Origin of the sequence: Mesorhizobium sp. M0340, assembly GCF_040321535.1 — a bacterium.
GTDB lineage: Bacteria > Pseudomonadota > Alphaproteobacteria > Rhizobiales > Rhizobiaceae > Mesorhizobium.
Genome location: NZ_JAMYRR010000023.1, coordinates 1 through 91,672 on the forward strand (window position 1 = coordinate 1; position 91,672 = coordinate 91,672).

At 62.8% G+C, this 91,672-nt stretch carries 85 protein-coding genes, 2 tRNA genes and 2 pseudogenes; 41 read left to right on the forward strand and 48 right to left on the reverse strand.

Features of this window, described 5'->3' with window-relative positions; translation table 11 throughout:
- Window positions 1-168: 168 nt before the first annotated feature.
- Window positions 169-245 (reverse strand) — tRNA-Pro (locus NKI79_RS26000).
- A gap of 206 nt (window positions 246-451) precedes the next feature.
- Here NKI79_RS26000 and NKI79_RS26005 point away from each other — a divergent pair.
- The gene (locus NKI79_RS26005; protein ID WP_502894336.1) at window positions 452-1,966 is read left to right on the forward strand and encodes a phosphomannomutase/phosphoglucomutase; all 1,515 of its coding nucleotides are present in this window, start codon (window positions 452-454) and stop codon (window positions 1,964-1,966) included.
- 73 nt (window positions 1,967-2,039) lie between these two features.
- Window positions 2,040-3,328 (forward strand): annotated as a pseudogene (locus tag NKI79_RS26010) (AGE family epimerase/isomerase); the annotation flags it as partial.
- On the opposite strand, the gene betB reads toward NKI79_RS26010, so the two are convergent.
- The 5 genes from betB to betI are packed head-to-tail and all read right to left on the reverse strand — an operon-like array spanning window position 3,263 to window position 9,562.
- On the reverse strand, window positions 3,263-4,726 hold the full coding sequence (gene betB, locus NKI79_RS26015) for a betaine-aldehyde dehydrogenase (RefSeq protein ID WP_352805612.1): 1,464 nt from the start codon (window positions 4,724-4,726) through the stop codon (window positions 3,263-3,265). The pseudogene NKI79_RS26010 and the gene betB sit on opposite strands and share 66 nt — an antisense overlap.
- Before the next feature lie 59 nt (window positions 4,727-4,785).
- A complete protein-coding gene (gene betA / locus NKI79_RS26020) occupies window positions 4,786-6,438 on the reverse strand; it encodes a choline dehydrogenase (RefSeq protein WP_352805614.1) in 1,653 nt (550 codons plus the stop codon).
- A 3-nt stretch (window positions 6,439-6,441) separates the two neighbouring features.
- On the reverse strand, window positions 6,442-7,449 hold the full coding sequence (locus tag NKI79_RS26025; RefSeq protein WP_502909859.1) for a threonine/serine dehydratase family protein: 1,008 nt from the start codon (window positions 7,447-7,449) through the stop codon (window positions 6,442-6,444).
- A complete protein-coding gene (gene betC, locus NKI79_RS26030; protein WP_352805618.1) occupies window positions 7,449-8,975 on the reverse strand; it encodes a choline-sulfatase in 1,527 nt (508 codons plus the stop codon). The genes NKI79_RS26025 and betC overlap by 1 nt, the downstream gene beginning before the upstream one ends.
- Window positions 8,972-9,562, reverse strand: a complete 591-nt coding sequence (gene betI, locus NKI79_RS26035) for a transcriptional regulator BetI (RefSeq protein ID WP_352805620.1) — start codon at window positions 9,560-9,562, stop codon at window positions 8,972-8,974. The genes betC and betI overlap by 4 nt, the downstream gene beginning before the upstream one ends.
- 226 nt (window positions 9,563-9,788) lie before the next feature.
- Between betI and NKI79_RS26040 the strand changes: the two genes are divergently transcribed.
- Window positions 9,789-10,955, forward strand: coding sequence for an acetyl-CoA acetyltransferase (locus tag NKI79_RS26040; RefSeq protein ID WP_352805622.1), 1,167 nt, complete (start codon window positions 9,789-9,791; stop codon window positions 10,953-10,955).
- Between the two features lie 26 nt (window positions 10,956-10,981).
- Window positions 10,982-11,986 carry an asparaginase gene (locus NKI79_RS26045; RefSeq protein WP_352805624.1) on the forward strand — a complete coding sequence of 335 codons (1,005 nt, stop codon included), beginning with the start codon at window positions 10,982-10,984 and terminating at the stop codon, window positions 11,984-11,986.
- On the opposite strand, the gene NKI79_RS26050 is transcribed toward NKI79_RS26045, so the two are convergent.
- Window positions 11,979-13,355: a TIGR03808 family TAT-translocated repetitive protein gene (locus NKI79_RS26050; protein ID WP_352805626.1), complete on the reverse strand. Its 1,377-nt coding sequence runs from the start codon at window positions 13,353-13,355 to the stop codon at window positions 11,979-11,981. The two genes, NKI79_RS26045 and NKI79_RS26050, sit on opposite strands and share 8 nt — an antisense overlap.
- Before the next feature lie 119 nt (window positions 13,356-13,474).
- Between NKI79_RS26050 and NKI79_RS26055 the strand changes: the two genes are divergently transcribed.
- Window positions 13,475-13,948 (forward strand): GreA/GreB family elongation factor, encoded by a 474-nt coding sequence (locus NKI79_RS26055; protein ID WP_254819923.1) that lies wholly within the window; start codon window positions 13,475-13,477, stop codon window positions 13,946-13,948.
- Here the strand turns inward: NKI79_RS26055 and NKI79_RS26060 are convergent.
- The 4 genes from NKI79_RS26060 to NKI79_RS26075 form a co-directional block, all read right to left on the reverse strand.
- Window positions 13,945-14,331: a type II toxin-antitoxin system death-on-curing family toxin gene (locus tag NKI79_RS26060; protein ID WP_352805628.1), complete on the reverse strand. Its 387-nt coding sequence runs from the start codon at window positions 14,329-14,331 to the stop codon at window positions 13,945-13,947. The genes NKI79_RS26055 and NKI79_RS26060 overlap by 4 nt on opposite strands.
- A complete protein-coding gene (locus NKI79_RS26065; protein WP_352805630.1) occupies window positions 14,328-14,558 on the reverse strand; it encodes an AbrB/MazE/SpoVT family DNA-binding domain-containing protein in 231 nt (76 codons plus the stop codon). The genes NKI79_RS26060 and NKI79_RS26065 overlap by 4 nt, the downstream gene beginning before the upstream one ends.
- A 72-nt stretch (window positions 14,559-14,630) precedes the next feature.
- Window positions 14,631-16,754 carry a methylmalonyl-CoA mutase gene (gene scpA / locus NKI79_RS26070; protein ID WP_352805631.1) on the reverse strand — a complete coding sequence of 708 codons (2,124 nt, stop codon included), beginning with the start codon at window positions 16,752-16,754 and terminating at the stop codon, window positions 14,631-14,633.
- Entirely contained in the window at window positions 16,751-18,193 is a 1,443-nt protein-coding gene (locus NKI79_RS26075; RefSeq protein ID WP_352805632.1) for a methylmalonyl-CoA mutase subunit beta, read from the reverse strand. Before NKI79_RS26075 ends, scpA begins: the two co-directional genes overlap by 4 nt.
- Window positions 18,194-18,467: 274 nt before the next feature.
- Between NKI79_RS26075 and NKI79_RS26080 the strand changes: the two genes are divergently transcribed.
- Together NKI79_RS26080 and NKI79_RS26085 are read left to right on the forward strand one after the other, a co-directional pair.
- On the forward strand, window positions 18,468-20,000 hold the full coding sequence (locus NKI79_RS26080) for a helicase HerA-like C-terminal domain-containing protein (RefSeq protein ID WP_352805634.1): 1,533 nt from the start codon (window positions 18,468-18,470) through the stop codon (window positions 19,998-20,000).
- A 272-nt stretch (window positions 20,001-20,272) separates the two neighbouring features.
- Window positions 20,273-22,041 (forward strand): annotated as a pseudogene (locus tag NKI79_RS26085) (adenylate/guanylate cyclase domain-containing protein).
- Window positions 22,042-22,151: 110 nt separating this feature from the next.
- Here NKI79_RS26085 and NKI79_RS26095 read toward each other — a convergent pair.
- Together NKI79_RS26095 and NKI79_RS26100 are read right to left on the reverse strand one after the other, a co-directional pair.
- Window positions 22,152-22,976, reverse strand: coding sequence for a L,D-transpeptidase (locus NKI79_RS26095; RefSeq protein ID WP_352479511.1), 825 nt, complete (start codon window positions 22,974-22,976; stop codon window positions 22,152-22,154).
- Between the two features lie 174 nt (window positions 22,977-23,150).
- A complete protein-coding gene (locus tag NKI79_RS26100; RefSeq protein WP_352690040.1) occupies window positions 23,151-23,813 on the reverse strand; it encodes a haloacid dehalogenase type II in 663 nt (220 codons plus the stop codon).
- Between the two features lie 151 nt (window positions 23,814-23,964).
- Between NKI79_RS26100 and NKI79_RS26105 the strand changes: the two genes are divergently transcribed.
- The 4 genes from NKI79_RS26105 to NKI79_RS26120 all read left to right on the forward strand — a co-directional run bounded on the left by NKI79_RS26105 (window position 23,965) and on the right by NKI79_RS26120 (window position 27,124).
- Entirely contained in the window at window positions 23,965-24,843 is an 879-nt protein-coding gene (locus NKI79_RS26105; RefSeq protein ID WP_352479513.1) for a branched-chain amino acid aminotransferase, read from the forward strand.
- Window positions 24,844-24,950: 107 nt separating this feature from the next.
- Window positions 24,951-25,547, forward strand: a complete 597-nt coding sequence (locus NKI79_RS26110; RefSeq protein ID WP_023677850.1) for a superoxide dismutase — start codon at window positions 24,951-24,953, stop codon at window positions 25,545-25,547.
- Window positions 25,548-25,720: 173 nt separating this feature from the next.
- Window positions 25,721-26,164, forward strand: coding sequence for a c-type cytochrome (locus tag NKI79_RS26115; RefSeq protein ID WP_254819933.1), 444 nt, complete (start codon window positions 25,721-25,723; stop codon window positions 26,162-26,164).
- A gap of 9 nt (window positions 26,165-26,173) precedes the next feature.
- Window positions 26,174-27,124, forward strand: a complete 951-nt coding sequence (locus tag NKI79_RS26120) for a cytochrome c (protein WP_352479514.1) — start codon at window positions 26,174-26,176, stop codon at window positions 27,122-27,124.
- Window positions 27,125-27,135: 11 nt separating this feature from the next.
- Here NKI79_RS26120 and NKI79_RS26125 read toward each other — a convergent pair whose 3' ends face one another.
- The 3 genes from NKI79_RS26125 to NKI79_RS26135 all read right to left on the reverse strand — a co-directional run bounded on the left by NKI79_RS26125 (window position 27,136) and on the right by NKI79_RS26135 (window position 30,481).
- Window positions 27,136-27,519 carry an SET domain-containing protein gene (locus tag NKI79_RS26125; protein WP_254819935.1) on the reverse strand — a complete coding sequence of 128 codons (384 nt, stop codon included), beginning with the start codon at window positions 27,517-27,519 and terminating at the stop codon, window positions 27,136-27,138.
- A 144-nt stretch (window positions 27,520-27,663) separates the two neighbouring features.
- The gene (locus NKI79_RS26130; protein WP_352805643.1) at window positions 27,664-28,290 is read right to left on the reverse strand and encodes a LysE family translocator; all 627 of its coding nucleotides are present in this window, start codon (window positions 28,288-28,290) and stop codon (window positions 27,664-27,666) included.
- A 79-nt stretch (window positions 28,291-28,369) separates the two neighbouring features.
- Window positions 28,370-30,481 (reverse strand): S9 family peptidase, encoded by a 2,112-nt coding sequence (locus NKI79_RS26135; protein WP_352805646.1) that lies wholly within the window; start codon window positions 30,479-30,481, stop codon window positions 28,370-28,372.
- Window positions 30,482-30,596: 115 nt separating this feature from the next.
- On the opposite strand from NKI79_RS26135, the gene NKI79_RS26140 reads away from it, so the two are divergent.
- On the forward strand, window positions 30,597-30,965 hold the full coding sequence (locus tag NKI79_RS26140) for an SH3 domain-containing protein (protein ID WP_352805649.1): 369 nt from the start codon (window positions 30,597-30,599) through the stop codon (window positions 30,963-30,965).
- A 416-nt stretch (window positions 30,966-31,381) separates the two neighbouring features.
- Window positions 31,382-31,807: a Ros/MucR family transcriptional regulator gene (locus NKI79_RS26145; RefSeq protein WP_023677844.1), complete on the forward strand. Its 426-nt coding sequence runs from the start codon at window positions 31,382-31,384 to the stop codon at window positions 31,805-31,807.
- Window positions 31,808-31,911: 104 nt separating this feature from the next.
- Here the strand turns inward: NKI79_RS26145 and NKI79_RS26150 are convergent, their stop codons facing one another.
- A complete protein-coding gene (locus NKI79_RS26150) occupies window positions 31,912-32,340 on the reverse strand; it encodes a SufE family protein (RefSeq protein ID WP_352479545.1) in 429 nt (142 codons plus the stop codon).
- 113 nt (window positions 32,341-32,453) lie between these two features.
- The gene (locus NKI79_RS26155) at window positions 32,454-32,822 is read right to left on the reverse strand and encodes a DUF5330 domain-containing protein (protein WP_352802337.1); all 369 of its coding nucleotides are present in this window, start codon (window positions 32,820-32,822) and stop codon (window positions 32,454-32,456) included.
- Between the two features lie 519 nt (window positions 32,823-33,341).
- On the opposite strand from NKI79_RS26155, the gene NKI79_RS26160 reads away from it, so the two are divergent.
- Window positions 33,342-35,087, forward strand: a complete 1,746-nt coding sequence (locus NKI79_RS26160; RefSeq protein WP_352802734.1) for an ATP-binding protein — start codon at window positions 33,342-33,344, stop codon at window positions 35,085-35,087.
- On the forward strand, window positions 35,062-35,835 hold the full coding sequence (locus tag NKI79_RS26165) for a peptidoglycan-binding domain-containing protein (RefSeq protein ID WP_254819938.1): 774 nt from the start codon (window positions 35,062-35,064) through the stop codon (window positions 35,833-35,835). The genes NKI79_RS26160 and NKI79_RS26165 overlap by 26 nt, the downstream gene beginning before the upstream one ends.
- A gap of 23 nt (window positions 35,836-35,858) precedes the next feature.
- Here NKI79_RS26165 and NKI79_RS26170 read toward each other — a convergent pair whose 3' ends face one another.
- Window positions 35,859-36,149: a type II toxin-antitoxin system RelE/ParE family toxin gene (locus NKI79_RS26170; protein WP_254819939.1), complete on the reverse strand. Its 291-nt coding sequence runs from the start codon at window positions 36,147-36,149 to the stop codon at window positions 35,859-35,861.
- Window positions 36,142-36,417, reverse strand: a complete 276-nt coding sequence (locus NKI79_RS26175; protein WP_502895544.1) for a type II toxin-antitoxin system ParD family antitoxin — start codon at window positions 36,415-36,417, stop codon at window positions 36,142-36,144. The genes NKI79_RS26170 and NKI79_RS26175 overlap by 8 nt, the downstream gene beginning before the upstream one ends.
- Before the next feature lie 156 nt (window positions 36,418-36,573).
- On the opposite strand from NKI79_RS26175, the gene NKI79_RS26180 reads away from it, so the two are divergent.
- Window positions 36,574-36,921 carry a DUF1491 family protein gene (locus NKI79_RS26180; RefSeq protein ID WP_352802340.1) on the forward strand — a complete coding sequence of 116 codons (348 nt, stop codon included), beginning with the start codon at window positions 36,574-36,576 and terminating at the stop codon, window positions 36,919-36,921.
- Window positions 36,922-36,931: 10 nt separating this feature from the next.
- Here the strand turns inward: NKI79_RS26180 and NKI79_RS26185 are convergent, their stop codons facing one another.
- A complete protein-coding gene (locus tag NKI79_RS26185; protein ID WP_352802342.1) occupies window positions 36,932-37,942 on the reverse strand; it encodes a DUF2336 domain-containing protein in 1,011 nt (336 codons plus the stop codon).
- 187 nt (window positions 37,943-38,129) lie between these two features.
- Between NKI79_RS26185 and NKI79_RS26190 the strand changes: the two genes are divergently transcribed.
- A complete protein-coding gene (locus NKI79_RS26190) occupies window positions 38,130-38,315 on the forward strand; it encodes a hypothetical protein (protein ID WP_352647215.1) in 186 nt (61 codons plus the stop codon).
- Window positions 38,316-38,329: 14 nt separating this feature from the next.
- Here NKI79_RS26190 and NKI79_RS26195 read toward each other — a convergent pair whose 3' ends face one another.
- From NKI79_RS26195 to NKI79_RS26220, 6 genes are all read right to left on the reverse strand, one after another.
- On the reverse strand, window positions 38,330-38,878 hold the full coding sequence (locus NKI79_RS26195) for a DUF1254 domain-containing protein (RefSeq protein WP_254819944.1): 549 nt from the start codon (window positions 38,876-38,878) through the stop codon (window positions 38,330-38,332).
- Window positions 38,871-39,455, reverse strand: coding sequence for a DUF1214 domain-containing protein (locus NKI79_RS26200; protein WP_352802344.1), 585 nt, complete (start codon window positions 39,453-39,455; stop codon window positions 38,871-38,873). The genes NKI79_RS26195 and NKI79_RS26200 overlap by 8 nt, the downstream gene beginning before the upstream one ends.
- Before the next feature lie 97 nt (window positions 39,456-39,552).
- Window positions 39,553-41,712, reverse strand: a complete 2,160-nt coding sequence (locus tag NKI79_RS26205; RefSeq protein WP_352802346.1) for a transglycosylase domain-containing protein — start codon at window positions 41,710-41,712, stop codon at window positions 39,553-39,555.
- A gap of 153 nt (window positions 41,713-41,865) precedes the next feature.
- Window positions 41,866-42,027, reverse strand: a complete 162-nt coding sequence (locus NKI79_RS26210; protein WP_352479526.1) for a hypothetical protein — start codon at window positions 42,025-42,027, stop codon at window positions 41,866-41,868.
- An 81-nt stretch (window positions 42,028-42,108) separates the two neighbouring features.
- Window positions 42,109-43,728, reverse strand: coding sequence for a chaperonin GroEL (gene groL, locus NKI79_RS26215; RefSeq protein ID WP_352805655.1), 1,620 nt, complete (start codon window positions 43,726-43,728; stop codon window positions 42,109-42,111).
- Between the two features lie 98 nt (window positions 43,729-43,826).
- The gene (locus NKI79_RS26220) at window positions 43,827-44,165 is read right to left on the reverse strand and encodes a co-chaperone GroES (protein WP_352479528.1); all 339 of its coding nucleotides are present in this window, start codon (window positions 44,163-44,165) and stop codon (window positions 43,827-43,829) included.
- Window positions 44,166-44,407: 242 nt separating this feature from the next.
- On the opposite strand from NKI79_RS26220, the gene NKI79_RS26225 reads away from it, so the two are divergent.
- The 16 genes from NKI79_RS26225 (at window position 44,408) to NKI79_RS26300 (ending at window position 60,894) form a co-directional block, all read left to right on the forward strand.
- Window positions 44,408-44,677: a hypothetical protein gene (locus NKI79_RS26225; RefSeq protein WP_352479529.1), complete on the forward strand. Its 270-nt coding sequence runs from the start codon at window positions 44,408-44,410 to the stop codon at window positions 44,675-44,677.
- Window positions 44,674-44,940, forward strand: coding sequence for a DUF1488 family protein (locus NKI79_RS26230; RefSeq protein ID WP_254819951.1), 267 nt, complete (start codon window positions 44,674-44,676; stop codon window positions 44,938-44,940). The genes NKI79_RS26225 and NKI79_RS26230 overlap by 4 nt, the downstream gene beginning before the upstream one ends.
- A 255-nt stretch (window positions 44,941-45,195) precedes the next feature.
- Complete coding sequence (locus NKI79_RS26235; RefSeq protein ID WP_352802349.1) at window positions 45,196-45,606, forward strand: DUF3168 domain-containing protein; 411 nt, start codon at window positions 45,196-45,198, stop codon at window positions 45,604-45,606.
- A gap of 373 nt (window positions 45,607-45,979) precedes the next feature.
- Window positions 45,980-46,279, forward strand: coding sequence for a hypothetical protein (locus tag NKI79_RS26240; RefSeq protein WP_352479531.1), 300 nt, complete (start codon window positions 45,980-45,982; stop codon window positions 46,277-46,279).
- A 64-nt stretch (window positions 46,280-46,343) separates the two neighbouring features.
- Complete coding sequence (locus NKI79_RS26245; RefSeq protein ID WP_023718390.1) at window positions 46,344-47,009, forward strand: response regulator transcription factor; 666 nt, start codon at window positions 46,344-46,346, stop codon at window positions 47,007-47,009.
- 82 nt (window positions 47,010-47,091) lie between these two features.
- Window positions 47,092-48,432: an ATP-binding protein gene (locus tag NKI79_RS26250; protein ID WP_502894334.1), complete on the forward strand. Its 1,341-nt coding sequence runs from the start codon at window positions 47,092-47,094 to the stop codon at window positions 48,430-48,432.
- 109 nt (window positions 48,433-48,541) lie between these two features.
- Window positions 48,542-48,976, forward strand: coding sequence for an RT0821/Lpp0805 family surface protein (locus NKI79_RS26255; RefSeq protein ID WP_352479532.1), 435 nt, complete (start codon window positions 48,542-48,544; stop codon window positions 48,974-48,976).
- Window positions 48,977-49,097: 121 nt separating this feature from the next.
- Complete coding sequence (gene ccmI / locus NKI79_RS26260; protein ID WP_352805660.1) at window positions 49,098-50,234, forward strand: c-type cytochrome biogenesis protein CcmI; 1,137 nt, start codon at window positions 49,098-49,100, stop codon at window positions 50,232-50,234.
- Window positions 50,235-50,237: 3 nt separating this feature from the next.
- Window positions 50,238-50,681 carry a cytochrome c maturation protein CcmE gene (gene ccmE, locus NKI79_RS26265; protein WP_352805662.1) on the forward strand — a complete coding sequence of 148 codons (444 nt, stop codon included), beginning with the start codon at window positions 50,238-50,240 and terminating at the stop codon, window positions 50,679-50,681.
- Window positions 50,682-50,752: 71 nt separating this feature from the next.
- The gene (locus NKI79_RS26270) at window positions 50,753-52,741 is read left to right on the forward strand and encodes a heme lyase CcmF/NrfE family subunit (protein WP_352805665.1); all 1,989 of its coding nucleotides are present in this window, start codon (window positions 50,753-50,755) and stop codon (window positions 52,739-52,741) included.
- Window positions 52,738-53,202, forward strand: a complete 465-nt coding sequence (locus NKI79_RS26275) for a cytochrome c-type biogenesis protein (RefSeq protein WP_352805668.1) — start codon at window positions 52,738-52,740, stop codon at window positions 53,200-53,202. Before NKI79_RS26270 ends, NKI79_RS26275 begins: the two co-directional genes overlap by 4 nt.
- A 116-nt stretch (window positions 53,203-53,318) precedes the next feature.
- Window positions 53,319-54,863: a Do family serine endopeptidase gene (locus NKI79_RS26280; protein WP_352805670.1), complete on the forward strand. Its 1,545-nt coding sequence runs from the start codon at window positions 53,319-53,321 to the stop codon at window positions 54,861-54,863.
- Window positions 54,864-55,152: 289 nt separating this feature from the next.
- Entirely contained in the window at window positions 55,153-55,827 is a 675-nt protein-coding gene (locus NKI79_RS26285) for a response regulator transcription factor (protein WP_254819962.1), read from the forward strand.
- Window positions 55,828-55,833: 6 nt separating this feature from the next.
- On the forward strand, window positions 55,834-57,303 hold the full coding sequence (locus NKI79_RS26290; protein ID WP_352507493.1) for an ATP-binding protein: 1,470 nt from the start codon (window positions 55,834-55,836) through the stop codon (window positions 57,301-57,303).
- A complete protein-coding gene (locus NKI79_RS26295; protein WP_352805671.1) occupies window positions 57,303-60,269 on the forward strand; it encodes a bifunctional [glutamine synthetase] adenylyltransferase/[glutamine synthetase]-adenylyl-L-tyrosine phosphorylase in 2,967 nt (988 codons plus the stop codon). Before NKI79_RS26290 ends, NKI79_RS26295 begins: the two co-directional genes overlap by 1 nt.
- Window positions 60,270-60,414: 145 nt before the next feature.
- Complete coding sequence (locus NKI79_RS26300; protein ID WP_352805674.1) at window positions 60,415-60,894, forward strand: EF-hand domain-containing protein; 480 nt, start codon at window positions 60,415-60,417, stop codon at window positions 60,892-60,894.
- A 51-nt stretch (window positions 60,895-60,945) separates the two neighbouring features.
- Here the strand turns inward: NKI79_RS26300 and NKI79_RS26305 are convergent, their stop codons facing one another.
- Window positions 60,946-63,270: a PAS domain-containing sensor histidine kinase gene (locus NKI79_RS26305; protein ID WP_352805677.1), complete on the reverse strand. Its 2,325-nt coding sequence runs from the start codon at window positions 63,268-63,270 to the stop codon at window positions 60,946-60,948.
- 189 nt (window positions 63,271-63,459) lie between these two features.
- Window positions 63,460-66,105, reverse strand: coding sequence for an aminopeptidase N (gene pepN / locus NKI79_RS26310; RefSeq protein ID WP_352805680.1), 2,646 nt, complete (start codon window positions 66,103-66,105; stop codon window positions 63,460-63,462).
- A gap of 154 nt (window positions 66,106-66,259) precedes the next feature.
- Between pepN and NKI79_RS26315 the strand changes: the two genes are divergently transcribed.
- Together NKI79_RS26315 and NKI79_RS26320 are read left to right on the forward strand one after the other, a co-directional pair.
- Window positions 66,260-66,478 carry a hypothetical protein gene (locus NKI79_RS26315; protein ID WP_352805723.1) on the forward strand — a complete coding sequence of 73 codons (219 nt, stop codon included), beginning with the start codon at window positions 66,260-66,262 and terminating at the stop codon, window positions 66,476-66,478.
- The gene (locus tag NKI79_RS26320) at window positions 66,475-67,452 is read left to right on the forward strand and encodes a DMT family transporter (RefSeq protein WP_502895546.1); all 978 of its coding nucleotides are present in this window, start codon (window positions 66,475-66,477) and stop codon (window positions 67,450-67,452) included. Before NKI79_RS26315 ends, NKI79_RS26320 begins: the two co-directional genes overlap by 4 nt.
- Here the strand turns inward: NKI79_RS26320 and NKI79_RS26325 are convergent, their stop codons facing one another.
- From NKI79_RS26325 to NKI79_RS26335, 3 genes are all read right to left on the reverse strand, one after another.
- Window positions 67,453-68,271, reverse strand: coding sequence for a helix-turn-helix domain-containing protein (locus NKI79_RS26325; protein WP_352706080.1), 819 nt, complete (start codon window positions 68,269-68,271; stop codon window positions 67,453-67,455).
- Window positions 68,272-68,376: 105 nt separating this feature from the next.
- A complete protein-coding gene (locus NKI79_RS26330; RefSeq protein ID WP_352805683.1) occupies window positions 68,377-69,258 on the reverse strand; it encodes a uracil-DNA glycosylase in 882 nt (293 codons plus the stop codon).
- A gap of 37 nt (window positions 69,259-69,295) precedes the next feature.
- On the reverse strand, window positions 69,296-69,940 hold the full coding sequence (locus tag NKI79_RS26335) for a hypothetical protein (protein ID WP_352805686.1): 645 nt from the start codon (window positions 69,938-69,940) through the stop codon (window positions 69,296-69,298).
- Between the two features lie 239 nt (window positions 69,941-70,179).
- Between NKI79_RS26335 and NKI79_RS26340 the strand changes: the two genes are divergently transcribed.
- Both NKI79_RS26340 and NKI79_RS26345 read left to right on the forward strand, forming a co-directional pair.
- A complete protein-coding gene (locus NKI79_RS26340; protein WP_352805688.1) occupies window positions 70,180-71,859 on the forward strand; it encodes an electron transfer flavoprotein-ubiquinone oxidoreductase in 1,680 nt (559 codons plus the stop codon).
- A 111-nt stretch (window positions 71,860-71,970) separates the two neighbouring features.
- Window positions 71,971-72,567, forward strand: coding sequence for a DUF922 domain-containing protein (locus tag NKI79_RS26345; RefSeq protein WP_352480300.1), 597 nt, complete (start codon window positions 71,971-71,973; stop codon window positions 72,565-72,567).
- Between the two features lie 30 nt (window positions 72,568-72,597).
- Here the strand turns inward: NKI79_RS26345 and NKI79_RS26350 are convergent, their stop codons facing one another.
- The 5 genes from NKI79_RS26350 to NKI79_RS26370 form a co-directional block, all read right to left on the reverse strand.
- Window positions 72,598-73,620 carry an endonuclease/exonuclease/phosphatase family protein gene (locus tag NKI79_RS26350; protein ID WP_352480301.1) on the reverse strand — a complete coding sequence of 341 codons (1,023 nt, stop codon included), beginning with the start codon at window positions 73,618-73,620 and terminating at the stop codon, window positions 72,598-72,600.
- 80 nt (window positions 73,621-73,700) lie between these two features.
- The gene (locus tag NKI79_RS26355) at window positions 73,701-75,203 is read right to left on the reverse strand and encodes an AMP nucleosidase (RefSeq protein WP_352805691.1); all 1,503 of its coding nucleotides are present in this window, start codon (window positions 75,201-75,203) and stop codon (window positions 73,701-73,703) included.
- A gap of 85 nt (window positions 75,204-75,288) precedes the next feature.
- A complete protein-coding gene (locus NKI79_RS26360) occupies window positions 75,289-75,483 on the reverse strand; it encodes a hypothetical protein (RefSeq protein WP_352805694.1) in 195 nt (64 codons plus the stop codon).
- Window positions 75,484-75,525: 42 nt separating this feature from the next.
- Window positions 75,526-75,666 carry a hypothetical protein gene (locus tag NKI79_RS26365; RefSeq protein WP_352805696.1) on the reverse strand — a complete coding sequence of 47 codons (141 nt, stop codon included), beginning with the start codon at window positions 75,664-75,666 and terminating at the stop codon, window positions 75,526-75,528.
- Window positions 75,667-75,872: 206 nt separating this feature from the next.
- On the reverse strand, window positions 75,873-76,217 hold the full coding sequence (locus NKI79_RS26370; protein WP_352647268.1) for a DUF2147 domain-containing protein: 345 nt from the start codon (window positions 76,215-76,217) through the stop codon (window positions 75,873-75,875).
- 459 nt (window positions 76,218-76,676) lie between these two features.
- On the opposite strand from NKI79_RS26370, the gene NKI79_RS26375 reads away from it, so the two are divergent.
- A complete protein-coding gene (locus tag NKI79_RS26375; RefSeq protein ID WP_115145099.1) occupies window positions 76,677-76,943 on the forward strand; it encodes an SEL1-like repeat protein in 267 nt (88 codons plus the stop codon).
- A gap of 375 nt (window positions 76,944-77,318) precedes the next feature.
- Window positions 77,319-78,440 carry a branched-chain amino acid ABC transporter substrate-binding protein gene (locus NKI79_RS26380; protein WP_352805699.1) on the forward strand — a complete coding sequence of 374 codons (1,122 nt, stop codon included), beginning with the start codon at window positions 77,319-77,321 and terminating at the stop codon, window positions 78,438-78,440.
- Window positions 78,441-78,522: 82 nt separating this feature from the next.
- Here NKI79_RS26380 and NKI79_RS26385 read toward each other — a convergent pair whose 3' ends face one another.
- The 10 genes from NKI79_RS26385 to NKI79_RS26430 form a co-directional block, all read right to left on the reverse strand.
- Window positions 78,523-80,508 carry an acetyl/propionyl/methylcrotonyl-CoA carboxylase subunit alpha gene (locus tag NKI79_RS26385; RefSeq protein ID WP_352805701.1) on the reverse strand — a complete coding sequence of 662 codons (1,986 nt, stop codon included), beginning with the start codon at window positions 80,506-80,508 and terminating at the stop codon, window positions 78,523-78,525.
- Window positions 80,509-80,557: 49 nt separating this feature from the next.
- On the reverse strand, window positions 80,558-80,842 hold the full coding sequence (locus NKI79_RS26390) for a hypothetical protein (RefSeq protein WP_352507508.1): 285 nt from the start codon (window positions 80,840-80,842) through the stop codon (window positions 80,558-80,560).
- 196 nt (window positions 80,843-81,038) lie between these two features.
- Window positions 81,039-81,569, reverse strand: a complete 531-nt coding sequence (locus NKI79_RS26395) for an O-acetyl-ADP-ribose deacetylase (protein ID WP_352805705.1) — start codon at window positions 81,567-81,569, stop codon at window positions 81,039-81,041.
- A 1-nt stretch (window position 81,570) separates the two neighbouring features.
- Window positions 81,571-83,178, reverse strand: coding sequence for a carboxyl transferase domain-containing protein (locus NKI79_RS26400; RefSeq protein ID WP_352805707.1), 1,608 nt, complete (start codon window positions 83,176-83,178; stop codon window positions 81,571-81,573).
- Between the two features lie 4 nt (window positions 83,179-83,182).
- The gene (locus tag NKI79_RS26405; RefSeq protein ID WP_352480311.1) at window positions 83,183-83,566 is read right to left on the reverse strand and encodes a type II toxin-antitoxin system VapC family toxin; all 384 of its coding nucleotides are present in this window, start codon (window positions 83,564-83,566) and stop codon (window positions 83,183-83,185) included.
- Window positions 83,563-83,955, reverse strand: coding sequence for an AbrB/MazE/SpoVT family DNA-binding domain-containing protein (locus tag NKI79_RS26410; protein WP_352805710.1), 393 nt, complete (start codon window positions 83,953-83,955; stop codon window positions 83,563-83,565). Before NKI79_RS26410 ends, NKI79_RS26405 begins: the two co-directional genes overlap by 4 nt.
- 82 nt (window positions 83,956-84,037) lie before the next feature.
- Window positions 84,038-85,201, reverse strand: coding sequence for an isovaleryl-CoA dehydrogenase (locus tag NKI79_RS26415; protein WP_352480313.1), 1,164 nt, complete (start codon window positions 85,199-85,201; stop codon window positions 84,038-84,040).
- A 48-nt stretch (window positions 85,202-85,249) separates the two neighbouring features.
- Complete coding sequence (locus NKI79_RS26420) at window positions 85,250-85,912, reverse strand: TetR/AcrR family transcriptional regulator (RefSeq protein ID WP_352480314.1); 663 nt, start codon at window positions 85,910-85,912, stop codon at window positions 85,250-85,252.
- Window positions 85,913-86,042: 130 nt separating this feature from the next.
- Window positions 86,043-86,321 (reverse strand): acylphosphatase, encoded by a 279-nt coding sequence (locus NKI79_RS26425; protein WP_352647285.1) that lies wholly within the window; start codon window positions 86,319-86,321, stop codon window positions 86,043-86,045.
- Between the two features lie 90 nt (window positions 86,322-86,411).
- Window positions 86,412-87,524 (reverse strand): pyridoxal phosphate-dependent aminotransferase, encoded by a 1,113-nt coding sequence (locus NKI79_RS26430; RefSeq protein ID WP_352805715.1) that lies wholly within the window; start codon window positions 87,522-87,524, stop codon window positions 86,412-86,414.
- 120 nt (window positions 87,525-87,644) lie between these two features.
- Between NKI79_RS26430 and NKI79_RS26435 the strand changes: the two genes are divergently transcribed.
- Window positions 87,645-89,324, forward strand: a complete 1,680-nt coding sequence (locus NKI79_RS26435; RefSeq protein ID WP_352805716.1) for a tetratricopeptide repeat-containing sulfotransferase family protein — start codon at window positions 87,645-87,647, stop codon at window positions 89,322-89,324.
- Window positions 89,325-89,740: 416 nt separating this feature from the next.
- Here NKI79_RS26435 and NKI79_RS26440 read toward each other — a convergent pair whose 3' ends face one another.
- Complete coding sequence (locus NKI79_RS26440; protein ID WP_352805718.1) at window positions 89,741-90,964, reverse strand: porin; 1,224 nt, start codon at window positions 90,962-90,964, stop codon at window positions 89,741-89,743.
- Between the two features lie 449 nt (window positions 90,965-91,413).
- Between NKI79_RS26440 and NKI79_RS26445 the strand changes: the two genes are divergently transcribed.
- Window positions 91,414-91,504: transfer RNA gene (locus NKI79_RS26445), tRNA-Ser, on the forward strand.
- The last annotated feature ends 168 nt before the right edge of the window (window positions 91,505-91,672 follow it).

Below are 91,672 nucleotides of genomic sequence, written 5' to 3' on the forward strand. Positions count from 1 at the left end.
AGGTCGACGACGGCATTTGGCTCGTAAGCTTCATGCACTATGATCTGGGATATATCGACCTGGAACAGAGAACCTTGCAGACCATCGACAACCCGTTCGGCACCAGGTTGTCACCCATATCTTAGGTACATTCTGTTACCCATGTCTCCGGGTCGCACCGTGTTTTTCTGGTCGGAGTGGCAGGATTTGAACCTGCGACCCCATCGTCCCGAACGATGTGCGCTACCAGGCTGCGCTACACTCCGTGACCAGACCGCGGGCTTATAGCCGCCGCGTTTGGTTACTGCAAGCGCCAATGGAGGCGCTTCTGTAGCATTTCTTTCGCTTTCGCCGTCACGTCATACAGGTTTCAGTTTGCTGTCGCACAAACACGGCTTAAAGGCTTCTGGGTAACCGTCGCCTTGCCTCGAAGCACCTGATTCAGCTCGCCTGGAGTTTAATAGCCGTGTCGATGAAGATCATTAGCGATGTCAGACCAAACACTTTTGAGTTTGAAACCTCGGCATTGATCAAGCCGTCCGGGTTTCGCGAATATGATGCGCGCTGGTGGTTCGGCCATCCCGGCTCGAACGAAACGCCGGAACTCAATCTGATCGGCGTCCAGGCGCTCGGCATGGGGCTCGGCACGCTGATCCGTCGCCTGGGTGCCGGGCCCGACATCGCCACTGGTCACGATTTCCGCTCCTATTCGCTTGCCATCAAGCTGGCGCTGGTTTCCGGGCTGATGGCGGCCGGCGCACGGGTTAAGGATGTCGGGCTGGCCTTGTCGCCGATGGCTTATTTCGCCCAGTTCGCACTCGACACGCCGTCCGTCGCCATGGTGACTGCCTCGCACAACGAGAATGGCTGGACCGGCGTCAAGATGGGCGCTGCGCGCCCGCTGACTTTTGGTCCGGAGGAGATGAGTGCGTTGAAGGCGATCGTGCTGTCCGGCGATTTCGATCTTGTCGGTGGCGGCTCTTATGGCTTCGTTGCGGACTTCCGCAAAACCTATCTTGACGATCTGACAGCGGGAAAGCGTATCTCCAGGAAGCTCAAGGTGGTGGCCGCTTGCGGCAACGGCACCGCTGGGGCTTTCGCTCCCGAGGCACTGGAAAGGATCGGCTGCGACGTGATCCCACTCGACGTCGAGCTCGATCATACGTTTCCCAATTACAATCCCAACCCCGAAGACATGCAGATGCTGCACGCCATTCGCGACAAGGTGCTGGAAACGGGCGCCGACGTCGGGCTCGGTTTCGACGGCGACGGCGATCGCTGCGGCGTGGTCGACAATGAGGGCAACGAGATCTTCGCCGACAAGGTCGGTGTCATGCTGGCGCGCGACATTTCGCACCTCTATCCCGGTTCGACTTTCGTCGTCGACGTCAAGTCGACCGGATTGTTCATGACTGACAAGGTGTTGCGGGAAAATGGCGCAGTCACCGACTATTGGAAAACCGGTCATTCCTATATCAAACGGCGCGTCGCCGAACTCGGCGCCGCCGCCGGTTTCGAGAAATCGGGCCATTTCTTCTTCAATCCGCCGATCGGCCGCGGCTATGACGATGGCCTGGTAACGGCCATCGCCATCTGCCAGATGCTGGATCGCAGCCCGCAAAGCAGCATGGCCGATCTCTACCGCGATCTGCCGCTGACGTTCGGCACGCCGACCATGTCGCCACACTGCGCCGACGAGCTCAAATACGGCGTCGTCGAGCGCGTCGTAGGCGATTTTCGCAAGATGAAGAACGACGGCGCGGTCTTCGCCGGCCAGAAGATCGCCGAACTGATCACCGTCAACGGCGTCAGGGTCGTGGCGGAGGATGGTACCTGGGGGCTGGTGCGAGCATCATCGAACAAGCCGGAGCTTGTGGTGGTGGTGGAGAGCCCGGTATCGTCCGAGCGGCGCCGGCAGATGTTCGAAGCCGTCGATGCGGTGCTGCGCCGCAGCCCCGAAGTCGGCGCCTACAATCAGACCTTTTGAGCGGGGCTCGTTTTCATGACCGAACGGATCGTCAGTTTTGTGATGAGCGGCGGCGTCGGCTCGCGGCTGTGGGACCGCCGACGCCACTTTCGTCGCGCCGGTCAGCCACAGCCAGAATGTCAAAAAAATCGTCGAGCAGCTCGAAAAGAGCGGGCGCCTTGAGACCAGGTTCACGCCCGCCGACGATCGCGTCATAGCCATTGGCTGTTCGAGGAGACGGTGCCGTTGTGGTCGACGGTCGGCGTCGATGAGCGCCATGGCGGTCTCCACGAAGCGCTCGGCTTCGATGCCGCCCCGCTGATGAAACCCAAACGCATGCGCACGCAGGCCAGGCAGATCTACGCCTTCGCCGTCGCCAAGGCGCGCGGCTGGAACGGCCCGGCCGATCGGCTGATCAGCCACGGCCTCGAATTCATGGCCAGGCACGGACGTACCGACAATTGCAGCTGGGTACGCACCTCAACATCGACGGCACCGTCGCCGACGGCGCCGAGGATGCTTACGATCATTCCTGCGTGCTCCTGGCGCTGGCGCATGCCCATATGTGCGGCAATTCCGATGCGTTGCGGCTTGGCGAGGAGACCTTTGCGTTCATCGACGCGCATCTCGAGGACGAACGCCTGACCGGCTTCCGCGAAACCTCGATCGGCGAGGGCGAGCGCCGCTCCAACCCGCACATGCATCTGCTCGAGGCGTTCCTGAATTGGCATCAGGCGACCGGCGAGCGCGCTCATCTCCGCCGCGCCGCGCGCATCGTCGATCTGTTCTGCAGTCATTTCTTCGACCCGGAAAGCTGGACCCTTGGCGAGTATTTCGACCATGAATGGGCGGCCGGCCCCTGGCGAGAAGGGCACGTGGACCGAACCGGGCCATCATTTCGAATGGGCCTCGCTGCTGGTCGACTTCGCCGCCCGCAGCGGCCAGAGCGGCTTGACCGGCCTCGCCAGGAAGCTCTACGCGTCGGCGATCGCCAATGGCCTGAACCGCGCCACGGGCCTCGCCTACGGCGCCGTCTCGCGGCAAGGACTGCCGCTCGACCGCGTCTCGCGCAGCTGGCCACAGGCCGAAGCGATCAAGGCGGCGATCGCGCTGGACGGTTCGGGCGGTCCCGACCTGAAGCCGGAAATCGAGGCGCGTGTCGGCCGGCTGTTCCGCTGGCACATCAATCCCGCACCGCTCGGCCTGTGGATCGACCGCATCGACGAGCGCGGCCGTTCGCTGGCAAGCGAGGTGCCGGCCAGCATCTTCTATCATCTGGTCTGCGCGCTGACCCAATATCTGGACGGCACGCAAGGATCAGTACGGGCTGGCGACATCCCCGGTCTCGACATAGACCGACTTCAGTTGCGAATAGAGTGCTAGCGCCGCGAGCGAATTCTCGCGGCCGATGCCGGACTGCTTGAAGCCGCCGAAGGGGATTTCGACCGGCGTCAGATTGTAGGCGTTGATCCAGCAGGTGCCGGCCTGCAGTTCGGCGATGACACGATGGGCGCGCGCCAGGTCGCGGGTGAACACGCCAGCGGCGAGGCCGAATTCGGTGTCGTTGGCGCGCTCGATCACCTCGTCCTCGCTGTCGAATTTCAGCACACTCATCACCGGCCCGAAAATCTCCTCGCGCGCGATGCGCATCGTGTCGGTGACACCGGTGAACACCGTCGGCTCGACGAAGAAGCCATCCTGGAAACCCTGCAGCGAAGGCACGTTTCCGCCGCAGGCGAGCACCGCGCCATCCTGCTTGCCGGCCTCGATGTAAGAGACCACCTTGTCGTGCTGCGCCCTCGAGACCAGCGGCCCCATCTGCGTGTCTGGATCGAGCGGATCGCCGATGCGGATTTTCTTCGTCCGTTCGGTCAGCCTCTCGACGAAACGGTCATGGATGCCGCTCTGCACGAAGACCCGCGTGCCGTTGGAGCAGATCTGGCCGGTCGAATAGAAATTGCCGAGCATCGCGCCGCCGATGGCGTTTTCGAGGTTGGCGTCTTCGAAGATGATCAGCGGCGACTTGCCGCCGAGCTCCATGGTCGCGTGCTTCATCTTCGAGCCGGCGAGCGACAGCACCTTGCGGCCGGTCGGCACCGAGCCGGTCACCGAGACCTTGGCGACGACATCATGGCCGACAAGGCCGGCGCCGACATCGCCAAAACCCTGCACGACATTGAACAGCCCGTCCGGCAGGCCGGCCTCGGTGTAGATTTCGGCGAGCGCCAGTGCTGAGAGCGGCGTGTTCTCCGACGGTTTGAACACCATCGCATTGCCCATGGCGAGGGCCGGTGCGGATTTCCAGCCCGCGATCTGGATCGGGTAGTTCCAGGCACCGATGCCGACGCAGACGCCGAGCGCTTCGCGCCTGGTGTAGGCAAAGGGTCCGCCGAGATCGATGGCCTCGCCATTGAATGCGGCAACGGCGCCGCCGAAATATTCCAGGCAGTCGGCCGCCGACGGGGCGTCCGCAACCAGCGTCTCCTGGATAGGCTTGCCGGTATCCAGCGTCTCAATGCGCGCCAGATCGGCATTGCGCGCGCGCAGAATGTCTGCGGCACGGCGCAGGATGCGGCCGCGTTCGACCGGCTTCAGCCGCGCCCAGGCCGGTTGTGCTGCACGCGCCGCCTCGATCGCGAGCTCCAGCACGTTCGGCGTCGCCGAGCGCAGCATGGCGATGGTCTCGCCGGTTGCCGGATAGATAACCGGCAGCGCTGCGCCGCGCTCGTCCTCGATATAGCGGCCGTTGACATAATGCGATGCCGTTGGCTGGGCGCGCATGACTGTTCTCCAAATCGTCTTGTCGCGGCATGCGGAATATGCGTCCGCCGGATCATGGCCTATCTGTCCGACACCTGCCAGCGCGGATTAATCCATGGTTCCTGGTTAGAAGGTGGCAGCGGCGTGCGCCCGAGAATGTGGTCGGCGGCCTTCTCGCCGGTCATGATCGACGGCGCGTTGAGATTGCCGTTGGTGACGCGCGGGAAGATCGAGGAATCGACGACCCGCAGCCCTTCGACGCCAATGACGCGGCATTCCGGATCGACCACGCTCATCGCATCATCGGCACGGCCCATCTTGCAGGTGCCGCAAGGGTGGTAGGCGCTTTCGGCGTGGTCGCGAATGAAGGCGTCGAGCTCCTCATCGGACTGCACATGCGAACCCGGCGACAGTTCCTTGCCGCGGTACGGATCGAAGGCCGCTTGCCCGAAGATTTCGCGGGTCAGCCGGATGCAGTGGCGGAACTCCTTCCAGTCGTCCGGATGCGACATGTAGTTGAAGCGGATCATCGGCTTCGATTTGGGATCGGGCGAGCGCAGCGTGACCGAACCGCGCGACTTCGACCGCATCGGCCCGACATGCGCCTGGAAACCATGCGCCTTGGCCGCCGCCTTGCCGTCATAGCGGACCGCGGCCGGGATGAAGTGATACTGGATATCGGGATAGTCGACGCCGGCGCGCGAGCGCACGAAGGCGGCCGCCTCGAAATGATTGGTGGCGCCGAGGCCGGACTTGAAGAACAGCCATCGTGCCCCGATCAGCGCCTTCGAAAACGGATTCAGCACCGAGTTCAGCGTGATCGGCTTTGTCGATTCCTGCTGGATGTAGAGCTCCATATGATCTTGCAGATTGCGGCCGACGCCCGGCCGGTCGGCGATCACCGGAATGCCGTTCTCCCTAAGGTGCTGGGCGGGGCCGATGCCGGACAGCATCAGGATCTTGGGCGAGTTGATCGAGGAGGCGGCAACGATCACCTCGCGCCGCGCTCTGACCACCTGAATCCGTTTGCGCGCTTCGATCTCGACGCCGGTGGCGCGTTGATTCTCGATGATCACCCGCCGGGCGAAACCCTTGACCAGGATGACATTTTTCCGCCTCAGCGCCGGCCTCAGATAGGCGCTCGCCGCCGACCAGCGACGGCCGCCGCGGATGGTCTGCTCCATCGGCCCAAAGCCCTCCTGCTTCGCGCCATTATAGTCGTCGGTCAGCTCGAAGCGGGCCTGACGGCCTGCCTCGACGAAGGCGCCATAGAGTGGGTTCGTCCTCGAGCCGCGCTGCACAGTCAGCGGACCGCCATGGCCGCGCCAGCCATCCTCGCCGCCTGCGCTGTCCTCCATGCGTTTGAAATAGGGGAGCACGTCGGCAAACCCCCAGCCGGTCGCGCCCTGTTCGGCCCAGTGGTCGAAGTCGCGGGCATGGCCGCGCACATAGACCATGCCGTTGATCGACGACGAGCCGCCGATCACCTTGCCGCGCGGCGTCGCCAGCACGCGGCCACCGAGGTGCGGCTCGGGCTCGCTGGCAAAGCCCCAGTCGTAGAGGCTCATATTGAGCGGGATCGACAGCGCCGACGGCATCTGGATCAGCGGCCCGATATCGCTGCCGCCATATTCGATGACGATGACCGAATGCTTGCCGTCCTCCGACAGCCGGTAGGCCATGGCCGAGCCGGCCGAGCCGGAGCCGATAATGACGAAATCCGCTTCAAGCATGGTTCATGCGCGCCCGTGGTTCATATGCGCAATGAAATCGGCCAGCGAGACGTTGCCGCCGGTTGCCACTACGAGAACGGTCTTGCCGGTCGCGTCGACCTTGCCGCCGAGCAACGCCGCCAGCGAAGCAGCGCCGGATGGTTCGAGCACCAGCTTCAGCCGCTCGAAGGCGATGCGCATGGCGCGCCGCACCGAGGCATCGTCGACGGTGACGCCGCGAACGCCGGCTGCCTTCACCGCTGCGAACGGCGCGTCGCCCGGCCGCCGCGACATCAGCCCGTCGCAGATCGATTTCGGCCCGATCGGCATGGTTTCGATGGCGCCATGCGCCAGCGACGAGCCCATGCCGTCAAAACCTTCGGGCTCGACGCCGATGATCTCCGTGGCGGGCGACAGGTAATGGAAGGCCAGCGAAACGCCGCCGATCAGGCCGCCGCCGCCGACTGAGCAGAACAAGAGATCGGCCTCCGCTTGCCTGGCGGCGAGCTGGTCGAGTGCCTCCAGCCCGGCACTGGCCTGGCCGGCGACGATCTCCGGATCGTCGAACGGGTGCAGCAGCGCCAGGCCTTCGCCCGCAGCGATCTCGCGCGCCTTGGCGGCGGCGACTTCCTCACGAGCGCGCTCGCCATGGTCAGTCAGCACCACGCGCGCGCCGTAACCCGATGTGGCGTCGCGCTTGGCGGCCGGCGCGTCGATCGGCATGACGATGGTGACGGGAATGCCAAGCGCCTGGCCTGCCGCCGCCAGCCCCTGCGCGAAATTGCCGGAGGAATAGGCGACGACGCCCATTTTGGCTTCGTCGGACGACAGCCGCTTCAGCCGCCAATAGGCGCCGCGCACCTTGAACGATCCGGCCCATTGCAGCGACTCGGCCTTGACGAAGACGCGGGCGGCGCCGGTCTCGCGGGCGAGTGCCGCCGATTCCAGCAGCGGCGTGATCTGCGTCGCCTTGGAGGTGGCGGCATAGGCCTGCCTGAGATGGTCGAGCGAGGGGACGAGACGGTCTGCCATCATTTTCCTCGCGGAAAGCGCTTCTGCTCTTCGAGCAGGTCGAGGTTCATATGGTTGCGCATGTAGCGCTCCGATGCCTTCTGCAGCGGCTGGAATTCCCAGGGATAATGGGTGCCGTTGCGCAGCGCCGGGTAGACCACCCAGCGGCGTGCCTGGCTGGCACGCACTGCGGCATCGAACGCCGCCATGTCCCAACGCGCCCGCACCTTGTCGGTGAAAGCGGCCACCAAAGCCGCATTGGCCGGATCGGCGGCGAGGTTGGTCAATTCCCGCGGATCCGATTCAAGATCAAACAGTTGCGGCGGGTCGATCTCGCAATGGATGAATTTGTAGCGGCCCTCGCGCATCGCCACCATCGGCGCGTTGGAGCCTTCGGCGGCATATTCCATCAGCACCGGCGCGGAACGTTTCTTTCCGTTCAGCAACGGCAGCAGCGACTGGCCGTCGGTCCACGGGGCAATCGCGCTGATGTCGATGCCGGCGAGGTCGCAAAGCGTCGGCGTCACGTCGAGATTGGAAACCGGCGTCTCGATCAGCCCGGCGTGTACGCCCTTGCCGGCGATCATCAGCGGCACCCGCGCCGAACCTTCGAAAAAGCACATCTTGAACCATAGGCCGCGCTCGCCAAGCATGTCGCCATGGTCCGAGCAGAACAGGATGATCGTATCGTCGAGCATTCGCGTGCGCTCGAGTACCGACAGCAATTCGCCGAGCTTGTCGTCGAGATAGGAGATGTTGGCGAAATAGCCGCGCCGCGCGCGGCGTATCTGCTCAGTGGTGATGTCGAAGCTGTCATAGTCGCTGGCGCGGTAGAGCCGCTGCGAATGCGGGTCCTGCCTGTTGTAGGGGATGAAGCCGACCTCCGGCTCGAGCGCCGGGCAATCCTCGTAGAGATCCCAGTAGCGCCGCCGTGCGACGTAGGGATCGTGCGGATGGGTGAAGGAAACCGTCAAGCACCAGGGCCGATGTGCGGCATCGTCGGAGACGCGGGCAAAATCGTAGAGCTTCTGCACCGCATGGAAGGCGACCTCGTCGTCATATTCCAGCTGGTTGGTGATCTCGGCAGTACCGGCGCCGCTGACGGAGCCGAGATTGTGATACCACCAGTCGATGCGCTCGCCGGGTTTGCGATAGTCGGGTGTCCAGCCGAAATCGGCCGGATAGATGTCGGTGGTCAGCCGCTCCTCGAAACCGTGCAACTGGTCCGGCCCGACGAAATGCATCTTGCCGGAGAGGCAGGTGTGATAACCTGCGGCGCGCAGATGATGGGCAAAGGTCGGGATCGAAGACGCGAATTCGGCGGCGTTGTCATAGACACCGGTGCGTGACGGCAACTGGCCGCTCATGAATGCGGCGCGGCCCGGGGCGCAGAGCGGCGAGGCGGTGTAATTGTTGCAAAACCGCGCCGAACGCGCGGCGAGCGCCTTCAGATGCGGCGCGTGCAGGAAATCTGCCGGCCCATCCGGGAACAGCGTTCCGTTGAGCTGATCGACCATGACGATCAGGATGTTGGGTTTGGATGTCACTGCTTCTGCCGTCCGCTGAGCTTCGTTTCGAGATAGTCCTCGACCAGTGCAATCGCCGTCGCGGCATCGGGAACACCTTCTTTCAGCGCGCGCCTGATATAGAGCCCGTCGATCAGCGCCGCCGTCGCTTCGGCGATCCGGTCGGCCTCGCTCCTCGGCAGGATGCCGGTCAGCCCGCTGAGCAGATTGGAATGCAGCCGCCGCGCATAGACCTTGAGCAGCCGGCGAAGTGCTGACGACTTCTGCGCCTCGACATAGAAAGCGAGCCAGGCGGCGATCGTTTCGGGCTGGAACTGGATGTCGGAGAAGTTGACCGCGACCACCGCCGAGACGCGCTGGCGCGCCGTGCCGGCCGCGCGAAGTGCACGGCGCGTATCGGCGGTTAGTTCGCTGAGGATGTGGCGCATGGTCGCCAGCAGCAATTCGTCCTTGGCGCCGAAATAATGGTGGGCAAGCGCCGAAGACACGCCGGCGCGCCCGGCGATTTCCGACATCGTCACATCGAGCGAACCGCGCTCGCCGATCGCCGAGATCGTTGCGTCGATGAGCGCCCTGCGGCGCAACGGTTCCATTCCGAGTTTCGGCATTCTTGCTCCGGCCTGTTGGCACCAAGATTATTTTTTATTGACGCATCAATCAACAAAAATCCGGTCTGATTTGCTGGCAAAAGCCAGGCACTATGACCAGATGTTCAAGATCAAGCGATTGTGCGGTTCTGGCCCCTTCACGAAGCCGGCGGAACGGTTCATGCTTGAACAATGCTGAGGCGCGCCGCAAGATCGCGTAGCCCGGGTCCACAGGATGGAGATCGCCATGACAGCATGCATCGTCGGTTGGGCGCATTCGCGCTTCGGCAAGCTCGAAGGCGAGACGCTGGAGAGCCTGATCACCAAGGTGGCAGTCGAGGCGCTTGATCATGCCGGCATCGGTCCGGATGACGTCGACGAGATCGTGCTCGGCCACTTCAACGCCGGGTTTTCCGCCCAGGATTTCACCGCGAGCCTGGTACTCCAGGCCGACGACCGGCTGCGCTTCAAGCCGGCGACCCGCGTCGAGAACGCCTGCGCCACCGGCTCGGCGGCAGTCAGGCAAGGCATCCGCGCCATCGACGCCAATACTGCCCGTATCGTGCTGGTGGTCGGCGCCGAGCAGATGACGACGACATCAGGTCCTGAGATCGGCAAGAACCTGCTCAAGGCCTCGTATCTGCCGGAGGACGGTGACACACCGGCAGGCTTCGCCGGCGTCTTCGGCAAGATCGCCCAAGCCTATTTCCAGCGCTATGGCGACCAGTCGGATGCGCTGGCGATGATCGCCGCCAAGAACCACAAGAACGGCGTCGACAATCCGTATGCGCAGATGCGCAAGGATTTCGGTTACGAGTTCTGCCGGCAGGAAAGCGAAAAAAACCCCTTCGTCGCCGGTCCGCTGAAGCGCACGGACTGCTCGCTGGTCTCAGACGGCGCCGCCGCGCTTGTTCTTGCTGATACGGCCACGGCGCTGAAGATGCGCCGCGCCGTCGCCTTTCGCGCCAATGAGCATGTGCAGGATTTCCTGCCGATGTCGAAGCGCGACATTCTCGCCTTCGAGGGCTGTGAGCAGGCCTGGAATCAGGCGCTGAAGCAGGCGGGCGTGACGCTCGGCGACCTTTCCTTTGTCGAGACGCATGACTGCTTCACCATCGCCGAACTGATCGAGTATGAGGCAATGGGCCTGGCCAAGCCCGGCGAGGGCGCCAAGCTGGCCCTGGATGGCGAGACGGCGAAGAATGGAAGGTTGCCGGTCAATCCGTCGGGCGGGCTGAAGGCCAAGGGCCACCCAATCGGTGCCACCGGCGTATCCATGCATGTGCTGAGCGCCATGCAGCTTGTCGGCGAGGCGGGCGGCATCCAGGTGCCGGGAGCAAAACTCGGCGGCATCTTCAACATGGGTGGTGCCGCGGTCGCCAACTACGTTTCCATTCTCGACAGGATCAGATAAACCCGCCCGCATTTGCGGGAGGTGACATGGCAAATCCGGTTCTGGTCGAAGTCTTGCGCGGCGCAATCGTCGAGAGTGCCCATCGCGGCGCTGTTGCCGTCTTCGACGCCGATGGCAAGCCTGTCTGGGAGATCGGCGACACGGCACAGCCGGTGTTCCCGCGTTCGGCGGTCAAGGCGATCCAGGCGCTGCCGCTGGTCGAGAGCGGCGCTGCCGATGCCTACGGCTTCGGTGATCGGGAGCTAGCGCTGGCCTGCGCCTCGCATTCCGGCGAGCCGCCACATGTCGAGCTGGCGCGCGCCATGCTGGCGAAGGCCGGCCTGGACGAGACGGCACTCGAATGCGGCGCGCATTGGCCGTCGAGCCATGGAGCGACGCTGGCACTTGCCCGCGCCGGCAGCGGGCCGAACGCGCTGCACAACAATTGTTCCGGCAAGCACTCAGGCTTCCTATGCACCTGCGTTCACAGCGGCATCGCCCATCGTGGTTACGTCAAGGCTGGCCATGCCTCGCAGGAGATGGTGCGCGAAGCGATGCAGGCGGTGACCGGTGCTGCCCATGACGCCGATCACCGCGGCACCGACGGCTGCTCGATTCCGACCTATGCCGTGCCGCTGCGCAGCTTTGCCCTTGGCTTTGCCCGCATGGCGACAGGTGCCGGCTTCGAGCCGGTGCGCGCCCGGGCGGCGAAGCGGCTGCTCTCCGCCTGCATGGCCGAGCCGTTTTTCGTCGCCGGCACGGGCAGGTCCGATGTCGCGATGATGGAGGCCGCGCCCGGGCGGATTTTCGTCAAGGGAGGCGCCGAAGGTGTTTTTTGCGCCGCCCTTCCGGAGCTCGGCCTTGGCATCGCGCTGAAATGCGATGATGGCGCCGGCCGCGCCGCTGAAGCGATGGTCGCGGCCGTGCTGGCTAAGCTGCTGCACGCCGACAAGATGGTAGCGGCGAAACTGGTCGAACAGGCAAACCCGCCCATCGAAAGCCGGATCGGCGCCACGGTTGGCGCGCTCCGGCCGACGGCCGCCCTCAACTGACGTGGTTGCGCTCGACGGTCAAATGCGCGTAGCCGGCATTGCCTGATGCGGCGAGATCGCCGGTCACCGGCTCGGCCCAGCGTTGGCCGACGATCGCGCCGTTCTGGACCCCGTCGATGACGTTGTCGGAGATGATTGCCGTCCCGGCACCTTCGACCACGGTGACGACGATGCCAGTCCCCGCCTTGCGGATGACGTTTCCCGTGACGACCACATTGCGCATGAACGGTCCCCAGCCGATCTGCATGCCGTAGAGCGGCGCATTCTCGACGACATTGCCGGAAACTGTGGTGTCTGCCTCGACGCTGATGCCGACGCCGAAGCCGGGCGCGTCGGCAGGGTAGGGGCCGCTGGTCGACAGATTGCGGACGATGTTGCCGGAGCAGACGCCCATGCGGCCGCCCTCGTTGAAATTGACGATCGAAATGCCGTTCGCGGCGCCATCGACAATATTGTTGCCGATGATCGCGCCTTCGAATGAGAATTCGGAATACACGGCCGTTTCGCCCGAGCGCGAGCAGGTATTGCCGGTGATCTGCACATTGCTGGCACTGTTGGCGCGGATCGCCGAAAACGCGCAGTCCGAAACAATATTGCCGGAGATGATGACGTTGCCGGTGCGGAAGGCATTGATGCCATTGCCATTCTGGCCGGTTCCGCCGCTGCGTGCCTGGATGCGTTCGATGCGGTTGCCGCTGACGATGGTGCCGTCTTCCGCTGCCTGCCAGCGGTGCACGAGTATGCCGCCATTGGCACAGTCGGAGACGCTATTGCCTGATATTTCCAGGCCAGCGGCCTCGACCGAATAAATGCCGGCGTCGGCTGCGCCGAAAATCTCCGAGCGCTCGATGCGGCCCGAGACGTGTTCGAGCGCCAGACCGTTCTTGCCGCTGCCGGTCATCTGGCAGTTGTCGACGACCAGATGGACGATGCGGCGCAGATCGAGCAGGCCTTGCGTGTAGTCGCCCATCCAGCGCTTGCTGCCGTCGAACACGAGCCCGCTGAGTTCGATATGCTCGGCCTGTTCTGCCATGATGAGATGGCCATTGCCGCCATAGACGATCCGCGATGCGCCCGGCACCCCGGACAGGCGCACGCGGCCGGGCAGCGACAGGTTGGAAACGATATAGGTCCCCGGCGGCAGGAACACCGCCATATCGCGGTCGTGCGCGTCGCGCAGCAGCTTGGTAAAAGCCTTGCTCTGGTCGTCAAGGGCGCCGGGCCGGACGCCGAGATCGGTCGCGTTGATCGCGCCGCGCATCGCGGCTTTCTCGATGCCGGGCAGGTTCTTCGCCGCTGCCTTGCCGAGCGAAAGCCCCATGACGGCAAATCCGGCGGTCTGCGCAAGCAGCGTTCGTCTGTTCAACATCGGCACAGATTCCTTGTGTTCGACGGTCGCGCCGCAGGATTCGTGCCAGACAGGAGTTGCCCGGATAGGTTCGCCGGCTAAGGCTTGTGGAGTCGTCGCGTCAGGCATAAGTTCGTCGCATGAGCAGGGCCTTCACCCGCGAGGAAGACAGCGAAAACGCCATCGCCGGCATCGGCGAGCGGCCGATCAGCCATCACCGCAATCTGGTGACGGAACGCGGCCTGGCGCTGATCGATGCGGAGGTGGCCGCTCTGCGCGACGAGCTCGGCAGAGCCGAAAAGCGGGCCGACCGCGAGCGCATCGCGCTGGTGTCGCGTGATCTTCGCTATTGGACGGCGCGGCGCGAAAGCGCCGAACTTTCGGTGCCGGAGCCGGGCAGCGACATGGTTCGCTTCGGCATGGGTGTCACGTTGGAAAGCGACGACGGCAAGAAGGTGCACTGGAAGATCGTCGGCGAGGATGAGGCAAATCCCGCCAAGGGGACAATTTCCCATGTGTCGCCGATGGCGATGGCGCTGTTCGGCAAGAAGGTCGGCGAAGTTGCCGTGGTCAATGGCAAGGAGTGGGAGATCGTCAAGCTCTCCGACAGTTAGTCTTCGAGCTTGACGACATGATCGCGGAAGAACGCCGCGGCACCAGCCTCGTCGATTTCGCCGGCGGCGACCATCATGACCAGTTGAATAATGTCCGCCTGCTCGGCTTCGATGCTCAAGCCATTGAAATAAAGGAACAGATCGGCCGCCGCGAAGGCAGTACGCTTGTTTCCGTCGACGAATGGATGGTTTTTGGCGAAACCGAAAAGATAAGCGGACGCCAGCTCACAGAGATCGGGCTCGCCATAGATTTCCCTCTGCTGCCGCCTGTAGAGCGCCGGCTCCAGCCTTCCCTCGTCGCGGATGCCCGCTGCGCCGCCGTGGAGGCGCAGCTGCTCGGCGTGAAGTGCCTCCACGAATTCCCGCGAATGATGCTCGGTCATTTTGCGAGCGCGCGGTAGGCAACCTCATACTTCTTCATCCGCTCGCGCGCGATCTTCATCTTGCGCTCGAATTCTTCAGCAGTGTCCTCGGTGCGGCGCAGACGAAGCTCATCGCCTTCCTTAACGATGACGATGCTGTCGCCCGCCTTCAGGTTCATGCGGTCGAGAATTTCCCTCGGCAGGATCACGCCTTCGGAATTGCCGATCTTGCGAATGGTGGTGTTCATGGTGAGCATCCTGTTGCAACGCTGATTATAACTCTGCGTGTTTCTCGTTACAACAGACGTTAGAACAAGGCATCAGCCAACCTGCAGCAGGCGGTCCATCAGCCGGTCCGCCGCTTCCGGGATGACTGTGCCGGGCGGGAAAATTTCAGTGGCGCCTGCCTGCCGGATTGCATCGTAATCCTGTGGTGGAATGACGCCGCCGGCGACGATCAGCATGTCGTCGCGGCCGAGCTTCTTCAGCGCAAGTTTGAGTTCGGGAATAAGCGTCAAATGGCCCGCAGCCAGCGACGAGGCGCCGACGATGTGCACGTCATGCTCGACGGCCAGCCTGGCGATCTCTTCCGGCGTCTGGAACATCGGCCCGACGGTGACGTCGAAGCCTAGGTCGGCAAAGGCGGTGGCGATCACTTTCTGGCCGCGATCATGGCCGTCTTGGCCCATCTTGGCGACCAGAATGCGCGGCCTGCCGCCCGACTTCTCCTCGAACGCCACGATCTTGTCCTGCAGCCGATCGACCACTGGACTGTGACCAAGCGCGTTGCGATAGACGCCGGAGATCGTCTGCACCGAGGCGACATGGCGGCCGAAGACTTTTTCTAGCGCCAGCGAAATCTCGCCGACCGTGGCATTGGCGCGCGCCGCCCGGATGGCGAATTCCAGCAGGTTTCCGTTACTCCCGGCAGCACGGGTCAGCGCATTGAGCGCGCTCTCGACGGCAGGGATGTCACGCGTGCCTTTCAGCCGCTGCAGCTTCGACAATTGCCGTGCCCTGACCTCGGCATTGTCGATCCTCAGCACGTCGACATCGATGTCCGTCCCGGGCTGGTGGGCATTGACGCCGACCACGATCTGTTCGCCGGAATCAATGCGCGCCTGGGTGCGCGCGGCAGCCTCTTCGATGCGCAGCTTCGGTAGGCCCTTTTCGATCGCCGCGGCCATGCCGCCGAGGCTCTCGACCTCCTCGATATGCGCAAGCGCACGCGCCGCCAGGTCATGCGTCAACCGTTCGACATAGGCGGAGCCGCCCCACGGGTCGATAATGCGCGTCGTGCCGGACTCCTTCTGCAGGATGAGCTGTGTGTTGCGGGCGATGCGGGCCGAATGGTCGGTCGGCAGCGCCATTGCCTCATCGAACGAATTGGTGTGTAGCGACTGCGTATGCCCTTGGGTCGCGGCCATCGCCTCGATCATGGTGCGGATGATGTTGTTGTAGGGGTCCTGCGCCGTCAGCGACCAGCCCGAAGTCTGGCAATGGGTGCGCAGCGACAGCGAACGCTCGTCCTTCGGCGAAAAATTCTTCAGCATCAGGCTGGCCCACAAAAGGCGCGCTGCTCTCAGCTTCGCGACTTCCATGAAGAAATTCATGCCGATGGCCCAGAAGAAGGAAAGGCGCGGCGCGAAACAGTCGATGTCGAGGCCGGCCGCGACGCCGGCGCGGGCATATTCGATACCGTCGGCAATCGTGTAGGCGAGCTCGAGGTCCGCCGTCGCTCCCGCCTCCTGCATGTGGTAGCCGGAGATCGAGATCGAATTGAACTTCGGCATGTGCTTCGACGTGTAGGAAAAAATGTCCGACACGATCCGCATCGAAGGTTTTGGCGGATAGATGTAGGTGTTGCGCACCATGAACTCTTTCAGGATGTCGTTCTGAATGGTCCCGGCGAGGTCCTTCTGCGCAACGCCCTGTTCCTCCGCCGCGACGATATAGAGCGCCATGATTGGCAGCACGGCGCCGTTCATCGTCATCGATACCGTCATCTCGTTAAGCGGGATGCCGTCGAACAACTGGCGCATGTCGAGAATGGAATCGATGGCGACGCCGGCCATGCCGACATCGCCGGCGACGCGCGGATGGTCGCTGTCGTAGCCGCGATGCGTGGCGAGATCGAAGGCGACCGAGAGGCCTTTCTGGCCGGCGGCAAGGTTGCGCCGGTAGAAGGCGTTGGATTCCTCTGCCGTCGAGAAGCCGGCATACTGCCGGATCGTCCAGGGTTGCTGGACATACATCGTCGGATAGGGGCCGCGCACGAAGGGCGGCAGGCCCGGATAGGTATCGAGATGAGGTAAGCCCTTGAGATCGCCCTGGTTGTAGAGATGCTTGATGGCGATGCCTTCCGGCGTCATCCGCTGACCTTTGACCTCGACAGGCGCCCGCCGTGGCGGCGACCAGGCGATCTGGCTGAAATCCGGGATCATGGTACCGCTCCGATCGACTGATCGATGCGGATCGGAAACAGCGGCTCGCACACCGCAACGCTTTCGTCGAAGGCAGGCCGCCGCGCCGCCGCCAGCGTCTCGACCGGACGCTCGGTCTTCGACGGGTGCAGCGTCGTGCCGACGATCGCCCGTTCGCCCGCCTGGTAGGCTGTGTTGCGGCGGGCGGAAGCTGCCTGGACGCGCCTCTGGATGTGGCCTTGCTCAAGGCTGCTCAGCACGCCGCCTTCCGCCTCGATCTGCTGGAACTCCTGCCAGGCCGCCGCGCAGAGCTCCGCAGTCAGCGCTTCGACGGCGCCCGAACCGCAAACCGGATCGGCGACGTGGTCGATGTGGCTTTCATTGGCCATGATCAGTTGCGCGTTGCGGGCAACGCGGCGGGCAAAGCCCGCGGGTAGGCCGTGCGCGATCGTGTGCGGCAGGATGGCGATCGAATCCGCGCCGCCGGCGGCAGCAGCAAAAGCGGCGATGGTGGTGCGCAGGATGTTGCTTTCCGGGTCGGCCGCCGTCATCATCCGGAAGGAGGTTTCGGCATGGATGCTGGCGGTGGAGGGCGGTATCGAGCAGGCTTCCTGGACACGCGCCCACAGCCTGCGCAACGCCCTGACCTTCGCCGTCGATACGAACTGGTCCTGGTCGACGCTCAGCGCAAAACCGATATGCGGCGCCGCGTAGACGAGCGGCTGGCGCGCCTTCTCGAACAGCCTCAGATAGGAGACGGCCGAGGCGAGCATGGTGCCAAGCTCCTGCGCCTCGGTGGCGCCGGCATTGTGGAATACCCGCCCGTCGGCCTCCAGCAGCACGCCGGGCACACCCATCGAAAAGAAATGCGCCAGCGATTGCGGCATCGAAGCCTGTAAAGCGTCGATCGACATGCGCAGCCTGCCGGTCCCGGCAAAAATCGCCGCCGGATCGATGCCGAAGGAGAGGTTGAGCTTTGCCGGGTCGGAGCGGCGCTTGGTCAAAAACGCCACCAGCCAGTCGGCCACGGCGCGGCTCCAGGGATGGGCGTCGATGCGGATCTGGATGCGGTTGAGCGGCACGCCGTCGAGCACGCCCTCCAGCGCCTCCGCCGTCCTCGGCAAGCCATAGCCGAAGGCGTTCGGCGCACCCTCGAAGACAAGCGACAGTCCGGTGGCACCCTGCGCGACGTCTTCCAGCGCCTGCGCACTGGCGCGGCCTATGTCCGGATCGTCGATACGCTGGCTGACGATCCACGGTGATCCCGGGTTGGCGCGCACGACAGGCTCGGCGGTTACCGAACGCTCGTAGAGCGGTTCGATGCGGATGGCGTCGTCCGTATGCGAGACGAGCTTTTCCTCGAAGGACCCGCCGGCCAGCGCCTTCTCCGCCAGCGCCAGCCATCGTTGCCGGTCGGCGTTCGGAAGTTCGGCATCCTGGGTCAAGGCACCGGCGCCCATCCGTTCTCCTCATTCTAGCGGCCGCAGCGGCCAGCTACGTCAGTCTACGTTCCCCGGTCGCATATCACAATGCAGCGTACACGCCGTGCAACACGTCTTGCGTGACTGCGACCGTCAATCGATTGCCAAACATGGGCAGGTTCCGCAAGCTCCAAAAGCCATTTTCGACGACGCCCATTGTCGCTGCGCAATGGCCTCACTATACCTGCGGCGGGGCTCCCTTTTCTTCAAGGGATCAGGCATTCAACCCTATAGGTTTGCGGAGACCGGGCACATGGCCGATGACACCAGTATCTTCATAGGAGCCAGCCGCAAGCCGGACGACAGCTATCAGCGGCCCGAACAGCTTTTGCTGCAATATGGCAATCGTCACGGCCTGGTCACCGGCGCGACCGGCACCGGCAAGACGGTGACCCTGCAGATATTGGCCGAGGGTTTCTCCAATGCCGGCGTGCCGGTGTTCTGCGCCGACATCAAGGGCGACCTGTCGGGTATCGCCATGATGGGCACAGCGCAGGATTTCCTGGTCAAGCGGGCCGAGCAGGTCAAGCTCGATCCCTATGAATTCCAGGAATTCCCGGTCATCTTCTGGGATCTGTTCGGCGTGCAGGGCCACCCGATCCGCGCTACCATCTCGGAAATGGGGCCGCTGCTTCTGTCGCGGCTGATGAACCTTTCCGAGGCGCAGGAAGGCATCATGAACATCGCCTTCCGCATCGCCGACGAGGAAGGCCTTCTGCTGCTCGACTTGAAGGACCTGCGGTCACTGCTTGCCAATATCGCCGACCGCGCCGAAGAGATCGGCGCTCGCTACGGCAATGTGACGAAACCTTCGGTCGGCGCCATCCAGCGCACGCTGCTGGTCCTGGAGCAGCAGGGCGCGGCCAATTTCTTCGGCGAGCCGGCATTGCGGATCGCCGATATCATGCGCACTACGCGCGATGGACGCGGCGCCATCAGCGTGCTCGCCGCCGACAAGTTGATGATGAATCCGCGGCTCTATGCGACGTTCCTTCTGTGGCTGATGTCGGAACTGTTCGAGGAACTGCCCGAGGTCGGCGACCCGGACAAGCCGAGGCTGGTCTTCTTCTTCGACGAGGCGCACCTTCTGTTCGACGACGCCCCGAAGGTGCTGGTCGACCGCGTCGAGCAGGTGGTCCGGCTGATCCGCTCGAAGGGCGTCGGCGTTTATTTTGTCACGCAAAATCCGCTGGATATCCCTGAAACGGTGCTGGCCCAGTTGGGCAACCGCGTGCAGCACGCACTTCGTGCCTATACGCCGCGCGAACAGAAGGCCGTCAAGACGGCGGCCGAGACGTTCAGGCCCAATCCCGATTTCGACTGCGCAACCGTGATCACGCAGCTCGGCACCGGCGAGGCGCTTGTCTCGACGCTGGAAGCCAAGGGCGTGCCGTCCATGGTGCAGCAGACGCTGATCCGCCCGCCATCGTCGCGCCTTGGCTCAATCACGTCCGAAGAGCGCCGCAAGCTGATCACTGAAAGCCCGGTTGCGGGACAATACGACCAGACCGTCGATCGCGAATCCGCTTTCGAGATCCTGCAGAAAAAGGCCAAGGACGCCCAGGAGGCACAGGCGCAGCAACAGGACGCAGGCCGTTCGCGCTGGACCATTCCCGGCTTCGGCAACGACGATCCCCAGCCGACCGGCGGCCGCCGCGCGCCGCGGCCATCCAACCGCCAGACGGTGGCGGAGGCTGCGATCAAATCCGTGGTGCGCTCGGTCGGCTCGTCGGTCGGACGAGCGATCGTCCGCGGCATTCTGGGCAGCCTGTCCAGGGGGCGGTGAGGCGCATCGGACCCGAAGGCGGGCATCGGTGTTGGCAAATTCTGCCTTGGCATGAAGCGCCAGTAGGGAGATCTGAAGGACAGCGGACGGCGGCTATGCGCCATTTCGAGACCTTTCTGACAATCGCCCACAATGTCGCGCTTCTGACCCGAAGCCGCTTTCCGGCCAGTGGGACTCCGGGCGCCATCCGTCGTCGCGAGTTCACGCCGTTCCAAATGGAGCGGTCTTGCGCTTGAGTCTGTGCTATGTTGGGCAGTGAAGGAAGGGGCAAGGTGAGCGAGATCCGCAAACTTGCGGCGATCCTGGCCGCCGATGTTGTCGGATACAGCCGGCTGGCTGGGTCGGACGAAGATCGGACGCTCGCGCGACTCCGGGCGCTCCGCAGCGATGTCATCGACCCCACCATCGCGGTTCACGCCGGTCGGGTAGTGAAGCGAACAGGTGACGGAGCCCTCGTGGAATTCCGCAGCGTTGTCGATGCCGTGCGCTGCGCCATCGAAGTGCAAAATGGCATGGTCGAGCGCAACGTCGGCCTCCCACCGGAGCGCCGCATTGAATTCCGGATCGGTATTCATCTTGGCGATGTGGTCGAGGAGAGTGACGGCGACCTGATGGGCGACGGCGTCAACATCGCCGCCCGTCTGGAAGGAATCGCCGAACCAAATGGGATCTGCCTCTCAGGTGCGGCCTATGAACAGGTGCGCGACAAGTTGAAAGAAGAATTCGTCGATCTCGGCGACAAGGAGCTCAAAAACATTGTACGGCCGGTGCGAGCCTATCGTCTGAGCCTGAGCCAAAACGTGGCGAAGTTGGAGCTCGTCGCGTCGGCCGTGTCCGGCGGAAACCTGCCGCTTCCCGACAAGCCTTCCATTGCCGTACTGCCATTCCAGAACATGAGCGGAGACAGGGACCAGGAGTTCTTGAGCGACGGCATCAGCGAGGATATCATCACCGCGCTGTCCAAGCTGCACTGGCTGTTCGTCATCGCCCGCAACTCGACATTCGCCTACAAGGGCAAATCGGCCGACATCCGCCAGGTGGCCCGTGAGCTCGGCGTCCACTACGTGCTCGAGGGCAGCGTTCGCAAAGCCGGCGACCGTATTCGCGTTACTGCCCAGCTGATCGAAGCCGCATCCGGGACGCATGTGTGGGCCGAGCGCTATGACCGCGCGGTGAGCGACATATTTGCCGTGCAGGACGAGATCACGGGAAGCGTCGTCGGATCGCTGGAGCCGCAGCTCTATGCTGCAGAGAACGTGCGCCTCAGGAAGCGGCCGACCGAGAGCCTGGACGCCTGGGGCTGCGTCGTGCCGCCATGCCCTACGTGTGGACCTGGGTTGCCCGGGACAACGAGGTCGGTGTCGGTCTGCTCAAGCGGGCCATCGAGATCGATCCGGAATATGCCCGCGCCATTGGCCTGCTCGGCTGGCTTTATGCCGCGAGGGCGCATCTAGGGGTGGCGGAGCCTTCCGAGGTGCTCGACGGGGCACTCGCGCTCGGCCAGCGCGCGCTCGACCAGGACAATGACGATCCATGGGCTCATCTCGTGCTCGGTTACGTCCACATGGTCGCGCGGCGTCCCAAGCCTGCCAGGGAGGCGCTTACCGAAGCGATCGAGCGAAACCCGAGCTTTGCCATGGCGCATATGGTTCTGGGCTCGAGCTACGGCTACGCCGGGATGGGCGCGGAGGGCGCCCGCCACGCAGAACTAGCGATGCGGCTCTCCCCACGCGACACGATCCAAGCAGCGGTGCTCTCGACGATCGGCACCTGTCATTTTGCAGCCGGGCGCATCGCCGAGGCGGTCGAGTTCCAGCACCGCGCGGTACAGCTCAGGCGCGACTTCGGCACCGCATGGCGCAGTCTCGCGGCAGTGGCCGGGCTGTCCGGCGACCTTGCGCTCGCCGCTTCCGCACTTGCAGAGGCCCTGCGGATCCAGCCGAACCTCACGCTGGACTGGATCGAGCGCTATCATCCGATCGCCCCCGCGGAGCTTCGTGCGCTCTATGCCGAAGGGCTGCGCCGGGCGGGCCTAAGCTAATTAATCAACCTGGCCGTACAAAGCGACACCCAACAACCTGGCAACCGCCGGCTCGAGGCAGATCGACCGCTTGAGCCGCGAGGAAGATCCCGCCCGCGCTTTCGACCAGCTCAGAAGATCGAATTTGTGATCGATTTTATCGGGCCGAGCAGGATCGATCCTTCCGGCACGCCGGCGTCGATCGGAATGGCTCTGCGGTTTGCTGTTGCCACCACCGGCTGGCCGACATCGGCTGTCACCACGACCGGGGTCTTGTTCGGCACACGATCGTAGAGATCGATAATGTCCTGGTTCATCAGGCGCACGCAGCCCGACGACACCGATTTGCCGATCGACCGCCATTCCGGCGAGCCGTGCAACCGGTACAGCGTGTCCTGGTTACCCTGGAACAGGTAAAGCGCACGCGCGCCAAGCGGGTTGTCCAGCCCGCCGGGCATGCCGCCATTATCGGCGCTGTATTTTGCGAGCTCGGGCTGGCGGGCTATCATGTCGTCCGGTGGCGTCCATTTCGGCCATTTCTGCTTCCATTGGACCACCGCATCGCCCGACCATTCGAAGCCGGCGCGGCCGAGGCCGACGCCGTAGCGGATCGCCTGGCCGCCCGGGCGCACCAGGTAGAGGAAGTGGTTGGTCGTGTCGACGACGATGGTGCCGGGCTGCTGCCCGGTCGGATCGTCAACGATCTGGCGCAGGAACTGCGGGTCGATCTTGTCGACAGGTATGGCCGGCAGCTCGAAGCCGCCATCGGACATCGGCCCATACATCGTCACGTAATCGCCGAGCGCCGGCTCGACATAGGTCGGCGGCGGTGGCTCGACCGGCTGCTGCGACAGGGTGGTGCAACTGGAGACCGCGACCGAGGCGGCGCCAAGGGCTGCTGCGTTGAGGAAACCGCGACGGCTAAGGCGCAGAGAGGACGATTGGGGTGTGAACATGATTGCCTTTTTTAAGTCTCAAATCGCAACAAAGCGTGAATGCGTCCGATACGGCGCAGGTGCTTGAGCAATGTCAGTGCGATAGGCGGTTCCAATTCTGGCCGCAGGGTGGACAAACAAAGGCAAAGCTGTGACTGGATCGTCACTGTTGCGTCGAGGCAACATGTCCGGCCGTCAAACCCCGGAGATCAGACCATCGAGGGACGGCAGGATCAGGGCCGGTGGGAAATCCCGGTATTCCTCTGGTTGATTGGCGCGGTTGATCCACACCGTCCTGAAGCCGAACTTGGTGGCGCCGGCGACGTCCCAGCGGTTGGATGACTGGAAAGAGACGGCGCCCGGATAGAGGCGCCAGCCCGTGGTGACCATGTCGTAGACCGACGGATCGGTCTTGAAGCGCCTGACGCTGTCGACGGAAAAGACGTCGTCCAGGACCTGGTCGAGCGCGGCGGATTTGACCGCCGCTTCCAGCATCTCAGGCGAACCGTTTGACAGGATCGCCAGCCTTGCCCCCGATGCCTTGAGCGCCTTGAGCACGGCCGGTACCTCCGGATAGCAGTCCAGCCGCCAATAGGCCTCGAGCAGCTTCGCCCTCAGCCCGGCATCCGCGGATGGAACCTTGCGCAGGGCGAAGTCGAGGGCCTGCTCGGTGAGCTGCCAGAAATCGGCATAGGCCCCCATCAGCGTCCTGACCCAGGAATATTCCAGCTGCTTGGCGCGCCAGATATCGGACAGCAACTGGCCGTCCGGCCCGATCTGGTCGGCGTGACGGCGCACGGCCGCATGCACGTCGAACAGCGTGCCATAGGCGTCGAAAACGTAAGCCGCGAACTGCATTCGACAGTTTTGAGGCCGCGTAAGGCAAGGCGCAAGCGCTGATTGCAGTCCGCCAGCCCGCTGGCCTCAACAAATCTCAGCCAAGCCGGTTGACGGCGGCCGCCAAAGCATCTTCCAATGCGCCGCAACAAGCATCGAACGGAACCTGGCAATGACACTGGCGACTGCGGCGCAATCCGCGACATGGACCTTCGTCGACGGCGACTGGTACGAGGGCAATGTTGCCATTCTAGGGCCGCGCAGCCACGCCATGTGGCTCGGCACCAGCGTGTTCGACGGCGCCCGCTGGTTCGAGGGCGTCGCTCCCGATCTCGATCGCCATGCAGCGCGGGTCAATGCCTCGGCGATCGCGCTCGGCCTGAAGCCGACGATGAGCACCGACAAGATCGTCGGCCTGACCTGGGACGGGCTGAAGAAGTTCGACGGCAAGACGGCAGTCTACATCAGGCCGATGTATTGGGCCGAGCATGGCGGCTATATGGGCGTGCCGGCCGACCCGGCCTCGACGCGTTTCTGCCTTTGCCTCTACGAATCGCCGATGATCTCGCCGGCTGGGTTTTCGGTGACGGTGTCGCCGTTCCGGCGCCCGACCATCGAAACCATGCCGACCAACGCCAAGGCTGGCTGCCTTTATCCCAACAACGGCCGGGCCATCCTCGAAGCCAAGATGCGCGGCTTCGACAATGCGCTCGTGCTCGACATGCTGGGCAATGTCGCCGAGACCGGCACCTCGAATATTTTCCTGGTCAAGGACGGCCATGTCCTGACGCCGGCGCCGAACGGCACCTTCCTGTCCGGCATTACCCGCGCGCGCACGATGGCCCTGCTGGGCGAATACGGCTTCACGACGACGGAAAAGACGCTGTCGATCCGCGATTTTCTCGAGGCGGACGAAATCTTCTCGACCGGAAACCACTCGAAAGTCGTGCCGGTCACCCGTATCGAGGAGCGCAATCTGCAGCCCGGACCAGTGGCCAAGAAGGCGCGCGAACTCTATTGGGAATGGGCGCATTCGACTTCGCCCGGCTGACCCGCTAAAAAGCGGCCGGCGCTTCGTTTCCGGAGTTGTTCCAGACCAATCCAGTCCTATGTTAGTCCGGTATCGACACCGGATTTTTCCACGAGGGAGTACGACCGATGGCTTTTGAATTGCCCGCCTTGCCCTATGATTACGAGGCCTTGCAGCCTTATATGTCAAAGGAAACGCTGGAATATCACCACGACAAGCACCACAAGGCCTATGTCGACAACGGCAACAAGCTGGCCGCCGAGGCGGGCATGGGCGATTTGTCGGTCGAAGAGGCCGTCAAACAGTCCTTCGGCAAGAATGCGGGCCTCTTCAACAATGCCGCCCAGCACTACAATCACATCCATTTCTGGAAATGGATGAAGAAGGGCGGCGGTGGCAACAAGCTGCCGGGCGCATTGCAAAAGGCGGTCGACAGCGATCTTGGTGGCTACGACAAGTTCAAGGCCGACTTCATCGCCGCCGGCACCACCCAGTTCGGTTCGGGCTGGGCCTGGGTCTCGGTCAAGGACGGCAAGCTGGCGATCTCGAAGACGCCGAATGGCGAGAACCCGCTCGTCCATGGCGCGACGCCGATCCTCGGCGTCGATGTTTGGGAACATTCCTATTACATCGATTATCGCAACGCCCGGCCGAAATACCTCGAAGCCTTCGTCGACAGTCTCATCAACTGGGACTATGTGCTCGAACTCTACGAAAAGGCCTGATCCGTTCCAGAAAAGCCCCGGCAGAACCGGGGCTTTTCTTTTTCAGCATCAGAACGACAGTTGCAAAATTTCACGCAAGCGTGAGGCGCAGCGTCGGAATTTTTAAGCCATCCTTGCCGTTTGTCATCGGGTGGGACCGCATCCTGAATTGCCTTCAACATGGAGCCAAGTGAATGAGAAAGCTTATCCTCGCCATCTCGATGCTCGCCTTCGCCGGTTCGGCGGCGTTTGCCGATCCGGTTGCTGACCGGCAGGCCCTGATGAAGGAACGCGGCAAGATCGCCGCCGGCTTGTCGAAAGTGGTCAAGGGCGAGACGCCCTACGACGCAGCTTCGGTGCTGACCGCGTTGCAGGCACTGCAGGCCAATGCCGAGAAATTCCATGCCGGCGTCGACACGCTTTTCCCCGCGGGCAGCGACACCGGCGACACCACGGCGTCTCCCAAGATCTGGCAGGACATGGCCGGCTTCAAGACGGCTGAAGGCAAGTACCTCGCAGACGTCAAGGCAGCGGTCGCCGCAGCACCTGCAGATGCCGAGGCGTTGAAGGCACAGTTCAACACCATCGGCGGCGGCTGCGGCAACTGTCATCAAAACTACAGGGTGAAAAAAGGCTGATGGCGGGCAATGCGCTTGCTGAAGAAACTTGCCGGCGCCGCCCTCGTTCTGGGCGGCGCGGCCGCGATTGCCGGCTGGTTCCTGTCGGCTCCGGTCAGGCTCGATGCCGCAACGCTGGCTGAGCTTGGTCCCGGCGACGCCGCCAGGGGCAAGCGCATCTTCTACGCCGGCGGCTGCACGTCCTGTCATGCCAAGCCCGGCTCGCAAGGCGACGCCCGCCTTCAGCTGGTCGGCGGCCTCGAGCTCAAGACGCCGTTCGGCACCTTCGTGCCGCCGAACATATCGCAGGATGCCAGGGACGGCATCGGCGCCTGGTCGGTCGAGGACTTTGCCAACGCCATGCTGAAGGGCGTATCACCGTCGGGCGAGCATCTTTATCCGGCATTTCCCTATACTTCATACGCGCGCATGAAGCCGGCCGACATTGCCGATCTCTATGCATTCCTCAAGACCTTGCCCGCGGTCGCCGGCAAGGCGCCCGCCAATTCGCTGGCATTTCCCTTCAATGTCCGACGCGGTCTTGGCTTGTGGAAGCTGCTCTATTTGAGTGACCAGCCGGTCGTTTCCTTTCCCGACGGCACGCCCGACCCGGTGCTGGCCGGCCGCTATCTGGTGGAAGGCCCCGGTCATTGCGGCGAATGCCACACGCCGCGGGACCTCGCCGGCGGCACCAGGAAGGGCCAGTGGCTGGCAGGTGCGGCCGCCGCCGAAGGCAGCGGTATCGTGCCGAACATCACGTCGGGCGAGGGCGGCATCGCCGACTGGTCCGAAGCTGACATCGCCAACTATCTCGAAACCGGCTTCACGCCGGATTTCGATACGGTCGGCGGCGCGATGGTCGACGTGCAACGGAACATGGCCGTGCTGACCCCGGAGGACCGTGCGGCGATCGCCGCCTATCTGAAAGCCGTGCCGCCGCATCCCAACGGCTATCCGGCTCGCAAGAAGCCGGCGAGCTGACGGCCGTTGCGTCAGCGGTCGCCGAGAAAGTCGAAGCCGGTTTCGAAGAAGTGATTGTAGTCGCAGGTCATTTCCTCGCCAGGCGCAATGTCGCGCAAGGCATAGGTCTCCTCCGGCTGCGAGACGTCGCAATTCGGGTCGTCGGCATGGTTCATGTAGCGCGCATCGTCGGCTTCGAAGACGATGTAGTTCGGGTCGCACCGGTCCGGGTAGGCGTAGCGGTCAAGGTAGGTTTTCACCGGCCCGGTTTCCCGCTCGTAGGTCGTCACCTCGATGCGGCGGTCGTATTTCGGGTCGAGCTTCCAGACCAGCGTGCCGCGGGGAATGTGGTTCTTGGCAAAGACGCCGATGCCCTGGATGGGCGATTTGTCGAGATAGACATCGACGAGCAACATGGCAGATTCCTGGGTGATTGAGTGTTGGCGGCGACCGTGAAAAGGCCGCGCATTGGGTAGCGCGCGACCTTTGCAATTGCGAGCGGAAAATCAACTGTGCCTGCCCAGTATCCGAAGCCTCATGCGGCGTCGCATGTCGAGACCCTAGCGCTGTTGCAGCGCCAGCCGGATGCCCAAGACGCAATAGATGCAGCCGACAGCCTTGCCCTGCCATCTCAGCACCGTCGGGTTTCGGCGCAGGAAAGCGCCGAGGCCGCCCGCACCCACGGCGAAAACCACCGTGCTGACGAGGCCCAACAGAACAAAGATCACGCCCAATGTCGCCAGTTGAAGCATCACCGATCCGTTTTCAGGCCGCACAAACTGCGGAAGAAATGCGAGGAAGAAAAGCGCGGTCTTGGGGTTGAGAATCTCGGTCAAAACAGCCTGCCGAAATGCTTTGGCAGCGGGGATCGCAAGTGCGCCGGCGGCCGGATAGGCAGGCGTTTTCTCGATGATCGCGCGAACGCCGAGATAAATGAGGTAGGCTGCGCCGATGTATTTCACTATGCTGAAAAGCGCCGCCGACGTGGCAATGATCGCCGAAATGCCGACGATCGCCATGAAGGTGTGAACCACGTCGCCGGCCGCGATCCCCGCGCCGGTCGCGATGCCCACCCTGGTTCCAGAGCTGGTTGCTCGCGCCACGGTCAAAAGGGTGGCAGGACCCGGGATGAAAACAAAGCCAAGCACAACCGCGACATACGCAATCAATGTGGCAAGATCGATCATTGGTGGGCTTCTCCGCAACTTCCATCCTCAATGAAGGCATGTAGCGGAACAGCAAGCAATACCTGCCTATCCGCGGTGTTTACGCGGCAAGCTCGGCCTTCCCTGTCACCTTGAGCGCAAAGGCATAGGTGAAGGCGATTTCCTCCAGCCTCGAAAACCGGCCAGAGGCGCCGGCATGGCCTGAATCCATGTTGATCTTGAACAGCACCGGATTCTCACCTGTCTTGCGGTCGCGCAACCGCGCTACCCATTTGGCCGGCTCCCAATAAGTGACGCGCGGGTCGGTCAGGCCGGCCAGCGCCAGAATCGGCGGATAGTCGAGTGCGGCGACATTGTCGTAGGGTGAATAGGCGGCGATGGTCCGGTAATCCTCCGCCGAAGCGATCGGATTGCCCCATTCCGGCCATTCCGGCGGCGTCAGCGGCAGGCTGGCGTCGAGCATGGTGGAGAGCACGTCGACGAAGGGAACCTCGGCGACGACGGCGCCGAAGCATTGCGGCGCCATGTTGGCGACCGCCCCCATCAGCATGCCGCCGGCCGAACCGCCTTGCGCGACGATGCGGTCATGCTGCGTATAGCGTTCAGCGACAAGGTGCTGAGTGACCGCGATGAAATCGGTGAACGTCTTCATCTTGTTCGCCCGCTTGCCTTCGTCGTACCAGCCATAGCCCTTGTCCTTGCCGCCGCGAACATGGGCTATCGCGTAGACAAAGCCGCGGTCGACCAGCGAAAACAGATTGGTATTGAACGCGGCCGGCACGGTGATGCCGTAGGAGCCGTAGCCGTAAAGCAGGCACGGCGCCGACCCGTCGAGCGGCGTGTCGCGGTGATGGAGGAGCGAGATCGGCACCAGTTCGCCGTCGGCGGCAGGCGCCATCAGCCGGCGCGTGACATAGTGCGCCGGGTCGTGGCCGGACGGCACTTCCTGGGTCTTGAGCAGCACCCGCTCGCGGGTGCGCATATTGTAGTCGAAGACCTGCGCCGGCGTCGTCATCGACGAATAGGAAAAGCGCATGATCTCGGTGTCGTATTCGTAGGAGCCGGACAGGCCGAGCGAGAAGGCCTCCTCGTCAAAGGAGATCAGGTGCTCCTCGCCGCTCTTGCGGTCGTGCACGACGATGCGCGGCAGGCCTTCCTTGCGCTCGAGCCGGACCATGTGGTCCTTGAAGCCGATCACCGAAAGGATCAGTCGGCCCGCTTCGTGCGGCACCAGTTCCTGCCAGTTGGCACGCACCGGATCATGCGCTGGCGCCGTCATGATCCTGAAGTCCTTGGCACCGTCGGCATTGGTGAGGATGAAGAAGATGTCGCCGCCTTCCTCGAGCTCGTACTGCAGGCCGGTCTGGCGCGCCGCAACCAGCTTCGGCTCTGCGAACGGATCGTTGGCGCTCATGATGCGGTATTCCGAGGTCTCATGGTCGTTGATGCCGATCATGATCCACTCGTTGGAGCGCGTGCCGCCGACATCCATGAAGAAGCCGGGATCGGTCTCCTCGTAGATCAGCCGGTCGTTTTCCGGACTGTCACCAAGCGCATGGAACAGCACTTTGGAAGGCCGGTGGTTGGGGTCGAGGCGAGTGTAGAAAAACCCGTCATTGCCGGCATCCCAAACACCGCCACCGCCGGTGTCCGGAACCCTGTCCGCCAGGTCATTGCCGCCGGCGAGATCGCGGACGCGCAGCGTGTAGAATTCGGAACCCTTGTCGTCGAAGGCCCAGAGCAGCTTGCTGTGGTCGTCCGAATGATCGACGCCGCCCAGCCGGAAATAGGGCTTACCCTCGGCCTCGGCATCGCCGTCGAGCAATATCTGCTTGTCGCCGCCGTCGCGCGCCGTGCGGAAATAACGCGGCTGCTGGCCGCCAAGCTTGAAGGAGGAGCCGTAGGCATAGGGCCCGTCCTTCATAGGCACAGAGGAATCGTCTTCCTTGATACGCCCCTTCATTTCCGCGAAAAGCTGCTTCTGCAGCTGAGCCGTGTCGGCCATCAGCGCCGCCTGGTAAGCATTCTCGGCTTCGAGGTGGGCGCGGATTTGGCCGTCGAGCAGAGACGGATCCCTGAACATCTCTTGCCAATTGCTGGCCCTCAGCCAAGCATAGTCGTCCGTCCGCGTCATGCCGTGATGCGTGTCGAAGATCGGCCGTTTCTCCGGCTGCGGTGGGGTGGCGGTCGGAAACACTGGGGTTCTGGTCATTGCGTCTCGCTGTGGAAGTTACTTGAATAGCGAATGAACACGCCGATCAGCGCGGGTTCAACGGCTATGATCTATTGTCGTGGTGGCTCGAGGGGACGGGCTGGAGGAGAGGACAATGAACATTTTTTCTCGGACTGTCGCGGCCCTCGCCTTCGCTGCGACGACCCTGGCCAATGCCGGTCATTCTCATGCAACTGCCTTTGCGGCTTGGCAAGTGGCCAATGTGCCGTTCGGCGACACACTCAATGTGCGCAAATATCCTTCGGGAACTTCGCAGAAGCAGGCCGCCTATCCCAACGGGACGGTTCTGCAGATGACCGGCAAATGCACCGGTGGGATAAATCTGCTCGATCTCGCCAACCATTCGTACTGGCAGCAGAAACAGAAGATCCGCAATCACTGGTGCCAAGTCTGGCATGATCCGGCACGGAACGGCCAGTTCGTCACCGGCTGGGTCTACGGAAAATACATCACTCCGTTCTAGTGACGCGGCACGCCGCTCCGGCCGACGGCTCACGAGCAACAGTAATGCTTCGCAACCTATGATTTTACTGAATCCGCCGATTGGCCAGGCTGTAATGCTGCCGGCTGGATCAAGCATTGAGCTCTATTTACCTGCTGCAGTCTGTGTAATGGCTGCTTGCCGCCGCGTCAGTCGATGCTGGTCTGACCAGAAAATACGGCAAGTTTACACTCTGCACGAAAGAGTGAAGCTGACTATGAAAGATTTGACTTGCATCGCTGAATAGAGCGCAAGAAGCGAATTGACTTACTTGACGCCAAGGCCCATTAAGGTGCCGCGACGCGAATCGCGGAGGCTTTTTCCTGCACAAGTTCGCGCGATGCCCAACTATCGAAACGGGCGCAAACAGAAACAATTCTCGTTGGGGCCTGAACGCCATGGATATTACCGAAACACCTTCCAGAAACAGTGACGCGCTGATCGAGCTTACCGCCGACGTGGTGGCCGCCTATGTCAGCAACAATCCCGTGCCGGTCGGCGAATTGCCGAACCTCATTGCCGATGTCCATGCCGCTTTGGGGCGCGTCGGCGGGGCCGCCGAGCAGCCGCCTGCCGACAAGCAGAAGCCGGCGGTAAATCCGAAGCGTTCGGTGCATGACGACTACATCATCTGTCTCGAAGACGGCAAGAAGTTCAAGTCGCTCAAGCGTCACTTGATGACCCACTATGATCTCACGCCCGACCAGTATCGCGAAAAGTGGAACCTGGACCCGAGCTATCCGATGGTTGCGCCCAATTATGCGGCCGCCCGTTCGCAGCTCGCCAAGAAGATGGGTCTCGGCCGCAAGCGCAAGGGACGCTGATAACCGGCTCTTCGGGTTTGACACTCAAACGGCGCCTGCGGGCGCCGTTTTGTATTATCCGGTCAAAGGTCGAACCCGCCATGCTGCCGGCAACTGCCGTCCGGTCAGGCGGTCTGCTTCAGCGCTGCTTCGGCGTCACGCTTGATGCGCTTGACCATCGAGCGAAGACCATTGGCGCGCTGCGGCGACAGGTGCTCGTCAAGTCCGAGCGCCTTCAATGTGGCCTCCGCGTCGGTCCTCTGGATTTCGCTGGCCGGCCGTCCCGAAAACAGCGCCAGCATGATGGCGACCAGACCGCGCACGATATGGGCGTCGGAATCGCCCTTGAAGGTGATAACGGGGTCGGGACCACCGCCCTGTTCGGTGGTCAACCAGACCTGGCTGACGCAGCCGGGCACCTTGTTGGCCGGTATGCGTTGCTCGTCGGGAAACGGCGGCAGCGCTTCACCCAGTTCAATCACATAGCGATAGCGGTCTTCCCACTCGTCGAGCAGGGAAAAGTCGTCGCGGATGGTCTGGATCGTCGTAGTCATCACCCCGGATATAGTCATCCGGCGCTGCCACGTCACGGAAAAAGAGGAGAAACGCCGCAGGCGCCGAGAGCGGGGAGCCTTGCGGTCTGGCGACGAATTCGGCCGAAACCGTCTCAGTTCTTCGCCGGCAAGTGCAGTTTCGCCGGCAGATCGACTTTCGCGGGCAAGACGATTTCCTCGGGCACGCTGCCGGTGGTCGTCACCGCATCTGGTTCAGGGGTCTTGTCGTCCAGCATGGCGGCCGCGATCTTGGCGGTTTCCCTGGCCCGGGCGGTGATGGTGTGCATTGCCGATTTACCGGTCTCGCACACGTCCGGCTTGCGCTCGCAGATGCCGGCGATGTCGCCGACGGCTTCGCGTGCCGCAAACAGCGCCTGGAGCGGCCCGACGCTTTCGCGGCCCGCATCATCGGCGCCGACACCCAGCGGCAGCGCCAGAAGCACCAGGGAAAACCAGAAAGCAGCTCTTATCAGAAAGCCCATCTGTCTGTCCTTTATGACGGTCATGCCTCCGAACCACACGACCCTTGTACCGCGATACTGGCACGGAGGCGCAAAGGACGGCTTGTCCCGAAAGCAACAGTTTTCCTCAAATTTTAGGCAGATTCGAAACGAAGCGCTTTGAAGTTCACTTGCCTCGAATGGGTCATATTTCATTCAGCAAATGGTAACCATCCAACCTGTTGTTTCTCCTCGTTATTTTTTGCATTGGTGACAGTTTGGTGCGATTGGCCGCAAGCTTAGGCGCGGGTGGTCCGGATAACGCTCCGTTTACTATGGCGGCAAGTGCCCCCGTTTTTCCCCACCGGGATCCCGATATTTGCTGCCTGCCGGGGGACGATCGGCCCAGCCTTATCCATTCCTTAAACGCTGGATGCGAGTTTCGGATCGACAAAAGCCGCCTGCCAAGCAGGGCCGTTCACGACCGGGTGCGTTGAGTTGAGTGCGATCAAGGCCAGATACGCCGAGTTGCCGGGCGCGATAGCCGCCGGTTGCGAACGGATGGTTCATCCGTCCGTCCTCGGCCAGGACGACCGCCGCCGTGAGAGCCGGTTCATTGGCGTCATGCTGGCGGCTCCCTTCTTCAGCGCGGGTGCAGCGGTGACGCTGGTCACGTCGGGCATGGGCGCGGCCGTGACTGTGGCTGCGATCTTTGCGGCGTTCGGCCTTTGCTGGTTCGCCGCCCTGCTGGTGGCTGCATCGGGCAAGATGACCCTGGCCGGCCAACTCGCCTTGGTCGTCGGCAGTGTTGCCCTGGGTGCCCTTATCGCTGCCGCCGGCGGTGTGGCCTCGCCGGTTGCCTTGCTCGCGGTGGCGCTGCCGTTTGAAGCCTGGTGGATCGGCCAGTCGCGGCGTGCCGTGATCTGGGGCGCCATCTCGGCCCTTGTCGCAGTCTTGCTGCAGCCTTTAGCCGGTTCCGTCTTGCCGCTCGGCCAGACCGAAATCGCCGCATGGCACTGGCTGGTGCCGTTGGCCTGGGCGCTCACGCTCATTCCGCGTGTCGCTTCGCTTCGTGCCACCGCCAGCGCTCAGCTCGATCCGGCCGGCAGCCACCGGCTCGAAGACCTGATCGACGCCGTCGTGCTGCGAATCGCTGCCCATGGCGAGGTTCTGGACGCCTCGGCTAAGGCACGCACGATACTGAGGCTGCCACCGGAGCTGCTTTTCGGCACCGGACTTTTCGATCGCATCCATCTGTCCGACCGCGTCCCGTATCTCAGTGCGCTGGCCGATATGCGCGATGGCGCCCTGTCGCGCCGGCTCGACCTTCGCGTCCGGCTGCCGCAGAGCAGCGGCGTGACAGCCGACAATTACCGGCCGTTCTCGCTCGAGATGATGCGCGCGCCTGGGCAGGGGACTGTCTTCACGCTTCTTCTGCGCGAAAACGATGAAGTGGCCGGACTGCGCCAGGAGCTTGCCGCTGCCAACGAGGCGGCTGCTTCGGCCGAGGTGGCGAAAGGACGCTTCCTTGCCGTCGTCAGCCATGAGTTGCGCACCCCGCTCAATGCCATCATTGGCTTTTCCGACATGCTGCTGCACGAGATGTTCGGCAGCTTCAAGGATCCGCGCCAGAAGGAATATGTCGGCTTGGTCAGGGATTCGGGCCAGCACTTGCTTGCCGTCGTCACCTCGATACTCGACGTATCGCGGATCGAATCGGGCGCCTACGCGACCGAACCGGAACCGTTCCGCTTCCGCGAAGCGGTCGAGATGTGCCAGTCGATGATGCGCCTGCAAGCCGAGGCAAAGGCCATCGATCTGCAGGCCCAGATCGCGCCGGACGCAGGCGAAATAAATGCCGACCGTCGCGCCGTGCAGCAGATCCTGATCAATCTCGTCTCTAACGCGATCAAGTTCACGCCCGAAGGCGGCAATGTCGTCATCGGCGCCAAGCGCATCGGCTCGCGGCTGCATTTCTGGGTCCGGGACACCGGCATCGGCATCGCCGAGGAAGACTTTGTCAATCTCGGCAAGCCGTTCATGCAGATCCAGAACGACTATACCCGCCGTTTCGAAGGCACAGGGCTCGGGCTTTCGCTGGTGAAGGGGCTGGTGGCGCTGCACGAGGGCACAATGTCGATCGAAAGCATGCCGGGCGAGGGCACCACGGTGACGATCAGCCTTCCCGTGAGCGGCCCGACGGGCCGCTCGGCGGAGAAGACCGGCGTGGTGCCGATGTCCGCGGTCAAAGCCAAGGCGGACGGTGGCAAAGGGGAGAGCAATGGGTCGCTCCGCAAAACAGCCTAAGGCGGTCAAACGCCGCGGCAATGCCTTCGAGCACGGAGCGATGGCGCTGGGCAGCCTGATCTCGCGCAATCCTGTTGTGGTCGGCGGCTCCACCGCGTTCCTGGTGACGCTGTTCTACGTCTCGGCGAACGCGCTTTGGTACCAGCCCTTTCCGCATGCCGGAGCGTTTTTCGCTACCAGAAGCATCGAACGCTTTCCGCGGGCGGATAGCGATGAGCCCGAAACCACCATCAATATCGTGCGTCCGGCCGCTACGCCGATCAAGAGCGACCCGGTCGTCGAGCAGGTCCAGGGCATCTTGAAGGATCTCGATTTCTATTCCGGCACCATCGACGGTATTCCCGGACCGAATACGCGCAAGGCCATCCAGGCCTATCAGCAGAAAGTCGGATTGAATGCCTCCGGCGAGATCGACGGCGTCCTGCTGGATCAACTGGGCGCCACGCCAAAGACCGCGGCCGTGGTTCCGCATCCCGTGCCGCGGCCGGTCGAAACGGCCGCTGCTCCGGCCGCCATTCCGGTATCCGCACCAGCAAATGCAGCGGCGCAAACGCCGGATCCCCGCATCGTCAAGATCCAGGCCGGACTGAAAGCGTTCGGCAATGAGGACATGCAATTGGATGGCGTCGTAGGCGCGCGCACCAAGGCCGCGATCAAGGAATTCCAGGCGCTGTTCGGCTTGCCGGAGACCGGCGAGCCAGACGAGATCGTCTACGTCAAGATGCGCGAGATCGGCCTGACCAACTGAGGGCCGAAACCTAGTCTCCCGGCCTATTTAAGCCATTGCTCCGGGTCACGCATTCCATGGACTATCGCCACGGCTAACACGCCGTAGGGCATGGGCTCGTAAATCACGATGTAGCGCCCCTCGACCAGAATGCGGGCGGTGGCGCTCAATTCCGGTCGAGCTGCGCCCATTTTGGCGTGCTCGCAAGCCAATTCCAGCCTGTCGAAAATGCGTCCGATCAGCTTGTCAGCCGCCTTCTCGTTATCGACGGCAATGTGATGCCAAATATCTCGCAAATCCTGAGAAGCTCGCGGGGTGAGCCGGTATTCAGCCACGGACTGCGCGTTCGGCCTTCAGAGCGCGTAAGAAAGCCGTACGATTTACGTGTTGACCTTCGCCACTTGCCATTCCTTCGTCATAGGCCCTTTTGAGGCGTTCCAGTTCAAGAGTGCGGAATTCCTCGCGCTGCTCCCATAGACGTAGTGCTTCCCTGACGATTTCACTGTTGGAAGCATAGTCTCCGCTGTTCACGGCGTCTTGTAGACGGGCGGCCTGCTTGGGGGTAAGCGACACAGTAAGAGTGCGCATGGGCTGGGCTTTCATACCGGGCACTATAGCATTTTTCACAGAGGCCAACAAGTTTTGTTAGACTTTGTTGGTAAATCGTCGCATTCCGGGACTTGCTTTGATGGCCAACCGTTGCTCGCGAATAAGTGAGAATCTCGACACCACAAACCCGAAATCGTACAGGGTCCCGCCATGCGGGTAACCACCGATCTGTGGGTGTCGGCCCTGTTGCGCCGGGTTTTTAGCGCCGGCGGCTTTGCCGCCGTGGTCAAGCGCGGCGCCACGGAAGCCGGCGCAGTTTTCGTGTTGGCGCGTGGCCGGCTAGGAGAGATGGCGCTGTTCGGGCCGGCGCCGCAGACGAGCTACGATTCGGCCAAGCCGGACGACCGTTTTTTCAGTCTGCTTGGCGAAGGCGACGATGTCGCCATTTTCGACGCGCGGCTGGAGCGCGAGAAGAAATTCGATCCGGATATCTGGGTGATCGAGATCGAGGCGGGCGCCGTTCCCGTCGAGGAGCTTATCTCGGTCAAGGCGTCGTAACGGCAAGCCTTCAGATGCGAAGCGCCTTTGGGGTGGCGGTTACATCGGCGCTGTTCGGCTTGCGCAGGTCGGCATTTGCCGCGACGCGCCCGGGCTTGCGAACGATTTTCGACACGGTGTCGGCCTTCCAGCCGCGGAGCCTGTCCAACGCAGCGTCGCGGTGCAGCAGGCGGTAGCGGTCGAGGAAGATGCGGATCGCCTGCGGGTGCGGAAACTCGGTCGGATAGATGGCAGCCGTGATCAGGAACGCCTTGTCTTCGCTGAGGTCGAGCGCGCGCAAGGCGAAAAGTAGCGGTGTGTAATTTTGGGTCGCGGTGAGCGTCCGCGCCGTTGAAAAATCGACTTCGAGCGCATCGGCGAGCGCTGTCTGAAAGAATGCCGCATTGCCGGTCAGCGCGGTTTCGCGCAGCTTGACGTAGGTTTGTGGCTCGACGAACGGTCTGATGGCGGTGCCGCGCTCGGCGCGCATCATGGATCGCAACCGGCGGCGTACAGTTTCGGCGGCGTCGGCCGCCTCTTGTCTGTTTGCGTCGCTCGCGACCATTTCCGCGTTTTCGGACGCGGCTTTGGCGGTTGCTTCCGGCTGCTGCTGCGACCGCACCAGCGTCGGCCTTTCAAGCACTTTGATGAGATCGGCGATGGTTTGGTTGAGATCCTTGCGGCGGGCAATGGCACGGGCATGCGGCAGGCCGTGACGCCCAATCAGCGCGATCAGGTCGACGTCGCTGAGGGCACGCGAGCGGATGAGTAGCGGAGCGGCGATGTCGACCCGCTCCTGGCAAAGCCGCCGCACCAGCGCGGCGGGTGCATATTCGCATTCGGAAAGGGCTGCCGCGACGTAGCGGCGCGATTCGACCGAGACATTCTCGAAAAGCGGCAGCGTCAGGTCTTCGAGCTGCGCGATCTCCCGGCGCGACGGGCGGGTGAGCGAGCAGAATGCCGATACCGCGGCGCGAAACAGCCTTTCGGCCTTTCCCGATTCAGCTCCTGCTGCGATTTGCCTGAAATCCGAAGCTGACACGGAGGATACGCCCGACACTCGACACGATCTGGAGGGCGCTCTGCCGGGCTGTACCGGTTTCGCGTTTCCCAAGAACAAAGATCAATTTAGCGGCGATCCGTTAGCGCTCCGTTAACCTACTGCCTTCTTAATCGACTATGGAGGCGTTGCGTTGTGCTCCGGGGCAACCGAGAGGAATACGCGAACCATGGGCATGGTACTGTCTTTCGTGCCGCGAACGGCGGCAACCAATCGAGCACAACAAGCCGCGCCGGCGGCAGTGATCATATTTCCCGGGGTGCGCTACGAGCAGCGGCCGCTGACGGGCGAAACGCGGCCGACCGGCCCCGACAAGCCGGGACCGTCGGGAACATTGCCGGTACCGCACCACTGAGCATCGGAACCGGCCTAAAAATCCTGCAGTTCGCAGGAACTCTGTTCGAGAAACCGCGAGACGATCGGCTTCCAACTGTCGTCGGGCACGAACGAACGGATGACGAACACGCCTTCCTCTATCGGCGCCTCGACGAAGATGGCTCCTTGCAGTTCCTCGGGAAGGTCCTTGCGGACTTCGATCATCTGGGCCGGCGTCAGCACAACGGTGTCGAGCACGCCTGCGGTCGCACTGTGGTCGTTGAACGAGTAGATGTTGTGGCCGCCGCGGTCGTAGACCGATATCGACCAGAACGGCACCTTGCCCGGCGCCTTGACCCGCACCATCCCCTCGGCAAGGTCGAAGCGGCAAGCCGCCGCATAAAACAGCGGATCGACCGATTTCACCACCGGCGCGCCGCCGGCTTCCGCGTCGAGCCTGGTCATCTTGTAGAGATCCGAAGCCATGGCCAATCGCGACCAGGCGTCGCGTTCGGAGAACTCGGGGACGAGCAGCAGCACGACGATGTGCACGATGCCGGCGCCGAGCAGGCCGAGCAGCACGGCATGCAGCAGGCTACGCATTGCAGCCGACCTTCTGGATCTGCGGCAGCGTGACGTCCGACAGACCGGTGCTGCTGGCGATCGGTGTGTCGTAGAACGTGAGCACCAAGTACATCTTGCCGGCGCCGCTGGTCAGTAGCCAGTTGCCGGGCGCAGGGCGGCTGCCAACGGAAATGACCACCGAATTGTCGGCCTGGCGCAGCACTTGATAGGACTGCAGCGCAGCCGGCCTCGGCGTGCCGGTCTCGACCACCCCAAGCGACTGGTCGGCGGCATAAAGCGTCCAGAACCGGGCGGTGGGAAAACCGCCCGCAATCTTGTAGGCGCATTGCCGGTTGAGCTGTTCGCCGCCGGAATCGCGTTCGGCTATGAAGGACAGTCCTTCCGCCTGTCCGAGCGCCAGCACGCCTTCGCGAGCCACGCGGGCCTTGGAATAGGGATCCGCCGTCGGCGTGCCGATATCCGGGAAGGCGGTCCATTGGCCGATCCTGATGGCGCCGACGCCATCCTGCAGCTTCAGCGCGTACCAGACGCTGGCGCCACCGCCACCGATGGCGATGGCAAGCGAAAGCAGCGTCAGGAAGGCGTTCTTGAGCATGACGAGCCGGGAGAACCGAAGGCCGAGGACAGAAAGATTGCCGCCGGGGATATCTCGGCGCAGGGGCTTATGGCAAGCGGCCCCACAGAATTGGCCGTCACAGCGCCGACAGGGTCTCCGGTGCAGCGGGCGCGTCGAGCACGGGTGCCGCCTGGAAAAGCCTGGTCAGTTCTTTCAGGGTCCGGGTGGTCCGGCTGGACAGCACCGGCGGACGCTCGGCGGCGGCATCGGCTGCTGCCTGTTCGGCGTTCTTCTTTTCCGCTTCCTCGGCCTTGGCGGCGATTTCGGCATCGACGAAGGGGTGATCGATACCGGGGATCGGTTTCAGGTCGATATTCTGGTGCGCATAGAGCATCAGCCGCTGCCACACCATTGCCGGCAGCGTGCCGCCGGTCATCTTGTTGGTCGCGGTGAAGTCATCGTTGCCGAGCCAGACGGCGGCTGTGTAGTTGCCGGTAAAGCCGACGAACCAGGCATCGCGGTAGGACTGCGTCGTGCCGGTCTTGCCGGCGACAACGATGTTTGGAAGGGCCGCGCGCCGGGCCGTGCCGATCACCGGCACCGCCGCCAGCATGGTGTTCATGTATTTGAGCGCCTGCTCCGACAGCACCCGGTGCGGCGGCGGCGCGTCCTTGGCGAAGTCGTAGACCACTTCGCCGGTACGGTTGAAGAGTTGGCTTATGCCGTGCCGGGTTCCGGCAAAGCCGTTCTGGGCGAACACGCTGTAGCCCGTCGCCTGGTCCATCACAGTCATGCCCGATGTACCGAGCACCATGGTCTTGTGCGATTCCAGCGGCGACTCGACGCCCATGGCTTCCGCCATCGCCTTGATCGGCTTGATGCCGAGATAATCCTTGGCCAGCCGCACCGGCACGGTGTTGATCGATTTGGCCATCGCCGTGATCAGCGTCACCTTGCCGGCCGACCCGCCATTGTAATTGTGGGGCGACCAGCTGCCCCAGGAGATGGGTCCGCCGGACACCACCGAATCCGGCGTGAAGCCATGCTCCATCGCCGTCGCATAGACATAGGGCTTGAACGAGGAGCCGGTCTGGCGAAGTGCCTTGGTGGCGCGGTTGAACTGGCTGGCGCCGTAGTCGCGGCCGCCGACGATCGCCCGGACGGCGCCGTTGGTCTCGATGACGACGATGGCGCCCTCGGTGACGTTGTATTCCTTGCCGAACTGGCGGAGGTGGAACTCCATCGATTCTTCGGCCGCCTTCTGGATATTGGCGTCGAAGGTGGTGTGGGCGACAAGCGAGTGCGGGCCGCCTTTGGCGGCGATCTTCTTGACCTCGTCGAAGGCCCAGTCGAGGTAATAATCGGGGCTCTTCTGCTCGCCGCGGTCGACGATTTCGGCCGGGTGTAATCTTGCCTGCAGCACCTGGCCTTCGGTCATGAAGCCGGAATCGACCAGATTGGACAGTACCACATTGGCCCGCGCCCGGGCGGCGGGCAGGTTTATGTGCGGCGCGTATTTGGTCGGCGCCTTGAACAGGCCGGCCAGCATCGCCGCCTCGGCAAGGTTCAGGTCCTTGACGCTCTTGCCGAAATAGAAATCGGCTGCCGCCTCGATGCCGAAAGTGCCGCCGCCCATGTAGGCGCGGTCGAGGTAAAGCTGCAGGATTTCCTTCTTCGACAGATTGGCTTCGAGCCACAGCGACAGGAAGGCTTCCTTGATCTTGCGCTCGAAGGTCCGTTCGTTGGTCAGGAAGAGGTTCTTGGCCAGCTGCTGGGTGATGCTCGAGCCGCCCTGGACGACGGAATTGGCCCGCACATTCTCGAATATCGCCCGCGACAGGCCGAGCACATCGATGCCGTAATGGTCGAAGAAACGGCGGTCCTCGGTGGCCAGCACCGCCTTGATGACATGGTCGGGCATCTCGTCGACCGGCACCGAATCGCGCTGGATAATGCCGCGCTGGCCGATCTCGTTGCCGTAGCGGTCTAGGAAGGTGACGGCGAAGTCGCCTTGCGTGCGCCAGTCGCCGGCGGTTATCTGGAAGGCCGGCAAGGCCAGCGCCAAAAGGACGACGATGCCGCCGGCACCGAGCGTAAAGCCTTCACTCAACAGTTCGATCAGGCCGCGGCGCCAGCCGCCGACGCGGAAACGCCGCGAGAAGATGGTGGCCGCTTCCCAGAACTGGCGCGCCCTGAAGCCGATTTCGTAGACAGAGGAATCGATCCACGCATCCACCGCCAGCAGCCTTGCGGCGATCGGACCTCTTCTCTTGCGTGGTTCCAAAGGACTGGCCATTCCAGGATCCGGCTGCGGCGACGCCGCCAACTGAGAAACCGCATGCCGGCAATTTCACGGCGGCGCGCCTTTCAAGACTATTCGTCCATTTTGGTGCTGCCTACAAGGGCGATGAAGGTTCCGCGCTTGCGTGGGTGCTGAGGATTGGCAGCGTCACATGGGACGCTTGTCCGCGATCTTTTTCGGGTCGCGGCCTATCATACCGGCGTTGGCTTTCCTGTGCTTGTCGGCAAGCCTGCGAATGCGATCGAAGCGGCTTTCCTCGGCCACTTCGATTTTCGCCGCTGCATTTGGCTTCGGGACGAATGCGATCATTGATCGATCTCCTTGCCGATGGTGCGCGCCTGGAAGATACCCCGGAGACTGTCTTTCAGGCTTGTTTCCGGCAGTGACTGGTCAAAAGCCCATGCCGCCGGGCGAAGCAGCGGCTTCCTTCGCCGGAACGTCGGTGATCATGGCTTCCGCCGTGATCAGAAGCGCCGCAATGGAGCCCGCGTCCTGCAGCGCCGTCCGTACCACCTTCGCAGGGTCGACGATGCCGGCCTTGATCATGTCGACATAGACCTCGTTCTGGGCATCGAAGCCCTGATTGTGATCCTTGCCGTCGGCGAGCTTGCCGACGACGATCGAACCTTCGACGCCGGAATTTTCGGCGATCTGCCGGATCGGCGCTTCGAGCGCTCTCGACACGATCGAAATACCCGCCGTCACATCGGCATTGGCTCCGGTCATCCCGTTCAGCACAGCCTTGGCGCGCAGCAACGCGACACCGCCGCCCGGAACGATGCCTTCTTCAACGGCCGCGCGCGTGGCGTTCAGCGCATCGTCGATGCGGTCCTTCTTTTCCTTGACCTCGGATTCGGTGGCGCCGCCGACACGGATGACGGCAACGCCGCCCGCCAGCTTGGCGAGACGTTCCTGTAGCTTCTCCTTGTCATAGTCGGACGTGGTTTCCTCGATCTGCCCCTTGATCTGCTGGACGCGCGCCTGGATGGTGGTCTTCTCGCCGGCGCCGTCGATGATCGTGGTGGTGTCCTTGTCGATCAGCACGCGCTTGGCGCGGCCGAGCATCTCTATGGTGATGTTCTCCAGCTTGATGCCGAGATCCTCGGAAATCATCTGTCCGGCGGTGAGCACGGCGACGTCTTCCAGCATCGCCTTGCGGCGGTCACCGAAGCCAGGCGCCTTGACGGCCGCGACCTTGAGGCCGCCGCGCAGCTTGTTGACGACCAGCGTTGCCAGCGCTTCGCCCTCGACGTCCTCGGAGATGATCAACAGCGGCCTGCCGCTTTGCACCACGGCTTCGAGGATGGGCAGCAGTGCCTGCAGATTTCCGAGCTTCTTTTCGTGGATGAGGACGTAAGGGTCTTCCAGCTCGGCGCGCATCTTCTCGGCATTGGTGACGAAATAGGGCGAGAGATAGCCGCGGTCGAACTGCATGCCTTCGACGACGTCTAGTTCGGTTTCGGCGGTCTTGGCCTCCTCGACGGTGATGACGCCGTCATTGCCGACCTTGTCCATGGCCTTGGCGATCATGGCGCCGACGCTGGTGTCGCCATTGGCGGCAATGGTGCCGACCTGCGCGATCTCGCCTGAGGACTTGACCTTCTTGGCGCGCGCCTGGATTTCCTGGACGACGGCGCTGACGGCAAAGTCGATGCCGCGCTTGAGGTCCATCGGGTTCATGCCGGCGGCAACGAATTTGGCGCCCTCGCGCAGGATGGAAGCGGCAAGCACCGTGGCGGTGGTGGTGCCGTCGCCGGCGAGGTCGTTGGTTTTCGAGGCCACTTCGCGCACCATCTGTGCGCCCATGTTTTCGAACTTGTCGGAAAGCTCGATTTCCTTTGCCACGGCCACCCCGTCCTTGGTGATGCGCGGCGCGCCGTAGGCCTTGTCGATGATGACGTTGCGGCCTTTGGGGCCGAGCGTCACCTTGACGGCGTTGTTGAGGATTTCGACGCCGCGCAGCATGCGGTCACGCGCGTCGGTGGAGAATTTGATTTCCTTGGCAGACATGATCTTTTCCAGTTCGGTTGTCGTGGCACGGCGCTTGCAGCGCCTGAATCAAAGCTCGGAGCGTCCTTGCGCGCCCGGGAGCGCGCGCGGCCTTCCAATCAGGCGGCCTTCTTGGCAGCCACGGTCTTATCGACGGTGCCCATCTCGCTTTTGTCGATGATGCCCATGATGTCGGCCTCCTTCATGATCAGAAGGTCCTCGCCGTCTATCTTGACCTCGGTGCCGGACCATTTGCCGAACAGGATGAGGTCGCCGGCCTTGACGTCGAGCGGGATCAACGCGCCGCTTTCGTCCCGCGCACCCGGCCCGACGGCGATCACTTCGCCTTCCTGCGGTTTTTCCTTGGCATTGTCGGGGATGATGATGCCGCCCTTGGATTTGGTGTCGCTTTCGGCGCGCCGAATGACGACGCGATCGTGGAGTGGCCGGAATTTCATGGGGACTCTTTCTGGGGCCGGCTTAGGCGGCCGCCCCTCTCTATAGGCGCCTTGGCACTCGATTGATAGGAGTGCCAAAAAATATTCATAGGGCACATCAAATATTGAATTTATTATCTTGCCTGGCCATCCCCCTGTGTTCGGGACTTGCCGAATATTATTGAAATTGAATTTCTGTCTTTGAACACCTATTTACGATGAAGTTCACAGCCATGACTTTCGCTGCAAGGGAGATTTTACCGATGGCCGAAGGCAATCAGAACATCATGGAAAAAGCTCAGGCTCGCTTCATGGAAAACCAGAAGAAGACGGCGGAACGGAACAAAGCAACTGCCGAATATCTCTCGGAGGCGAAGGCTAGGAGCATCAAAACGGCAAGGCTGAGGGAATTGCGACTGGCCAAGGAAGAGGCGGACCGCGCGGCGGAAGCTCTGAATCCGGTCGCCGCAAAGAAGAAGCGGGCACGGGCAGTCAAGAAGGCCGTATCCGCATCGATGGAGGCGAAATCATGAGCCTGACATTTCCCAATCCCAGCCGCAGCTACGACGAGGCAAGCAAACGCATCCGCTTCGTCGGCCATGACGGCATGTTCCAGATTTCCTTCTCTGTCGCTACCGATGCCATCTCCAAGATGCAGCCGGGAACGGCGGCCTCAGAAGCTACCTACCTGGCAGCCTTCGACACGGCTTCCAACTCGATCCACGATGTCGCCAGGAATGCCTATGCCCGCACCCGCAGGAGCATATATGTGCTGACTGCGGCGGATTTTCGCTAGTCGCGATCCGTCCACAAGACGCTTTCTCAGGGCGTCCGACTTCGCTCGCCGTTTGACGTCGCGACCGTTCAGCCGGTCACGGGTCCGTGACGCGGACGGCTGCGGCGTCGCGCATTCCAGGAGCAGGGCTTATTCCCGAGGTCATGAAGGTTCATAATCCGTATGAGACGCGCTGATTCGCGCTTTTGCCGGGATGCCGTCATGCAACGCAGCTACGCAGCCGGGAGGTCGACGCGACGGGCGAGGGCAAAGACAATGACCGCCCCGGCCGTCGAATTGCAGAAGGCCATATTCGAGGCAGTGAACGACGATCCCGATTTATCGGCGGCACTGGGCGACGCACGATTGTTCGACCGTGCGCCGGAAAATGTTGCATTTCCCCACATGACCGTCGGCCGCACCAGCGTCTACGACTGGGCAACAGGGACGGAGAACAACGCCGAGCAGTTGCTGACGCTGCATGTCTGGTCGAAGTCCGAGGCCAGCAAGGAAACCACCGACATCATGGACCTGGTCAGCGCCCGCCTGCGAGATGCGGCGCTCTCGCTTGGCGACCATCGTCGCGCCCACCTCAAGCTCGAATTCGCCGAAGCCCGCTACGACGAGGACCTTTCGGCCCATCATGGGCTGCTGCGCTTCCGCGCCGTAATCGAGGAAGGCGGCTGACCACCGGGCACTTTTCGCGAATCGGGCAACTTTGTTCTTGCTTTGTGCCGGCAGCTATGCTACTAATTTAGGCATGGTGCTAATTGGCTCCAACGACCCGCAGCTTGGCGGGTTTTTTTGTTTCAGGTTCGGTTCGCCTGAGCTGCTATCGGTTGCCTTGGGCCGGATGCTTCGTCCTCCCAAATGGTCCTGCCCGCCAGATGATGCCGGTTGTCGGCGAAGGATTGCAGGGCTAGGTTAAACTTTGGCGATTTCGCGAGACGGGCGGCGAAATGGCAATCCGATAATCTCGCGCTTCAGGGGTGTGGCGGGCATGCATTCGAGCGTTCACCGTTCATATCACGTTCAGCACCGGCGCGTTAGAACGCTGGCCATGAAAACCCTTCGCTCCCACTTCCGGACCGCGGCACTGGCGCTCTCAGCCGCCGGCCTGCTTGCGTCGCAAGCGATGGCGATCCCCGCTGTCACCCCCGAGCAGCCCCAGCCGGTCGTCCTCGCCGCGTCCGACTGCTACGCGATCGGCCAGCAGGTGGCCGAGCAGAATGGCGGCACCTTGGCCAAGGCCTCGCAGTCGACACGCGGCGGCCAGCCGGTCTGCGTCATCGTCGTGCTCGTTCCGGGCAAGGACGGGCAGCGTCCCCGCCGCTCGGAGATCGTCGTTCCGCTGAACTGAACCGTGCCGTTTCCCAGTCTGCCGGAATCGGCCTATATCTGAACAGCTTCAACAGGCCTTCCGCATGCGCGTACTCGTCGTCGAAGATGACAAGGATCTCAACCGGCAGATCGGCGACGCGCTGGTCGATGCCGGCTATGTCGTCGACCGCGCTTTCGATGGCGAGGAAGGGCACTTTCTCGGCGACACCGAGCCCTATGATGCCGTGGTGCTCGATATCGGCCTGCCGCAGATGGACGGCATCAGCGTGGTCGAGCGCTGGCGGCGCGGCGGCCGCAAGATGCCGGTGCTGATCCTGACGGCACGCGACCGCTGGAGCGACAAGGTTGCCGGCATCGACGCCGGCGCCGACGACTACGTCACCAAACCTTTTCACATCGAGGAAATCCTGGCCAGGGTGCGCGCATTGATCCGGCGCGCTGCCGGGCATGCCTCGTCCGAGCTGACCTGCGGGCCGCTGCGCCTCGACACCAAGGCCTCCAAGGCCGACGTCGACGGCGTGCCGCTGAAGCTGACCTCGCACGAATTCCGGTTGCTTGCCTACCTCATGCATCATATGGGCGAGGTGGTGTCCCGGACCGAGCTGGTCGAGCATCTCTATGATCAGGATTTCGACCGCGATTCCAACACGATCGAGGTCTTTGTCGGACGGCTTCGCAAGAAGATGGGCATCGACATGATCGAAACTGTTCGCGGCATGGGCTACCGCATGCGTAAGCCGGAGGCGTAACGCGGAACCGCTTCCTACAAGACCCGCCGTCTCGAACACGCCGTCGCTGCGGTCATGGCCGCGTTCGCTGGCGTTTCGCGTCATCGCTTTTTCCACGGTCTGGGCGATCCTCACTCTGGTCGTCATCTTCACCTTGATCACCACGCTTTATCGCCAGGCCAGCGAGCGCGGTTTCGACAGCCTGCTTTCGGCGCATCTGTTCAACCTGATCGGCTCGGTCGGCGTTTCCGAAAGCGGCCAATTGACCGGCGCCCCCGACCTTGGTGATTTGAGGTTCTCGGAGCCGAATTCCGGCTGGTACTGGTCGGTCGAGCCCGCCTCGGAAGGCGTGCACGGCGATCTCCATTCGTCGTCGATGACCAAGGCGATCCCGTCGCCAAGCGTTGCCGAGGTGCCCTTCAATGCCAGCTTCCAGCGCAGCTATTCAGCGGATGGCATCGAAGGCGAGCAGTTGGAGGTGTTCGAGAGCGAGTTCGTCCTCGATGCGAAAAACCGCGCCGCGCGCTTCCGTGTCATGGGCAACCAGACCGAGCTGGAGCAGGAAATCGCTACCTTCCAGCGGCGCCTGTTGACCTATCTGTCGCTGTTCGGCGTCGGCATGATCGCCATCAACGCGATTGCGATCCTGCTCGGCTTGCAGCCGCTGCGCCGGGTCAGGAATGCGCTTGCGATGGTGCGCGAAGGAACCGCGCAACGCCTCGACGGCCGTTTCCCGGCCGAGATCGAGCCGCTCGCCAACGAGACCAATGCGCTGATCGAGAACAACAGGCGTATCGTCGAGCGGTCGCGCACGCAGGTCGGCAACCTGGCGCACTCGCTGAAGACGCCGCTTGCCGTGCTGCTCAACGAGGCGCGGGCGCTGGGTGGCGCCAAGGGGCAGCTGATCGCCGAGCAGGCTGCTTCCATGCAGAAGCAAGTGGACCATTATCTGCAACGTGCCCGCGTCGCCGCGCAGCGGGACAGCGTCGTCTACCGGACGCCGGTGACACCGCTGGTCCAGCGCATGGTGCGCGTGCTGCAGAAGCTCAACCCGCAGACGGCGCTGTCGCTGTCATTGCCGGCCACCGACATCGTCTTTGCCGGCGAACGCGAGGACCTGGAGGAGTTGCTCGGCAATCTGCTCGACAATGCGATGAAATGGGCAAGGAGCGCGGTCGCCGTTTCGGTCAAGCTCGTCGCTGGCACGGAAGGCTCAGCCAACCTGTTCGAGATAGCCATCGAGGATGACGGCCCCGGCATTCCCGACGACAAGGCGCGCGAGGTATTGCAGCGCGGCCGGCGTCTCGACGAGACAAAACCGGGCAGCGGGCTCGGACTTGCCATTGTCGCCGACCTTGTCAACGAGTATGGAGGCTCTCTGGCGCTGGAACGATCCGTCATGGGTGGATTGAAGGCGATGGTTCGATTGCGGAGCCTTCAGTAATGCTTTTCCAGGTGGCCGGCTGCGGCCAAATTTCCGACAAACATCGACATTATGGCCGCGCCAGCCTGATGACAGCGCGGCGGTCCAGCTCAAGAAAGCCGGTATTGGCATGAAGATTCGCGTCGCGCTCGTTTCCGCCTTGCTCGCCATCTCCGGCTGCACGACGCTCAGCAAGGGCCCGGCCGTTACGGTAACGCCGGCCGCCACGCCCCCCAGCGGCGCCAAGGTGGCGACGACGATCATCTCCGCCATGGGCGGCGGCCTCGTCGGCGGCTCTATCGGCGCCGGCCTGAGCGAGACCGAGAAACGCAGCGCGCTCGAGGCGGAATACAAGGCGCTTGAATACACGGCGAGCGGCCAGAAAGTGGCTTGGAAGAGCGACAGTTCGGCCCATCGCGGCGAAGTGGTTGCCGCCCAGCCCTATCGCGTCGGATCGCAGGACTGCCGGCAATACACCCATACGGTGTTTACCGGCACCGCCGGCGCCACCGCGCGCGGAACCGCCTGCCGCAATGCCGACGGCAGCTGGACGCCGCTGACGTAGCTGGTCCGGCCGTTGGTGCGCCGATCCCGATCGGCACCAAAGCACGTCGCGTTCGGCCCCGCCAAAGCGTCGCAGCACGCTTGTGTTGGCAGGGCAGGGGTCTCGTTCTATTGGAAGAGCCATGCTGTTCTGGGTCATAGCCGCAATCCTGACGCTGGGCGCAAGCCTGGCGGTGCTGCTGCCGTTGGCCGGTGGATCGAAGAACGCGTCCGCTGCCGGCGATCACGACCTCGAAGTCTATCGCGACCAGCTGGCCGAGCTTGACCGCGATATGGCGCGTGGCTTGATCCAGCCGATGGAGGCCGAAGAGGCTCGCGCCGAAATCGCCCGCCGCATCCTTCGCCTGAGCAATGCCGGCCAAGCCGGCGAGACGGCGACGCAGCCGTCGCGGTCGACAAGACTGGTGGCGACGGCTGCCGTGCTGGTGGTTCCACTGGTCAGCTGGGGCCTCTATGGCCATCTCGGCTCACCCGACCTGCCATCGCAGCCACTCAGCGAACGCCTGGCCAAGAACCCCGCCGACAGCTCGGTCGACGCGCTGATAGCCCGCGCCGAGGCGCACCTGGCGGCCAACCCATCCGATGGCCGTGGCTGGGACGTTCTGGCGCCGGTCTATCTGCGCATGCAGCGATACGCCGATGCGGTGACCGCCTATCGCAACGCCATCCGCCTCGACGGCGACAGCGCCGCCCGTCAGGCGGGTCTTGGCGAGGCGATCGCCAATGCGGCCGGCGGCATTGTCTCAGCCGAAGCGCAGGCGGCGTTCGAGGCGGCGTTGAAGCTCGATCCGGCCAATCCGAAGGCCGCGTTCTATCTCGCCATGGGCATGGCACAGGAGGGCCGCATAGCTGAAGCCACGGCGGCCTGGCAAAAGATGCTGGCCGCCTTGCCGCAGGGCTCGCCGTGGCGCGGCGCCGTCGAGCAGGCGCTGGCCGAATCCGCCGCCCGCAGCGTCGCTTCGGAGGGGCCTGCGAAAGGGCCGAGCGCCGAGGATATCGATGCTGCTTCCTCGATGTCGCCGCAGGACCGGCAAGCCATGATCAGCACTATGGTTGCCGGCCTCGACGAAAAGCTTCGGCAAAATCCGCGCGACGAGGAAGGGTGGATGCAACTCGTTCGTTCTTATGTCGTGCTGGGCAAGACAGATCAGGCACGTGACGCGCTCAATCGCGGTATTGCTGTCTTTGGCGCCGATAGCGACCAGGCCAGGAAATTCACCGCCTTTGCCGCCTCGCTCGGCGTGACGGCGACGGAGTAGACGATGACGCGCAAGCAGAAACGACTGTCGGTGATCGTCGCGGGGCTGGCGTTTCTCGGTGTTGCAACCGGGCTGACCTTCTATGCGCTCGGCCAGAAGGCCTCCTATTTCTACATGCCGGCTGATCTGGCTACCGCCAGCCTTCAGCCGGGCCAGCGCATCAGGCTCGGCGGCCTCGTCGAAAAAGGCACGGTCGAGCGTAGCCAAGGCGCCACCGTCGCCTTTTCGGTGACCGATAACCAGAAGGACGTCAAGGTTACCTATACCGGCATTCTTCCCGACCTTTTCCGGGAAGGGCAGGGCGTAATCACCGAAGGCTCGTTTGGCCCCGATGGGATCTTTGTCGCCGACAGCGTGCTCGCCAAGCATGACGAGACCTATATGCCCAAGGAAGTGGCCGACGGCCTCAAGGCCAAGGGCGTGTGGCAGGAGAGCAAGAGTGACTGAGCAGGTTCCGCAAAAGTGTTCCACGGTTTTGCGGCAAGAACCTGCGGCAAGATCTAGCGGGCGCGGCGACAATGGTTGAAACCGGACATTTCGCCCTGGTCCTGGCGTTTGCGCTGGCCTTGGTGCAGACGGTGGTGCCGGTGTTCGGCGCGCGCACCGGCAACCACAAGATGATGGCCGTCGGCGCACCCGCCGCGCTGACCGGCTTTGCCTTGACGGCGCTGTCCTTCGTAGCGCTGGCGACCGCCTATGCAGGGTCCGATTTTTCGGTTGAGAGCGTCTGGGAGAACTCGCATTCGCTGCAGCCGCTGATCTACAAGATCACCGGAACCTGGGGCAATCACGAAGGTTCGATGCTGCTCTGGGTGCTGATCCTGACCTTCTTCGGCGCGCTTGTCGCCGTCTTCGGCGGCAATCTTCCGGCGACGCTCCGGGCCAATGTGCTTGCCGTGCAGGGAGCGATCGGCGCCACGTTCTTTCTGTTCATCCTGACGACGTCGAACCCGTTCGTCAGGCTCAATCCGGCGCCCATCGAGGGCCGCGATCTCAACCCGATCCTGCAGGACCTCGGCCTCGCCATCCATCCGCCGCTGCTCTATCTCGGCTATGTCGGTTTCTCGATCTGCTTTTCCTTCTCGGTCGCTGCCCTCATCGAGGGCCGCATCGACGCTTCGTGGGCGCGCTGGGTAAGGCCGTGGACATTGGTTGCCTGGATGTTCCTCACCGGCGGCATCGCCATGGGCTCCTATTGGGCCTATTACGAGCTCGGCTGGGGCGGCTTCTGGTTCTGGGATCCGGTCGAGAACGCATCCTTCATGCCGTGGCTGGCGGGCACGGCGCTGCTGCATTCGGCGATCGTCATGGAAAAGCGCTCGGCGCTGAAGATCTGGACGCTGCTTCTGGCGATCCTGACCTTCTCACTGTCGCTGCTCGGCACCTTCCTGGTGCGTTCCGGCGTGCTGACCTCGGTGCACGCATTCGCCACCGATCCGACGCGCGGCGTTTTCATCCTCTGCATCCTGACGCTGTTCATCGGCGGCTCGCTGGCGCTGTTTGCCTTGCGCGCCTCCCGGCTGACGGCCGGCGGCCTGTTTCACCCGATCTCGCGCGAAGGCGCGCTGGTCCTGAACAATCTGTTCCTGACCACCGCCACCGCCACCGTGCTGGTCGGCACGCTCTACCCGCTCGCCGTCGAGGCGCTTTCGGCCGGCAAGATTTCGGTCGGCGCGCCGTTCTTCAACCTGACATTCGGCCCGCTGATGGTGCCGCTCTTGGTCGTCGTGCCGTTCGGGCCGCTGCTCGCCTGGAAGCGCGGCGACATTTTTGCCGTCGCCCAGCGCCTGATGGCGGCTTTCGCCGCGGCGCTGCTCGCCGTGCTGGTGACAGCCCTGTTCATCGATGGCGCTTCGGTGTTGGCGGCACTCGGTGTCGGCCTTGCCTTCTGGCTGATCTGCGGCGCTCTCACCGATCTCGGCGTCAAATCCGGCTTCGGCGCCGTCGCGCCAGCCACCATGCTCAGCCGCTTCGCCGGCCTGCCGCGCTCGGTCTTCGGTACAGCGCTTGCGCATCTCGGCCTCGGCCTGACGACGCTCGGCATTGTCGGCACGCTTTGCTTCGGCACCGAAAAAATCCTGTCGATGCATGCCGGCGAGACCGTCGAACTGTCCGGCCACAAGCTGCGCTTCGAGGGGCTCTACCCGGCCCAGGGGCCTAACTACAGTGAGGATCGCGGCCGCTTCGCCCTGCTTGGCGCCGACGGCAGCGTCGCAGGCGAGATCACCTCGGCCAAGCGCTCGTATCCGGTGCGCCAGATGACCACAACCGAATCCGGCATTAGGACGATCGGCTTCAGCCAGCTCTATCTTTCGCTTGGCGACGAGGGCAGCGATGGCTCTGTGGTCGTTCGTCTGTGGTGGAAGCCGCTGGTGACGCTGATCTGGGGCGGCGGACTGGTGATGATGGCGGGCGCGGCGATGTCGCTGCTCGACCGTCGCCTGCGCGTCGGCGCACCGTCGCGCCGCAAGCCTGCGGGCGCCATGCCATCGGCGAGCCCGCAATGAGAAGGGGCACACTGGCCTCGCTGATCCTGCTGCTGGCGCTGTTGTTCGCCGGCGCCGCGCAGGCGGTCAAGCCCGATGAGGTGCTCGCCAACCCGGCACTCGAGGCGAGGGCGCGCGCTTTGTCGGAAGGCCTGCGCTGCATGGTCTGCCAGAACCAGTCGATCGACGAGTCCGATGCCGATCTTGCCCGTGACCTGCGCATCCTTGTGCGCCAGCGCCTGGTCGCCGGCGATACCGATCAGCAGGTGATGGACTATGTCGTTTCGCGCTACGGCGAGTTCGTGCTGCTGAAGCCACGCTTCAATCTGCGCAATGCCTTGCTCTGGGGCACGCCGATCGTTCTGCTGCTCGTTGGCGCGACGTTTATCCTGCTGGCCGCCCGCTCGCGCCGCTCGACGGCGACAAATGCCCTGACCGCGGACGAGCAGGCGGCGTTGGACGCGATACTCCGCCGCGATTGATCGATACATTACGAAAGTTTCATGTACCGGAAATGGCGCCGTAATGTGCGGCTCTCTATTTCCTCTGTCGAGGATGCCAACCAAGGGGCGTCCCTTGAAAAGAGGATACGAGAACCATGAATGTTGCCCCCAATTCATCTCTTCGCACTCGCAAACGCCTGCTGGCCACAGCCGCATCCCTGGCCATTGCCGGCGCGATCGGCTTCGGCGCCGTTGCCACCGGGACAGCCCCGGTGCTGGCCGACGCCGTGCGTGTCGAGGCACCGCAGGTCCCAAGCTTCGCCGATGTGGTCGAGCGCGTTTCGCCGGCGGTTGTCAGCGTGCGCGTCAAGGCCAAGATCCAGCCGACGGCGGATGACGGTTCCGACCAGATGGACGACGAGGACGGCTTAGGCAATCTTCCCGATAACCCGCAGCTGCGGCGTTTCTTCCGCGAATTCCGCGGCTTTGGCGATCAGGGCCCGAACGGAATGCGCCGTTTTGGACATCGTGACCGCAACAACGACCAGCCGCGGCCGGTGGCGCAAGGGTCGGGTTTCTTCATCTCCGATGACGGCTATCTCGTCACCAACAACCATGTCGTCGAGGAGGGGACCGCCTTCACCGTGGTGACCAATGACGGCAAGGAACTCGACGCCAAGCTGATCGGCACCGATCCGCGCACCGATCTTGCCGTGCTCAAGGTCGATGACGGCAACAGGTTCACCTATGTAGACTTCGCCGATGATTCCAAGGTTCGCGTCGGCGACTGGGTGGTGGCTGTCGGCAATCCGTTCGGCCTCGGCGGCACGGTTACCGCAGGCATCGTTTCGGCCCGCGGCCGCGATATCGGCGCCGGTCCCTATGACGACTTCATCCAGATCGACGCCTCGGTGAACCGCGGCAATTCGGGTGGCCCGACCTTCAACCTCAACGGCCAGGTTGTCGGCATCAACACCGCGATCTTCTCGCCGTCGGGCGGCAGCGTCGGCATTGCCTTCGACATTCCCGCTTCGACCGCCAAGCAGGTCGTGCAGGACCTGATGAGGAACGGTACCGTCCAGCGCGGCTGGCTCGGCGTCGAAATCCAGCCGGTCACACCTGAAATCGCCGAGTCGCTTGGCCTTGGGTCCGGCAAGGGCGCGCTCGTTGCCAGCGCGCAGGACAACGGTCCCGGCAAGAAGGCCGGCATCACCGCCGGTGACGTGATCACCCAGGTGGACGGCAAGGACGTTGCTTCGCCGAAGGAACTCGCCCGACTGATTGGCGCTTACCCGCCCGGCAAATCGGTCGACGTCACGGTGTGGCGCAACGGCAAGAGCGAGGCGGTCAAGGTCGACCTTGGCAAGCTGCCGTCGAGCGACAAGCAGGCCTCGGCCGACCAGCAGCCTGCTCCGGCACCGAAGACCGACACGCTCGCCGATCTCGGCCTGACCGTTACCAAGTCCGAAAATGGCAAGGGACTTGTGGTGACCGACGTCGACCCCGACAGCGATGCCGCCGATCGCGGCATCCAGCCCGGCGACGTCATCACCTCCGTCAATTCGACGGAAGTGAGCGGCACCGCCGACGTCGACAAGGCGATGGCCGACGCGGTGAAGTCCGGCCGCAAAGCGGTGTTGATGCAGATCACCCGCGACGACAGTAACCGCTTCGTCGCACTGCCTGTCGCCAAGGGCTGACTTTTCCGGTGCGGCGGTTTTCAACACCCCCGAGCCGCCGCACGGGAAAGCACGGGGCCTGAATACGTTAGTCAGTCATCGTGTTCCGCCCCAGCGGCAGCGGGCTTCCCATCGCCCGCTGCCGCTCGAACATGTCGCTCAAAGCGTGAAGCGGTTTTAGGCTACGACATGCTAAAACAAAGACTTACCGCGTATCCCTGAATCACTTTGTTCGCGATACGCCATGGAGAAGGCCACGATGCGTATGCCGGCCACTCAATCTTCCAGCGAAATCGCGTATAACGGTTCTATGAAGATTCTCGTCATAGAAGACGATCGCGAGGCAGCCGACTACCTGCAGAAGGCGTTCGCCGAGGCCGGCCATACCGCCCATGTCGCCGGCGACGGCGAAACCGGCTTCGCGCTCGCCGATTCCGGCGACTATGACGTCATGGTCGTTGACCGCATGATGCCGCGCCGCGACGGCCTGTCCGTCATTGCCGGGCTCAGGTCCCGAGGCAATACGACGCCCGTGCTCATCCTGTCGGCGCTCGGCGAAGTCGACGACCGGGTCACCGGTCTGCGCGCCGGCGGTGACGACTACCTGACCAAACCCTACGCCTTTTCCGAACTGCTCGCCCGCGTCGAGGTGCTGAACCGCCGCGCCAGCGCCAGGGAAGCCGAAACCGTCTACCGGGTCGGTGATCTCGAACTCGACCGGCTGTCGCATTCGGTGCGCCGCGCCGGGCGCGAGATAACGCTGCAGCCGCGCGAGTTCCGCCTGCTCGAATATCTGATGCGCCATGCCGGCCAGGTGGTGACGCGCACCATGCTGCTCGAGAACGTCTGGGACTACCATTTCGATCCGCAGACCAACGTCATCGACGTTCATATCTCGCGGCTGCGGGGTAAGATCGAGAAGGGCTTCGACAAGCCGATCCTGCACACGGTTCGCGGCGCCGGCTACATGCTGAAAAGCGGCTAGAACCCCATGGCTCTTTCCGTGCCGGCCATCATGAAGACGACGGCAGCGCGGCTTTCGGCGCTTTATCTTCTGCTTTTTGCGCTGTGTGCGGTGTTGCTGGTCTTGTACATGACCTCGCTCTCGGTGCGCATGCTGACCGCCCAGACGCAGGAGACGATCAACGACGAGGTGCTCGGCCTTGCCCGCGCCTATCAGCGCGGCGGCCTCCCGCTGCTGGTCCGCGTCGTCGAGCAGCGCTCCCGCCAGCCCGGCGCCAATCTCTATCTGATCGCCGATGCCAACGGCCAGATCCTGACCGGCAACGTGCAGAGCCTGGAGCCGGGCGTGATCGAGGCCGAGGGCTGGACCACCGAACCGTTCTCCTACCGCCGCTTCGGTGAGGGCGAGCTCGAGCGGCAGCGCAACCCGGTTTCCGACCCGAACGAGCCCGCCCAGAGCGAAGTCCAGACCGAAGGCGAGAAAGGCCATAACGCCGTTGCCCTGGTGCTGCGCCTGCCCAACCAGATGATCATGCTGGTCGGCCGCGACCTCGGCGAGCCGGAGCGCTTCCGCGCCGTCATTCGCCGCGCCTTGATGCTGGCGCTCGGCATGATGGGCGTCGGCGGGCTGCTGATCTGGTTCTTCGTCGGGCGCGCGGCGCTGAAGCGCATCGACAGCGTGTCGGAGGCGAGCCGCCGCATCATGGGCGGCGATCTTTCCGGCCGGCTGCCGGTCACCGGCGCCGGTGACGAGTTCGACCGGCTGTCGGAAAACCTCAATTCCATGCTGGCCCGGATCGCTACGCTGAACGAGGGCCTGAAGCAGGTCTCCGACAACATCGCCCACGACCTGAAGACGCCGCTGACCAGGCTGCGCAATCGCGCCGAGGCGACGCTTTCGGGCAAGCACAACACCAGTGACTACCGGCAGGCGCTGGAAGGAACGATCGCCGAATCCGATCAGCTGATAAAGACCTTCAACGCTATCCTGATGATCTCGCGGCTGGAGGCCGGCTATTCCTCGGAAAGCACCACCAGGGTCGATCTGGCCGCTGCCGTGCACGACGTCGTCGAACTCTACGAGCCGGTAGCGGAGGAGGCGGGCGTGACGCTCGAAACTTCGGTGCAAGGTTCTTTCGTCGTCGACGGCAATCGCGAGCTGATCGGCCAAGCGCTGTCCAACATCGTCGACAACGCGATCAAATATTCGACCGACTCGACCTCCAGGCCTACGGTTCGCGTGACGCTGGAGCGTATCGGTAGCGAGATCAGACTCGCCGTCTCCGACAACGGCCAGGGCATTCCCGACGATGTCGACCGCGCCAGGGTGACCGAGCGTTTCGTGCGGCTGGAAAAGAGCCGCTCGCAGCCGGGTTCCGGCCTTGGCTTGAGTCTCGCCAAGGCGATCATGACATTCCACAATGGACGGCTTGAGCTGCTGCCCGGCAATCCCGGATTGTCGGTCGTCATGAGTTTTCCCGGGCGGGAGGATCGCTGATGGTTGCGAGGATGGCAGTGCGACGCCTGGAAACGGACTGGCTGTTGAAGCCGGCGGTAGAGCTCGTTCCGCTGGATGCAAGCCGCGCCAGGCAGGAATTGTCGGAGATCGCCGACGCCGCGCGGCAAAAGGAACTGCCGCGACTGGCGAAATTTCTCGCCGGTAAGGGGGTCGTCCAGGATTTCCTCGCCGCCGTGTTCGACCTGTCGCCGTTCCTACGCGATACCGCGCGCCGCCGGCCGCGGATACTCGATGCGCTTTTCGACGGGAGGGTCGAGGCGCGGCTGTCATCGATCGGCGCCGCGGTCGACAAGGCAGCACGCGCAGAGGCCGTCTCCGAAAGTAGCCTGATGATGGAGCTGCGCCAATGCAAGGCGGAAGCGCATTTCCTGATCGCCTTGGCCGATCTCGCCGGCGAGGCCGAGACCTCGTTGACAGTGCGGAGACTGAGCGACCTTGCCGATGCCTGCACGCGTGCGGCCGTCGATTTCCTGCTCCGCGACGCGCATGAGCAGGGCAAGCTCCGATTGCCGGATCCCAAAAATCCGGCGCGACGCTCGGGCTGGATTCTGCTCGGCATGGGCAAGCTCGGCGCGCATGAGCTGAACTTCTCCTCCGACATCGACCTCGTCGCCTTCTTCGACCCCGATGCGCCTGCCGTCGTCGATCCGCTCGATGCCACAGAGCTGTTTTCGCGCCTGACCCGTCGGCTGGTCCGTATCCTCCAGGACCGCACCGAGCACGGTTACGTCTTCCGCACCGATCTCAGGCTTCGTCCTGACCCCGGCTCGACGCCGCTGGCGATCCCGGTCGAGGCGGCGCTGCGCTACTATGAGGCGCGCGGCCAGAACTGGGAGCGCGCCGCCATGATCAAGGCTCGCCCGGTGGCCGGCGATGTTGCCGCCGGCGCCGCGTTCCTGAAGGAACTGCAGCCCTATATCTGGCGCAAATACATGGACTATGCGGCGATTGCCGACGTCCATTCGATCAAGCGCCAGATCCACGCCCACAAGGGCCATGGCGAGGTCGCGGTCAAAGGCCACAACGTCAAGCTCGGTCGCGGCGGCATCCGCGAGATCGAGTTCTTCGTCCAGACCCAGCAGCTTATCGCCGGCGGCCGCTTTCCCGAACTGCGCGCCCGCGAGACCGTGCCGATGCTCGGCGAACTCGCCGCGCGCGGCTGGATCACCGCCGACGCGCGCGATGCACTCACCAGGCAATACTGGTTCCTGCGCCGCGTCGAACATGCCATCCAGATGGTTGCCGACCAGCAGACGCATATTCTGCCGGAGGACGAAGAGGGGCTGGAACGCGTCGCCCGCATGCTGGGCTTTGCCGATGCGGCAGGCTTTGCCGAAACGTTCCGCGCGGCGCTGCATCAGGTCGAGCGCCACTATGCAGCGCTGTTCGAGACCGCGCCGGAGCTTTCGGCCGGCATCGGCAATCTGGTCTTTACCGGCGACGTCGACGATCCCGATACCTTGCAGACCCTGCGGCGGCTCGGCTTCCAGCGGCCGAGCGACATCTGCCGGGTTATCCGCGGCTGGCACTTCGGCCGCTACCGCGTCACCCGGTCGGCGGAGGCACGCGAGCGGCTGACCGAACTGACGCCGGCGCTGCTGCAAGCCTTCGGCCAGACGCGGCGGGCGGACGAGGCGGTGATCCGCTTCGACGAATTCCTTGCCGGCCTGCCTGCCGGCATCCAGCTGTTTTCGCTGCTGCAGTCGAATCCGGCGTTGCTGAAGCTGATGGCGACGATCATGGGCGCAGCACCGCGGTTGGCCGCCATCATCACGCGCCGGCCGCATGTCTTCGATGGCCTGCTCGATCCGGCGCTGCTGAGCGAACTGCCCAACCGCGCCTATCTGTCGGCGCGCCTTGCCGCCTTCCTCGAAGGCGACAGGGCTTACGAGGAGGTGCTCGACCGGCTGCGCATCTTTGCTTCGGAGCAAAAGTTCCTGATCGGCGTCAGGCTGCTTGCCGGGTCGATCGATCCGCCGCGCGCCGGCCGCGCCTTTTCCGATCTCGCCGATCTGACCATCGAGGCGGCGTTGCAGGCGGTGACGGCGGAATTCGCGTTGCGTCATGGCTATATTGCCGGCGGCAGGGTCGCACTGCTCGGCATGGGCAAGCTCGGCAGCCGCGAACTGACGGCGGGTTCCGACGTCGACCTTATCCTGCTCTACGATCACGACGCCGATGCCGAGGAGTCCGACGGCGACAAGCCGCTTGCCCCGTCGCATTACTACAGCCGGCTGACGCAGCGGCTGATCGCCGCCGTTTCCGCGCCGACCGCCGAGGGCGTGCTCTACGAGCTCGACCTTCGCCTGCGACCGTCCGGCAACAAGGGGCCGGTGGCCACGCACGTCGATGCCTTCAAGAAGTACCAGCGACAGGACGCCTGGACGTGGGAGCATATGGCGCTGGCGCGGGCCCGCACGATCGGTGGCGATGCCGAGCTCTGCCGCGAGGTTGAGGAGGAAGTTGCCGCAGTGCTCGCTCTGCCGCGCGATCCAGCCAAGGTGATGGCCGAGGCATCCGAGATGCGCGCCATGGTCGACAAGGAGAAGCCGCCGCGCGATCCCTGGGACATCAAGCTGATCCCGGGCGGCCTCATAGATCTCGAATTCATTGCCCAGGTTGCGCTGATCACGGGAAAGATCGAGGCAGGCCGCAGGGCCACCGGCACGGCCGAGGTCCTATCGCGCCTGGCGCCGGATTTCGCCGGCGCCCAGGTCAGGCAGGAACTGGTGGATGCCTATTCGCTCTATCTGGCGCTGACCCAGATGATACGGCTTTGCCTCACCGGCGCATTCGAACGCGACGACGTTCCGCCAGGGCTTTCGGATCTGCTTCTGGCGGTGACCGACCTGCCGGATTTCGGGGTGCTTGAAGCGCATCTCAAGGAGACGTCGCAGAAGGTCAGAAAGGATTTCGACCTTCTGCTTCGTGCGAAACAACCGTGACGGCAACCAGCCGTACGGGCGAGAGCATCGGACCCGAAATTGCGACCTTTTTTTGGGAGGTTCCGATGTTCAATCAAAGAGATAGAGCGGGGGATGAAGGTCCGCCGCTCTAGCATCGGGGGTGACGATGCAACAGGAGAAGACCATGAGAAAGACAACCAGACTTGCACTCGTTTTCGCAGCCCTGGCCGGCGCCGTCGGCACCGCAGCCTATGCAGACGAGCACTCCGGCGCCGGGCCGCGCGACGGCATGATGATGCGCCTCGGCAAGGTCATGAAGGACAATGACGGCACCATCACCTTCGACCAGTTCTCCGACGCCATGAACGCGCGGCTGAAGAAGATGGTCGCTGACAATGGCGGCAAGCTGACCGTGGCACAGCTCGCCGACGCGCTGGAGAAGGCACGCTTCGAGCAGATGGCCAGGCGCATCATCGCCCGCTACGACACCAAGGGCGACGGGACGCTGACCGCCGACGATATCACCAGCCGCCAGAAGAAGGTGTTCGCCATGCTCGACCGTGACAATGACGGCAAGATCGAGAAGAACGAACTGCCGAAGGGTCTCGGCCGCCACCGCCAATGGGACGGCGAGGGCAATGATGGCGCTGACGGCATGCAGTGAGAATTGACAACCGCTCCGGCGGCGCGAGCCGCCGGAGACTTATCTGGTCATTCAGGCAGCCGCCCTGACCGCCTGCGCGACTTTCCTCATCGGGATGCGTACCGAGACGATCGTGCCGATGCTTTCGGTCGAACGGATCTTCAACGCGCCACCCTGAAGCTCGGCCAGCGAGCGCGAGATGGCGAGGCCGAGGCCGGAGCCGGTATGGCTCTTGGAGAACTGGTTTTGCACCTGTTCGAATGGCCGTCCGAGCTTGCTCAGCGCCGCTTTCGGGATGCCACAGCCATTGTCCTCGATCGTCAGGATCAGCGCGCTGGAAATGCTGCGGGCTCTGACCGAAATGTGGCCGCCTTGCCCGGTGAACTTCACCGCATTGGACAGAAGGTTGATGAGGATCTGCTTGATCGCCCTGCGGTCGGCGAACAGCGTCAGCGAATCGGCGATGCGGGTTTCGACGGTGATCGACTTTTCCGCCGCCTGCAGCGAGACGACGCGAACCGTCTCCCTGATGAGCGGGCAGAGATCGATTTCTTCCTGATCCAGGGCGAACTGGCCGGCCTCGATCTTCGACATGTCGAGGATGTCGTTGATCACGCCGAGAAGATATTTGCCGCTGCCGTTGATGTCGGTGGCATACTCTTCGTAGCGCGGCGACCCCATCGGCCCGAACAGCCGCCGTTCCATCAGTTCCGAGAAGCCGATGATCGCGTTGAGCGGCGTGCGCAACTCGTGCGACATGTTGGCAAGGAATTCGGATTTGGCCCGGTTTGCCGCTTCGGCCCGCTCGGTTTCCTTCATGTATTTGCGATTGAGCTCGACGAGCTCACGAGCCCGTTCTTCTTCCGCGCGGCGGGCAAGGCTGAGGTCGTGGATTGTCGCCATCAGCCGGCGCTCGCTGTCGACCAGCTTCTCCTGGTGCAGCTTGATCTGGGTGATGTCGGAGCCGACCGAGACGGTGCCGCCGTCCCTTGTCTGCAACTCGTTCACTTGCAGCCAGCGGCCGTCGGCAAGCTGGCGCTCGAAGGTTACGCCCCCCTGCGGTCCGTTGGTATTGGCAAGCCGTCGCTCCGAGGCGAAGGCCAGCATGCGTTGTTCCAGCACGGCGCGCGGGGCGCCCGGCATCACGTCGCGATCCGACAGGCCGTTGTCCTGCTGGTATTTGGAATTGCACATGATCAGGCGCTCGGACGAATCCCACAGCACGAAGGATTCGTTGATGTTTTCGATGGCCGTCCTCAGGCGCAGGTCCGCCGCTTCGGAGCGCAGCGCCAAGTGCCGCTGCTCGGTGACGTCGACGGCGATGCCGATCAGCTGGATCTCCGGCGCTTCCGGGTCGATAACCTGTGCTCTTGCGCGCATCCAAACCCATTGCCCGTCGGCATGGCGCATCCGGAACACCTGGTCGATATGGTCGATCTCGCGTGCGACGATCCTGTTGGCGAGTTCGAACAAATCGCCGTCCTCGGGATGAATGATTTCGTCGACTTCGCCGAACGACAGCATCGTGTCGCAAGGCTCGTAGCCCAGCATGTCGTACATCGAGCGCGACCAGTACATCTTGCCGCGCACCATGTCCCAATCCCACAGGCCGCAGCGGCCGCGCACCAACGCCATGTCGATGCGCTGGTGGGCTTCGAGATAGATGCGGTCGGCGGCCTGGGCACGCGCCGCCTGGCCGAAATAGGCATAAAGGATGACGATCAGCACGCCGGCCGTCAGCACGAACAGCGTGACATTGAGTGAGACCGTCTTCCGCCAGGCGTCAAAAACTGCCTCCTGCGGCACGAACGCTGCCGCGGCACCCTTTCGGCCATTTGCCAGGCTCACTGCCGCGTACCAGTCCTGTCCGCCGATGCTGACCTCCATAACTCCGGCGCGGTCGCCGAACATGAACAGCGGCTGCCCGCCCTGCACGACGCCATCGAGCGATCGGCCCTCCCAGTGCATCGACTGCGGCGATACGGCAATGATCTTGAAGGCGCTGTCGGTGATCGCCAGTACGTGGCTTCGGCCCATCGCGCCCTGACGACCGGTGCTCTCCAGCAGGTCCTGGATCGCACCTGGCGCGGAAACCATGGTAGCGTCGGCGATCGAACTGGCCAGTTGGCCGGCGGCCAGGGCAAGGATCGCCTTGGCGTCGCGCTCAATCTCGTCGCGCTCGTTCATCAGTGACAGAAAGCGCAGTACTGCGATGATCAACAGAAACATGATAATGAGGGCCGGTATCGATCGCCGCAACAGCGGCTCGGCTGCCAGCAGCCGTCGGTAGGCAGGTTCGGCGATGAGCCGCGTATTGCCCGCGAGACCGTCGTTTCGCGCCTCGCGACGCTCAAACGCCGTCCCACCGGGCGCGCCCCACGCGTCCGCCTTCGCCATAAATGGCACTCCCCGATTTTCTGTCCGCTTGACGATCCGGCAACGCCGCACTTCCGAATCGTCACTAAAGAATCAAAGGTGATTCGCCTTGTCCAGAGGCGCGGCGAAAAAAGATTAAAAATCGACTAAAATAATGGGTTTTCGGATGGTCTTCCCTTCTCCCACGACAAGGGGAGAAGGGGAGGTCGCTTACGCCAGGGTGCGCTCGACGATGTCTCGCAAATCGGCCGACAGCTTCTCGGTATTGGCGATTGAAAGCAACGCCTCCCTTGCCTTGGCCTGCCGCACGGGTTCGAGCGAGCGCCACGACCTGAGCGCCGTCGCCAGCCTGGCGGCCACCTGCGGGTTGCGTTTTTCGACCTGCAGCACCGTTTCGACGAAAAGCCGGTAGCCCTCGCCGTCGGCGCGATGAAAGCCGGTCTGGTTGGCGCTGGAAAACGTACCGATGAGCGAGCGTACCCGGTTCGGGTTGACCATCGAGAACGCTGGGTGGCTGGTCAAGGCGCGCACTGCGTCGACGGTTTGCGGACCGGGCACGCTGGCCTGGATCTGGAACCATTTGTCCATGACCAGCGGATCGGTTGCATATTTCGCCTCGAAATCGGCCAGTGCCTTGGTTGCCTCAGGTGAGCCGTGGTGACGGTGCGCAAGCACGGTCAACGCCGCGGCACGATCCGTCATGTTGGTCGCCGATTGGAAGTGCCGGGCAGCGAGTTCCGCACCTCCCGGTAGCAAGGAGAGATAGTCCAGCAGGACATTGCGCAGCGCCCGCCGCCCGGCACTGGCCGCGTCCGGGCTGAACGGACCATTGTCGGCGAGCCGATCGTAGAAGTTGGAGAATATCTCGCGGTTGGCCTCGGCGATCGTAACTGCCAGCGCCGCGCGCGCCGCGAAAATGGCGTCGGGGTCGATGTTCTTGCCGATGTCGCGGGCGATATCGGCGTCGCCGGGCAGCGCCAGCGCCAGTGCCCGATAGGCGGGTTCGAGCGCCTCGTCGCCGGCTATTTTGCCGGTAAGCCCGGTCAGCCGGGCGCTAAACTCGGGTTGCGTGTGGTCCAGGATCTGGCGGAAAGCTGCAATCAGCGCATCGGTCAAAAGCGTGTTGAACGCCTGCCAGCGCGAGAAGGCGTCGCTGTCGTGGCCAGCCAGAAAAAACTGGTCGTCGGGCCGCTGCTCGACCGAAAGCGTCACCGGCGCCGAAAAGCCGCGGTTGAGCGACATGGCCGGCCGCTCGGCAATCCCGGAAAACCTGACGACATGGCGGCGTTTGCGGATATGGATGACGCCGTCCTCGACATTCGCCCCTTCCACGCCGCTATAGGCTGTCGCCTCTCCGCCGGCGCCGACCAGGCCGAAGGCAAGCGGAATGTGCATCAGCCGTTTGCGGCTTTCCGACGGCGTTGGCGGCACCGACTGCTCGATTTCGAGCGTGAATTCCTGCGCCGCAGGATTATACGCCGAACTGACGGTCAGGTTCGGCGTACCGGCCTGATGATACCAGAGCGAAAACTGCGACAGGTCGCGACCGGAAACGTCTTCGAACACCTTGATGAAGTCTTCGATCGTCGCCGCCTGGCCGTCGTGACGTTCGAAGTAGAGGTCCATGCCGGCGCGGAACGTCTCTGCGCCGAGGATAGTGTGGATCATGCGCACGACTTCCGAGCCCTTTTCATAGACCGTCGCCGTATAGAAATTGTTGATCTCGCGATAGCGGCGCGGCCGCACCGGATGCGCCAGCGGCCCTTGGTCCTCGGGAAACTGATGGGCGCGCAGTGTACGCACCTCGGCGATGCGCTTGACGGCGCGCGAGCGCTGATCGGCGGAGAATTCGTGGTCGCGGAAAACGGTCAGGCCTTCCTTCAGGCAAAGCTGGAACCAGTCGCGGCAAGTAATTCTGTTACCTGTCCAATTGTGGAAATACTCATGCGCAATGATGGCTTCGATATTGGCGAAATCGGCGTCGGTCGCGGTTTCCTGGTCGGCTAGCACATATTTGTCGTTGAAGATGTTGAGACCCTTGTTCTCCATCGCGCCCATATTGAAGTCGGACACGGCGACGATGTTGAAGACATCGAGGTCGTATTCGCGGCCGAATGCCTCCTCGTCCCATTTCATCGACCGTTTCAAAGCGTCCATGGCGTAGCCGGCGAGCCTCTCTTTGCCCGGTTCGACATAGATTGCGAGCTCGACTTTGCGGCCAGACAGGGTAACGAAACTGTCCGAGATCTTGCCGAGGTCGCCGGCCACCAGCGCAAACAAATAGGACGGCTTGGGGAAGGGGTCGTGCCAGACCGCATAGTGCCAGCCGCCGGCAAGCTCGCCGCTGCCGGCCGGGTTGCCGTTGGACAAAAGCAGCGGCGCCTCATTGCGCTCAGCTTCGATACGCACCGTATAGACCGACAGGATATCGGGACGGTCCAGGAAATAAGTGATGCGGCGAAAGCCTTCGGCCTCGCATTGCGTGCAATAGACGTCGCTGGAGCGATAGAGGCCCATCAGCGCTTCGTTCTGCGCCGGCGCCAACACGGTTTCAATTCTCAGCTGGAAGCGCCTTGTGGCAGGGGGGCTGATTATTGTCAGTTGATCGGGCGTGACGAGAAAATCCTCAATGCTCGGTTCCTGGCCGTCGATGGCGATACTGCGGAGCGTCAGCCCGTCGCCATCCAGCACCAGTGGCACCGACGCGGCAATCTCGTCGCGACGTTCGACCGTCAGCACGGCGGTGACATGCGTTGCTTCAGGCGAAAGGCGGAAAGTCAGGCTGGTTTCCGGAATCAGATAATCACTAGGGCGATAGTCTTCGAGTTTGAAGACCTGGCCGGTATCTGTGCGCATTCCTTGATTTTTCCTGTCGATCCGAGAGCGGCGGGCGGGTCCGCTGGTCCAAATAATTTGAAGTCTGCGCTCTTTACACGAAACACTCCCTCGACAAAACTGCAGCGACGTCTATTTCAGGCGATCATTTCCCAAGCATCATCGCGAGGCTTCCATGACCATCGTCACGCCGAAATTCGGGATGGGCGCCTCTGTGTTGCGTCGCGAGGATCGGGCCTTCATCAAAGGCGCCGGGGCGGTTACGATCGGATCGACGCCTGCCGCGCTCGATGCGGTGGCCGACGCGTTCTACCGCGCCGACGGCATCAGGCCTATCGACATGCCGGCAACGCCGGCGCGCATCTGGGCGATCGAGGAAGCAAAAGGGGCGTGACAGCCAGACCGGATTTGCCAGTGCTTGCAGCCGGCGACCTTGCCGGCGAGCACAGCACGCTGACCGGGATATTGCTCAAGATCGTATCGGTGGCGGTCTTCGTCGGCATGTCGTCCTGCATCAAGGCGGCAGGCACCGTGCCGGCGGGCCAGATCGTCTTCTTCCGCTCCTTCTTTGCCATTTTTCCGATCATCGCCTTTCTCGCCTTCCAGGGAAAACTCGGAACCGCCTTTTCGACAAAGCGCCCTCTCAACCACATTGCGCGCGGCGTCGTCGGTGTCTGTGCCATGGGGCTCGGCTTCTTCGCGCTGACGCGGCTGCCGCTGCCGGAGGCGATCACGCTGAACTACGCGCAGCCGCTGCTGGTCGTGGTGTTCAGTTCGATCTTCCTCGGCGAAGCCATCCGCATATATCGCTGGAGTGCGGTTGCCGTCGGCCTGGTCGGGGTGCTGATCATCTCATGGCCGGAACTGACGCTGCTCAGTTCGGGCGCTGCCCTCGGCGATCAGGAGGTGCTCGGCGTCATCGCCGCCCTCATAGCCGCGGCGATCTCGGCCATCGCCATGCTCCTGGTTCGTAACCTCGTCCAGAGCGAGCGGACGGCGACCATCGTGCTGTGGTTTTCGGTAACCGCGAGCGTCATGGCGCTGCTTTCGCTGCCATTCGGCTGGCAGGCGCTGACGACGGCACAGGCGGGGCTTCTGATTGCCGCGGGTTTTTGCGGCGGGCTTGGCCAGATCCTGATGACCTCGGCCTATCGCCATGCCGAGGCTTCCGTCGTGGCACCCTTCGAATACACTTCGATGATCCTCGGCGTCGTCGTCGGGTATCTGGTCTTTGGCGACGTCGCTACGATTAACATGCTGGTCGGCGGCATGATCGTGGTTGCGGCGGGGATTTTCATCATCTGGCGCGAGCGCCAGCTGGGTCTCGAACGCACCCGCACCCGCAAGGCCGTCGCGCCGGAAGGGTGATCACGGCTCCGCTGCGTCAGTCCGCTCTTTCGCCAGCCGCACCAGCACCGCCCGCGTCTGCTCGTCAGCAGGGAAAAAAGATTCGATCGCCAGCTCCGACAGCGTCACGTCGAGCGGCGTGCCGAACACGGTGATGGTGCTGATGAACGACAGCACCGCGTCGCCATGGGCAAGCTTGAGCGGATGGACAATCGCGTTCGGTTCGACCGGCGCCGGCCGGCTGCCTCTAAGGCCGGACGGATAGGCCCGAAGCTCGCGCTCGAGCTCGACAAGAACCGGATCGGCGGTAGCGTCGTTCTGCCGCTTCAGCCGCTCCAGAAGATGCGTTCGCCATTCCGCTAGGTTGACGATACGCGGCGCGATGCCGCCGGGATGCAGGCTGAGGCGCAAAACGTTAACCGGCGGCTTCAGCAGGGAGGCATCGGCGACATTGGCGAGGAACGGGCCGATGGCGGCGTTCGCCGACACCAGGTTCCAATGCCGGTCGACGGTAAGCGCCGGGAACGGCTCGTGCGCCTTGAGCACGGTCTCGACCGCCGCCATCGCCGGTGCCATCGAGGCATCGTCAAGTGGTCGTTCGCCGAAGCTCGGGGCAAAGCCGGCGGCCAGCAGCAGCTGGTTGCGCTGCCTGAGCGGGATCGAAAGCTGCTCCGCCAGATGCAGCACCATGTCACGCGAGGGTGCGGCGCGGCCGCTTTCAACGAAACTCAGATGCCGCTGCGAGATCTCGGCCTCCATAGCGAGGTCGAGCTGGCTCATGCGCCGGCGTGTACGCCATTCGCGAATGAGACTGCCGGCGGAAATCTGGGCTGCTGTCATAACGAGATGACTAGGCCGGCAGTGGGCGCATTTCAATTACCTGCGAAGTCATGATGCCGCCCTTCCTTCCTCGCAAGGGGAGAACTGAAGACGCGCTCTGCACCATTACCCAAGTGCCCGCAACTTCGCCTTCACTTCGAGGAAATCCCGCCACGCCAGCTTCTTGTGCGCCGGCGTTCTCAGCAAATAGGCCGGATGCAGGGTCGGCATGGCAGGAATGGCGACGCCGGACGGGGTCGTGTGGACGCGCCAGTTGCCGCGCAGCCGCAATATGCCTTCAGAGGTGTTGAGCAGGGTCTTTGCCGACGGGCCGCCGAGATTGACCAGCACCTTCGGATTGACCAACTCGATCTGCCGCTCGATGAACGGCCGGCAGATCTCGGTCTCGTGCGGGGTCGGCGTGCGGTTGCCCGGCGGCCGCCAGGGAATGACATTGGCGATGTAGACGGACGTCCGGTCAAGACCGATCGCGGCCAGCATGCGGTCGAGCAGCCGGCCGGAGCGGCCAACGAACGGCAAGCCCTCTATGTCCTCATCGCGACCCGGCGCTTCGCCGACCAGCATCACCTCGGCAGTCGGATTGCCGTCGGCGAACACAAGGTTCTTGGCGGTGAATTTGAGATTGCAGCCGTCGAATGCCGCCATGTGCTGGCGAAGCTCGTCGAGGCTTACCGCCGATCTCGCCAGTTGCCGCGCCAATGCCGCTTGCGCCTCGTCGGGCACCGTTGACATGGCCGGGAACGCTCGCACTGCCGGTGCTGTACTCGGTCTCTCGCCCATTTCGGCGCGCGATACGCTCGTCGAGCGTTGTGGCGCCGCATTTTCACTGGGCGGCACAGCGGCCGCCGCAGGCACCCGCTCCGGTGGCCTGGCTTCTGCAAACCTGTTTACCGGCTGTTCTTCAAGTGCCTCGTCGACGCCGGCGCTGGCGTAGAAGGCCAGCAGCTCGGCGAGATCGGCTCGGCTATTGTGGGGGGCGGCAGTCATACTCTCACATTCGGCCGCGAAGCTTGAATTTGCAAGTTCAGCTCGACGGTATGCGCGGATCCTGCACCAGATAGAACGTCCAGCGCGGCGTGTAGTCGGTGATCAGGAAATAGAAGCTGGCGGTCTTCAGCGGGTCGATCTTGCCGTTCTTGAACAGCAGGCGGTCATACGGTTCGAAATTGCGGTCGAAATCGGCGTAGCTGCTCGACCAGATATTTTCAGGCTTTTTGTTGCGCTGGTCAAACGACAGGCCGTCGCCGAACACGCTCGGCTGGTCGAGGATCTCCTGGAGTTCGAACTGGAACTCGACCCAGGCCTGGCCGCTATTGTTGAGAACGTCGATGCGCATATACATCAGACCATTGGCGAAGTCTCCCGCCTTGCCGAACGGCTGGATTGGCTTTGTCGTGCGAATGGCCAGCGTTACCGGCGTCGCTGAATTCAGCTCTTCGGTGATGACCAGCGGATCCTCCTTCGTGCCGATGCCGGAAGCCCCGGTGATGTGGAAGCCGCCGCGCTCGTCGGAAAAGGAATAGGCGCCGGTCGCCCAGACCAGTTGCTGCTCGGCATGGGCATCGAGGGTCGTCAGCGGCAGCAGCGCCAACAGCGCCGCACGGCAAATCCGGCCGGGCGTGAAAAAAAAGCGCGTCGATGAAAAGCCAGCCGGCCTGAATATGCGCATGGCGGGAAGTATGGCCGATAAGCAAGCCGTCGAACAATTAAAAACATCAGTGCGACATATCTGTGCAAACGGAATAGGATTGAAGATTGATGCTCGCCACCGCGAATCTGTGTGGCAGGACGCGACTTTTTGACGAAATCGGTATTGTCACGTCCGCGCCGGTTTCCCGTCGCTATTTGATGCGCTATGCAGCGCGTGAGCCAGCAAGATGCCGGGAATAGCGAGCCAGTGAGGGGTCGATGAGCGATATCGAACGCGAAAGCATGGAATTCGACGTGGTCATTGTCGGCGCCGGCCCGGCCGGCCTCGCCGCCGCGATCCGTCTCAAGCAGGTCAATCCCGAGCTTTCCGTCGTCGTGCTGGAAAAGGGCGGCGAAGTCGGCGCGCATATCCTGTCCGGCGCCGTCGTCGATCCGATCGGCATCGACCGGTTGCTGCCCGGCTGGCGCGAAGAGGAGGGTCATCCCTTCAGGACACCGGTCACCGACGACCATTTCCTGGTTCTCGGCCCCGCCGGTTCGTTCCGTCTGCCCAATATCCTGATGCCGCCGCTGATGAACAATCACGGCAACTATATCGTCTCGCTCGGCAATGTCTGCCGCTGGCTGGCGACCAAGGCCGAGGCGCTGGGCGTCGAGATCTATCCGGGCTTTGCGGCGGTCGGCCTGCTCTACAACGAGGCCGGTGCGGTCACCGGCGTCGTCACCGGCGACATGGGCGTCGAGAAGGACGGCACGCACGGTCCGGGCTTTGCGCCGGGCATGGCGCTGATGGGCAAATATGTCTTGATCGGCGAGGGCGCGCGTGGCTCGCTCGCCAAGCAGCTGATCGCCAAATACCACCTTTCCGACGGCCGCGAGCCAGGAAAATACGGCATCGGCCTCAAGGAACTCTGGCAGGTCAAACCGGAAAACCACCGGCCGGGCCTTGTGCAGCATTCCTTCGGCTGGCCGCTCGATATGAAGACCGGCGGCGGCTCCTTCCTCTACCATCTCGAGGACAACCAGGTGGCAGTCGGCTTCGTCGTTCACCTGAACTACAAGAACCCCTATCTGTCGCCCTTTGACGAGTTCCAGCGCTTCAAGACCCATCCGGCGATCCGCGGTACCTTCGAGGGTGCCAAGCGGCTGGGCTATGGTGCCCGCGCCATCACCGAAGGCGGCTGGCAGTCGGTGCCGAAACTGTCCTTCCCCGGCGGTGCCCTGATCGGCTGCGCGGCCGGCTTCGTCAACGTGCCGCGCATCAAGGGCTCGCACAATGCCGTGCTCTCCGGAATGCTGGCGGCCGAGCATGTCTGTGATGCGATAGCCGCCGGCCGCGCCAATGACGAGCTGGCCTCCTATGAGGCCACCTGGCGCGCCACCGATATCGGCAAGGACCTGAAGAAAGTGCGCAACGTCAAGCCGCTATGGTCACGCTTCGGCACCATTGTCGGCGTCGGCCTTGGGGGGCTCGACATGTGGCTGAACACGCTGTTCGGCTTCTCGGCCTTCGGCACGATGAAGCACGGCAAGGCCGACTACGCCACGCTGGAACCGGCCGCCGCGCACCAGAAGATCGCCTACCCGAAGCCGGACGGGGTGCTGACCTTCGACCGGCTGTCGTCGGTGTTCCTGTCCAACACCAACCACGAGGAGAACGAGCCGGTGCATCTGCTCGTCGCCGACATGGACCTGCAAAAGCGCTCCGAGCATGACGTCTATGCCGGGCCCTCGACGCGTTACTGCCCGGCCAGCGTCTACGAATGGGTCGACAAGGACGGCAATGCCGCCGCCGATCCTGCGGCAGAGGATGTGCGCTTCGTCATCAACGCGCAGAACTGCGTGCACTGCAAGACTTGCGATATCAAGGACCCGAACCAGAACATAAATTGGGTGCCGCCACAGGGCGGCGAGGGCCCGGTCTACCAGAACATGTAAGTCACAAGGTTTGTTCCGGACTAAACAAGATGAGGAGCAGCGCAACCGTAGGATTGTTGAATAAACCGCCTGCCTGTGTTTCCTTTCTGCGGCGACAGGGAGGAAGGAAAAATGCGCCTGGCAGTTCTGACGAGCGTTGTGGCGATCGGGGCATTGTGCGCCCCTGCAGCCTTGGCCGGCACTAAGGTGCTGGTCAAGACACGAACTTACAACATTGCCGGAACCACCGGCGCGGCCCTGATCGAGGCCATGGATCGCAGTGGGCCGAAGCACGGCTTCATGACCCACGCCATCGCGCAAACCGGCTACAGCGTCGGTGATTGGACCTTCGACGCCCATCAGGAAAACGGCGTCTGCCGCCTGCGCCAGGCCAACGGGACGCTCAATCTCTTCTATACCTATCCCAAACTGGTCTCAGCCCCATCGCCTGCGCTGCAGAAGCGCTGGAAGCGGTTCTTCGCTGGCGTCCGCGCCCATGAAGAGACCCATGGCCGCATCGCCAGACAGATGATGCGGGCCACCGAAAAGTCGGTTCGAGGGCTGACAGTCGCTGATGACCCGCACTGTTTCGAGGCACGTCGCGAGGCAAAGCGCCGGATCAATGCCATCTATGCCGAATACGAGGCAAAGCAGATCGCCTTCGATGCGCACGAGCATCGCGACGGCGGCCCTGTCGAGCACCTCATCCGCGCTTTTGTGGGCCAGTAATAAGCCAGGTCGAGACTGGACTGCGGATTTTCAGCTTCGCGTCCCGCCAGGCAGCGCTGCAAGCGCGGTCGCCGTCTGGTGCTCGTCGAGCGACCGTAGCGAAAACTCCACCAGCACCGGCAGATGGTCTGAGCCGGTGTCCTCAAGGGTCGACGCCGAACGGATAACGATGGCGCCCTTGCTGAAAACCTGGTCGATCGGCAGTCCGGCGAAGCGCAGGAAATCCGGCAGCTTTCTGTAGAGCCAGGTCGGCCCGACCGACGGCATTACAGTCAGCTTGCCAAGCGATGCGACGCGCCGGACAGCGGCGCTCCATGGCGCTGCGTTGCAGTCGCCCGCCAGTATCGACGTCTCGCCAAGCGAGGCGATTTCGTCAGACAACCCTCCAATCTGCCGTGATTGGTTGTGCGGCCATGGCCAGGTGAGGTGGATGGCGCCGACATCGACGTCGGTTCCGCCAAAATCGACCGTGGCGATCGCCATCGCGCCGCGGCTGTCGCAGTGCGGCGCCGTGCCTGTGGCAAACGGTCGTCTGGACAGCAACGCAACGCCGAACACGCCATTGGGATACGGGCAGAGGATCCGGTAGGGATAAGCGCCGGACAGCAGCCCAAGCTTTGCTTTCCACATCTCGGACACCTCGTCGAGGGTGATCACATCGGGCTGGGTCCGGCCGATCAGCGACAGCACCTTCTCGGGTGTTGGATTGTTGAACCTGAGGTTCATCTGCAACAGGCGGTAGACTGGCTCGTCACCGGGTTTGGCTTCGTAGGCGGCCTGCACCTGCCATAGCCGCGAAAGCGGCAAGGCATTCGACGTGGTGGCAAAGGAGGCTATCGCAAACAGCAAGGCGGCCGCGGCCTGCAGGCGAAACGAGGTGGCGAGCAGGGGCAGAGCGCAAAGCGCCATCAGCACCGAAAAATGGACGCGGAAATGAGCAAAGGAATCGAGGGCCGGATGCAGCGATCCGAAAAACCCGGCCACCAGCGCGGCCGAGAGTGCAAGCATTGCGACGAATGCCAGCGCAACCGTCATGTCCCGAATACGTGCCATCGCTTTGTCTATCGGCAGAAGTGCGGCTCAATCAAGATGACGAAATGTCCTGACCCGGACCGACACATGCGATTCGGCATTTACTGGAAGGCCGTTTCCGAAAAGCTCCTGAGCTTGCGCGAATGCAGTCGCTCCATCGGCATTTCAGCCAGCTTCTCCATCGCCCTGATGCCGATGGTCAGGTGCTGCGCCACTTGCCGCTTGTAGAACTCGGTCGCCATGCCGGGCAGCTTCAATTCGCCATGCAGCGGCTTGTCGGATACGCAAAGCAGCGTGCCATAGGGAACCCGGAAGCGGAAGCCGTTGGCGGCGATCGTTGCCGATTCCATATCGAGCGCGATCGCCCGCGACTGCGACAGCCGCTGCACCGGCCCGCGCTGGTCGCGCAGCTCCCAGTTGCGGTTGTCGATAGTGGCGACGGTGCCGGTGCGCATGATGCGCTTGAGGTCGTAGCCGGAAAGCCCGGTGACCTCGGCGACCGCTTCCTGCAGCGCCACTTGGATTTCAGCCAGCGGCGGGATCGGCACCCAGACCGGAAGATCGTCGTCGAGGACATGGTCTTCCCGAACGTAGGCGTGTGCCAGCACATAATCGCCCAGCGCCTGCGTGTTGCGCAGGCCGGCGCAATGGCCGAGCATCACCCAGGCATGCGGCCGGAGCACCGCAATATGGTCGGTGATGGTCTTGGCGTTGGAAGGGCCAACGCCGATATTGACCATGGTGATGCCGCCATGATTCGGCTTCTTCAGATGATAGGCCGGCATCTGCGGCAGGCGAGGGGGCGCAGCACCCTCACCAGGCGCGCTGTCGCCCACTTTGGTCACGATATTGCCCGGCTCGACGAACTCTACATATCCGTCACCGCCATTGGCCATCAATTCGCGTGCACGGGCGACGAATTCGTCGATGTAGAACTGGTAGTTGGTGAACAGCACGAAGTTCTGGAAATGCTGGGGACTGGTCGCCGTATAGTGCGACATCCGATGCAGCGAATAGTCGATCCGTTGTGCCGTGAACGGCGCCAGCGGCCGTGCCTCGCCCAATCCCACTTCAAAGGTACCGTTGGCGATCTGGTCGTCGGTGCCGTCGAGATCCGGCACGTCGAACAGGTCACGGATCGGCCGTTTGATGCGTTCCGCAGCGGCGCCGTCGACATGCGTGCCTTCGAGAAAGGCGAAATGCAGGGGGATGGGAGTGGTCGATTCTGAAACCGTGACCGGAACGCCGTGGTTGCGCATGATCAGCCGAAGCTGTTCGGTTAGATAGCTCTCGAAAAGACCAGGCTGGGTGATTGTGGTTGAGAAATGCCCCGGCGTCGGCATGTGACCATAGGCCTGCCTCGAGTCGATCTGGGTGAACGAACTCGTGGTGACGCCGATCTCCGGATAGAAGGCCCGGTAGCGTTTGTTGTTGTCGCCGCCCGCGGCGAGCGCGGCAAATGAATCGCGCAGGAACTTGGTGTTGCGGTCGTAAAGCACCTGCAGGGCCGCGACCGCCTTCTTGGCATCGTTGAAGCTCTGTCGGCCGAACGGCTCCGGCGTGACGACCGATTCAATGGCTTGAGGATAGATTCGCTTTTCCATGACCCAATATAGAGAGTTGGGCGCGCAGTTGGGAGGGGGTAAGGCGGTCTCAAAACGCCCTGTCGGCGGTTTTCTTTCCGGCGGCCTAGCCTCGCCGCAAGCTGACCAGCAGCACAAAGCCGACGCCGGCCTTTCTCAGCGCGGGCGCCTCGATGGTCGAACCGGCATCGGCGCGCATCGTCGACACGGCCAGGACCGGGGCCGCCAGAAGCGTCAGGATGAGTGCCGTCCGCGGCAGCAGCCGAAGGATCTTGACGACATTGGCGGTGAGGCGGGTCATGGCGTGGGTTTCAATATCTCGCTGTCGGGTTCAGTGGCGAAGCTAGTTCCGGCAACCGAGCCGGCAGGAAATGGCCACGTCCCAGGCGCGGGCCGGCCGGCCGGCTTCGGCGACAAGGACGGCGAACAACATACCGAACAGGCTCATCAGCAGGCAGACGATGGTGAAGCGGCGGGCAAGCATCGGGCGGTGTCTCCTTCAACACGCATGACAATGCCTTGCCCAGGCTGAACCGGCTCTGATGCCGGCGTTCATCTGAGGTTCAAAATGGTTGATGATCTCTGGGCGGGCCGCCTTGAAAGCAGTGACCTATGGCGAGCCGCGGCTGCGAGACCGATATATGAAAACGGGGCCGACTGGCCCCGCGCACCCCGGCAGGAATGGCACGATCAGAGCTTGTGCCAGGTCTGGCTCTTGCAGATCAGCCCGCCGAACACGCAGCCGCTCATCTTGAGCGAACTGCCGGAAAGCGAAGCCTTGCCCGAATAGGTCTTGTCGGTTTCGGGGTCGGTTATGGTGCCGGCATATTTGTTGTCGCCGGCCACCTTCAGTGAACCGATGTTCTTGCCGGCAAATTTGCCGGATTTGAGCGTAATCGAAAATGCCCCGCCGCCACCCGAAATGGCGGCAGTCGCTCCGGCTTGCGTTTTCCAATTGCCTTCGATCGGATCGGCCCATGCCGCGCCGGTCATCATTATTGCGGCCGCGAGGGCCAGGCTCACGTGTCGAAACATGTCTTTCCTCCCTCAGGCAAGTCCAATCGGGCTCCGTCCCGGCTGTCTGCCCCTTACGCAAAGGTAAGCTAGTCCAGCTCCCGGAAAAACAAAAGCGGTGCCGCGACGGAAGGGTTGCGGGTTTTTGCCCGCTCCCGAACGGGCGCGCCGGCGAAAAATGAAACGGGCCGCACACGTCTTTGTCTTCTGTGGTTAGCGGAGTCTTGATCCGCGCCTCGCAAGTTTTCTTCAAATTTTGTGCAAACTGGCGCAGTTGCTGGCTTTGTATCCTTAACGAATTTTCGCGTTTACCTCTTGTTTTAGCTTTGTTTTCCTCAAATTAAGCACGCCATTTAACGACGGATTCAAGCCTCCGCGGCATTCTCGAAAGCATCGAAAGAGCGGCCGCCCCCGAAGGTAATCAAGGACACCGAAGGACAGACGGAGACAGCTCTCGGGAGCCAGAACAGGGGATTTGAAATGGCACGTTTTGAAATGCTTGAAGCCGGCTTCGGCGCCATGGGGGCAACTGCCCAGGCCGATATCCTTTTCGAGTTGGGCATGATGTATGCGACCGGCCGCGATTGCGAGACCGATGTCGTCGCCGCCCACAAATGGTTCAACATCGCCGCGATCAAGGGTTCGGCCCGCGCCGCGGAACTGCGTTCTGAATTGTCGGCCGCCATGTCGAAAGTCGAGATCGCCAGGGCGCTGCGCGAAGCCCGCGAATGGATGACGATGCACTGAATTCGCCGGCACTGAGTTCACTGACAGGGACGCTTCGGGTCAAGGCCGCGCAGACGGCTGGCCCCGAAAAAAAGAGGCCGCGCAAGATGGCCGACCAAGTCAAAACCAAGAACACGGCAGGCTGATCAGGCCGAGCCGTGCAACAGACAGGGAAGGCCAGCGGGTTCCGGCGCGGATGCGCCGGCAAGCTCAATGGCAAAAGCCGCGACCGGCCGGAACAGGGCTGGCGCGGCTTTGTCTTTGGGACCGCATGTTACAGGCCCAATCGAGCGCCGACGATGCGTCTAGACAGCTCCGGCGAAGGATGAAATTCTCCCGCCACTCTGGAAGAGGCGCGGCCGGGCGGCTGCGCGAGAGTGGAGGAGTTATGTTACCATGAAGAAATTCAGTATTTTGAGCGCAGCCATATTTGGCCTGATGATGACCGCGCCGCTCGCCTTCGCCGACGACATCACCTTTTCGGTGGTCGGACCGATGACCGGGCAGCTTGCCACCATCGGCGATCAGTTCAAGCAAGGCGCGCAAGCCGCCGCCGACGCGATCAACGCGGCTGGCGGCGTCGACGGTCGCCAGATCAAGCTCGACATCGAGGATGATCAGTGCGATCCGAAGCAGGCGGTTTCGGTCGCCAACCGCATCATCGCCAATGGTGTCAAGTTCGTCGATGGCCACGCCTGCTCGGGCTCCAGCATCCCGGCCTCCGCTGTCTACGCAGAAGCCGGTGCGCTGATGATGAGTCCGGCTTCCTCAAACCCGGTGTTGACCGACGCAGCGGCGAAGGCCGGCTGGCCGACGATCATGCGCCTCTATACGCGCGACGATGCGCAGGGCGCTTTTATTGGTCCCTGGATCGCCAAGAAATATGCCGGCAAGAAAGTCGTCATCCTGCACGACAAGAGCGCCTATGGGCAGGGCGTGGCCGATGCCGTGAAGGCAACGATGAACCAGAACGGTCTCAATGAAATCCTCTACGAGGGCATCAACGCCGGCGAGAAGGACTATTCCGCGCTCGTTACCAAGCTCAAGGAGTTGAAGGCTGATGTGGTCTATTTCGGCGGCTATCACCCCGAAGCCGGCCTGATCCTGCGTCAGTCGGCGGAGCAGAATCTCAAGTTCCAGTTGATCATGCCGGACTCGATCGCTTCGCCGGAATTCTGGCAGGTTGCCGGTCCGGCCGGCGAAGGCACCATGTTCGTCTTCCCATCTGATCCGCAGTCGAAGCCCGAAGCCAAGGAAGCCATCGCCAAGATCAAGGCCGGCGGCTTCGTGCCGGAGGGCTTCACGCTGTTTTCCTATGCCGTGATCCAGGCATTCGCCGAGGGCATCAAGCGCGCCGGCAGCGACGACCCGGCCAAGGTCGCCGAGGCGTTGAAGAACGGCCAGCCGATCAGCACGGTTGTCGGGCCGGTCACCTTCGACGAGAAGGGCGACCTCAAGAACGCCAGCTACGACATCAACCAGTGGCATGACGGCAAGTACGCGCCGATCCAGCCCTGATGGAACTATGTTGTAATTGAAAATGGCCGGGTCGAACCTGGCCATTTTCATCTTTGCGGTGCCTTTTGTGACGCGCTCGGGGTCACTTCGTGGATAAGGAAAGTGCGGTCAGCTGTGGTTCCTCGGCAAAGCGAACCAGCACGGTTCCGTCTGTGACCTGCGCGCCTTCGGCGGCGATCTCGGCGATAAGCCCGTCATGGGGCGCGGCAATGGTGTGCTCCATCTTCATCGCCTCCAGTATCAGCAGCGGCTGGCCCTTGACCACGGCCTCGCCTTTTGCCGTACGCACCAATTTGACCAGGCCCGGCATCGGCGCGCGCAGGCTGCCGGAAGCGGCGGCTTCGTCGGCTCGCGCCAGCGGGTCCGGCACGGCAAAATCGTAGCCGATAGCGCCCTCGAAGACGGTGACGTGGCCCGGCCAGCGGGCGAGGCGAGGGGCGGTACGGAGATCATGCGAATTGACGCTGTCATAGGGCGCTTCCAGCGCCACCTCGAACCGTCTGTCCGGCCGCACCGACACGCGCGCGACGATCTCCTGCTCGCCAAACTTCAGCAGCATGCGCCGCACTACAGCGTGGAAATGCGCATAGCCGGCCAGCGACAACCAGGGATCGTCCGAGGACGGCAAGTCGCGCGCACCGGACGCGGCAAGTGCCGCGGCGGCAATCGTCTCACCGCTCGGCGGCGCAACCGCAGTCAACGCCTGCTGATGCCTGGAGATCAGGCCGGTATCGACATCGCCCGCCGCAAAAGCTGCATCAGCGGCCAGCGCGGCAAGAAAGCCAGTGTTGACGGTCGAGCCGGCGATTTCGGTCTGCGACAGCGCCTCGCCAAGTGCCGTGAGCGCCGCCCGTCTGTCCTTGCCATGGACGATCAGCTTGGCGATCATCGGGTCGTAAAACGGCGAAATCGCATCGCCGGCGCGCACGCCGGTTTCGATGCGCATGGTCGCACCTTCCGGTGCTGGCTGCGGAAATTTCAAATGGTGCAAGGTGCCGGTCGCCGGTAAAAACCCTCTTGCCGCGTCCTCGGCATAGATGCGCGCCTCGAAGGCGTGGCCGGAGAGCGCGATCTCGCTCTGCGTCTTCGGCAGTTTTTCGCCGGAGGCTACCCGCAACTGCCACTCGACCAAGTCGATGCCGGTGACCATTTCGGTGACGGGGTGCTCGACCTGAAGGCGGGTGTTCATTTCCATGAACCAGAAACGGTCGGCCTTCAGACCTTGCGAGGCATCGACGATGAACTCGATGGTACCGGCGCCGGAATAGTGGATTGCCTTGGCGGCTTTCACCGCCGCCTCGGTCATCGCCTTGCGCAGTGCCGGCGTCATGCCGGGGGCAGGCGCCTCCTCGATCACCTTCTGATGGCGGCGCTGTGCCGAGCAGTCACGTTCGTGAAGATGTACGGCGTTGCCGAAATTGTCACCAAACACCTGCACTTCGATGTGGCGCGGCTTGTCGACATATTTTTCCACCAAGACGCGGTCGTCACCGAACGCGGCTTTCGCCTCGCGCCGCGCGCCCGACAGTGCTTCCGAAAAATCATCGGGATGCTCGACGCGCCGCATGCCCTTGCCGCCGCCGCCGGCGCGCGCCTTGATCAGTACGGGGTAGCCTATCTCGCGCGCCTTGGAGGCGAGCAACACGATCTCCTGCGCTTCGCCATGGTAGCCCGGAACGACAGGCACGCCGGCCTTTTCCATCAGCCGCTTGGCCGCGTCCTTCAGTCCCATGGCACGGATCGAGGCCGCCGACGGCCCGATGAAGATCAGCCCAGCGGCCGCGACCTGGTCGACGAAATCGGGGTTTTCCGAAAGAAAGCCGTAGCCCGGATGGATGGCCTCGGCACCTGTAGTCAAGGCCGCTGCAATGATCCTGTCGCCGCGCAGATAGCTTTCGCTGGCGGGAGAGGCGCCGATATGCACCGCTTCGTCAGCCATTTCGACATGCAAGGCGTGAGCGTCGGCATCGGAATAGACGGCGACGCTGCGCACACCCATCCTGCGTGCCGTGCGGATCACCCGGCAGGCGATCTCGCCACGGTTGGCGATCAGGATCTTGGCGAACATCGGGCCTCCCGGATTTGGCGCGGGTAATCCCGGATCGGCGTTTGCCCGTCTACTTCGAAGCCGCGATCTGACAGTTGCCGCTGGCCGCCACCTTGTAGTACGCCCGTGCGCTCTGGCAGGATTTCATCGCCATGGCCTCTGCCGCCTTTTGCGACGAGGCGTTGTAGTGGGCGCCACACAGGACGTAACCGTCCCTGACCCGCACGAAAGACGTCGTGGCGTATGCCGAATGGCCGCTTGCAGCGACATAGGCCTTGTAGGCCTTGGTGCACTCGTCCTTGGCGCTGCCAGGCAGAAGTGGTGAAAAGCGCTTGTCGCCTTCGCTTCCGGCCATCGATCCCGCCGCGCCAGTGCCTGGTGCAGCTAATATAAGTAACCCCGAAAGTATTGCGGCAGTAGTTTTCTGGAAAAGTTGCTGTTTCACCTTCGCCCAAGCCCCATTGACGTTGAAAAACAGCAATAGCCGCAATTTTTCTGTATGGCCAGTCGGATGACTGAAAATGGGTCTGCAGATTTCTCATGGCTGTGGATCACGCTTTGCCGAGTGCGGCAACGACCCGTTGATACAATTCGGCCGTCGGCTCGTCGAAGCAGCAGAAAATGACGGTTTCCGGAACGATGTTCTGGCCGATGAAGGCGCTCACGGTCCCGACAGCAATTTGCGTCGCCTGATCCTTCGGGTAGCGGTAGGCCCCGGTCGAGATCGCTGGAAACGCCACCGTCCGGCAGTCCTTTGCGGCGGCGATTTCGAGCGACCGGCGATAGCAGGAGGCGAGCAGTTCGGCTTCTCCTTTGCTGCCACCTTGCCAGACCGGCCCGACCGTATGAATGACGTAGCGCGCGGGCAGTCTGTAGCCCTTGGTGATTTTTGCGTCTCCGACCTTGCAGCCATGCAAGGTCCGGCATTCTGCCACAAGCTCGGGGCCGGCCGCGCGGTGGATAGCGCCGTCGACGCCGCCGCCTCCGAGAAGAGAGGTGTTGGCGGCGTTGACGACGGCATCGACCGCCAGCTTCGTGATGTCGCCGGTTTGAATACGAATCCTCTGGCCGATTTCGCTCATCTCACATCCTGAACACGCCGAACCTTGTCTCTTCGATCTCGGCGTTGAGCGCGGCCGAAAGGCTGAGCGCCAGCACCTCGCGGGTCTTGGCCGGGTCGATGATGCCGTCGTCCCAGAGCCTTGCCGACGAATAGAGCGGGTGGCCTTCATGCTCGTATTTCATAAGGATCGGCTTCTTGAATTTCGCCTCCTCCTCGGCGCTCCATTTGCCACCCTTGCGCTCGATGCCTTCGCGCTTGACCACGGCCAGCACCGTTGCCGCCTGCTCGCCGCCCATCACCGAGATGCGGGCATTCGGCCACATCCACAGGAAGCGTGGCGAATAGGCGCGTCCGCACATACCGTAATTGCCGGCGCCGAAAGAGCCGCCGATGATCACGGTCATCTTCGGCACCTTGGCCGTTGCGACCGCCATGACCAGCTTGGCGCCGTCCTTGGCGATGCCGCCGGCCTCGTATTTCCGCCCGACCATGAAGCCGGTGATGTTCTGCAGGAAAATCAGCGGGATCTTGCGCTGGCAGCACAGCTCGATGAAATGCGCGCCCTTCAGCGCGCTTTCCGAAAACAGCACGCCATTGTTGGCGATGATGCCGACCGGCATGCCGCTGAGATGGGCAAAACCGGTGACCAGCGTGGTGCCATAATTCTGCTTGAACTCATCGAATTCGGAGCCGTCGACGGTGCGGGCGATTACCTCGCGTACGTCGTAGGGCTGGCGCAGATCCGTCGGCACGATGCCGTAGAGTTCATGTGGATCGTGAAGCGGCGGAATCGATTTCTGTAAGGCAAGGCTTACAGTCTTGTTCCGATTCAGGTTTTTGACGATACGCCGGCATATGGCCAGCGCATGCTCGTCGTCGAGCGCATAGTGGTCGGCAACGCCGGAAAGCCTTGTGTGCACGTCGGCGCCACCGAGGTCCTCGGCGGTGACGTCCTCGCCGGTGGCCGCCTTCACCAGCGGCGGGCCGCCGAGAAAGATGGTTCCCTGGTTGCGCACCATGATTGTCTCGTCCGACATCGCAGGCACATAGGCGCCGCCGGCAGTGCACGACCCCATGACGCAGGCGATCTGCGGAATGCCGGCGGCCGACATGTTGGCCTGGTTATAGAAGATGCGGCCGAAATGATCGCGGTCGGGAAACACCTCGTCCTGATTGGGCAGATTGGCGCCGCCGCTGTCGACCAGATAGACGCAAGGCAGATTGTTCTGCAGCGCGATTTCCTGTGCACGCAGATGCTTCTTCACTGTCAGCGGATAATAGGTGCCGCCCTTCACCGTGGCGTCGTTGACGACGACCATCACTTCGGTGCCTTCGACGCGCCCGATGCCGGCGATGAGGCCGGCCGACGGGATGTCCTCGCCATACATCGACCATGCCGCGAACTGGCCGATTTCGAGGAAGGGCGAGCCGGTATCAAGCAATTGGGCGAGACGTTGCCGTGGCAGGAGCTTGCCGCGGGAGACGTGGCGCTCTCGCGCCTCTTCCGAGCCACCGCGCTCGATGACGGCGGCTTTTTCCGCAATATTGGCGACCAGCGCCCGCATGCGCTCGGCATTGGCGCGGAAGGTGTCGGAGGCGGGCGAGATCTGCGAGGTGAGGGGGGCCATGGCGCTACCGGATCAGCTCGATCTTGCAGCCGACATCGAGGTCGCTCCAATCGCGATCAGCGGTGACGGCAATGGCGTTCTCGCGAATTGCCAGCGCGAGGCAGGCCCGATCGCCCAACGACAGGCCGCGATGCCGCGTCAGTTGGCGAAGCTGCCCGGCGGCGATGCCCATCGCTTCGTCGAAAACGGCGATCGGCATGCCGAGACTGGCGAGGTCGTCCGCGGCCTGTTCCATGCTGCGTCCCTTGTCGATCAGCTTGGCAATGATTTCGGCTGCATTGACCGAACTGCATTGTGCATCCGGCGCGAACCCCAAAGCACTATCGGTGCCTTGCTCGTTGAGCAGGATTGCGAGTGCCGCCGAACTGTCCATGACGTAGGGCTTCATTTCGCCCGCTTTCCTGTCGTCCCTTCGGCGTGAAGCCGGTCGAGACGCTTGTCGCTTCGACGCTGCTCTTCCCGCCGCTCCTTCAGAAATTCGTCGACGACGCTTTCACCGGGCTGTTTCAGCGCCGACAATTCGGCCTGGACGCGTCGCAGATTCTGCAGCCACGATCTTACCCGCAGCTCGCCGTTTTCGACATGCAGGATCATCTCCTCGCCAGGCTTCACGCCCATCTCCTCGCGCATCGCAGCAGGGATGACGAAGCGCCCGCCCTCGCCAAGCTTGACACGCTCGCGTTTCGCCGGAACCCTAAGCGGCGTTTTGCGAGCGCTGGCATCGAGCTGTGCTTGCTGATCTTCGTCAAATCCGGACTTTCCCGTTCTGCCCGCCATGGTTCGTCTCGCTAGGATTGTGGCACATAGTCCGAAATATGCCACATCGCATGGCTTCTGGCAAAAGTTCAAAAGGATGCCATTAGGCGCTCTCCGCCATGATTTCCCGCCCGATCAGCCAACGGCGGATTTCGCTGGTGCCGGCGCCGATCTCGTAGAGCTTGGCGTCGCGCAGCAGCCGGCCGGTCGGGTAGTCGTTGATGTAGCCATTGCCGCCCAAAAGCTGGATGGCCTCGAGCGCCATCAGCGTCGCCTTTTCGGCGGCGAAGAGAATACAGGCGGCAGCATCCTTGCGGGCCGTCTCACCGCGATCGCAGGCGGCGGCCACGGCATAGACGTAGGCGCGCGCCGCGTTCATCGTCGCATACATGTCGGCGAGCTTGCCTTGCACGAGCTGGAATTCGCCGATTGGCTGGCCGAACTGCTTGCGCTCGTGCACGTAAGGTATCGCTACATCGAGGCACGCAGCCATCAGCCCGATCGGCCCGCCGGCCAGCACGGCGCGTTCGTAGTCGAGGCCCGACATCAGCACCTCGACACCGCGCCCTTCCTCGTGCAGCACATTGTCGAACGGCACTTCGACATTCTCAAACACCAGCTCGCCGGTGTTCGAGCCGCGCATGCCGAGCTTGTCGAGCTTTTGCGCCACGGAAAAACCGGCAAAGGCTTTTTCGACGATGAAGGCGGTGATGCCGCGCGAATTGAGTTCCGGATCGGTCTTGGCGTAGACGACCAGCGTCTCGGCATCCGGTCCGTTGGTGATCCACATTTTGGTGCCGTTGAGCACATAGCGGTCGTTGCGCTTTTCGGCGCGCAGGCGCAGCGACACCACATCGGAACCGGCACCCGATTCCGACATCGCCAGTGCGCCGACCTTTTCGCCGCTGCAGAGCGAAGGCAGATATTTTTCCTTCTGCGCCTGCGTCGCCCAGCGATTGATCTGGTTGACGCAGAGGTTGGAATGGGCGCCGTAGGAGAGGCCGACCGAGGCCGAGGCGCGCGAAATCTCCTCCATCGCCACAACATGAGCGAGATAGCCCATGCCGCTGCCGCCGAAATCAGGATCGGCGGTGATGCCGAGCAGGCCGAGCCCGCCGAGCTCCACCCACAAATGCGCCGGGAATTCGTTCGTGCGGTCGATCTCGGCGGCGATTGGCGCGATTTTCTCCTGGGCGAAGCGCCGCACCAGGTCGCGCAGCGCCTCGATGTCTTCGTCAAACCCGAAGTTGAGCGTATGCGTGTACATGCCGTTCCTCCCGGCGCACGACCCCGAAAATCGGGATCATGCGCGAAATCAAAGTGCTAGAGCGTCCTTTGCGCGCTCGAATGGACGCACAGTGCCGTGGCTCGTCCTCGCGCCATCGCTCTTTGCTCCGACAAGCCGCATTGTCATTGCTAGATATGTAGCGGTGACTTCGGCGATCGACAGCCGTTCGCCCGGCCGGAACCAGACGATGACGCCGGTCATCATCTGGATCAACGCCATGGCGGTGAGCCCGGTGTCTTCGATGCTGAACAGGCCCGCTTCGACGCCGTCGCGCAGGATGGTGCGCAGTTCCTTCTCGTAGGCCGTGCGCATGCGCAGGATCTGCGTGAGTTTTTCGTGTGACAGGCTGCGCAGCTCCATGTTCGAAACATGGGTGGAATGGCGGCGTTCGATATGGAAAGCGATGTGGTTTTCGACATAGGCGGCGAGCCGCGCTGCCGGATCGGCGCCGACAGGGCGTGTTGCGCGCCACGCCTCGATCAAGCCTTCCATATGCTCATGCATCAGCGTGAACAGAAGATCCTGCTTGGTCGGGAAGTAGCGGTAAAGCGCCGCTGCCTGGACGCCAACCTCGGCCGCCAGCTGGCGCATCGACATCGCCTCGTAGCCGAGACGCGCAATCAGGCTGACCGCCGCCTCGCGGACCGCAGCTTCGGTCTTTTCTCCGTGGGAGCCGGTCGTACGCGCCATGACGCAAAGCAATAAAACAAACGTTCAATTAATTCAAGGGCGGAGGCATGTGCGGCAGTAGCTTCAGGTTTGCTCTATCTGCACCCGGGAATTTTGTGCGATGGAAGCGAATGAGCAGGATCGTGCTTTGCTAGGCAACAATCCTGAATCCCGCGGACGTGTTGCGTGCCTCGAGGTCCTCGACATCGACCTTCGAAACTGCTGCCCCTGGCGGCCCTTGCCAAAGCCGTTCGATCATTGTCGAGACCGCCGCACCGGTCCCGGCAATCAAGGCTGTCACCGAGCCGTCAACTTCGTTGCGCACCCACCCGGCGAGGCCAAGCGCCGACGCCTCGCGCCGCGCCCAGACCCGGTAGCTGACGCCTTGCACCTTGCCATATATGCGTACCTGTACAGTGCGGTCGGTCATCGCGCTCTCCATCCTCTGAGTCGAGTCTGGTGCATCGCCGTGCAAATTCAACCACGCTGCCGCCAGTCAGCCACATAGGGCGAAGGCTCTTCAGTTCCCCCGTGCTGCCGCCAGTGCGCCGGGCAGTTCCTCGGCAAAAATGTCGAGCTCATGGTCGAGGCCGACGCTGACCCGGATGCAGCGATCGAGCACCGGCACCATCGGCTTGCGGATGAACACGTCGCGCGCCAACAGCGCCTGCAGCACCTTCAGCGCGAAAGCACCGTCGCGGCCGCAGTCGATGGTGACGAAATTGGTCGCCGAAGCCAGCGGCTTCAGCCCGTTCGCCTCGGCTATTCCGGCGATGCGCCGGCGGCCGGAGGCGACCCGCGCCACCACGCTTTCCAGCCAGGCCTGATCGGCAAGCGCCTCGACGCCGGCGATCTGCGCCATGCGGCTGACGCCGTAGTGGTTGCGGATCTTTTCGAAGTCGCGAATCACTTGGGCCTCGGCCACTGCATAGCCGCAGCGCATGCCGGCCAGCCCATAGGCCTTGGAGAAGGTGCGCATGCGGATGACGTTCGGCCGCGCGGTATCGATCGGCGGCAGCGCCGAGGCCGGTGCCAATTCGCCATAGGCCTCGTCGAGCACCAGCATTGTGGTTTCCGGCAACGCCTCGATGAAGCGGCCGAGTTCGGCGGCTTCCCACCAGCTGCCCATCGGATTGTCCGGATTGGACAGGTAGACAAGCGGCGCCTTTTCCCTGGCGACCGTCGCCAGCAGGCCGTCGAGGTTTTCCCGATCGTTCTCGTAGGGCACTGCGACCAATCGGCCGCCGACGCCGGCAACATGAAAGTTGAAGGTCGGATAGGCGCCGAGCGAGGTCACCACCGCGTCGCCGGGCGCCACATACATGCGCGCAACCAGGCTGAGCAGCCCGTCTATGCCTTCGCCGATGACGATGTTTTCGGCGCCGACGCCGAGATGCCGGGCTACGGCTACCTTCAAATCGTGATTATCGGGGTCGCAATACATCCACATGGCGCCGGCAATCTTGGCCATGCGGGCAACGACGCGCGGCGAGGGACCAAAGCTGCTCTCATTGGCGCCGATGCGGGCGCGGAAGGCGCGGCCGCGGTCGCGCTCCTGCGCCTCCGGACCGACAAACGGCACCGTGGAGGGAAGCGCGGCGATGAGCGGCGTGAGGGGAGGGCGCTGGCGCATGGCAAAGGCTCGTTCGAAAAGGGCCTTCTTGCTAGCGCGGCGCAGTTGGCCGCGCAAGCTCCCGCCTTGGCTGCAACCAGCATGCTGGATTCCCCCCGCTCTTTTTGCTAGCGAGATATTATGAACAATCGACTCCCGCCTGCTTGGTCAAAGCACATCAAGCCGGGACCCGCGCCGAAAGCGAAGGTGCCGATAGCGAAGCCTTTAGCGAGCCCGCAGAAAGGAAACGCCCAATCGCGTGCGCAGGCCGACGACGCGCTGCTGAAACAGGCATATGCCTTTCAGCAGGCTAAGCGGCTCGACGAGGCTCAGGACCTGTGCCTTCGGGTTCTGGCGCGCACGCCGAACCATCCGCTCGCCTTGTACATCTTGGGGACCTTATATCTTGGTTATGATGATGAGAGGGCCTTGCGATGTTTCGCACGGGCGGTCGGCGAGGAGCCTAAAAACCCTTACTACCACCTCAGCCTGGGCGAGGCCTATGCCAAGGTCAGCGAGTATTCGCCCGCAATCAGGCATATGCAGTATGCGTTGGAACTGCAGCCCGGCCTTATCGAAGCACTTTGTGCATTGGGGCGCACTTACACGGCGTTTGACAAACCCGACATGGCTTTACCGCTTTACGAGAAGGCGCTGAAAATCAACCGCGATCATCCCAAGGTGCGAGCCGGGCTGGCCAGCGCGCTCAGCGGCCTGGGGCGTATGGATGAAGCCGCCGTCTATCTGAAAGAAGCGATCGATCGGCGTATTGGGGTGCCGGCTGCCTACAACGACCTTGTACAGACACGAAAGTTCACCGAGGAGCCCGAGGAGCTCCAATCCATCCTTCGTGAACTCGGTAATCCGAAGCTTGGTTCGGAAGGCGCGCAGCAACTCCATCACGCCGCCGGCAAGGTGCTAAACGACCTCAAGCGCTATGATGAAGCATTCGACCATTTCAACAGGGCGAAACAGGCCTCCGGCTACAAATTCGATATCGACTTTTATCGTCGGTGGATCGATTCGATGATTGAAATCTTCACGCCGGACTTTTTGGCTGCCAGGGCCGGCTATGGAAATCCTTCCGAAGTGCCCGTGTTTGTGGTTGGCATGCCCCGCTCGGGGACGACGCTCACCGAGCAGATTTGCGCCAGCCATCCCGACGTCCATGGTGCAGGGGAGCTTAGCAAACTGAGGCGGGTCGCGAATGCGATCGGCCTCAAGACATCATCGGCTGGAGATTTGAACCAGGCAGTGATGTCGATCACGGAAGTCCTGTCCAGAACGCTGGCCGAAGAGCATCTGTCCTATTTGCGGGAGCGGGCGCCTGCCGCGCTTCGCGTCGTGGATAAGACGCCACACAATTTCGAACTGATCGGCCTTATCGGCCTTCTCTTCCCCAACGCACGCATCATTCATTGCCGTCGTGACGCCATCGACAATTGCGTCTCCTGCTTTGTCCTCAACTTCAGCGAGGCACACAGCTATAATACCGACTTGCGAACACTAGGCCTGTACTATCGCGAATATGACCGCCTGATGCGGCATTGGAACGAGATTTTTCCGGGCCTTATCTTCGAAAACCGCTACGAAGCGCTGGTTGAGGACCAGGAAGCGCAGTCACGCCGCCTCATAGATTACCTCGGGCTGCCGTGGGATGACGCCTGCTTGCGCTTTTTCGAGAGGGATGGTTCGGTCAACACGCCCAGTCGCTGGCAGGTTCGTCAACCGATTTATAAATCGTCGGTCAAGCGCTGGAAGAATTATGAAAACGAAATTCAGCCGCTGATACAGTCGTTGGGGGATCTTGCAGAGATTTGACTTGAGGATGGCGGTCCGCAGTGCGTGGGCGCGCAAGCGCATAGGCTTAGCCGATCTTCAGCCTGCCGGACATCTCCCCCACGAGGGGGAGATTGGTGTCATTGCGGCTTTCGCCAGTCTCCGACGTTGATGAACAGGCGCTGTCAGCGGAGCTGCCGATCTCTCTCCTTGTGGGGGAGATGCCACCATTTTGGCAAAGAGGGGCAGGACAGAGGGGGGCGCGAAGGATCGCTGCTGCTTTCATTCTGCGCAGCCGATCGGCTTCCAACCTGTCAAAAATCACAGACCGAGATCCAGCACAGAACGACCATGGCCAGCATTGGCGGCGCCATGCATCACTCAGCTTGGCACCCCACCCCCATACGAAAAAACCCGGCGGTTGCCCGCCGGGTTCAATATTGGTCAGGTCGAACTTATTAGAACGAGCGCTGGAAGCGGAGGAGGCCGCCAATGCTGTCCTTCTTGTCCGCACTGGTCCAGTTGACGTTGGTGTAGCTGGCCGGATCGTTAAACCGCCCGTAGTGGTCCCAGTCAACTTCGGCGGTGATCGTCAGGCCCGGAACGATGTCGTAGGCGATGTTCGCCGCGACAGCATAGTTCTTGTCGTCATCAGCCGAAGCCTGCACGTTGAACGAGGTCTTCTCGTTGATCTTGTAGGTGCCGCCACCCCAAACCGCCCAGTTGCCGCCCCACTGCTTGTAGAAGCCGCGGCCGAAGGCGTCGATGGCGTTACCTGGGTCATTGAGATTGTCGTCGGTGCCGTAGCCGGCCATGATGAACAGCGAAAGCGCGTCGGTCGCGTTCACGTCGAGGCGAACCTTACCGGCAACTTCTTCGTAGTTGCTGTCGTAGGCGATGACGCCGGTGATCGCACCCCAGCCCTGCGTCCACTTCAGGCCGCCGACGACATGCGGAACGTAGCTGTCGATGGTCCCAACGCGGCCCGCGCCCTGCTCGAGCGAAGCCACGGCCGAGAAGCCGTTGCCGAAATCGAAGTAGTACTGGACGACATTAGTGTCGAAATCGCCGTAAGGAACCAGCGTATCCTGGATGACGTTGCCGGCGTAGCCGATAAACGTGTTGAAGGCCGATTCGTCCTTACCGACGCGCAGACCACCGAGCTGGATCCAGGCGAAGTTCAGCGAGACGCCCTTGTTTTCGGCGTCATTGTTGACAATGACCGTCTCACCTGGCAGCGGGGGCAGCGGACCCGGGCCGTCCGGATCGGGACCGGGGACGTATGTGCTGCTGACGTGTCGGTTCCGGTTGCCGAAGTTGAACCGGGTCTCGGTGTAGGTCTTCAAGGTGCCGAGCTCGGTTTCCTGGCCGGTCCAGGTCTTCAGGTTGAAGCGGGCGTTCTTGGAGTAGGTGTCCTGGATATCGCCATCTTCGTGATCGAAATTCTCAGCACCGTCGAACGAGCCGACGTCGCCGATGCCGATGTCGTAGCGGACATAGCCGCCGATGCGCAGGCAGGTTTCGGTGCCGGGGATGTAGAAGTAGCCAGCGCCGTAGACGTCGCAGATCTTGACGTATTCTGCGGGTTCCGGCTCGGCGACGACGACGGCGTCGGCGGCGCGAGCACCGGATACTGCGATCAGCGCCGCAGCGGAGCCGAGAAGCAGGCTCTTGATGTTCATTTTCTGACCTCCAGTCAAAAGTTAAAAAACGGGTCTGGGTATTCTTTGCTGAAGGACAGCGTTCCCTGCCCCATCCCCACTACCGAAAAAGATGCGCACCGCGCCGCTCCTTCAAACCCGACATTACCCATGAGGCGGCGTCGTTCAACCACGATCGTACCGGCAAAAGGTTTGTGGTGGCGCTATCGCCGAGCGTTGTTGCACAAATGACACGATTTGGCCTCACTCCGAAAGCTCCCATTAACTATCAGGCCCATGCAACCCCGCATTCCAGCCAATTCCGGCAATGGCCCGCCCAAACTGTGACCATGGACCGACTCAACAGCCAGGGAATTGCCGCAGAATCGCCTCAAGCCACAGGTGGCACTTCGGCGGAGGCCCGATTTTTCGACGATAGTGACACCAGCTTGTTGATTGTGGCGGCGCTTTTCTTTATCCACCGGCGCAACGGAGAGGTGGCCGAGTGGTCGAAGGCGCTCCCCTGCTAAGGGAGTAGAGGTCAAAAGCTTCTCGTGGGTTCGAATCCCATCCTCTCCGCCATCGCTCAACGGTACGACCCGGAGACATGGGTAACAGAATGTACCTAAGACATGGGTGACAACCTCGTGCCGAACGGGTTGTCGATGGTCTGCAAGGTTCTCTGTTCCAGGTCGATATATCCCAGATCATAGTGCATGAAGCTTACGAGCCAAATGCCGTCGTCGACCT

Excerpts from the sequence above, each read along its gene's own strand:
- NKI79_RS26415 (WP_352480313.1), bottom strand. The coding sequence starts at position 85,201 with ATGTACACGCATACGCTCAACTTCGGGTTTGACGAAGACATCGAGGCG.
- NKI79_RS26235 (WP_352802349.1), top strand. The coding sequence starts at position 45,196 with ATGACCGCCCCGGCCGTCGAATTGCAGAAGGCCATATTCGAGGCAGTG.
- NKI79_RS26395 (WP_352805705.1), bottom strand. The coding sequence starts at position 81,569 with ATGAGCGAAATCGGCCAGAGGATTCGTATTCAAACCGGCGACATCACG.
- NKI79_RS26200 (WP_352802344.1), bottom strand. The coding sequence starts at position 39,455 with ATGCTCAAGAACGCCTTCCTGACGCTGCTTTCGCTTGCCATCGCCATC.
- NKI79_RS26385 (WP_352805701.1), bottom strand. The coding sequence starts at position 80,508 with ATGTTCGCCAAGATCCTGATCGCCAACCGTGGCGAGATCGCCTGCCGG.
- NKI79_RS26065 (WP_352805630.1), bottom strand. The coding sequence starts at position 14,558 with ATGAACACCACCATTCGCAAGATCGGCAATTCCGAAGGCGTGATCCTG.
- NKI79_RS26275 (WP_352805668.1), top strand. The coding sequence starts at position 52,738 with ATGAGAAGGGGCACACTGGCCTCGCTGATCCTGCTGCTGGCGCTGTTG.
- NKI79_RS26425 (WP_352647285.1), bottom strand. The coding sequence starts at position 86,321 with ATGACCGACCGCACTGTACAGGTACGCATATATGGCAAGGTGCAAGGC.
- NKI79_RS26430 (WP_352805715.1), bottom strand. The coding sequence starts at position 87,524 with ATGCGCCAGCGCCCTCCCCTCACGCCGCTCATCGCCGCGCTTCCCTCC.
- NKI79_RS26390 (WP_352507508.1), bottom strand. The coding sequence starts at position 80,842 with ATGGCCGGAAGCGAAGGCGACAAGCGCTTTTCACCACTTCTGCCTGGC.
- NKI79_RS26315 (WP_352805723.1), top strand. The coding sequence starts at position 66,260 with ATGACCATCGTCACGCCGAAATTCGGGATGGGCGCCTCTGTGTTGCGT.
- NKI79_RS26125 (WP_254819935.1), bottom strand. The coding sequence starts at position 27,519 with ATGTTGCTCGTCGATGTCTATCTCGACAAATCGCCCATCCAGGGCATC.
- NKI79_RS26290 (WP_352507493.1), top strand. The coding sequence starts at position 55,834 with ATGGCTCTTTCCGTGCCGGCCATCATGAAGACGACGGCAGCGCGGCTT.
- NKI79_RS26045 (WP_352805624.1), top strand. The coding sequence starts at position 10,982 with ATGGCAAATCCGGTTCTGGTCGAAGTCTTGCGCGGCGCAATCGTCGAG.
- groL (WP_352805655.1), bottom strand. The coding sequence starts at position 43,728 with ATGTCTGCCAAGGAAATCAAATTCTCCACCGACGCGCGTGACCGCATG.
- NKI79_RS26255 (WP_352479532.1), top strand. The coding sequence starts at position 48,542 with ATGAAGATTCGCGTCGCGCTCGTTTCCGCCTTGCTCGCCATCTCCGGC.
- NKI79_RS26130 (WP_352805643.1), bottom strand. The coding sequence starts at position 28,290 with ATGATCGATCTTGCCACATTGATTGCGTATGTCGCGGTTGTGCTTGGC.
- NKI79_RS26155 (WP_352802337.1), bottom strand. The coding sequence starts at position 32,822 with ATGGGCTTTCTGATAAGAGCTGCTTTCTGGTTTTCCCTGGTGCTTCTG.
- NKI79_RS26225 (WP_352479529.1), top strand. The coding sequence starts at position 44,408 with ATGGCCGAAGGCAATCAGAACATCATGGAAAAAGCTCAGGCTCGCTTC.
- NKI79_RS26285 (WP_254819962.1), top strand. The coding sequence starts at position 55,153 with ATGAAGATTCTCGTCATAGAAGACGATCGCGAGGCAGCCGACTACCTG.
- NKI79_RS26195 (WP_254819944.1), bottom strand. The coding sequence starts at position 38,878 with ATGCGTAGCCTGCTGCATGCCGTGCTGCTCGGCCTGCTCGGCGCCGGC.
- NKI79_RS26410 (WP_352805710.1), bottom strand. The coding sequence starts at position 83,955 with ATGGCGGGCAGAACGGGAAAGTCCGGATTTGACGAAGATCAGCAAGCA.
- NKI79_RS26330 (WP_352805683.1), bottom strand. The coding sequence starts at position 69,258 with ATGACTGCCGCCCCCCACAATAGCCGAGCCGATCTCGCCGAGCTGCTG.
- NKI79_RS26345 (WP_352480300.1), top strand. The coding sequence starts at position 71,971 with ATGCGCCTGGCAGTTCTGACGAGCGTTGTGGCGATCGGGGCATTGTGC.
- NKI79_RS26055 (WP_254819923.1), top strand. The coding sequence starts at position 13,475 with ATGAGCAGGGCCTTCACCCGCGAGGAAGACAGCGAAAACGCCATCGCC.
- NKI79_RS26075 (WP_352805632.1), bottom strand. The coding sequence starts at position 18,193 with ATGGGCGCCGGTGCCTTGACCCAGGATGCCGAACTTCCGAACGCCGAC.
- NKI79_RS26220 (WP_352479528.1), bottom strand. The coding sequence starts at position 44,165 with ATGAAATTCCGGCCACTCCACGATCGCGTCGTCATTCGGCGCGCCGAA.
- NKI79_RS26420 (WP_352480314.1), bottom strand. The coding sequence starts at position 85,912 with ATGGCGCGTACGACCGGCTCCCACGGAGAAAAGACCGAAGCTGCGGTC.
- NKI79_RS26270 (WP_352805665.1), top strand. The coding sequence starts at position 50,753 with ATGGTTGAAACCGGACATTTCGCCCTGGTCCTGGCGTTTGCGCTGGCC.
- NKI79_RS26110 (WP_023677850.1), top strand. The coding sequence starts at position 24,951 with ATGGCTTTTGAATTGCCCGCCTTGCCCTATGATTACGAGGCCTTGCAG.
- NKI79_RS26280 (WP_352805670.1), top strand. The coding sequence starts at position 53,319 with ATGAATGTTGCCCCCAATTCATCTCTTCGCACTCGCAAACGCCTGCTG.
- NKI79_RS26440 (WP_352805718.1), bottom strand. The coding sequence starts at position 90,964 with ATGAACATCAAGAGCCTGCTTCTCGGCTCCGCTGCGGCGCTGATCGCA.
- NKI79_RS26365 (WP_352805696.1), bottom strand. The coding sequence starts at position 75,666 with ATGCTTGCCCGCCGCTTCACCATCGTCTGCCTGCTGATGAGCCTGTTC.
- NKI79_RS26230 (WP_254819951.1), top strand. The coding sequence starts at position 44,674 with ATGAGCCTGACATTTCCCAATCCCAGCCGCAGCTACGACGAGGCAAGC.
- NKI79_RS26005 (WP_502894336.1), top strand. The coding sequence starts at position 452 with ATGAAGATCATTAGCGATGTCAGACCAAACACTTTTGAGTTTGAAACC.
- NKI79_RS26240 (WP_352479531.1), top strand. The coding sequence starts at position 45,980 with ATGAAAACCCTTCGCTCCCACTTCCGGACCGCGGCACTGGCGCTCTCA.
- NKI79_RS26180 (WP_352802340.1), top strand. The coding sequence starts at position 36,574 with ATGCGGGTAACCACCGATCTGTGGGTGTCGGCCCTGTTGCGCCGGGTT.
- NKI79_RS26140 (WP_352805649.1), top strand. The coding sequence starts at position 30,597 with ATGAACATTTTTTCTCGGACTGTCGCGGCCCTCGCCTTCGCTGCGACG.
- NKI79_RS26350 (WP_352480301.1), bottom strand. The coding sequence starts at position 73,620 with ATGGCACGTATTCGGGACATGACGGTTGCGCTGGCATTCGTCGCAATG.
- ccmI (WP_352805660.1), top strand. The coding sequence starts at position 49,098 with ATGCTGTTCTGGGTCATAGCCGCAATCCTGACGCTGGGCGCAAGCCTG.
- NKI79_RS26120 (WP_352479514.1), top strand. The coding sequence starts at position 26,174 with ATGCGCTTGCTGAAGAAACTTGCCGGCGCCGCCCTCGTTCTGGGCGGC.
- NKI79_RS26135 (WP_352805646.1), bottom strand. The coding sequence starts at position 30,481 with ATGACCAGAACCCCAGTGTTTCCGACCGCCACCCCACCGCAGCCGGAG.
- betI (WP_352805620.1), bottom strand. The coding sequence starts at position 9,562 with ATGCCGAAACTCGGAATGGAACCGTTGCGCCGCAGGGCGCTCATCGAC.
- NKI79_RS26060 (WP_352805628.1), bottom strand. The coding sequence starts at position 14,331 with ATGACCGAGCATCATTCGCGGGAATTCGTGGAGGCACTTCACGCCGAG.
- NKI79_RS26305 (WP_352805677.1), bottom strand. The coding sequence starts at position 63,270 with ATGGCGAAGGCGGACGCGTGGGGCGCGCCCGGTGGGACGGCGTTTGAG.
- NKI79_RS26360 (WP_352805694.1), bottom strand. The coding sequence starts at position 75,483 with ATGACCCGCCTCACCGCCAATGTCGTCAAGATCCTTCGGCTGCTGCCG.
- ccmE (WP_352805662.1), top strand. The coding sequence starts at position 50,238 with ATGACGCGCAAGCAGAAACGACTGTCGGTGATCGTCGCGGGGCTGGCG.
- NKI79_RS26325 (WP_352706080.1), bottom strand. The coding sequence starts at position 68,271 with ATGACAGCAGCCCAGATTTCCGCCGGCAGTCTCATTCGCGAATGGCGT.
- NKI79_RS26040 (WP_352805622.1), top strand. The coding sequence starts at position 9,789 with ATGACAGCATGCATCGTCGGTTGGGCGCATTCGCGCTTCGGCAAGCTC.
- NKI79_RS26160 (WP_352802734.1), top strand. The coding sequence starts at position 33,342 with ATGGTTCATCCGTCCGTCCTCGGCCAGGACGACCGCCGCCGTGAGAGC.
- NKI79_RS26095 (WP_352479511.1), bottom strand. The coding sequence starts at position 22,976 with ATGTTCACACCCCAATCGTCCTCTCTGCGCCTTAGCCGTCGCGGTTTC.
- NKI79_RS26150 (WP_352479545.1), bottom strand. The coding sequence starts at position 32,340 with ATGACTACGACGATCCAGACCATCCGCGACGACTTTTCCCTGCTCGAC.
- NKI79_RS26370 (WP_352647268.1), bottom strand. The coding sequence starts at position 76,217 with ATGTTTCGACACGTGAGCCTGGCCCTCGCGGCCGCAATAATGATGACC.
- NKI79_RS26375 (WP_115145099.1), top strand. The coding sequence starts at position 76,677 with ATGGCACGTTTTGAAATGCTTGAAGCCGGCTTCGGCGCCATGGGGGCA.
- NKI79_RS26025 (WP_502909859.1), bottom strand. The coding sequence starts at position 7,449 with ATGGCAGACCGTCTCGTCCCCTCGCTCGACCATCTCAGGCAGGCCTAT.
- NKI79_RS26205 (WP_352802346.1), bottom strand. The coding sequence starts at position 41,712 with ATGGCCAGTCCTTTGGAACCACGCAAGAGAAGAGGTCCGATCGCCGCA.
- NKI79_RS26175 (WP_502895544.1), bottom strand. The coding sequence starts at position 36,417 with ATGAAAGCCCAGCCCATGCGCACTCTTACTGTGTCGCTTACCCCCAAG.
- NKI79_RS26145 (WP_023677844.1), top strand. The coding sequence starts at position 31,382 with ATGGATATTACCGAAACACCTTCCAGAAACAGTGACGCGCTGATCGAG.
- NKI79_RS26165 (WP_254819938.1), top strand. The coding sequence starts at position 35,062 with ATGGGTCGCTCCGCAAAACAGCCTAAGGCGGTCAAACGCCGCGGCAAT.
- NKI79_RS26115 (WP_254819933.1), top strand. The coding sequence starts at position 25,721 with ATGAGAAAGCTTATCCTCGCCATCTCGATGCTCGCCTTCGCCGGTTCG.
- NKI79_RS26105 (WP_352479513.1), top strand. The coding sequence starts at position 23,965 with ATGACACTGGCGACTGCGGCGCAATCCGCGACATGGACCTTCGTCGAC.
- NKI79_RS26190 (WP_352647215.1), top strand. The coding sequence starts at position 38,130 with ATGGGCATGGTACTGTCTTTCGTGCCGCGAACGGCGGCAACCAATCGA.
- NKI79_RS26300 (WP_352805674.1), top strand. The coding sequence starts at position 60,415 with ATGAGAAAGACAACCAGACTTGCACTCGTTTTCGCAGCCCTGGCCGGC.
- NKI79_RS26210 (WP_352479526.1), bottom strand. The coding sequence starts at position 42,027 with ATGATCGCATTCGTCCCGAAGCCAAATGCAGCGGCGAAAATCGAAGTG.
- NKI79_RS26400 (WP_352805707.1), bottom strand. The coding sequence starts at position 83,178 with ATGGCCCCCCTCACCTCGCAGATCTCGCCCGCCTCCGACACCTTCCGC.
- NKI79_RS26100 (WP_352690040.1), bottom strand. The coding sequence starts at position 23,813 with ATGCAGTTCGCGGCTTACGTTTTCGACGCCTATGGCACGCTGTTCGAC.
- NKI79_RS26405 (WP_352480311.1), bottom strand. The coding sequence starts at position 83,566 with ATGAAGCCCTACGTCATGGACAGTTCGGCGGCACTCGCAATCCTGCTC.
- NKI79_RS26380 (WP_352805699.1), top strand. The coding sequence starts at position 77,319 with ATGAAGAAATTCAGTATTTTGAGCGCAGCCATATTTGGCCTGATGATG.
- betB (WP_352805612.1), bottom strand. The coding sequence starts at position 4,726 with ATGCGCGCCCAGCCAACGGCATCGCATTATGTCAACGGCCGCTATATC.
- betA (WP_352805614.1), bottom strand. The coding sequence starts at position 6,438 with ATGCTTGAAGCGGATTTCGTCATTATCGGCTCCGGCTCGGCCGGCTCG.
- pepN (WP_352805680.1), bottom strand. The coding sequence starts at position 66,105 with ATGCGCACAGATACCGGCCAGGTCTTCAAACTCGAAGACTATCGCCCT.
- NKI79_RS26355 (WP_352805691.1), bottom strand. The coding sequence starts at position 75,203 with ATGGAAAAGCGAATCTATCCTCAAGCCATTGAATCGGTCGTCACGCCG.
- NKI79_RS26245 (WP_023718390.1), top strand. The coding sequence starts at position 46,344 with ATGCGCGTACTCGTCGTCGAAGATGACAAGGATCTCAACCGGCAGATC.
- NKI79_RS26080 (WP_352805634.1), top strand. The coding sequence starts at position 18,468 with ATGGCCGATGACACCAGTATCTTCATAGGAGCCAGCCGCAAGCCGGAC.
- scpA (WP_352805631.1), bottom strand. The coding sequence starts at position 16,754 with ATGATCCCGGATTTCAGCCAGATCGCCTGGTCGCCGCCACGGCGGGCG.
- NKI79_RS26295 (WP_352805671.1), top strand. The coding sequence starts at position 57,303 with ATGGTTGCGAGGATGGCAGTGCGACGCCTGGAAACGGACTGGCTGTTG.
- NKI79_RS26435 (WP_352805716.1), top strand. The coding sequence starts at position 87,645 with ATGAACAATCGACTCCCGCCTGCTTGGTCAAAGCACATCAAGCCGGGA.
- NKI79_RS26050 (WP_352805626.1), bottom strand. The coding sequence starts at position 13,355 with ATGTTGAACAGACGAACGCTGCTTGCGCAGACCGCCGGATTTGCCGTC.
- NKI79_RS26335 (WP_352805686.1), bottom strand. The coding sequence starts at position 69,940 with ATGCGCATATTCAGGCCGGCTGGCTTTTCATCGACGCGCTTTTTTTTC.
- NKI79_RS26340 (WP_352805688.1), top strand. The coding sequence starts at position 70,180 with ATGAGCGATATCGAACGCGAAAGCATGGAATTCGACGTGGTCATTGTC.